78 protein-coding genes, 3 tRNA genes and 2 pseudogenes (1 of these 83 cut by a window edge) are annotated in these 89,794 nt (G+C 71.8%); 34 read left to right on the forward strand and 49 right to left on the reverse strand.

Features of this window, described 5'->3' with window-relative positions:
* On the forward strand, positions 1-553 hold the 3' end of the coding sequence (locus ACRWND_RS02520) for an MFS transporter (protein ID WP_431945357.1). It extends 752 nt beyond the left edge of the window; only the last 553 of its 1,305 coding nucleotides appear in the window; its start codon lies beyond the left edge, outside the window; it ends in the stop codon at positions 551-553.
* 15 nt (positions 554-568) lie between these two features.
* Here the strand turns inward: ACRWND_RS02520 and ACRWND_RS02525 are convergent, their stop codons facing one another.
* Positions 569-1,399, reverse strand: a complete 831-nt coding sequence (locus ACRWND_RS02525) for a maleylpyruvate isomerase family mycothiol-dependent enzyme (RefSeq protein WP_431945359.1) — start codon at positions 1,397-1,399, stop codon at positions 569-571.
* A gap of 132 nt (positions 1,400-1,531) precedes the next feature.
* Here ACRWND_RS02525 and ACRWND_RS02530 point away from each other — a divergent pair, with 132 nt between their 5' ends.
* From ACRWND_RS02530 to ACRWND_RS02540, 3 genes are all read left to right on the forward strand, one after another.
* Positions 1,532-2,332, forward strand: coding sequence for a carbon-nitrogen family hydrolase (locus ACRWND_RS02530; RefSeq protein ID WP_431945361.1), 801 nt, complete (start codon positions 1,532-1,534; stop codon positions 2,330-2,332).
* Between the two features lie 90 nt (positions 2,333-2,422).
* Positions 2,423-2,791 (forward strand): pyridoxamine 5'-phosphate oxidase family protein, encoded by a 369-nt coding sequence (locus ACRWND_RS02535; RefSeq protein WP_431945363.1) that lies wholly within the window; start codon positions 2,423-2,425, stop codon positions 2,789-2,791.
* Positions 2,788-3,816, forward strand: coding sequence for a phosphotransferase (locus tag ACRWND_RS02540; protein ID WP_431945365.1), 1,029 nt, complete (start codon positions 2,788-2,790; stop codon positions 3,814-3,816). The genes ACRWND_RS02535 and ACRWND_RS02540 overlap by 4 nt, the downstream gene beginning before the upstream one ends.
* A 70-nt stretch (positions 3,817-3,886) precedes the next feature.
* Here the strand turns inward: ACRWND_RS02540 and ACRWND_RS02545 are convergent, their stop codons facing one another.
* Complete coding sequence (locus ACRWND_RS02545; protein ID WP_431945367.1) at positions 3,887-5,515, reverse strand: protein kinase domain-containing protein; 1,629 nt, start codon at positions 5,513-5,515, stop codon at positions 3,887-3,889.
* 235 nt (positions 5,516-5,750) lie between these two features.
* Here ACRWND_RS02545 and ACRWND_RS02550 point away from each other — a divergent pair, with 235 nt between their 5' ends.
* Positions 5,751-7,511 carry a protein kinase domain-containing protein gene (locus ACRWND_RS02550; RefSeq protein WP_431945369.1) on the forward strand — a complete coding sequence of 587 codons (1,761 nt, stop codon included), beginning with the start codon at positions 5,751-5,753 and terminating at the stop codon, positions 7,509-7,511.
* A gap of 207 nt (positions 7,512-7,718) precedes the next feature.
* On the opposite strand, the gene ACRWND_RS02555 is transcribed toward ACRWND_RS02550, so the two are convergent.
* The 9 genes from ACRWND_RS02555 to pdhA form a co-directional block, all read right to left on the reverse strand.
* Positions 7,719-8,279: a bacterial proteasome activator family protein gene (locus ACRWND_RS02555; protein WP_431945371.1), complete on the reverse strand. Its 561-nt coding sequence runs from the start codon at positions 8,277-8,279 to the stop codon at positions 7,719-7,721.
* A gap of 117 nt (positions 8,280-8,396) precedes the next feature.
* Entirely contained in the window at positions 8,397-8,756 is a 360-nt protein-coding gene (locus tag ACRWND_RS02560) for a hypothetical protein (RefSeq protein WP_431945373.1), read from the reverse strand.
* Between the two features lie 72 nt (positions 8,757-8,828).
* Entirely contained in the window at positions 8,829-9,800 is a 972-nt protein-coding gene (locus ACRWND_RS02565) for an NAD(P)H-quinone oxidoreductase (protein WP_431945375.1), read from the reverse strand.
* Between the two features lie 9 nt (positions 9,801-9,809).
* Complete coding sequence (locus ACRWND_RS02570) at positions 9,810-10,880, reverse strand: potassium channel family protein (protein WP_431945377.1); 1,071 nt, start codon at positions 10,878-10,880, stop codon at positions 9,810-9,812.
* Positions 10,877-12,334, reverse strand: a complete 1,458-nt coding sequence (locus ACRWND_RS02575) for a molybdopterin molybdotransferase MoeA (protein ID WP_431945379.1) — start codon at positions 12,332-12,334, stop codon at positions 10,877-10,879. Before ACRWND_RS02575 ends, ACRWND_RS02570 begins: the two co-directional genes overlap by 4 nt.
* Positions 12,331-13,245 carry an NTP transferase domain-containing protein gene (locus tag ACRWND_RS02580; protein WP_431945381.1) on the reverse strand — a complete coding sequence of 305 codons (915 nt, stop codon included), beginning with the start codon at positions 13,243-13,245 and terminating at the stop codon, positions 12,331-12,333. The genes ACRWND_RS02575 and ACRWND_RS02580 overlap by 4 nt, the downstream gene beginning before the upstream one ends.
* 28 nt (positions 13,246-13,273) lie before the next feature.
* Positions 13,274-14,671, reverse strand: a complete 1,398-nt coding sequence (locus ACRWND_RS02585; protein WP_431945383.1) for a dihydrolipoamide acetyltransferase family protein — start codon at positions 14,669-14,671, stop codon at positions 13,274-13,276.
* Positions 14,671-15,696, reverse strand: a complete 1,026-nt coding sequence (locus ACRWND_RS02590; protein ID WP_431945385.1) for an alpha-ketoacid dehydrogenase subunit beta — start codon at positions 15,694-15,696, stop codon at positions 14,671-14,673. Before ACRWND_RS02590 ends, ACRWND_RS02585 begins: the two co-directional genes overlap by 1 nt.
* On the reverse strand, positions 15,693-16,793 hold the full coding sequence (gene pdhA / locus ACRWND_RS02595; RefSeq protein WP_431945387.1) for a pyruvate dehydrogenase (acetyl-transferring) E1 component subunit alpha: 1,101 nt from the start codon (positions 16,791-16,793) through the stop codon (positions 15,693-15,695). Before pdhA ends, ACRWND_RS02590 begins: the two co-directional genes overlap by 4 nt.
* A gap of 150 nt (positions 16,794-16,943) precedes the next feature.
* Here pdhA and ACRWND_RS02600 point away from each other — a divergent pair, with 150 nt between their 5' ends.
* The gene (locus tag ACRWND_RS02600; protein WP_431945389.1) at positions 16,944-17,483 is read left to right on the forward strand and encodes an Lrp/AsnC family transcriptional regulator; all 540 of its coding nucleotides are present in this window, start codon (positions 16,944-16,946) and stop codon (positions 17,481-17,483) included.
* Between the two features lie 67 nt (positions 17,484-17,550).
* On the opposite strand, the gene ACRWND_RS02605 is transcribed toward ACRWND_RS02600, so the two are convergent.
* Complete coding sequence (locus ACRWND_RS02605) at positions 17,551-18,162, reverse strand: TetR/AcrR family transcriptional regulator (protein WP_431945503.1); 612 nt, start codon at positions 18,160-18,162, stop codon at positions 17,551-17,553.
* A gap of 2 nt (positions 18,163-18,164) precedes the next feature.
* Complete coding sequence (locus ACRWND_RS02610) at positions 18,165-19,691, reverse strand: 3-hydroxyacyl-CoA dehydrogenase (RefSeq protein WP_431945391.1); 1,527 nt, start codon at positions 19,689-19,691, stop codon at positions 18,165-18,167.
* Positions 19,692-19,821: 130 nt separating this feature from the next.
* On the opposite strand from ACRWND_RS02610, the gene paaN reads away from it, so the two are divergent.
* Positions 19,822-21,498: a phenylacetic acid degradation protein PaaN gene (paaN, locus tag ACRWND_RS02615; RefSeq protein ID WP_431945392.1), complete on the forward strand. Its 1,677-nt coding sequence runs from the start codon at positions 19,822-19,824 to the stop codon at positions 21,496-21,498.
* A gap of 399 nt (positions 21,499-21,897) precedes the next feature.
* Here the strand turns inward: paaN and ACRWND_RS02620 are convergent, their stop codons facing one another.
* The 6 genes from ACRWND_RS02620 to ACRWND_RS02645 form a co-directional block, all read right to left on the reverse strand.
* The gene (locus tag ACRWND_RS02620) at positions 21,898-22,560 is read right to left on the reverse strand and encodes a TrmH family RNA methyltransferase (RefSeq protein WP_431945394.1); all 663 of its coding nucleotides are present in this window, start codon (positions 22,558-22,560) and stop codon (positions 21,898-21,900) included.
* Positions 22,557-23,840 carry an HTTM domain-containing protein gene (locus tag ACRWND_RS02625; RefSeq protein ID WP_431945505.1) on the reverse strand — a complete coding sequence of 428 codons (1,284 nt, stop codon included), beginning with the start codon at positions 23,838-23,840 and terminating at the stop codon, positions 22,557-22,559. The genes ACRWND_RS02620 and ACRWND_RS02625 overlap by 4 nt, the downstream gene beginning before the upstream one ends.
* 236 nt (positions 23,841-24,076) lie before the next feature.
* Positions 24,077-24,760 (reverse strand): DUF5819 family protein, encoded by a 684-nt coding sequence (locus tag ACRWND_RS02630; RefSeq protein ID WP_431945396.1) that lies wholly within the window; start codon positions 24,758-24,760, stop codon positions 24,077-24,079.
* A gap of 311 nt (positions 24,761-25,071) precedes the next feature.
* On the reverse strand, positions 25,072-25,404 hold the full coding sequence (locus tag ACRWND_RS02635) for a rhodanese-like domain-containing protein (protein WP_431945398.1): 333 nt from the start codon (positions 25,402-25,404) through the stop codon (positions 25,072-25,074).
* A gap of 49 nt (positions 25,405-25,453) precedes the next feature.
* Positions 25,454-26,281, reverse strand: a complete 828-nt coding sequence (locus tag ACRWND_RS02640; RefSeq protein WP_431945400.1) for a hypothetical protein — start codon at positions 26,279-26,281, stop codon at positions 25,454-25,456.
* Between the two features lie 82 nt (positions 26,282-26,363).
* Positions 26,364-27,758, reverse strand: coding sequence for a DUF2252 domain-containing protein (locus ACRWND_RS02645; RefSeq protein WP_431945402.1), 1,395 nt, complete (start codon positions 27,756-27,758; stop codon positions 26,364-26,366).
* A gap of 176 nt (positions 27,759-27,934) precedes the next feature.
* On the opposite strand from ACRWND_RS02645, the gene ACRWND_RS02650 reads away from it, so the two are divergent.
* Entirely contained in the window at positions 27,935-30,412 is a 2,478-nt protein-coding gene (locus ACRWND_RS02650; RefSeq protein WP_431945404.1) for a SpoIIE family protein phosphatase, read from the forward strand.
* A 366-nt stretch (positions 30,413-30,778) separates the two neighbouring features.
* On the forward strand, positions 30,779-31,561 hold the full coding sequence (locus tag ACRWND_RS02655) for a GNAT family N-acetyltransferase (protein WP_431945406.1): 783 nt from the start codon (positions 30,779-30,781) through the stop codon (positions 31,559-31,561).
* Between the two features lie 130 nt (positions 31,562-31,691).
* On the opposite strand, the gene ACRWND_RS02660 is transcribed toward ACRWND_RS02655, so the two are convergent.
* Positions 31,692-32,267, reverse strand: a complete 576-nt coding sequence (locus ACRWND_RS02660) for a TerD family protein (protein ID WP_431945408.1) — start codon at positions 32,265-32,267, stop codon at positions 31,692-31,694.
* A gap of 159 nt (positions 32,268-32,426) precedes the next feature.
* On the opposite strand from ACRWND_RS02660, the gene ACRWND_RS02665 reads away from it, so the two are divergent.
* The 4 genes from ACRWND_RS02665 (at position 32,427) to ACRWND_RS02680 (ending at position 35,795) form a co-directional block, all read left to right on the forward strand.
* Positions 32,427-32,948 carry a MarR family winged helix-turn-helix transcriptional regulator gene (locus ACRWND_RS02665; protein ID WP_431945410.1) on the forward strand — a complete coding sequence of 174 codons (522 nt, stop codon included), beginning with the start codon at positions 32,427-32,429 and terminating at the stop codon, positions 32,946-32,948.
* A 408-nt stretch (positions 32,949-33,356) separates the two neighbouring features.
* A complete protein-coding gene (locus ACRWND_RS02670; protein WP_431945412.1) occupies positions 33,357-34,421 on the forward strand; it encodes a peptidoglycan-binding protein in 1,065 nt (354 codons plus the stop codon).
* Between the two features lie 269 nt (positions 34,422-34,690).
* Positions 34,691-35,041: a hypothetical protein gene (locus tag ACRWND_RS02675; RefSeq protein WP_431945414.1), complete on the forward strand. Its 351-nt coding sequence runs from the start codon at positions 34,691-34,693 to the stop codon at positions 35,039-35,041.
* A 160-nt stretch (positions 35,042-35,201) separates the two neighbouring features.
* Positions 35,202-35,795: a L,D-transpeptidase family protein gene (locus tag ACRWND_RS02680; protein WP_431945416.1), complete on the forward strand. Its 594-nt coding sequence runs from the start codon at positions 35,202-35,204 to the stop codon at positions 35,793-35,795.
* A 266-nt stretch (positions 35,796-36,061) separates the two neighbouring features.
* Here the strand turns inward: ACRWND_RS02680 and ACRWND_RS02685 are convergent.
* Positions 36,062-36,145: transfer RNA gene (locus ACRWND_RS02685), tRNA-Leu, on the reverse strand.
* Positions 36,146-36,508: 363 nt separating this feature from the next.
* On the opposite strand from ACRWND_RS02685, the gene ACRWND_RS02690 reads away from it, so the two are divergent.
* The 7 genes from ACRWND_RS02690 (at position 36,509) to ACRWND_RS02720 (ending at position 45,322) form a co-directional block, all read left to right on the forward strand.
* The gene (locus tag ACRWND_RS02690; RefSeq protein WP_431945418.1) at positions 36,509-37,366 is read left to right on the forward strand and encodes an FhaA domain-containing protein; all 858 of its coding nucleotides are present in this window, start codon (positions 36,509-36,511) and stop codon (positions 37,364-37,366) included.
* A gap of 10 nt (positions 37,367-37,376) precedes the next feature.
* A complete protein-coding gene (locus tag ACRWND_RS02695) occupies positions 37,377-37,895 on the forward strand; it encodes an FHA domain-containing protein FhaB/FipA (RefSeq protein ID WP_431945420.1) in 519 nt (172 codons plus the stop codon).
* A gap of 57 nt (positions 37,896-37,952) precedes the next feature.
* On the forward strand, positions 37,953-39,503 hold the full coding sequence (locus ACRWND_RS02700; RefSeq protein WP_431945507.1) for a PP2C family protein-serine/threonine phosphatase: 1,551 nt from the start codon (positions 37,953-37,955) through the stop codon (positions 39,501-39,503).
* A gap of 29 nt (positions 39,504-39,532) precedes the next feature.
* The gene (locus ACRWND_RS02705) at positions 39,533-40,921 is read left to right on the forward strand and encodes an FtsW/RodA/SpoVE family cell cycle protein (protein ID WP_431945422.1); all 1,389 of its coding nucleotides are present in this window, start codon (positions 39,533-39,535) and stop codon (positions 40,919-40,921) included.
* Complete coding sequence (locus ACRWND_RS02710; protein WP_431945424.1) at positions 40,918-42,378, forward strand: peptidoglycan D,D-transpeptidase FtsI family protein; 1,461 nt, start codon at positions 40,918-40,920, stop codon at positions 42,376-42,378. Before ACRWND_RS02705 ends, ACRWND_RS02710 begins: the two co-directional genes overlap by 4 nt.
* A gap of 152 nt (positions 42,379-42,530) precedes the next feature.
* Positions 42,531-44,531 carry a Stk1 family PASTA domain-containing Ser/Thr kinase gene (gene pknB / locus ACRWND_RS02715; protein WP_431945426.1) on the forward strand — a complete coding sequence of 667 codons (2,001 nt, stop codon included), beginning with the start codon at positions 42,531-42,533 and terminating at the stop codon, positions 44,529-44,531.
* A 365-nt stretch (positions 44,532-44,896) separates the two neighbouring features.
* Positions 44,897-45,322 carry a hypothetical protein gene (locus ACRWND_RS02720; protein ID WP_431945428.1) on the forward strand — a complete coding sequence of 142 codons (426 nt, stop codon included), beginning with the start codon at positions 44,897-44,899 and terminating at the stop codon, positions 45,320-45,322.
* On the opposite strand, the gene ACRWND_RS02725 is transcribed toward ACRWND_RS02720, so the two are convergent.
* The 5 genes from ACRWND_RS02725 to ACRWND_RS02745 all read right to left on the reverse strand — a co-directional run bounded on the left by ACRWND_RS02725 (position 45,210) and on the right by ACRWND_RS02745 (position 49,346).
* Entirely contained in the window at positions 45,210-45,938 is a 729-nt protein-coding gene (locus ACRWND_RS02725) for a class E sortase (protein WP_431945430.1), read from the reverse strand. The genes ACRWND_RS02720 and ACRWND_RS02725 overlap by 113 nt on opposite strands.
* A 31-nt stretch (positions 45,939-45,969) precedes the next feature.
* Entirely contained in the window at positions 45,970-47,448 is a 1,479-nt protein-coding gene (locus ACRWND_RS02730) for a class E sortase (RefSeq protein ID WP_431945432.1), read from the reverse strand.
* 4 nt (positions 47,449-47,452) lie between these two features.
* The gene (locus ACRWND_RS02735; protein WP_431945434.1) at positions 47,453-48,088 is read right to left on the reverse strand and encodes an aminodeoxychorismate/anthranilate synthase component II; all 636 of its coding nucleotides are present in this window, start codon (positions 48,086-48,088) and stop codon (positions 47,453-47,455) included.
* Positions 48,085-48,261, reverse strand: coding sequence for a hypothetical protein (locus tag ACRWND_RS02740; RefSeq protein WP_319132047.1), 177 nt, complete (start codon positions 48,259-48,261; stop codon positions 48,085-48,087). The genes ACRWND_RS02735 and ACRWND_RS02740 overlap by 4 nt, the downstream gene beginning before the upstream one ends.
* A 377-nt stretch (positions 48,262-48,638) precedes the next feature.
* Positions 48,639-49,346: a DUF881 domain-containing protein gene (locus tag ACRWND_RS02745; protein ID WP_431945436.1), complete on the reverse strand. Its 708-nt coding sequence runs from the start codon at positions 49,344-49,346 to the stop codon at positions 48,639-48,641.
* 196 nt (positions 49,347-49,542) lie between these two features.
* Here ACRWND_RS02745 and crgA point away from each other — a divergent pair, with 196 nt between their 5' ends.
* Entirely contained in the window at positions 49,543-49,797 is a 255-nt protein-coding gene (gene crgA, locus ACRWND_RS02750; RefSeq protein WP_431945438.1) for a cell division protein CrgA, read from the forward strand.
* Positions 49,798-50,038: 241 nt separating this feature from the next.
* On the opposite strand, the gene ACRWND_RS02755 is transcribed toward crgA, so the two are convergent.
* Entirely contained in the window at positions 50,039-50,893 is an 855-nt protein-coding gene (locus ACRWND_RS02755; RefSeq protein ID WP_431945440.1) for a rhomboid family intramembrane serine protease, read from the reverse strand.
* A gap of 70 nt (positions 50,894-50,963) precedes the next feature.
* Positions 50,964-51,509 carry a peptidylprolyl isomerase gene (locus ACRWND_RS02760; protein WP_431945509.1) on the reverse strand — a complete coding sequence of 182 codons (546 nt, stop codon included), beginning with the start codon at positions 51,507-51,509 and terminating at the stop codon, positions 50,964-50,966.
* 151 nt (positions 51,510-51,660) lie between these two features.
* On the opposite strand from ACRWND_RS02760, the gene ACRWND_RS02765 reads away from it, so the two are divergent.
* Positions 51,661-52,482: a DUF5324 family protein gene (locus tag ACRWND_RS02765; protein ID WP_431945511.1), complete on the forward strand. Its 822-nt coding sequence runs from the start codon at positions 51,661-51,663 to the stop codon at positions 52,480-52,482.
* Between the two features lie 246 nt (positions 52,483-52,728).
* Here the strand turns inward: ACRWND_RS02765 and ACRWND_RS02770 are convergent.
* Together ACRWND_RS02770 and ACRWND_RS02775 are read right to left on the reverse strand one after the other, a co-directional pair.
* A pseudogene (locus tag ACRWND_RS02770) lies at positions 52,729-54,054 on the reverse strand (BTAD domain-containing putative transcriptional regulator); the annotation flags it as partial.
* A gap of 157 nt (positions 54,055-54,211) precedes the next feature.
* Positions 54,212-54,284: transfer RNA gene (locus ACRWND_RS02775), tRNA-Ala, on the reverse strand.
* Between the two features lie 111 nt (positions 54,285-54,395).
* Here ACRWND_RS02775 and ACRWND_RS02780 point away from each other — a divergent pair.
* Positions 54,396-54,959 (forward strand): DNA-binding protein, encoded by a 564-nt coding sequence (locus ACRWND_RS02780; RefSeq protein WP_431945442.1) that lies wholly within the window; start codon positions 54,396-54,398, stop codon positions 54,957-54,959.
* Entirely contained in the window at positions 54,952-56,232 is a 1,281-nt protein-coding gene (locus ACRWND_RS02785; RefSeq protein ID WP_431945444.1) for a serine/threonine-protein kinase, read from the forward strand. The genes ACRWND_RS02780 and ACRWND_RS02785 overlap by 8 nt, the downstream gene beginning before the upstream one ends.
* On the opposite strand, the gene ACRWND_RS02790 is transcribed toward ACRWND_RS02785, so the two are convergent.
* The 12 genes and pseudogenes from ACRWND_RS02790 to dnaA all read right to left on the reverse strand — a co-directional run bounded on the left by ACRWND_RS02790 (position 56,218) and on the right by dnaA (position 71,672).
* Entirely contained in the window at positions 56,218-57,498 is a 1,281-nt protein-coding gene (locus ACRWND_RS02790; RefSeq protein ID WP_431945446.1) for a hypothetical protein, read from the reverse strand. The two genes, ACRWND_RS02785 and ACRWND_RS02790, sit on opposite strands and share 15 nt — an antisense overlap.
* Complete coding sequence (locus tag ACRWND_RS02795; protein ID WP_431945448.1) at positions 57,495-58,097, reverse strand: hypothetical protein; 603 nt, start codon at positions 58,095-58,097, stop codon at positions 57,495-57,497. The genes ACRWND_RS02790 and ACRWND_RS02795 overlap by 4 nt, the downstream gene beginning before the upstream one ends.
* 1,061 nt (positions 58,098-59,158) lie before the next feature.
* Entirely contained in the window at positions 59,159-59,299 is a 141-nt protein-coding gene (locus ACRWND_RS02800) for a DLW-39 family protein (protein WP_018559211.1), read from the reverse strand.
* Between the two features lie 155 nt (positions 59,300-59,454).
* Positions 59,455-59,528 (reverse strand) — tRNA-Ile (locus ACRWND_RS02805).
* A 53-nt stretch (positions 59,529-59,581) separates the two neighbouring features.
* Positions 59,582-60,229, reverse strand: a complete 648-nt coding sequence (locus ACRWND_RS02810) for a DUF3566 domain-containing protein (RefSeq protein WP_431945513.1) — start codon at positions 60,227-60,229, stop codon at positions 59,582-59,584.
* A gap of 59 nt (positions 60,230-60,288) precedes the next feature.
* Positions 60,289-62,898, reverse strand: a complete 2,610-nt coding sequence (gene gyrA / locus ACRWND_RS02815) for a DNA gyrase subunit A (RefSeq protein WP_431945450.1) — start codon at positions 62,896-62,898, stop codon at positions 60,289-60,291.
* A gap of 43 nt (positions 62,899-62,941) precedes the next feature.
* Positions 62,942-64,984, reverse strand: a complete 2,043-nt coding sequence (gene gyrB / locus ACRWND_RS02820) for a DNA topoisomerase (ATP-hydrolyzing) subunit B (RefSeq protein ID WP_431945452.1) — start codon at positions 64,982-64,984, stop codon at positions 62,942-62,944.
* 269 nt (positions 64,985-65,253) lie between these two features.
* Positions 65,254-65,808: a DUF721 domain-containing protein gene (locus ACRWND_RS02825; RefSeq protein ID WP_431945454.1), complete on the reverse strand. Its 555-nt coding sequence runs from the start codon at positions 65,806-65,808 to the stop codon at positions 65,254-65,256.
* A complete protein-coding gene (recF, locus tag ACRWND_RS02830; RefSeq protein ID WP_431945456.1) occupies positions 65,805-66,935 on the reverse strand; it encodes a DNA replication/repair protein RecF in 1,131 nt (376 codons plus the stop codon). The genes ACRWND_RS02825 and recF overlap by 4 nt, the downstream gene beginning before the upstream one ends.
* Before the next feature lie 30 nt (positions 66,936-66,965).
* Positions 66,966-67,847: pseudogene (gene gnd / locus ACRWND_RS02835) on the reverse strand (phosphogluconate dehydrogenase (NAD(+)-dependent, decarboxylating)); the annotation flags it as partial.
* Between the two features lie 79 nt (positions 67,848-67,926).
* Positions 67,927-69,057 (reverse strand): DNA polymerase III subunit beta, encoded by a 1,131-nt coding sequence (gene dnaN / locus ACRWND_RS02840; RefSeq protein WP_431945458.1) that lies wholly within the window; start codon positions 69,055-69,057, stop codon positions 67,927-67,929.
* A gap of 848 nt (positions 69,058-69,905) precedes the next feature.
* On the reverse strand, positions 69,906-71,672 hold the full coding sequence (gene dnaA / locus ACRWND_RS02845; RefSeq protein WP_431945460.1) for a chromosomal replication initiator protein DnaA: 1,767 nt from the start codon (positions 71,670-71,672) through the stop codon (positions 69,906-69,908).
* Positions 71,673-72,060: 388 nt separating this feature from the next.
* Here dnaA and rpmH point away from each other — a divergent pair, with 388 nt between their 5' ends.
* The 9 genes from rpmH to ACRWND_RS02890 all read left to right on the forward strand — a co-directional run bounded on the left by rpmH (position 72,061) and on the right by ACRWND_RS02890 (position 78,664).
* The gene (rpmH, locus tag ACRWND_RS02850) at positions 72,061-72,198 is read left to right on the forward strand and encodes a 50S ribosomal protein L34 (protein ID WP_003956500.1); all 138 of its coding nucleotides are present in this window, start codon (positions 72,061-72,063) and stop codon (positions 72,196-72,198) included.
* Positions 72,199-72,223: 25 nt separating this feature from the next.
* Positions 72,224-72,598: a ribonuclease P protein component gene (rnpA, locus tag ACRWND_RS02855; protein ID WP_431945470.1), complete on the forward strand. Its 375-nt coding sequence runs from the start codon at positions 72,224-72,226 to the stop codon at positions 72,596-72,598.
* Positions 72,595-72,915: a membrane protein insertion efficiency factor YidD gene (gene yidD / locus ACRWND_RS02860; protein ID WP_037731476.1), complete on the forward strand. Its 321-nt coding sequence runs from the start codon at positions 72,595-72,597 to the stop codon at positions 72,913-72,915. Before rnpA ends, yidD begins: the two co-directional genes overlap by 4 nt.
* Before the next feature lie 2 nt (positions 72,916-72,917).
* On the forward strand, positions 72,918-74,000 hold the full coding sequence (yidC, locus tag ACRWND_RS02865; RefSeq protein ID WP_431945472.1) for a membrane protein insertase YidC: 1,083 nt from the start codon (positions 72,918-72,920) through the stop codon (positions 73,998-74,000).
* A gap of 15 nt (positions 74,001-74,015) precedes the next feature.
* Positions 74,016-74,513 carry a protein jag gene (locus ACRWND_RS02870; protein WP_431945474.1) on the forward strand — a complete coding sequence of 166 codons (498 nt, stop codon included), beginning with the start codon at positions 74,016-74,018 and terminating at the stop codon, positions 74,511-74,513.
* A 103-nt stretch (positions 74,514-74,616) separates the two neighbouring features.
* Positions 74,617-75,333: a 16S rRNA (guanine(527)-N(7))-methyltransferase RsmG gene (rsmG, locus tag ACRWND_RS02875; protein WP_431945476.1), complete on the forward strand. Its 717-nt coding sequence runs from the start codon at positions 74,617-74,619 to the stop codon at positions 75,331-75,333.
* Positions 75,334-75,585: 252 nt separating this feature from the next.
* Positions 75,586-76,635, forward strand: a complete 1,050-nt coding sequence (locus ACRWND_RS02880) for a ParA family protein (protein WP_431945478.1) — start codon at positions 75,586-75,588, stop codon at positions 76,633-76,635.
* On the forward strand, positions 76,632-77,741 hold the full coding sequence (locus tag ACRWND_RS02885; protein ID WP_431945480.1) for a ParB/RepB/Spo0J family partition protein: 1,110 nt from the start codon (positions 76,632-76,634) through the stop codon (positions 77,739-77,741). Before ACRWND_RS02880 ends, ACRWND_RS02885 begins: the two co-directional genes overlap by 4 nt.
* 305 nt (positions 77,742-78,046) lie before the next feature.
* On the forward strand, positions 78,047-78,664 hold the full coding sequence (locus tag ACRWND_RS02890; protein WP_431945482.1) for a GNAT family N-acetyltransferase: 618 nt from the start codon (positions 78,047-78,049) through the stop codon (positions 78,662-78,664).
* 54 nt (positions 78,665-78,718) lie between these two features.
* Here the strand turns inward: ACRWND_RS02890 and trxA are convergent, their stop codons facing one another.
* The 7 genes from trxA to ACRWND_RS02925 all read right to left on the reverse strand — a co-directional run bounded on the left by trxA (position 78,719) and on the right by ACRWND_RS02925 (position 88,145).
* A complete protein-coding gene (gene trxA, locus ACRWND_RS02895; RefSeq protein ID WP_431945484.1) occupies positions 78,719-79,048 on the reverse strand; it encodes a thioredoxin in 330 nt (109 codons plus the stop codon).
* A 51-nt stretch (positions 79,049-79,099) separates the two neighbouring features.
* Positions 79,100-80,086 (reverse strand): thioredoxin-disulfide reductase, encoded by a 987-nt coding sequence (gene trxB, locus ACRWND_RS02900; RefSeq protein ID WP_431945486.1) that lies wholly within the window; start codon positions 80,084-80,086, stop codon positions 79,100-79,102.
* Between the two features lie 108 nt (positions 80,087-80,194).
* Positions 80,195-81,076, reverse strand: a complete 882-nt coding sequence (locus ACRWND_RS02905) for a hypothetical protein (RefSeq protein WP_431945488.1) — start codon at positions 81,074-81,076, stop codon at positions 80,195-80,197.
* Positions 81,073-81,768, reverse strand: a complete 696-nt coding sequence (gene sigM, locus ACRWND_RS02910; protein WP_431945489.1) for an RNA polymerase sigma factor SigM — start codon at positions 81,766-81,768, stop codon at positions 81,073-81,075. Before sigM ends, ACRWND_RS02905 begins: the two co-directional genes overlap by 4 nt.
* Before the next feature lie 16 nt (positions 81,769-81,784).
* Entirely contained in the window at positions 81,785-83,521 is a 1,737-nt protein-coding gene (locus tag ACRWND_RS02915; RefSeq protein WP_431945491.1) for a protein kinase family protein, read from the reverse strand.
* A 120-nt stretch (positions 83,522-83,641) separates the two neighbouring features.
* On the reverse strand, positions 83,642-85,714 hold the full coding sequence (gene murJ / locus ACRWND_RS02920; protein WP_431945493.1) for a murein biosynthesis integral membrane protein MurJ: 2,073 nt from the start codon (positions 85,712-85,714) through the stop codon (positions 83,642-83,644).
* A gap of 34 nt (positions 85,715-85,748) precedes the next feature.
* Positions 85,749-88,145 (reverse strand): DUF6049 family protein, encoded by a 2,397-nt coding sequence (locus ACRWND_RS02925; protein ID WP_431945495.1) that lies wholly within the window; start codon positions 88,143-88,145, stop codon positions 85,749-85,751.
* A 159-nt stretch (positions 88,146-88,304) separates the two neighbouring features.
* On the opposite strand from ACRWND_RS02925, the gene ACRWND_RS02930 reads away from it, so the two are divergent.
* Complete coding sequence (locus ACRWND_RS02930; protein ID WP_431945497.1) at positions 88,305-89,720, forward strand: CCA tRNA nucleotidyltransferase; 1,416 nt, start codon at positions 88,305-88,307, stop codon at positions 89,718-89,720.
* Positions 89,721-89,794 lie beyond the last annotated feature (74 nt).

Consider the following 89,794-nt stretch of genomic DNA (forward strand, 5'->3'; position numbering starts at 1 on the left):
GTACCTGGTCGAGGCCCAGGGGCTGTCCCGCGAGACCGCGGGCACCCTGCTGACCCTGGTCGTGATCGCCAACATGGTCTTCGGCATGCTCTTCGGGCAGATCATCGGCCGCCACCACGGCGCCCGGATGCCGCTCACCCTGGGCGTCGTCGCAGTGACGGCGGCGATGTGGGCGGTGGTCCTGGGGTGGCCCGCGGACCACGCCCCGCTGTGGCTGCTCGTCCTGCTCTGCGTCGTGCTGGGCACCTGCGGCCCGGCGTCGATGATCGGCTTCGACTTCGCCCGGCCGGCGAACCCGCCCGAGCGCTTCGGCACCGCCTCCGGCATCGTCAACATCGGCGGCTTCACCGCCTCGATGGCCACGCTGCTCGCCATCGGCGTCCTACTGGACGCCGCCGGCGGCGACTACCGGGTGGCCTGGAGCAGCGTCTTCGTCATCCAGGCGCTCGGCCTGGTCCAGATCCTGCGGCTGCGCGGCCGGGCCGCTCGGCTGGAGCGGCAGCGCATCGCCGCCAGCCGCGTCGAGAGCGTCCACGTCCCCGCCGGGACATGAACGCTCCCGCCGGCGTCACTGCGTGACGGCGATATTCGCCAGGATGGCGTCGGCCAGGGACTCGTCGCCCTCGATCTTCAGGCGGTCGGCCACCGCGTGCGCCCGCGTGCGGCCGCAGGTGAGCCGGAGGAAGGTCTCCCAGTCCATGGTCAGCGTGACCGCCGGGCCGAGCGAGACACTGCCGTCGATCGAGCCGTGCCCGTCGGCGTCGACCCGGACCGTCCGCATGAACTCCAGCTCCCCGTGGACGTCGAAGACCACGGCCGAGCCCGCGGGAGCGCCCGCACGCTCGGCGACCACCTTCGGCAGCTCGGAGAGGATGTGGTCACGGGCGACGGACGCGCCCGGCGAGTCGAGGTTGCCGGGCTCGCCGAGGGCCCGGCGCAGGTCCTGCTCGTGCACCCACACGTCGAAGACCCGCCACCGCAGCAGCTCCTCGAGGGTCGTCTCCCGGCCCATGGGGCCCCGCACGACGTCCTGCGCACCCCGGGTCTCGTTCCGCAGCTGCCGCGACCGGCGGATGATGGTGTAGTCGAGCTCCCCGACCACCTCGGGCGGAGTGTGGTGCCTCCGCTTGTCGACCGGCACCTCCACATAACGGGCGTGCTCCGTGGTCATGTGCCGAAGGTCGCTGGGGAGCGTGTGGATCGGCCGGGGATCACCCAGCATCTCGCACTCGTAGCCGATCACATGCGACACGACGTCGCGCACGGACCAGTACGGGCATTCGGTCGGCCGGTTCCAGGCGCCCGCCGGAACGGGACGGACCAATTCGGCTATCGCTTCTATGGAGTGGGTCCAGGCGTCGATGTACGGCTGGATCTGACTGTGGACGGTGCCGGTCACGGGACCCCTCGACGGTCGGAGCGCGGTCGTGGTGTGCGCCATAAATTACGCTGCGCAGTGACACCACGGGAGTGCTTTCGTGTGACGATCGTAGGCCCGCAAGAACGTGCCGAACTCATGGGCGGTGGTACTGTGCGCGTTTCCCTGCTCCAGATCGACGTCGCTCGCGGCGAAGCGGTGGACGCCCGGCGGGAACGGGTGGCGTCGCTCGTCCGCGAGCAGGCCGGCTCGGACCTTGTCGTCCTGCCCGAGCTGTGGCCCGTGGGCGCCTTCGCCGCCGATCTCTTCCGGCCGGAGGCCGAGCCGCTGCACGGTCCCACCGCCGAGGCCATGAGCGCCGCCGCGCTGGACGCGGGTGTCTGGCTGCACGCCGGGTCGATCGTCGAGTGCGCCGCCGACGGCGCGCTGTACAACACCTCCCTGCTCTTCTCCCCCGACGGCGAGCTGCGCGCGACCTACCGCAAGATCCACCGCTTCGGCTTCGACCAGGGCGAGGCGGTGCTGATGAGCGCCGGCGACCGCATCGTCACCGGCCTCGTTCAGGGCGTGTGCGTGGGTCTGGCCACCTGCTACGACCTGCGGTTCCCCGAGCAGTTCCGGCTGCTCGTCGACGCGGGCGCCACCGTCCTGGCCGTACCGGCCGGCTGGCCCGCACGGCGCCGCGAGCACTGGACGCTGCTCGCCCGGGCCCGTGCCGTCGAGTCGCAGGCCTACGTGGTGGCCTGCGGCACCGCGGGAACCCACGCCGGGGTGGAGCTGGCCGGGCACAGCGTCGTGGTGGACCCGTGGGGCGCGGTCGTCGCCGAGGCCGGACCGGGGGAGGAGGTCCTCACCGCCGACCTCGACCCGGGCCTGGTGGCGAGGACCCGGGCGGACTTCCCGGTGCTGCGCGACCGCGTACTGGGCCTGCCGGTGCCGGATTCGGCCGGTTGAGACGGTATGGCCCCATCAGGGACCATCGGCCTCGCAGGTGGGGGCGGAGTCCTCTGCGTCCGAGCGGGGCGGCCGGGCAGGGTGGTTCCCATGGAACTCGAGGGGCGCGCTGCGCTGGCGCTACTGGGAAAGGTCCGGTACGGGCGGCTGGCGCTGACGCGGGGGGCCCTGCCGTACATCGCCGTGGCACGGCACGTCGTCGCCGACGACTCCGTGCTGATCCGCACCGACCGCTCCTGGGGCGTGGACGGCACGGTCGTGGCCTACCAGGCGGACGACCTCGATGCGGGCTGGGCGGTGCAGTTCCTGGGGACGGCACGGGCCTTCCACCCGTCGCCGTCGCTGCGGGCGCTGTTCGGCACAGATCACGAAAACGATACAAGCCGGAAACCGGGCCATGTGTACGTACGACTCGACCCACGAGTCCACCACCGAAATGATCTAGCATCTGCCTGGTGATCGGGAGCTCGGCGACGGCGCCGCCCTCCGCCGGGACTCTGGACGTCCTGCTGCGCCGGTACACGCACGCCGGCACCCCGCTGTGCTGCGAACCCGTTGCCCAAGGGTTACTGAACCGGGGCTTCCGGCTGGCCACCACCAGCGGCCGCTACTTCCTCAAGCTGTACGTCGACAGCGCCACCTCCGACTCCGACGTGATCGCCCGCCAGCACCGGGCGACCCAGCGGCTGAACGAGGTCGGCCTGCCCGTCGCCCCGCCGGTCCCCGACGCCGACGGCCGCACCGTCGCCGTGGTCGGCGGCCGCCCCTACGCGCTCTACCCGTGGGTGGAGGGCCGGCACCGCGAGGGCGGCGAGCTCACCACCGCCGACTCCCGCCGCCTGGGCGCGCTGCTCGGTCTCGTCCACACCGCCCTGGCCCGGGTGCAGCCGGCCCCCGAACCGGGCCTGCACGCGAGCGCGGACCCCGAGGTGACCTCTGCGCTGATCGCCGCGCTGCTGCGCAGGGTGCGCGCCCGCGCCCCGCGCGAGACCTTCGACGAACTGGCCGAGCACCGGTTGCTGGAGCGCCGCGCCCTGCTGGAACGGCACGCCCACCGTCGGCCGCCCGACGCCGCAGGCCCGGTGTCCGGCTGGGTGCACGGCGACTTCCACCCGCTCAACCTGCTCTACCGCGACGACGAGCCCGTCGCCATCGTCGACTGGGACCGGCTCGGCGTGCAGCCGCGCGCCGAGGAGGCGGTACGGGCCGCCGTGATCTTCTTCGTGCAGCGCGGTGGCGCCCTGGACCTCGACAAGATCCGCGCGTACGCCCGGGCCTACCGAGGCGCCGCGGGCGTGGCCGAGGACGAACTGGCGGCGGCCGTGCACCGGGTGTGGTGGGAGCGGCTCAACGACTTCTGGATGCTGCGCTGGCGCTACGTCCTCGACGACCGCAGGGCCGACCCCCTCTTCCCCGACTCGTCCGCCCTGGTCGTCTGGTGGACCGCCGCGTACGAGCCGGTGCTGGAGTCCTTCACCGGCTGAGTCCGGGGCCTCGGCCCGAGCTCGCCGGGCCCACCCGGGTGGTGGGCCCCGCCGACCGTCCGGCGCCCGGTCAGCCTCCCGTGACGGCGCCCTGGACGGCGCCCTCGACGGTACCGGTCGGGCCTCCGGTCTCCTCGCCCGAGGTGCCGCCCTCGCTGCCGCCGCCCGCATCGGTGCCGCCGTCGTCGGCGCCGCCGTCGGTGCTGCCGCCGGTCTCGGACACGGACGGGCTCGCGGACGCGGGCGCGGAGCCGGTCGGGGTGCTCGGCTCCTTCGTCGGCTGCGCCGGGGTCGAGGGGACCTCTGTGGTCGGTTCGGTCGAGGGCGGGGGCTTCGTGTACGTCGGCTTCTCCGGGAAGCCGCCGGTGCCGTCCTGGGTGGTGTCGTCCCTGAACTCCTCCTCGGTCTCCCGCGGCGTCGTCGGCTTCTCCTGCTGCGACTGCGTGGGCTTCACCTCCGGCGCCGGAGGCTTCTTGTCCCCCGTGTGGGAGACGGCGAAGTAGACGCCGAGAGCGACCGCGAGCACCGCCGCGACCACGAACAGCACCGGCTTGGCCCAGCGCCCGCCCCCCTGCGGCGGCTTTCCACCGTCGTAGCCGCCCGCGCCGCCGTCGCCGCCGGGCGGGCCGAGCAGCAGGGGCGGCTGCAACTGCGCGGTGTGGTGCGCGTCGTGCTGCCCGAACTGCGGGGGGAGGCCGATCGGCGCGGTCGCCACGGCGTTCGGCGCGGGCACGTAGCCGGTGTTCCAGGTGCCGGTGTGGCCGCCGCGCTCGTTCAGCATGCTCAGCGCGTACTGGACGACGCCGCGCATCTCCTCGGCCGTCTGGAAGCGGTCGTCCGGGTGCTTGGCGAGCGCGTGCAGCACCAGCCCGTCCAGCTCCGGGGGGACCCGGTCGCTGGTCTCGGAGGGCGGGCGCGGCTCGTCCTGCACATGCTGGTAGACCACCGACAGCGGCGTCTCTCCGGTGAACGGCGGCCGCAACGCGAGGAGTTCGTAGAGCAGGCAGCCTGTCGCATACAGGTCGGAGCGGGTGTCGACGGTCTTGCCGAGGGCCTGCTCCGGCGACAGGTACTGCGGGGTGCCCATGACCATGCCGGTCTGCGTCATCGTGGTCGAGGCGCCGTGCAGGGCCCGGGCGATGCCGAAGTCCATCACCTTCACCGCGCCGGTGTCGGTGATGATCACGTTCGCCGGCTTGATGTCCCGGTGGACGATGTCGTGCGCGTGGCTGTAGGCCAGCGCCTCCAACACGCCGGAGACGATGATGAGCGCCTGGTCGATCGGCGGCGGCTGCTCGGAGCCCAGGAGCAGGTCGCGGATCGTACGGCCCTCGACGAGCTCCATCACGATGTACGGCACGGTGCCGCCCGGTGTGACATCCTCACCCGAGTCGTAGACCGCCACCACCGCATGGTGGTTGAGCCCGGCGACCGACTGCGCCTCGCGCGTGAAACGGGCCTTGGAGACCGGGTCCTCGGCGAGGTCGGAGCGGAGCAGCTTCACGGCCACCGTCCGCCCCAGGCGCATGTCCTCGGCGGCGAACACCTCGGCCATGCCGCCGCGTCCGAGACGCCGGGTCAGCCGGTAGCGGCCGTCGCCGACCCTGCCTCCGGCACCCCACTGCTCGGGCGAGTCAGGCACGCCCCGGCCGTCGGCAGAGGGCTCCTCAGCGCCCCCGGCGGCTGTCGTCTGTGCCATCAGTCCTCGCCGTCGATCGTCGCCGAACAGGGTCCTCCGGCGCACCACGCTACCGCGTTCCGCCAGCGACGCGCTCCCCTCCCGTTCCCGCCGGAACTCTTGTGCGTCTGGTGACGAACAGGTCAACGAACTTGACCTGTCCAGGCCGTCGGGCAGACTGGGCGGTCAGGATGGGGGCGACTGTCGTGCGCGCACGCGGGTGCGCCCAGGGGGAACGTCAAGGGGACGGTTTCGGATGAGCGGGGACGGCACGCGGGGCACTCGTTCGGGGCGCTCGGTCGGCAACGGCCGCTACGTCCTCCGGGACCTGCTGGGGCAGGGCGGCATGGCCGCCGTGCATCTGGCACACGACACAGTGCTGGACCGGCCGGTGGCCGTCAAGACGCTGCACACCGACCTCGGGCGCGAGCCGTCGTTCCGCGAGCGGTTCCGGCGCGAGGCGCAGGCCGTCGCCAAGCTCAACCACACGAACATCGTCTCGGTCTTCGACTCCGGCGAGGACACCGTCGACGGCGCGCTCGTGCCGTACATCGTCATGGAGTACGTCGAGGGCAAGCCGCTGCGGGAGGTACTCGACGAGGACATCGCGCGGTTCGGCGCGATGCCCACCGAGAAGGCCCTGAAGATCACCGCCCACGTGCTCGCGGCGCTCTCCGAGAGTCACAGCGTGGGCCTGGTCCACCGGGACATCAAGCCGGGCAACGTGATGCTCACCAAGCGCGGCGCGGTGAAGGTGATGGACTTCGGCATCGCGCGCGCGATGCAGTCCGGCGTCTCCTCGATGACGCAGACCGGCATGGTGGTCGGCACCCCGCAGTACCTCTCGCCGGAACAGGCGCTGGGGCGGGGCGTGGACGAGCGCTCCGACCTGTACTCGGTGGGCTGCATGCTCTTCGAACTGCTCACCGGACGGCTGCCGTTCGACGGGGACTCCCCGCTGGCCATCGCCTACCAGCACGTCCAGGAGGCGCCGCCGGCCCCGTCGGCGCTCAACCGGGCGGTACAGCCGGGGGTGGACGCGCTCGTCGCGCGGGCCCTGAGGAAGAACCCCGCCGAGCGCTTCCCGACCGCCGACGCCATGCGCGAGGAAGCCCGGCGGGTCGCCGCGCCGGGCCACGGCGGCGGCGCCACACCGCTGATCATCAGTGGCGGTCCGCGCCCGCGCGGCCGCGGCGAGGACGTCTCCTCCGCGGTCTTCCCTCCGGTGCAGGGAGAGCTGGGCACCCCTGCGCCGCAGCTGCGAGCGCCGTACCAGCCCCCGGCGCCGGCTCCGTTCCCGCAGCAGCACCAGCCGCAGCCCCAGCCGCACTGGGGCGGCGGCCCCGGCGGCGGCGCGCACACCCCGCCGCCGGGTCCCGCCTACGGTTATCCGGCCGGCGCCTCGCACTCCCCCCACCAGCCGCACCCGCGGGCCGCGGGCCAGCACTCCCCCCCGCCCTACACGATGCGCGCCGGCGCGGCAGCGGGCGGCGGCCGGTCGGGCGGGGGCGCCTCGACGGCGGTCGTCGCCATCGGCGCCACGGTCGCCGTCATCGCGGTGATCGTGGTCATCGCCATCGCGATGTCGATGACCGGGAACGGCGGCGAGGGCGACACCGGCGGCACCGGCGGCACACCCGGCTACGAAGCGCGGCCCGGGAACTCCGCCACCGCCCGCCGGCAGGAGCCTTCGGAGCCCGCCGACGACAAGCCCGCGCCCGGCGTCAGCCAGGCCGACCAGACCCGCACCATCGACGCCTCGCGCTGCGCCGAGGCCACCAGGAGCTACCTGGGCGGCGACCCGGACTCGGTGGTGATGCCGGACTTCTTCACCAAGTACGTGGACTCGGTCGCATCCTGCATGAAGGCGGCGGGTTGGGACTACGAGGTCAAGTACCGCGACGAGCAGATCTACGGGAAGGGCGCGGTCGTCGACCAGAGGCCCAAGGCCTACGGCTCGCTCAAGCCGGGCAACGACAAGATCACCATCTGGGTGTCCACCGGTCAGGGCGGCTGACGCCCCGGCGTCCCCTGAACGCTCCGACACTCCCGGGACCGCGCCGGGGTGGCTCCCGCGACCGCTCCGGGGGGGCACTCGCGTGACGGCGCACGAGAACGCATGCGGTCGGCGTCAGAGAGCACCGGCGGACGGCGGGTGACCCGAGGGTCCCCGCCGTCTGTACCTACGCGTACGCACCGACCCGCTGTCGCCGCGGCCGCCGGCTCACAGGTAGGGGCCGCTGCGCGCCCCGCCCGGGATGTGGCCTTCCTCGTCGCCTTCCTGCGCCACACCGGGCGGCAGCGCGCGGCGCATCTGCTCCAGCTGGGCCCGGGCGGCCATCTGCTGGGCGAACAGCGCGGTCTGGATGCCGTGGAAGAGGCCCTCCAGCCAACCCACCAGCTGCGCCTGGGCGATCCGCAGTTCGGCGTCGCTCGGCACACCATCCTCGGTGAAGGGCAGCGAGAGCCGCTCGAGTTCCTCGACGAGCTCGGGGGCGAGCCCTGCCTCCAGCTCCTTCACGGAGCTGTGATGGATCTCCTTCAACCGCACCCGGCTCGCCTCGTCCAGGGGCGCGGCCTTGACCTCTTCCAGGAGCTGCTTGATCATGCTGCCGATCCGCATGACCTTCGCGGGCTGTTCGACCATCTCCGTCACGGGGACCTCGCGCTGCTCGTCGCCATCTCCGGCGCGGCCGGCGGGTCCGCCGCCGAGGGCCATCCCGTCCGGGCCGACGACCAGGACCTGCGGGCTCTCCTGCGACCGTTCGTTCATCGGCATCTCCATGCCGTCATTGTCGCGCACCGTCGCCTTACCGGGATGTGTGCCCCCCAGAGCCCCGCGCTACGCCTCCCGGCGCTCCCCGTACGCCGCCAACAGGGCCCGGTGCGGGGCGCGCAGAGGTCAGCGGGCACGGCGCAGCCGCAGGCCGAGGAAGCCCAGACCGAGCCCGATCAGCACCAGCCCGGCGCCGAGCGGCAGGACCTCGAGCACCCGCCCCACGGGTGCCGGGACGGCGGCCGGGCCCTGGTTCTGCGGCTCCTCGGCGTGCACGGGGACGGGCACGGAGGGCCGGCTTCCGGCGTCGCCGTCCGGGGTCGGCGGCGGCTCCGCCCGTCCGGGGTGCCTGCGCCCCTCCCCGGCTTCGCTGCCCGCGAGCCCGGAGGACGCCGCCGGATGGGGCGGAGGCGGTGCGGCGGCGCCGGTGACCAGGAGAGCGACCCCGGTCACCGTCGATACCACGACCACCTTCCGCAACTCCATGCTTCCAGCGTCACATGGTGCGTCACGGGCGGCCAGTCGTCCCAGCGGGCCGTATCGGCCGTCCGCCGGTGGTCACAGGGTGAGCAGCACCTTGCCGACGTGGGTGCTCGCCTCGACCAGTCGGTGCGCCTCGGCCGCCTCGCGCATGGGGAGGGCGCGGTCCACCACCGGACGCACCACCCCGGACTCCAGCAGCGGCCAGACGTGCTCCCGCACCGCCGCCACGATGGCCGCCTTCTCCTCCAGCGGCCGTCCGCGCAGCGAGGTCGCGGTGATCGCGGCCCGCTTCGCCAGCATCCGCCCGAGGTCGAGCTCGCCCTTGGCGCCGCCCTGCAGCCCGATGACGGCCAGCCTGCCGTTGACCGCGAGGGCGTCGATGTTCCGGCCCAGGTACTTCGCGCCCATGATGTCGAGGATGACGTCGGCGCCGCCGAAGGCCTCACGGACCTCGGCCGTGAAGTCCTGCTCGCGGTAGTTGATCCCGAGGTCGGCGCCGAGCTCACGGCACTTCGCCAGCTTGTCCGCGCTGCCCGCGGTGACCGCGACCTTGGCGCCCACCGCCTTGGCCAGCTGGATCGCCATCGTGCCGATGCCACTGGAACCGCCGTGGACCAGCAGCGTCTCGCCAGGACGCAGGTGAGCGATCATGAAGACGTTGGACCAGACGGTGCAGACCACCTCGGGCAGGGCCGCCGCCTCGACGAGGCCCACGCCCTTGGGCACCGGCAGCAGCTGCCCGGCCGGGACGGCGACCTTCCCGGCATAGCCGCCGCCCGCGAGCAGCGCGCACACCTCGTCGCCCACGGACCAGCCGCTCACCCCCGGGCCGACGGCGGCGACACGGCCCGAGCACTCCAGGCCCGGGTAGGGGGACGCGCCGGGCGGCGGGTCGTAGAAGCCCTGCCGCTGCAGCAGGTCGGCACGGTTGACGGCGGTCGCGGCGACGTCGACCAGCACCTCGCCCTCGGCGGGTACCGGATCGGGGACCTCGGCCCAGACGAGCGCGTCGGGGCCGCCGGGTTCGGGGATGGTGATCGCATGCATGCTCCGACGCTACCCCTGCGGAACGTGCGACGGGTCCCCCTGGCTCGTCCTGTGGACGACGATGAGCCGATCGGTCAACTGCAGCGGGCTCGCCTCGGGGTTGTCGTGGTCGAGCAGCCGGTGGCCGCGCTTGACGACCACCACCAGGTCGCCGACCTCGCGCGGGTTCAGCCCGGCCTCCGCCTTGGTGACGGGGCGCTCGATCAGGTCCAGCCCGCTGCCGTAGGAGATCAGCTCCTCCATCACCTCGCCGGCGCTCGGGCTGAGCATCGACATCCCGAGCAGCCGGCCCGCCGCGCCGGAACTGGTGACGACGGCGTTGGCCCCGGACTGGCGCAGCAGTGGGGCGTTCTCCTCCTCGCGCACGGACGCGACGATGTTGATCCGCTTGCTCAGCTGGCGGGCCGTGAGCGCCACCAGGACGGCGGTGTCGTCGCGCTGCGTGGCGATGATGAGCTCCTTGGCCCGCTGGATCTCCGCACGCAGCATGACGTCGTTGCGGGTCGCGTCGCCTGTGACGCCGGCGAAGCCCGCGGAGACCGCGGCCTCCACCGCCTTGGGGTCGGGGTCGACGACCACGATCCGCTGCGGCGGCACGCCGTGGCCGGTGAGTGTCTTGGCCGCGGAACGGCCCTTGGTGCCGAATCCGACGATGACGGTGTGATCGCGCACGGTGGACCTCCAGCGCTGCTGCCGGTACTGCTCGCGGGTACGTTCGGTGAGCACCTCGAGAGTGGTGCCGACGAGGATGATCAGGAAGAGCACGCGCAGGGGCGTCACCAGGAGGACATTGGTCAGCCGGGCGCTCGGGCTGTAGGGGACGATGTCGCCGTAACCCGTGGTGGAGAGGGTGACCGTCGCGTAGTAGACGCAGTCCAGCAGCGACATCGGGCTGTCGGAGTTGTCGTGGTAGCCCTCGCGGTCGGCGTACACGATCAGCACGGTCAGCACCATGACCAGCAGGGCCATCAGGAGCCGTCGGACGACCTGGACGAGCGGCCCGACGGGCTTCTTGGTGGGCAGGTGGATGGTGCCGCCGCCTGTCCGCGCGGCCTTCTGGCCGCGGCCCGCATCTCTCACCACCGCCCCCAGCCCGTCTCCAGGACGGCCACGCGGTCGCCCTTCACGGCCCCGCCGGGTGGGACGACGGCCATGCCGTCGGCCGCAGCGATGCCGCGCAGCATGGCCGGACCGCTGAAGTGCAGCGGGGACACCTGCGACTCCTCGTCGAGAACCACCGGCACCAGGCGGGTGTCGGTGGGGTGGCCGTGCACGTCCCCGGTGAGCCGCGCCCCGTACGCCTCCGGTGCCGGGCGCCCGGCGAGCGCGCGCAGCAGGGGCACCGCGAGGGTCAGCACACCGGAGACCGCCGCCAGCGGGTTGCCCGGCAGGCCCACCAGCCGCCTGCCGCCGGGCAGTTCGGCCAGCAGCATGGGGTGACCGGGGCGGACGGCGACGCCGTCGACGAGCAGCCGCGCGCCGATGCGCTCCAGTACGGGATGGACGAAGTCCACCGGGCCGCTCGCCGTGCCGCCGGTGGTGACGACGACATCGGCGGTGGACGCGGTGACGGCGTCCTGCAGCAGGTCGGCGTCGTCCTTCAGCCGCCGCGCGCGGACCGTGCCGGCCCCGAGCGCGGCGAGCCAACCGGGAAGCAGGGGGCCGAGCGCGTCCCGGACCCGGCCGCCGCCGGGCGCGCCGGAGTCCAGCAGCTCGTCGCCGAGGACGAGGATCTCGACCGAGGGCCGCGCGACCACGGTCAGCGCGTCGTAACCCGCCGCCGCGGCCAGGCCGAGCACCGCGGGCGTGACCAGCACACCTGGCGCCAGCAGCGTGTCGCCGCCGCGGCACTCCTGGCCGCGGGGCCGCACGTCCTGGCCGGGCTCGGGGCCGCCCCGCGTGGCGTGCAGCAGTCCGTCGGCCGTCACCCGCCCGTACTCCCGGCGCAGCACCGCCGTCGCGCCGGGGGGCAGCGCGGCCCCGGTGGCGATGGCGGTGGCCTGGCCGTCGAGCAGCGGCTGCGCGGCCCGCTGCCCGGCCAGGACGCGGCCTTCCGCGCGCCATGGGCCGGGGCCGGCGACGGCCCAGCCGTCCATCGCGGAGGTGTCGAAGGACGGCAGGTCCGTGAGGGCGGTCAGCGGTTCGGCGAGGGCGTGTCCCAGTGCCTCGCCGAGCGGCAGGTCCAGGCGTCCCAGCGGGCCGGCGGCGGCGCCGGCGATGCGGCGGGCCCGGGGCCACGGCAGGTCGTGGCGGTCGCGGTGGCCTGCGGGGCCGCCGTGGTGCCGGCCGCCGCCGTGGCCCTGGCGGCCGTGGTGGCCCGGCTGGCCGCCGTGGCCGCCCGGGGAGCCCTGGGGGGACGCGCCGTGCGGCCCGGCCCCGGCCTCGCCGGGGTCGCCACCGGAAGGCGGCTGTACGGGACCGTGCCGGCCGGCGGCCCGCCCGTTCGCCAGGGCCAGCGCCGCGTCGAACTCGTCATCGGCGGCGTCCCCGGCACCGGTGTCGCGGGCACCGCCCGCCGCACCCGGCAGGTTCATGCGTCCGGGTCCCCGCTCCCCGTTTCCTTCGCCCACCGCTCGGCCAGCACAAAGGCGCGCCTGGCGGCCTCCGCGACAGCCTGCTCGCCGCCGCCCGCCGAGGCCGCCGCGTAGCCCACCAGGAAGGTGGTCAGCGGCGCGGCGGGACGGTCGACGCCGTGGGCGGCGTCCCGGGCGAGATCGAGGAGCATGCGCATGTCCACGTCGAGTTCGATGCCGAGTTCGGCCTTGGCTGCGGTGATCCATTCTTCCAACACGTCCCCATGCTCCCTGATCCTGGCCCGGGCTGTGGAGAGATCGTCCCAGGTGTCGCAGTCGAAGGAGGCCTGCCCGGTGGGGTCGGGCAGCCGCAGCAGGGCCAGTTCACCGGTGAGCAGCCGCAACGGCAGCCCGGTGAGGGTCCCGTGCTCGGCGGCGATCAGCGCGAGGTGCTGGCGCAGCGCGTCCGTGCGGTAGGCGGCCGCCAGCGTCTGGTCGCGGCCGTCGGGGTCGGTCAGCACGACCCCGTCGCCGCCCTGCGCACCGCGCAGGGCGGCGAGGAGGGCGTCCACCGCCGTACGGGACAGGAACGGCAGGTCGGCGGCGAGCACCAGCACCACGTCCGCGGTGACCTGGCGCAGCCCGGCTGCGAGCGCCGGCAGCGGGCCCCCGCCCGGAGGTTCCTCCCGGGCCCAGGCCACCGGACGGACGGTGGGGCGACGCGGGCCGACGACCACGGTGGTGGCCGCGCCCCCGCACGCGTCCAGGACGCGGTCGATCAGCGCCCGCCCGGCGACCGGCAGGCCCGGCTTGTCGGCCCCGCCGAGGCGCCTGGCGGCGCCGCCTGCGAGGACGACCGCGTCGTGGTGCGGCTGCTCGTCCGCCGAAGGGGGCGATGGGTGGTCGCGCGGCTCGCGTGGCTCGGGAGTCATGCCCGGAGTATCGCCCACCGTGACGACTTCACACCGCCCGGAGCAGCACTGCCGGTTGTTCCACGCAGTCCGCGACGAAGCGGAGGAAGCCGCCCGCCGTGCCGCCGTCGCACACCCGGTGGTCGAAGGTGAACGACAGCTGCACGACCTGGCGCACGGCCAGCTCGCCCTGGTGGACCCAGGGCTTGGGGGTGATCCGGCCGACGCCGAGCATCGCGGCCTCGGGGTGGTTGATGATCGGCGTGGAGCCGTCGACACCGAACACGCCGTAGTTGTTGAGCGTGAAGGTGCCGCCGGTCAGCTGGGCCGGGGTCAACCCGCCGGAGCGGGCCGCCTCAGTGAGCCGTCCGATCTCCTCCGACAACTCCTGCGTGCTGCGCCGGTGGGCGTCCTGAACGACGGGGACGACCAGTCCGCGGTCGGTCTGCGCCGCGAAGCCGATGTGCACCTGCGGCAGCACCACGATCTCGCCCCGCTCGGCGTCCACCCTGGAGTTGAGCTCCGGATAGCGGGCCAGGGCCGCCACACAGATCCGCGCGAACAGCGCGAGGACGGAGACCTTGGGACCGCCCGCGGCGTTCATCGCCGCCCGTGCCGCGAGCAGTTCCGTCGCGTCGGCGTCCACCCAGCAGGTGGCGTCGGGGATCTCCCGACGGCTGCGGGCGAGCTTGTCGGCCACGGCGCCGCGAATGCCGCGCAGCGGGATACGGGTGCCTCCGGCGTCCGGAGCGGCCGCCGCCGGCGTGGGCGCGGTGACGGGCGGCGCGGAAGCGGCCGAGATGGCCCGTTCCACGTCGGAGCGCAGGATCAGCCCGTCGGGGCCGGAACCCTTCAGCGCACGAAGGTCGAGGCCGTGCTCACGGGCCCGACGCCGCACGAGCGGGGAGATGACGGCGACGGGACCCTCGTGCCGGACCGGCACGGCGCGCGCGGGCGCCGGAGCGGGGGCGGACGCCGGAGCGGGGGCGGACGCCGGAGCGGGGGCGGACGCCGGAGCGGGGGCGGGTGCCGGAGCGGGGGCGGACGCGCCGGCACCGGGCGCCGGACGCACCCGGCGGCGCCGGGCCGCGGGGCCGCTGGTGCCGTAGCCGACGAGCACATTGCCGGAGCCCGATTCCTCCCCGGCAGCGGCCCGGGTGGCGGGGGCGGCAGGATCGGCCGACGCCGGCTGTCCGTCGGGGGAGTCGACCGCGACGGTGAGCAGCGGCCGCCCCACGTCGAGGGTCTGCCCCTCCTCGCCGAAGCGCGCGGTGACCACCCCGCCATAGGGGCAGGGCACCTCGACCACGGCTTTGGCCGTCTCGACCTCCACGACGGGCTGGTCGACGGCGACGACATCGCCGACCTGCACCATCCAGCGCACGATCTCGGCCTCGGTCAGCCCCTCGCCCAGGTCGGGGAGGGCGAACTCGCGGACGGCGGCCATCACTCCTCCTCCCACTGCAGGCGCCCCACCGCGTCGAGGATGCGGTCGACACCGGGCAGGTGGTGCCGCTCCAGCATCGGCGGCGGATAGGGGATGTCGAAACCGGCGACCCGCAGGACCGGGGCCTCCAGGTGGTGGAAGCAGCGCTCGGTGACCCGGGCGGCTATCTCGGCGCCCACGCCGCCGAAGCCGGAGGACTCGTGGACGACGACCGCACGGCCGGTGCGGCGCACCGACGCGGTGACCGTCTCGTCGTCGAAGGGCACCAGGCTGCGCAGGTCGACGACCTCCAGATCCCAGCCCTCCTGCACCGCGGCCTCGGCCGCCTCCAGGCAGACCGGCAGCGACGGGCCGTAGGTGATCAGGGTGGCGGAGCGGCCGCTGCGGCGGACGACGGCCCGTCCTATCGGGGCCACCTCCTCCGGGGCGTCCGCCGACCAGTCGGCCTTGGACCAGTAGAGCCGCTTGGGCTCGAGGAAGATCACCGGGTCGTCGGAGGCGATCGACGCCCTCAGCAGCCCGTAGGCGTCCGCCACCGTGGCCGGGGTGACGACGTGCAGGCCCGGGGTGTGGACGTAGTACGCCTCGGAGGCGTCGCTGTGGTGCTCGACGCCGCCGATGCCGCCGCCGTAGGGCACCCGGATGGTCAGGGGCAGCGGCATGGCGCCGCGCGTGCGGTTGCGCATCTTCGCGACGTGGCTGACGAGCTGCTCGAATGCCGGGTAGGCGAAGGCGTCGAACTGCATCTCGACGACGGGGCGCATGCCGTACATCGCCATGCCCACGGCCGTGCCGAGGATGCCGGCCTCGGCGAGCGGGGTGTCGGTGCAGCGGCTGTCGCCGAACTCCTCGGCGAGGCCGTCGGTGATGCGGAAGACGCCGCCGAGGGTGCCGATGTCCTCGCCGAAGAGGTGGACCGAGGGGTCCTCGGCGAGACAGTCGCGCAGCGCGCGGTTGAGCGCCTGGGCCATGGTGGCCGGCTTGCGTGCGGCGGCCACGGGGGTCGCGGTGGTGGCGGTGCTCATGACTGTGCCTCGGCCTCCAGCTCGGCCCTCAGCATCGCGGCCTGCTCACGCAGCTGCGGGGTGGGCTCGGCATAGACGTGTGCGAACATCTCCATCGGGTCGAGGACCGGGTCCTCGTTCATCCGCTCGCGCAGCGCGGCGGCCATCCGCTCCGCCTCCTCCGCGGTGTCGCGGACCAGCGCCTCGTCGAGCAGGTCGCGCTCGCGCAGGGCGCGCTCGAGCACCGCGATCGGGTCGTGCTCGCGCCAGGCCTCGACCTCGGAGTCCTCCCGGTAGCGGGTGGCGTCGTCGGCGTTGGTGTGCGCGTCCAGACGGTAGGTGATCGCCTCCACCAGGGTCGGGCCGCCGCCCTCGCGGGCACGGGCGACGGCCTCGGTGAGCACGCGGTGGACGGCCGCGATGTCGTTGCCGTCGACGAGCCGCCCGGGCATCCCGTAGCCCACGGCCTTGTGGGCCAGCGACGGGGCGGCGGTCTGCTTGGCGAGCGGCACCGAGATGGCGAAGCCGTTGTTCTGTACGAAAAAGACAACGGGGGAGCGCCACACGGCGGCGAAGTTCAGTGCCTCGTGGAAGTCGCCCTCGCTGGTGCCCCCGTCGCCCACCATGGCGAGCGCCACGACGTCGTCGCCCTTGAGCCTGGCCGCGTGCGCGAGGCCCACGGCGTGCGGCAACTGGGTGGCCAGCGGTGTGCTGAGCGGGGCGACGCGGTGCTCGCGCGGGTCGTAGCCGGTGTGCCAGTCGCCGCGCAGCAGCGTCAGCGCCTCCACGGGGTCCACGCCCCGCGCGACGGCGGCCAGGGTGTCGCGATAACTGGGGAACAGCCAGTCCTGGGGCTCGAGGGCGAGCGCCGCGGCGACCTCGCACGCCTCCTGGCCGGTGCTGGAGGGGTAGACGGCGAGCCTGCCCTGCTTGGTCAGCGCGGTGGCCTGGCGGTTGTAGCGGCGGCCGCGCACCAGCTGTCCGTACATCGCGGTCAGCGTTCCGGCGTCGAGCGCGCCTGCCTCGGGGGTGCCGAGCAGTCGGTACGGCTCAGGGTCGGGCAGCAGCGGCGCCGGGTCGGTGCGGGGTTGCCAGACGTGCTGGTCCAGGACGGTCATCGCGAGCACCTCCTCGTGGGCGTGTTCGATCGGGGGAGCGGGTATCGCTTCCCCTACCGATTGTTCGGTCGCCGGAGGCATTTTGGCTACAGGTGCGTCCCGCCTGTGGACAAACGGTTCTCCACAACCTGAGATGGAGCCAGTACGTCCATGCTAGGGAGGCTCGGGGGCGTGACGGATTCCCAAATATCTCGAGGCGGCCCCCCGGGACCGCAGGCGCCGCCGCCGGACACCGGCCCGGCGCCGCGTCCGCTGGACGCCATCGACCGCGCGATCCTGCGCTACCTCCAGGAGGACGGGCGGGCGTCCATACGGTCGGTCGCGGAGCAGGTCCACGTCTCCCGCGCCAACGCCTACGCCCGGATCAACCGGCTCCTGGAGGACGGGGTCATCCGCGGTTTCACGGCCCGGGTCGACCACGAACGCGCAGGTCAAGGCGCATCCGCGTACATCACCTTGAAGATCGTGCAGAACTCCTGGCGCACGGTGCGGGAGAAGCTGCTCGATCTGCCCGGGGTGGCGCACATCGCCCTGGTGAGCGGGGACTTCGACGTCCTGATGCTGGTCCACACCCCCGACAACCGCAGCCTGCGCGAACTGGTGCTGACCCGCATCCAGGCGGTGCCCGAGGTGCTCAGCAGCCGCACGCTGATCGTCTTCGAGGAGACCGACCGGGTGCTGACCGACTGACCCGCCCGCCCGCTCCGCGTTCGTCCGCCACGGCGTGCTCGTCCCTGCCGGACCGGCTCGGCCGGGGTCAGGAGTCGCGCAACCCGTCGAAGGCCAGCCGCACGACGGCGTCCACGACCGCGGCGTCGTCGTGCTCACGGGTACCGGCCGGGTGCGGCTGGTACCACTCGACTATGGAATTGATCATGCCGAAGAGCAGCCTGGTCGCGAGCCGCGGCTCCACGTCGCCACGCAGATCGCCCTCCGCCACGGCCGACTTCAGCAGGTCGGCGACCCGGTGGTCGAACTCCCTGCGGCGCTCCATGGCAGCGCGCTCGGTCGTGGTGTTGCCCCGCACCCGCAGCAGCAGCGTGACGTAGGGCAGCTCCGCCATCAGCACCTCGGTGGTGCGGCGCGTGACGTACTCCAGCCGCTCCACGGCGCGCCCACCGCTCGCCCCGGGCTCCTCCAGGATGCCGAACAGGCCGTCCAGGGCGCGGCCGACGGCGCGCTCCAACAGCTCTTCCTTGCCCCGCACATGGTGGTAGATCGAGGACTTGGAGATGCCGGCGGCCCGCGACAGGTGCTCCATGGAGGTGCCGTCGTAACCGCGCTCGATGAAGACCGCCACGGCCACGGCCAGCAGCGAGTCCGGGGTGTAGGTGTCCCTCTTGGGGGCGGAGGTGTCGCGGTGTGCCATGGTCACGATGAAAGCAGGCTCCTCTCGGCCGCCGCGCGGCGGTTCAGCGGACGAGACGGCGCATAGCGCCCGCCCGGGTACGCCTGGTGCAGGTTGCGCAGCACCTCGTGGACCCACCTGGGACCCAGTTCGTCGCCCCAGGCCAGCGGACCGCGCGGATAGTTCACGCCCAGCCGCATCGCGGTGTCGACGTCCTGCGGCGAGGCCACCTGGCGCGCGACGGCGTCGGCGGCGAAGTCCACCAGCATCGCCACGGTACGGGCGACGATCATGCCCGGGACGTCCTCGATGACGCTGACCTGCTTGCCCAGCGCCTGGAACAGCCCGATCGCCGCCTGGAGCGTCTCCGGGCGCGCCGAGTCGGACGGGGCGAGGGCGATCCGGGTCGCCGCCCGGTAGTCCAGCGCCAGGTCGAACTGGACGTAGTCGACGTCCGGGCCGGTGGTGGCCGGGGCGCCGTCCGCGAGGTAGAGCCGGCCGCCGCCTGGCAGCTCGATGTACCCGTCGTCGGGGTCGGCGACCTCGCCGTCCAGCACCTCGATACCCGCCTCGGCGATCATCCGGGGCAGCTCGGCGGCCGGTCCGCGGCCGCCCATGCAGACGGTGACCTCGGCGGGCGGCTTCTCCGGCCCCGCCGTGCGGGCGACCGGGGCGGCCGCGCCCTCGGTGTGGTCGTACCAGCCCCGCCCGCTCTTGCGGCCCAGCCGCCCGGACTCCACCAGCCGCCGCTGGGCGAGCGAGGGGGTGAACTTGGGGTCCTGGTAGAAGGAGTCCCACACCGAGCGGGTGACGGCTTCGTTGACGTCCTGGCCGATGAGGTCGGTGAGCTCGAACGGGCCCATCCGGAAGCCGCCGCTCTCCCGGAGCACCGCGTCGATGGTGGCGGGGTCGGCGACCCGCTCCTCGTGCAGCCGGAAGGCCTCGGCGTAGAAGGGCCGCGCGACGCGGTTGACGATGAAGCCCGGAGTGTCGGCGCAGCGCACCGGTGTCTTGCCCCAGGTGGCGGCGGTGTCGTGGGCGGTCCTGGCGGCGGCCTCGTCGGTCGCGGCGCCCGAGACCACCTCGACCAGCGGAAGCAGGGGGGCGGGGTTGAAGAAGTGCAGCCCGACGAGGCGGCCCGGACGGCGCAGCGCGCCGCCCACGGCGGTCACCGACAGGGAGGAGGTGTTGGTGGCCAGCAGGCAGTCCTCGGAGACGACCGACTCCAGGGCGGTGAAGAGCTGCTGCTTGGCGCCCAGGTCCTCCAGGATCGCCTCGACGACCAGCGACACGCCCGCCAGCTCCTCGATCCCCCGGACGGCCGCGAGCCGCCCACGGGCCGCGTCGCGCTCGGCGGGCGTCAGCCGGCCCTTCTCCACCAGGCGGTCCAGCCGTTCCCCCAGGGCCCGCTCGGCCTGCTCGGCCCGCCCCGGGCCCGCGTCGTAGAGCCGTACGGGATGCCCCGCCACCAGGGCGACCTGGGCGATCCCCTGGCCCATCGTCCCCGTGCCCACCACCGCGACCGTGCTGGATCGGTCAAGAGCGCTCATCGCCGCCACTGCTCCTCGCCGGTTGTCCACAGCTTGGGTCGGCCCCCTTGTCCCGACCGAACATTCGGTTAATCTAGCGGTGAAGCCAGCACCCTGCCCACCCCATCCAGCTCGACGAGGAGTTGGCCCCATGGCTGCCGAACCCACCGCTGTCCCGTCGGTCGAGAAGCACCGCGAGACGCTCGACAAGGCGCTCGAGGCGATCCGTACCCGCGAGTACTGGTCCCCGTACCCCGAGCACCCGAAGGCATACGCGGACGGCGAGACCGCCCAGGCCGCGTTCGACGCCCTGCGCGGCACCCGCTTCGACCTGGACCAGCCCGGCACCGACGGCTGGACGGGCGGCGAGGTCTCCCCCTACGGCATCGAGCTGGGCGTGGAGTATCCGCACCCGGACGTCGACGCGCTGCTCCCGGCGATGAAGGCGGCGATGCCCGCCTGGCGCGAGGCCGGTCCGCAGAACCGGGCCCTGGTCTGCCTGGAGATCCTCGCGCGGCTCAACGCGCGCACCACGGAGCTGGCCCACACGGTCATGCACACCTCCGGCCAGGCCTTCATGATGGCCTTCCAGGCCGGCGGCCCGCACGCACAGGACCGCGGCCTCGAGGCCGTCGCCTACGCCTACGCGGAGCAGACGCGCACCCCCCGCACCGCCGAGTGGGTCAAGCCGCAGGGCAAGCGCGACCCGCTCGCGCTGAGCAAGGACTTCACGGCGGTGCCGCGCGGCATCGCGCTGGTGATCGGCTGCAACACCTTCCCCACGTGGAACGGCTACCCGGGCCTGTTCGCCTCCCTGGCCACCGGCAACGCGGTCGTGGTCAAGCCGCACCCGCGCGCGGTGCTCCCCCTGGCGCTGACGGTCGGGATCGCCCGCGAGGTGCTCGCCGACAGCGGCTTCGACCCGAACCTGGTCTGCCTGGCCGCCGAGCGGCCCGGTGAGGGCCTGGCAAAGACCCTGGCGCTGCGCCCCGAGGTCCGCATCATCGACTACACGGGCTCCACCGCCTTCGGCGACTGGCTGGAGGAGAACGCCCGCCAGGCCCAGGTCTTCACCGAGAAGGCCGGCGTCAACACCGTGGTCGTCGACTCCACGGACGACTACAAGGGCATGCTGTCCAACCTGGCGTTCTCGCTGTCCCTGTACAGCGGCCAGATGTGCACCACCCCGCAGAACCTGCTGATCCCGCGCGACGGCATCGCCACCGACGACGGCCACAAGGGCTTCGACGAGGTGGTCGGCGATCTGTCGGCCGCCGTCGGCGGGCTGCTCGGCGACGACGCCCGGGCCAACGCCCTGCTGGGCGCCCTGGTCAACCCCGAGGTGAAGGCCCGCCTCGAGGCGGCCGCCTCTCTCGGCGAGGTCGCGCTGCCCTCCCGGGAGGTGCCGAACCCCGACTTCCCGGACGCCGTGGTCCGCACCCCGGTCATCGTGAAGCTGGACGGCGCCAAGCCGGACGACGAGGCCGCCTACATGTCGGAGTGCTTCGGCCCGGTGGCCTTCGCGGTCGCCATGGACTCCACCGAGGACTCGGTCGACCTGCTGCGCCGCACCGTGCGCGACAAGGGCGCGATGACGGTCGGCGCCTACACCACCTCCGAGGAGGTGGAGCGGCAGATCGAGGAGGTCTGCCTGGAGGAGGCCGCCCAGCTCTCCCTCAACCTGACCGGCGGGGTGTACGTCAACCAGACGGCCGCCTTCTCCGACTTCCACGGCTCCGGCGGCAACCCGGCCGCCAATGCGGCGCTGTGCGACGGCGCCTTCGTCGCGAGCCGCTTCCGCGTCATCGAGGTCCGCCGCCCGGTCTGACCGGGCCGCGAGACGCGCGGGCCCGAGCGGCTCGCGGGCCCGCCGACCCCGACAGCCCGTACGGAGCAGCCCCGTCACTCGCGGACGGGGCTGCTCCGTTCCCGCCCGCCGTACGCCCGCCCGCTCAGGGCCCGGCAGCTGTGCGGCCGACTGCTACCGGGTCTCTTCGCAGGGCATCGGGCCTCGGCCCGGTGGTGAAGCGGATCTGAGAACCGCTTTGGCTTAGAGGTCGCGCGGATCCGCACTGTTCACCTCAGCCCGGGTCACAGCGGTCGGATTCGCTGTTCGATGTACTGCTTCACGGTGCTGAGCGGGGAGCCGCCGACGCCGACCGATCCGGCGACGTACGAGCCGGACCACAGGCGCTGTGCCCGCCGGTCCTTCAGGGCGGCGAGGATGTCAAGAGCCCACCCGTGCGTAGCGCTGGATCCAGGCGTGCATCGCGATGGCGGCCGCCGCGCCCGCGTTGATCGACCGCGTGGAGCCGAACTGGGCGATCGAGCAGACCGCCGCGGCGTGCTTCCACGCCTCGTCCGTCAGACCGGGCCCCTCCTGCCCGAAGAGCAGCACACAGCGCCGGGGCAGCTCGGTGGTCTCCAGCGGCACGGCGCCGGGAAGGTTGTCGATCCCGATGATCGGCAGGTCCTGCGCGGCCGCCCACGCCGCCAGCGCCGCGACGTCCAGGTGGTGGCGTACATGCTGGTAGCGGTCGGTCACCATGGCGCCCCGCCGGTTCCAGCGGCGCCGCCCCACGATGTGCACCTCCTTGGCCAGGAAGGCGTTGGCGGTGCGCACCACGGAACCGATGTTGAAGTCGTGCTGCCAGTTCTCGACGGCGACATGGAAGTCGTGGCGCCGGGTGTCGAGATCGGCGACGATCGCCTCGCGCGTCCAGTAGCGGTACTCGTCCACCACGTTGCGGCGGTCGCCGTGCGCGAGCAGTTCGGGGTCGTAGCGCGGGTCCTGCGGCCACGGCCGCGGGTGCGGCCCGACCCCGATCTCGGGGCCGAAGCCGTCGTCGTACTGCAGCGGCTCGGCCGCGTCGTCCTGGCTGGTGCTCACACCACGAGGTTAGAGGGGGCGGGCTCACCGGCCGGTCCCGGCCTCCGCGGCCCCACGACGCCCCGTGCCCGCGCGTCCTCCGCCGCCTCGGCGGCCTCCACGTCCCCGGGATGCTCCGCGTCCCACGGCCGGGAGTCCTGCGGGCCTCCGGGGCCGCCCGCTCCCCCGCCGCGCCGCACCAGGCGCCCCAGCCGGTCGCCCGCCCAGCGCAGGAAGCCGGTGGGCAGGAACACCGCGTCGGCGGCGATCATCGCCAGCGAGAAGAACGGCAGCCCGAGGACGACCGCGATCGAGGCGTGCTCCACCATCATCAGCGCGAGCAGCACGTTCTTCACCCGGCGGTTGATGAGCGTGAACGGGAAGGCGACCTGGACGATCACCGTGCCGTAGGTGATCACCATCACGATCAGGCCGCTGGTGGCCATCGCGTGGGAGAGCCCCGGCCAGGGGGTGAAATCGTCCAGATGCAGCGGGTAGTACAGCGCGGTGCCGTCCTGCCAGCGCGAGCCCTGGACCTTGTACCAGCCCGCCGTGGAGTAGATCAGGCACACCTCGACCACGATCACCAGCAGAGCGGCGGCGTGCAGGATGTTGCCGAGGATGTCGAGCACCGTGCGCGGCTCGCCCGGCGCGTACCGCCGCACCGCCCACCACACGGCCTGGAGCAGCAGGAAACCCCACAGGAACGGCGTCCAGCCCAGCCAGGGGAGCAGACCTTCGGTCCAGGTCAGGCCCATCCGCCCGAGCAGCTGCGCCACGGCGAGCGCGAGCCCGAGGACGATCCACAGCGCGATACCCGCGCCGTCGCCGTCCCGTCCCCTCGCCCTGCGGCGGGCGTCCAGGGACCAGACCTGCCCGCACCGGGCGAAGACGAGATAGATCGCCATCAGGTGGATCACGTTGTCGCCGCCGTCCCCGACGAACACGCTGCGGTTCTGCAGGGACAGGACGCCGATCATGAACAGGAGCGAGGCCGTGCGGGTCCGCCAGCCGAGCAGCAGCATCGCGCTCGCCACGATCGCGCCCGCGTAGACGATCTCGAACCAGGCGTCGGCCCGGCCCCACAGCAGCATGGTGAAGGCGTGGTTGTCGCTGACGAGCCGGTGCGCCAGGTCCCAGCTCCAGGGCCCGTCCGGTCCGTAGAGCTTCTGGCGGTGCGGCCACTCGCGCAGCAGGAACAGCAGCCAGGTCAGCGAGGTGCCGATCCGTACGACGGCGGCCTGGTAGGGGGCGACGGTGCCGCCGGTGACCAGGGACAACCCGCGCGACAGCCCGCCCATGACCGAGTCGAGCAGGCCGGAAAAGGGGGACGGGACGGGGGCGGCCGGACGGCCGGCGGCCGGCACGGACCCGTGACCGGCCCGGTCCTGGCCCCCCTCGACAGCCCCGCTGCCGGGCCCGCCGTTTCCGGCCTCGCCGTACCCGGCCCCGCGCCCGCCCCCGTCGTACTCGGGCCCGCTGTCGGCCTCGCCGTACCCGGCCCCGCGCCCGACCGCGTCCGCGTTCACCGCTTCGCTCACGACGCGTCCTCCCCGCCCTCGTCCCCGGCCGCCCGGGCCGCCACGTCCGAGCTCCACCAGGGCAGCACCCGGAAGGTCGTGCGCGTGTCGATCTTCTCGGGGCTCCAGGTCGGGGGCGCGACCGGCGTGGTGCCGACGCGCACCTGCAGGCGGACGACGTAGCCGCCGTTGAGCCGGGGTCCGAAGCGGTCCTCCACGATGCGCTGCAGATACTGCCTACTCAGCTCGCCCCGCGTGCCGACGGGCTTGTCCTGCGCGCCGTGGGAGGACGCGTAGAAGGTCCACGCCCGGCGCAGCTGGTTCTGCTCGGTGTGGCTGGGCACGACGTTGTGCCTGATGGCGGCGATGTCCATCGCCGTGAGGTCGACCCATCCGGTCACCTCGTTGCTGCCGTCGTCCTTGTGCACCTCGGCGCGCGCCCAGACATGGATGTTCTGCTGGAGCGGGTTGGGCGCGAAGAGCTTCCAGTTCTGCTCGAGCTCGGGGTAGATGTAGCTGCCGATTAGGTCGCCGTGCTTCTTGGTGGCGGTGTTCGACGGCGCGACGTGCAGGAAGACCAAGAGCAGGTGCACCGCGACGCCGACCACCGCCGCGGCCAGCGCCAGCGCGACCACGGTCCGCGCGGGCGCTGACAGCGTGGCTATCCCGGCCGGTCCCCCGGACTCCTCGGGTGGCTCCATCGTGGTCTCCGCTCCTGTACCCGCGTTCCGCTCAGCAGGGAACGGTACTCATGCCCCAGGCGCGCGGTACAGCCCTCCCGGTCAGCAGGCCTGCCACACGTCTCGCGGAAAGGCAGCGGAACCTCCACGGCCCGCGTCCACCGCCGCCCGGGCCCGGAACCCGGAGCCCGGAACCCGGAGCCCGAAGCCCGGAACCCGGAACCCGGAGCCCGGAGCCAGAGCCGCAGCCCCCACGCCTCGGACTCCTCTGCGCGCGGTCAGGCCCCACGTCCCGGCCCCCATGGCGCGCGAGCCCCCGGGACCCGCTCAGATCAGAGCACGTGCGCCGGCCCCGTTCCGTCCGTCACCAGCGGGCGGCCCGAGGCCTCCCAGCCGAGCATGCCGCCGTCGACGTTCACCGCGTCGAGGCCCTGGGCGATCAGGTACTGCGCCACCTGCGCCGAGCGGCCGCCGACCCGGCACACGACGTGCACCCGGCGGTCCGCCGGGACCTCCTCGAGACGGGCGACGACCTCGCCCATCGGGATGTGCACCGCGCCCTCAGCGTGCCCGGCGTCCCACTCGTCGTGCTCCCGCACGTCGAGCAGGTAGCCGTCGGCGGGGACCTGCGCGGCGTCCACCGCGGGCAGCTGGGCGTAGAACATGGAACGGACTCCTTCTGTCGGGGCGTGCAGGTCGAACGTACCCGACCCGCTACTCGGACCCCTTCGTGGAGCGCACCAGCTCCGCCAGCCGGGCCTCGCGGTTGGCGACCTGGTTGAGGAGGTTCTCCGCGATCTCGTTGAGCAAACCGTCCGGGTCGTCCGGAGCCAGCTTCATCATCTGCGCGATCGCGCTGTTCTCCAGCTCGGCGGCGAGCAGGGCCAGCTGCTCCTTGCGCTGCGCCAGCCACTCCAGCCGCGCGTACAGCACCTCGGCCTCGCTGGGCTGCGCCTCCTGCGGGACCGGCCCGGCCTCCCACTCCTGCGCCAGCTCGCGCAGCCGCTGCTCGTCGGCGTAGGTGTAGGCCTCGTTGACCTGCGCGATGAAGGCGCTGCGGCGCTCGACCTCGGCCTCGTCCTGTGCCAGGTCCGGGTGGGCCTTGCGCACCAGCTCGCGGTAGAGCCGCTGCGCCTCCTTGCCCGGCCGCACACGGCGCGGCGGGTTGGGGTCCTCCAGGGGCCGGACACCGTCCGAGCCGAGCAGCCCGTCGAAGAGCTCCTCCACCCCCGGCATCGGCATCACGAGGGCCCGCGCCTCCCAGGCGCGCTTGATGTCCTCGCGGGCACCGCTCTTGGCCGCGACCGCCTCCGCGATCAGCGCGTCGAGCTCGTCGAGCCGGGCGTACATCGGGCCGAGCTTCTGGTGGTGCAGCCGGGAGAAGTTCTCGACCTCCACCCTGAAGGTCTCCACCGCGATCTCGAACTCGATCAGGGCCCGCTCGGCGGCACTCACCGCCTGGGCCAGCCGGTCCTGAGGTTCGGATGATGCGGCGGCCGACTGCGTGTCGGGGGCCGACTCGGTGCCGGGGGAATTCGTCACCCGTCCAGCCTACGAGCAGACGACGGCGCCGGTCACAGCGTACGGTCTCCCACCGGCCCCCGAAAGACCCGCGTCCGAGCCCTCACACGCCCCTCTCCGCCGCGATCCGCCCGGCCCGCACCTCTGCCACCAGCTCCGCGTGGTCCGCCTCGGTCCGGTCGGCGTACGCCACCGCGAACGCCGCGAAGGCCTCGTCGAGTTGCTCGCCCTTGCCGCAGTAGCCGGCGATCAGCCGCGGGTCCGCGGAGTGCGCGTGCGCCCTGGCCAGCAGCGCGCCCGTCATCCGCGCGTAGTCGTCGATCAGGCCGGCCTCCAGCTCCGCGGGGTCCACGCTGCCCTTGCGGTTGCGGAACTGCCGTACCTGGTAGGGCCGTCCGTCCACCCGGGCCCAGCCGAGCAGGGAGTCGCTGACGACCTGCATGCGCTTCTGACCCAGCACCACCCGCCGCCCCTCGTGCTCCGCCACGGGCGCGTCGAAGCCGCCCTTCCCCAGGTACGGCAGCAGCGCGGAGGGCCGGGCCTCCTTCACCTGGAGCACCAGCGGCTGCCCGAGGTGGTCCAGGAGCAGAGCGACGTACGAGCGGGTGCCCACGCTGCCCGTCCCGACCACCCGGAACGCCACGTCGTGCACCGCGTACCGGGCCAGCAGCGGCCGCCGATCCTCGCCGATCGTCGCCAGGTAGCCGGACTCCGACAGGGCCCCGGCGACCGCCGCCGCCTCCCTGTCCGGCACCCGGCGCAGCACCGGCGGCGCGTCGACGAAGCGGCGGCCGCCGCCCTCGGCCTCCTCCGTCGCCCGCGCCGCGAACCGCGCCCCGGTGTTGCGGCGCGCCTTGCGTGCCACCAGGCGCAACGTGCCGGCCAGATCCCGGGCGTCGGCGTGCGCGACCAGTTCCTCGTCGGCGATGGCGTGCCAGGCGTCCAGCACCGGCATCCTCGCCAGCAGCCGCATGGTGCGCCGGTACGCGCCCACCGCGTCGAAGGCGGTGCCGCGGCAGGCGTCCTCGTCCGCCCCGGCCTCGCGCCCGGCCAGCACCAGGGAGGCGGCGAGCCGCTTGACGTCCCACTCCCAGGGGCCGTGGACGGTCTCGTCGAAATCGTTGATGTCCATCACGAGCCGGCCCGAATGGTCGCCGTACAGACCGAAGTTGGCGGCGTGCGCGTCACCGCAGATCTGGGCGCCGATCCCGGTGACCGGGCAGGCCGCGAGGTCGGCGGCCATCAGCCCGGCGGAACCGCGCAGGAAGGCGAAGGGGCTCGCAGCCATCCTCCCCACCCGCAGCGGGACGAGTTCCGGGACGCGGCCTCGGCCGGACTCCCGCACCGCCTCCACCGCGCCCGGCCGGTCGGGACCGGGGGCGAACGCCGCGTGCGCCTCGCGCGGCACCGTCTCCCGCAGCGCCCTGCCCTCCTGTCTGGGCGCGCCGTCGTGCGGCCACCTGCGGAACCCCGCGATGTGCGGGAGCCTGTGCGCCATGTGCCCTCCTCCCCATGGGCCATGCCCGGTTGGTCACTCGTGGGGGCAATCTCGCCATTTACCGGACCGCGTCCGATGTTTCATGCTTGCCTGGACGGTGACGATCCAACCCTGATGCTCCTTCAGTTCTTCCGCGTCAACCACAGCCGAACCTCAGGTGCCCGACGTTGGACGAGATGACCAGGATTCCCACGACCACGGCCCCGTACGCGGCCACCGGCGTCTCCGCGCTCGTGCGCCTCGCCGTGCTCTGCGTCGGCCCCGACGGCGACGTCTCGTACTGGAACCGCGGTGCCGAGGAGCTCTTCGGCCACCGCTGGGAGGGCGTGTTCGGCCGCCCCGCGGCCGGACTGCTGCCGCACACCGCGGGCCGGCGCCCCGGCGAGCGGGACGCCCTGGAGGTGCTGGCCGGCCTCACCCGGTCCGCCTGGGCCGGCGCGCTGCCCACGGCGGACCGCGACGGCGGTCTCAAGGACGTCCTGTGGTGGGCCTACCGCATCACGGAGCCGGCCGGCCCGAGCCTGCTGGTGATCGCCGCCGACGCCCGTCCGCTGCGCGACAACGGGCCGCGGCTCGCGCTCGGCGACCGCCTGCTGCCCTACTCCGCCGACGGCACCACCGCCCGCGGCGCCGTCAGCGTCGCCCCGCGCCTCGCCCCGGCCGCCGACCCCGCGCACGCCGGGCACCTGGGGGCCCGGCTGGGCTCGGTGCTGCCCCGGGTCAGCCCGGGGCGGCTGGACCGGATCGTCCGCCAGATCGTGTCGCTGGGCTACCCGGCGGTGGAGATCGACGGCTCCTTACTGCTCCCCGTGCTCCCCGAGGAGTACGGCACGACCGTGGGCCCGCCTCCCGCACGCCCCGCCGCCGGCCGCTCCGCCCGGGCCGGCCGGCCTCCCCGGACCGCCCCGCACCCGGAGCTGCTGCCCGGTCCGCGCGCCGACACCACGGCGCCGGAGCCCGCACCCGCCGCCGCTTCCGGTCCCTCGCTCGCCCCGGGCAACCTGCTGGACGAGCAACTGGCCCTGCTGCGGGAGACCGGGGCCAAGGTGGGCACCACCCTCGACCTGGGGGCGACCGCCCGCGAGCTGTGCGCCGTCACCGTGCCGCGCTTCGCCGACTTCGCCGCCGTCCTCGTCGTCGACCAGCTGTTCTCCGACGCCGAGCCGCCGAAGGAGGACCTGTACGGGGACACGGTCGTCGCCCGCCGGGTCGCCGTGGCCCACACCGACACCACCCCCGGCCCGTGGGCGGCCGCCCTGCCGGAGGGCGAGCTGATCCCGCTGCCCGCCGACTCCACCCCGCGGCTGGGCGAGCCGCTGCTCGTACCGGTGATCGACGCCGCGCTCGCCCACGACGTCGCGCTCGACCTGGGCGTGCCGGGGCTCGGACCGCTGCTCCCCGAGCGCTCGCTGATCGTCGTGCCGCTCACCGCGCGCGGCACGGTGCTGGGCCGGATGTGCTTCCTGCGCCACCCCGGCCGCCGTCCCTTCGACGCCAAGGACGCCGCGACCGCCGCCGAGGTCGCCGCCCGGGGTGCCGTGCACCTGGACAACGCCCGGCTGCACCGGCTGGAGTCGCGCGCCGCGGCGACCCTGCAGCGCAGCATGATGCCGACCAGCCCGCCCCGCATCCCCGGTGTGCGGATCGCCCACCACTACATGCCCGGTGACCGCCAGGCCCAGGTCGGCGGCGACTGGTTCGACGCCATCCAGCTGCCCGGCGGGCGCGTGGCGCTGATCGTCGGCGACGTCATGGGCCACGGCCTGCTGTCGGCGGCCGTGATGGGCCAGTTCCGGACGTCCGTGATCACGATGGCCGCCCTGGACCTGCCGCCCGCGCAGCTGCTGCGGCACCTGGACAACCTCGCCCACCGCCTCGGCGCCGAGCACCTGGCGACGTGCGTGTACGCGGTCTACGACCCGATCCACCGCACCCTGACCCTCGCCAACGCCGGCCACATCCCTCCCGTGCTGGCCCGCCACGACGGCCGCAGCGAGCTGCTGCAGATCCCCGAGGGCGCCCCGATCGGGGTCGGCGGCGTCCCCTTCGAGACGGTCGAGGTCCCCGTGCCGGACGGCAGCTGGCTGGTGCTGTGCACCGACGGCCTGGTGGAGGTGCGCGGCCAGGGGATAGACGCCGGTCTGGCGGCGCTGTGCTCCAACGTCATCGAGCCGCAGCAGACCCCCGAGGACGTGTGCGAACAGATCCTCAACCGTGTCCACTCCGACGACCGCCGCGATGACGTGGCGCTGCTGGTCGCCAACTTCCAGGGCATCCCGCCCGAGGACGTCGTGGAGTGGCGGCTGGCGATGGACGGCTCCGAGGTCCGGCGGGCGCGGGCGCTCACCCGCGAGCAGCTGGCGCTGTGGGGCCTCCAGGCGCTCAGCGACCTGGCCGAGCTGCTGGTCAGCGAGCTGGTGACGAACGCGCTGCGGGTCGCCTCGCACGAGGTGTCGCTGCGGCTGATGCGCGTCGGCAAGCTGCTGGTCGAGGTCAGCGACGACGACCACAACCTGCCTCAGCTGCGCCGCGCGGACGCCGATGACGAGAAGGGCCGGGGCCTGGCCCTGGTCAGCAACCTCTCCCGGCGCTGGGGCACCAGCCGCAAGGCGGTCGGCAAGGTCGTCTGGTTCGAGCTGCCGCTGCCCGTCTGACCTCGCCCGGAGACGGTCCCCGCCGGTTTCTTGCCGGTAGTGCGGCCTCGAACCGCACCTTCGCGAAGCAGCCGGTGTGGGTAGGTGCCGGCGACTGCTCCGGAACGCGAGTCAGCGGGGAGCCTGACGGCTCGTGACAGCGGGGCAGGAGTGCCCCTCGACCTCGCCGGCGTCGGACGCCAGTGCGGTTCGAGGCGCCGACATGGCCCGGATGCCGTCACCACATCTCCCAGAGCGTCGCGACCGGCTTGTGAGCGGAGGCCAGTCGTGACGGTGAATCCGGCGTCCGAGCCGCTTCGTCGACGTTGTGATAGTGCACGGCAAGCGGCCCCGGATCTCGTGCTCTCTACATGTAGCCTGCGGCTTATGGCACATTTGATCGACTCCGCTGCTACTGACGCCGCGGTGAACGGGTTCTACCAGGCGACGACCCAGCTCGTGGATCTCGTCCCCGGTATGTACCACCGGCAGAGCGCCACCGGCACGAGGCTGGTGTTCACAGGTCTGCCCATGCCCAGCCTCAACGTGGTCTCCGTAGGAACGGAACCGGATCTGGAGGAGGTGGATGCCTTCGCCAAGGAGCTTTCCACAAAGGATGTCCCGTGGAGCATCCAGCTGCGCGGAGATGCCGATCCCGCACTACTCGAGCTGGCTGCCCGCTACGGCAGGACTTCATCCAGCACGATCCCCCTGCTCGTGTGGGACGCGGACCTGCTGCCGTCGCTTCCCACGTCCCTCCCACACGGCGCTACGGTGCGTGAGGTCCCGGGAAACGAGTACGAGGTCTACGCCTCCGCTCTTGCGAGCGGGTTCGACATGCCGAAGGAAATAGCGGATATCTTCGCCCTGCCTGCTCTGCTGGACGCCCCCGACATGACGGCGTTCATACTGGAGCTCAACGGCGAGGCCGTCGCCACCGGCTTCAACGTCGTGGCTGGTGACCAGGTGGGGCTGTACAACGGTTCGGTCCCGCCGCCGCATCGGCGCAACGGCTACTACCGCGCTCTCGTCGCCGCGAGACTGAGGCACGCGGTGGCCTCCGGAGCCCGCCATGCCTTCACCCAGAACACTCCGATGTCGCGACCGCTCTACGAATCGCTCGGGTTCCGTCATGCTGAGACGTGGACCTACCTCACCGGCGCCGCCTGATCGAGGCCCGCGGTGCGCATCGCCGGCCCGCCCCCGCGAGCCACCCCGCCCGGAAGCACAAAGGGGCCGCGTGGCGTGCGCCACGCGGCCCCCGCGTCGTATCCGCCCGTACACCGGGCGTACGGCTACCTCACAGGTTGACGCCGAAGTCCTGCGCGATGCCGCGCAGGCCCGAGGCGTAGCCCTGGCCGACGGCGCGGAACTTCCACTCGGCGCCGTTGCGGTACAGCTCGCCGAAGACCATCGCCGTCTCCGTCGAGGCGTCCTCGGACAGGTCGTAGCGGGCGAGCTCGTTGTTGTCGGCCTGGTTCATCACGCGGATGAAGGCGTTGCGCACCTGGCCGAACGACTGCTGGCGGCTCTCGGCGTCGTAGATCGACACCGGGAAGACGATCTTCTCGACCTCGGGCGGCACGGTGGCCAGGTTCACCTTGACCTGCTCGTCGTCCCCCTCGCCCTCGCCGGTGAGGTTGTCGCCGGTGTGCTCCACCGCCCCCTCCGGGCTCTTCAGGTTGTTGAAGAACACGAAGTGCTTGTCCGAGACGACCTTGTTGTCGGCGTTGACCAGCAGCGCGCTCGCGTCGAGGTCGAAGTCGGTGCCGGTGGTCGTACGGACGTCCCAGCCCAGACCGACGGTGACCGCGGTCAGTCCCGGGGCCTCCTTCGTCAGCGAGACATTGCCGCCCTTGGAGAGGCTGACACCCATGGGATCTCCCTGCTCATTCCGGCGCGGGCCGCGCCCCTTGACGATTCCTTTGCCCAATCGTCCAACGCCTGCCCCGGCCCGCGGGTTCCCGGCGCCGCGTCCGTTCACCTGAGTGCCGTACAGGACCGCACGGCGGCCGCGGGGCGGTAGAAAGGACCCATGGCCACCGGCTCGCGCGCTCCTTCCGACAGTTCCTGCGGCACCGACGACCCCGTGAGCACCGCCGAGGAGATGGTGGCCGCCCTGCTGACCGCGTCCCGGCTCCTCGTCGCGGTCTCCGCCCGCTCGCTGGCGGCGGTGGAGGAGGCACTGACCCTTCCCCAACTGCGCATGCTGGTCGCCCTCGAGGCCCACGGGCCGCTGAACCTCTCGCAGCTCGCCGCGGAACTCGGCGTCCAGCCCTCCACCGCGCTGCGCATGCTGGACCGCCTCGTGACGATCGGCATGGTCGCGCGCGACGCCTCCCCCAGCGACCGCCGCACAACGGTCATCTCGCTGACGGCGGCCGGGCGGCGCACCGTGAACGACGTCATGGAGCGCCGCCGGTCCGAGATCGCCCGCATCGTCGCCGCCATGCCCGCGGGGCAGCGCCGCCACCTCATCCAGGCACTCCAGGCCTTCGCCGAGGCCGGCGGCGAACCCCCGGTGGGCGGCTACGACGCCCGGCACGTCGGCTGGTGACACCGCCTCCGATGCGCGGGCGCGGGGGAACGGGGCGCCGCAACAGGGTCGGGGCGAGGCCGGGCGGGGCCGTTCCCGCCCTCCCACGGGTGAGTGGGCCACATCTGCCCCTGCCGTCCACGCACTCGTCCGGGTGACTGCGGCTCGGCGCCGCCGGCGGTCCGTTCGCTCCCGCCGCGGGTGACCGCGGCTCAGCCGCAAGGCCGGGGGATCGCCAGAGCCTGGTGTGAGGCCGCAGACGGTCCGAAGGCGGCGGTACCGGACCCCCGGAGACATCGCTACGCTCTCCGCCCCCGGGGCCGACGCATCGATGCTGCCCTCATGCACGCACCTGACCTGCTGCTATGTCGCCATGCACGCGATGTGGAAGGCCCCATTTTCCGCACGACGACGGGGAGAGAAACCTCTATGGCGCAGGAGCGGTGCGACCAGAACCAGCAGAACGCGGGTGTGCGGCTGGCCAGGCTGCTGCGCCGCTGGTGGGAGGAGGCGGGGAGCCCGAACGGCGGCACCCGGCCGACGCAGCAGGCACTGGCCGCACGGCTGGGGGTCGACCAGACGACGCTCTCGCGCTACCTGAACCCCAAACACCTGTCGACCGCTCCCTTGCGGGTGGTGGAGGCCCTGCACGCCCAGTTGAGCGCCCCGGCGGCGGAACTCGAACAGGCTCGGACGCTGTGCCGGACCGCGCTGCGGGAGAACGCCCGCCCACGGGGCGCTGACAACGGCGAGGAGCACACCGCACCGACCGACGACGCGGGCGGATCGGACGCGGCCCCCGGAGTCGACGACCTCGTCCCGGGGACGCACGAGGCCGCCGGGCGGGGCGCCGTCGGCCTGCGCCGTGCCCGGTGGTTGCGGCCGGTCCTGGTCGCAGCGGCCGTGGTCGTGACGTTCAGCGCCGGAGCGGTCTTCCACGAACGGCTCTCGGGCCGGGGCACCGCGGCCACGGCCGACGGGGCGGCCGCGGCCGGCTCCGTGAACAAGGCCCGGTACCGGTGGCCCCTGCTGTACCTGCGCGAGGGCGATCAGTTCACCCGAGCCCGCGCGCTGCAGTACCTGCTGAACGCGCACGGCTACGAAGTGCGCCCGGACGGCTTCTTCAGGGAGGACACCCGCGACGCCGTCATGGACTTCCAGAGACGCGAGGAACTGCCGGCCGACGGCAAGGTCGGCGATCTCACCTGGCCGGCACTGGTCAAAGGGCAGGTCGGCCCCGGTTCCGACGCCTCCGCGGTGCGGGCCGCGCAGGAACTCCTGAACAACGTGGGGCAGGGCGGCACCCCCGTGACGGGGCGGTTCACCGCGGCGACCGCCGCGGACGTGAGCTACTTCCAGCGCACGCACGGCTTGCCGGGCACCGGTCGGGTCGACGAGAGCACCTGGCTGGTGCTGCTGGTGAAGCAGCGCCGACCCGTCGACACACCCGCGTACCAGCAGATCCCGAGCCCGCCGCCCCCGGCTTCCGGGTGACCAGCACAGCCTTCCCGCTCCCCGCATGGCGTCCCGCTGGCGCGCCTCCTCTGCGCGCCGGCACATAACAGCAGCTCAGAGGCCCGGCATACAGGGTGCATCGATGTGCCTCGGCAAGCGACCGGAATCGCGTCCGCCCACCCTGTCGTGGCGGCGATGCTGGTTCCGCGGCCGGCACTCCCGGACGTCTCCGCCCCGGCGCCGGGGCGGAGACGTCCCCGTCTCCTCCGGTCCGCTTCCTGTCAGCACGCTGCCCGAAGGGGGCACTCATGTCCGCTATCCACAAGATCATCACGTCCGTCGCCTCGGCCGCCGTCCTCGCCAGTGGCCTGGCCGTCGCCACCGCCGGCCCGGCGAGCGCGGCCACCTGCCCGTCCGAAGCGGCTCCGTTGATCGACGGCGCCACGGCCGAGTGGAAGCTGCGCTGCTCCGGCAACAACGTCACGGTGCAGGGCTGGCTCCAGGACACGCGTACGGACGGCAAGTGCGCCGTGGTCCGCATCAACGCCGGCAACGGCGACTACAAGACAAAGTCCGCATGCTCCTCCGGGGTCCGCGAGCAGTTCTCCTTCACCTTCGCCGGCACCCGGTCCGCCCAGGTCCGCCTGGCCGTCGCCTGACCGCGGGCCGGGGCGGGCGGCAGCGCCCGTCCGCCCCGGCCCGCGGACGCGCTCGCACCCAGCCACGGCGGTGGGGGCGCCCGCGAGCACAACGGACACCGCATCTCCGCGGCCGGAGCCCCCAGGCGCCGTGGAGCCGCACGCGAGAACGAGGGAAGACATGAACAGCAACGGACGTCACCTGCGCGCCGCCCTGATCGCCGGAGCCGCGGCGGCCGCCCTGACCCTGAACCTGGCACCGGCACTCGCCGCGCAGGAGCACGGCACGGCGCCATCGGCGGCCACGGCAGTCACAGCGACCACGGCGACCGCCCTGGTCTACGACAAGAACCAGAAGAACCCCGCCGACTCCCGTCTCTCCGTGTACCAGGGCACGCGGCTCATGGCCCGCTACCGGGCCGGATCGGGCACCGGCAGCAAGGACGACTGCGCGCTCACGAGGGGCTGGATCCCCAACGGCAACTGGAGGATCAAGCTCAAGTCCCGGGCCTACAACGGCAGGCTCATCAAGGGCTACGCCGTCTACCTCGAGGACATGCGGTGCTCCAAGGGCACCGCGAAGCGCACGGAGATGTTCATCCACTCCGAGATGAACCGCGACGGCAGCCCGGGCGGCAGAGAGAACCGCCGTTGGGACGGTGTCGGCGACTACGCGTCCTGGGGCTGCGTGAAGCTGCGGCCGGCCGACATCAAGGAGATGTTCCGGCTCCTCGATCGCATCGGCTGGCCGACCCATCTGCGCGTCGTGTCCTGAGACGGCGAGGCCCCGGGGCCCGCCGCACATGTGATCCGCCTCACCAAGGAACGGCGTTCCCGCGCGAGAGCCCCCTCCCCGGTCGGGAACGGCCGGGGAGGGGGCTCCAGCACGCGAAGTGCCGCCCGGTCGCCGGGGCTCGGCCGGCCCGCCTCCTGACCGGCGCGGCACATCGTCCCGGGACGTCGACCCGGGACATCGACCCAGGACATGGAAAAGGGCCCCCGGTCGTGATTCTTGTCACGACCGGAGGCCCTTCTCCGCTGTGCGCGAGGGGGGAGTTGAACCCCCACGCCCTTTCGGGCACTGGAACCTGAATCCAGCGCGTCTGCCTATTCCGCCACCCGCGCATGGGTGCTGTCTTCTGTGGTCCGCCACACCCTGGGGTTCTCCCCGTCCGGTGCGTCATCCCCTTCCGACATCGAGAACACTAGCACGCTGCTCAGGGTGGAATCACATCCGTTTCCCGGCACCCCCGAGCGAGGGCAACCGTCCTCTGTTGCGGGACACTGGCAGGGGCCGCCTCTACCATCCCTGTGAAGAGCGGCCCCGGACCGTGGCACTGTTGACACCGGTCCAGTGGGACCAACCGGGGAACCAGCGGTTTTCCCGGCGCGTGGATACGATCAGTAAGCAGTACCGGAAGGATCGGACCGGAAGATCACGGCAGACCGCCGTGCGCGACCGCAGGACCTCGAGGAGGGAGGTGCACCGTGGGAGTACTCAAGAAGTTCGAGCAGCGTCTCGAGGGCTTCGTGAACGGCACCTTCGCCAAGGTGTTCAAGTCCGAGGTCCAGCCCGTGGAGATCGCGGGCGCACTGCAGCGTGAGTGCGACAACAACGCGACGATCTGGAACCGGGACCGCACCGTGGTCCCCAACGACTTCATCGTCGAACTCAGCACCTCCGACTACGAGCGCCTGAGCCCGTACGCGCTCCAGCTCGGCGAGGAGCTCGCCGGCATGGTGCGGGACTACGCCAAGCAGCAGCGCTACACCTTCATGGGCACCATCAAGGTGCACCTGGAGAAGGCGGACGACCTCGACACGGGCCTGTACCGGGTGCGCAGCCGCACCCTCGCCTCCAGCGAGTCGCAGCAGCCGCAGCAGCAGTACCAACAGCCGTACCAGCAGCAGCCCCCCGCCGGCCGCGGCGGCTACGGCTACCCGCCGCAGGCCCCGCAGCGCCCCGCGAGCCCGCCGCCGATGCCGGCCGGTCCGCCGCCGGGCGCCGCGCCCGTCACCCGGCTCCCGGGAGGCGGCCCCACGGTCGCCGGCGGCGCCGGCACGCATGTGCGCCGCTGGATCGAGATCAACGGCACGCGCCACCAGATCTCCCGTCCGACCCTGGTGCTCGGCCGCAGCACCGAGGCCGACGTCCGGGTCGACGACCCCGGTGTGTCCCGCCGCCACTGCGAGATCAGGGCGGGCTCGCCCTCGACGATCGTCGACCTCGGGTCGACGAACGGCATCGTGGTGGACGGACAGCACACCCAACGCGCTACGCTCCGCGACGGTTCACGGATCGTCGTGGGCAGTACCACCATCGTGTACCGGCAAGCCGAAGGGTGAAGCGGGGGCAATGTCAGAGCTGACCCTGACGGTCATGCGGTTGGGTTTCCTCGCCGTACTGTGGCTGTTCGTCATCGTGGCCGTGCAGGTCATCCGCAGCGACCTGTTCGGGACGCGGGTGACCCAGCGCACGGCCGGGCGCCGCGAGGCCCAGACGCGTCCCCCGCAGCAGCGCCAGCAGGCGCCGGCCGGGCAGGGCCGTCAGCAGCAGAACAACAGCCGGGCCCGGCGCGGAGCCCCCACCAAACTGGTGGTCTCCGAGGGCTCGCTCGCGGGAACCACGGTGGCGCTCCAGGGCCAGACGATCACCTTGGGCCGGGCGCACGACTCCACGATCGTGCTCGACGACGACTACGCGTCCAGCCGCCATGCCAGGATCTACCCGGACCGCGACGGCAACTGGATCGTCGAGGACCTGGGATCCACCAACGGCACGTACCTGGACCGGAACCGGCTCACGACGCCGACCCCGATCCCGCTCGGTGCGCCGATCCGCATCGGCAAGACCGTCATCGAGTTGCGGAAGTAGTCGCACAATGGGCGAGCACAGCCAGCGAGCGCGAGCGAGAGGGTGGGCAGCGTGCGGATGTACCCGGAGCCGACGGGCGAGGTGCGCATGACTCTGTCGCTGCGCTTCGCCGCCGGCTCGCACAAGGGAATGATCCGGGAGGGCAACGAGGACTCCGGCTACGCCGGTCCGCGACTGCTCGCCATCGCCGACGGCATGGGCGGCCAGGCCGCCGGTGAGGTCGCCTCGTCCGAGGTGATCTCCACCCTCGTCCCCCTCGACGACGACATCCCCGGCTCGGACATCCTCACCTCCCTCGCCACCGCCGTGCAGCGCGCCAACGACCAGCTGCGCGTCATGGTCGAGGAGGACCCGCAGCTGGAGGGCATGGGCACCACGCTCACCGCCCTGCTCTGGACCGGCCAGCGGCTCGGTCTGGTGCACGTCGGCGACTCCCGGGCGTACCTGCTCCGCGACGGTGTGCTGACCCAGATCACCCAGGACCACACCTGGGTGCAGCGGCTCGTCGACGAGGGCCGGATCACCGAGGAGGAGGCCGGCACGCACCCGCAGCGTTCGCTGCTGATGCGCGCCCTGGACGGCCGCGGCCAGGTCGAGCCCGACCTGTCGGTCCGCGAGGTCCGGGCCGGCGACCGCTACCTGATCTGCTCCGACGGCCTGTCCGGCGTCGTCAGCCACCAGACCCTCGAGGACACCCTCGCCGGGTACCAGGCACCCGCCCAGACCGTGCAGGAACTGATCCAGCTCGCCCTGCGCGGCGGCGGCCCCGACAACATCACCTGCATCGTCGCCGACGTCCTGGACATCGACGCCGGCGACACCCTGGCCGCGCAGCTGCACGACACGCCCGTCGTCGTGGGCGCCGTCGCCGACAGCCGGCACCACTTGCCGCTGTCCGACCCGCGGCACCTGCAGACCCCGGCCGGCCGGGCCTCCGAGCTCGGCCGCAACCCCTCTGCCGAGGGCTCATTCGGCCCGCCGGGCAGCGGTGACCCGCAGGCGGGGGCGCCCGCGGGCGACTTCGACGCGTTCGAGGACGCGCAGCCGGACAAGCCCGGCAAGAGCGGCCGCTGGCTCAAGCGCTCTCTGCTCCTGCTGGTCGTCCTCGGGGTCGTCGGCGGCGGCGTGTACGGCGCGTACCGCTGGACGCAGACGCAGTACTACGTGGGCGTCAAGGGCGACCACGCGGCGATCTACCAGGGCATCGAGCAGAAACTGGCCTGGATCGACCTGTCGAAGGTCCACGAGGACCGCCCCGGTATCGAACTCAAGTACCTGCCGCAGAACCAGCGCAAGTACGTGACGGCGACGATCGCCACCAGCGGCCTCAGCGACGCGCGCAGGACCGCGGACGAGCTCGAGCACCAGGCCGAGGTCTGCCAGACCAAGGAAGCCATCGCCAAGTCCGCCGCCGCGGCCGCGGACAAGGCCAAGAAGGACGAGCAGCAGGGCGCCGACACCGCCGTCGGCAAGACCGCGGGCAGCCCGTCCCCGGACGCGTCCGAGTCCGCCAAGCCCGACACGAGCCCCTCCACCAGCCCGTCGACCGGTCCCACCCTCTCCGACGAGGACCAGGCGCTGGCCGAACAGTGCCCGACCGGCAGCTAAGCAGTGAGCAGGAGGGCCTTCAGTCCAGCATGAGCGTTGTCACCAACACCACGACCATCACGTCGGTCGGCGCACCGAGCCGCCGCAACACGGAGCTCGCGCTCCTCGCCTTCGCCGTAGCGATCCCGGTCTTCGCGTACGCGAACGTCGGGCTGGCGAAGAACGGCTCGCTGCCCGCCGGGATGCTCGCCTACGGCCTCGGCCTCGGCGCCATCGCGCTGGTGGCCCACCTGGTCGTCCGCAAGTTCGCGCGGTACGCGGACCCGCTGATGCTGCCGATCGCCACCCTGCTGAACGGCATGGGCCTGGTGTTCATCTGGCGCCTCGATCAGGAACCCACACTCCCCGGCGGTTCCTCGGCGCCGACCCAGCTCGTGTGGTCGACGCTGGGTGTCGCGCTTTTCCTCGGCGTGCTGGTCTTCCTCAAGGACCACCGCATCCTGCAGCGCTACACCTATATCTCGATGGTCGTGGCGCTGGTCCTGCTGATCCTCCCGGTGTTCTTCCCACCGGTCTACGGCGCCCGGATCTGGATCACCATCGCCGGCATGTCCATCCAGCCCGGCGAGTTCGTGAAGATCATCATCGCGGTCTTCTTCGCGGGCTACCTCATGGTCAAGCGGGACGCGCTCGCGCTCGCCAGCCGCCGCTTCATGGGGATGTACCTGCCCCGCGGCCGTGACCTCGGTCCGATTCTGGTGATCTGGGCCCTCAGCATCCTGATCCTGGTCTTCGAGACCGACCTGGGCACCTCGCTGCTCTTCTTCGGCCTCTTCGTGATCATGCTCTACGTCGCCACCGAACGCACCAGCTGGATCGTCTTCGGCCTGCTGCTGTCGGTCGGCGGCGCCGTGGTGGTGGGCAGCTTCGAACCCCACGTCCACAGCCGCGTCGAGGACTGGCTCGACCCCTTCCGCACGGTCGTCGAGACCGGCCAGGCCAACCAGCCCGCCCAGGCCATGTGGGCCTTCGGCTCCGGCGGCATCTTCGGCTCCGGACTCGGCCAGGGCTACTCCCGGCTCATCGGCTTCGCGGCCAAGAGCGACTACATCTTCGCCACCGTGGGCGAGGAGTTGGGCCTCGCCGGACTGATGGCCGTCCTCCTGCTCTACGCACTCCTCGTGGAGCGCGGCGTGCGCACCGCGCTGGCCGCCCGCGACCCCTTCGGCAAGCTGCTGGCCATCGGCCTGTCCGGAGCCTTCGCGCTGCAGGTGTTCGTCGTGGCCGGCGGTGTGACCGGCCTCATCCCGCTCACCGGTATGACCATGCCGTTCCTCGCCCAGGGTGGCTCCTCCGTGATCGCCAACTGGGCCCTGGTCGCCATCCTGCTGAGAATCAGCGACACCGCGCGCCGCCCGGCGCCGGCCCCCGCCCCGTCCCCCGATGCCGAGCCGACCCAGGTGGTGCGCGCCCAGTGAACAAGCCCCTGCGCCGTGTCGCCATCTTCTGCGGACTCCTCGTGCTCGCCCTGCTGGTCAGGGTGAACTACATCCAGTTCGTCCAGGCCGACGAGCTCAAGAACGACCCGCACAACCGCCGCGTCGCGATCAACCAGTACGCCACCCCGCGCGGCGACATCATCGTCGACGGCAAGGCGATCACCGGCCACGCCGAGACCAACGGCAGCGACTTCAAGTACAAGGCCACCTTCAAGGACGGCCCGCTGTGGGCGCCGGTCACCGGCTACGCGTCCCAGGCCTTCGGCTCGAACCAGCTCGAGAACATCTACGACTCCATCCTCACCGGCGACGACGACCGGCTCTTCTTCAAGCGCACCGTCGACATCCTCTCCGGCAAGCAGAAGCAGGGCGGCGACGTCGTCACGACGCTCAACGGCGCGGCGCAGCGCGCCGCCTTCAAGGGCCTGGGCAACAAGAAGGGCGCGGTCGCCGCGATCGACCCGCGGACCGGCGCCATCCTGGCGCTGGCCAGCACGCCCTCGTACGACCCCTCCTCCTTCGCGGGCAACTCCCAGAAGGACAGCAAGGCCTGGAACGCCCTGCAGAAGGAGAACGACCCCGACGAGCCGATGCTCAACCGGGCGCTGCGCCAGACCTACCCGCCGGGCTCGACCTTCAAGGTCGTCACGGCCGCCGCGGCGCTGGAGGACGGGCTGTACAACAGCATCGACGAGAAGACCGACTCGCCGGTGCCCTACATGCTGCCCTTCACCACCACGCCGCTGGAGAACGAGGGGAACATCCCCTGCAAGAACGCCACCTTGCGCGTGGCGCTCCAGTACTCCTGCAACACGGTCTTCGGCAAGATCGGCGCGGACCTCGGCCGCGACAAGATGGTCGCGGAGGCCGAGAAGTTCGGCTTCAACCAGGAGATCTTCACCCCGGTCCGCGCCGCGGCGAGCAACATCTCCAAGACCATGGACAAGCCGCAGACGGCCCTGTCGTCCATCGGCCAGTTCGAGACCGCCGCGACCCCGCTGCAGATGGCGATGGTGGCCTCGGCGATCGCCAACGACGGCAAGCTGATGCAGCCGTACATGGTCGACCAGTTGCGCGCCCCCAACAACGCCGTGGTCGAGCAGACCAAGCCGAAGGAGTTCTCGCAGCCGCTCAGCGCCGAGAACGCCAAGAAGCTGCAGGAGATGATGGAGACCGTCGTCAACGACGGCACGGGCAAGAACGCCCGCATCCCCGGCGTCACCGTCGGCGGCAAGACCGGTACGGCCCAGCACGGTGTCGACAACAGCGAGAAGCCCTACGCCTGGTTCATCTCCTACGCGAAGACCGACCAGGGCTCCCCGGTCGCGGTCGCCGTCGTCGTCGAGGACGCGAGCGCCAACCGCGGCGACATCTCCGGTGGCGGCTTCGCCGCCCCGATCGCCAAGAGCGTCATGGAGGCCGTGCTGCACCAGTGACGCCGGTCACGCCGTATCCCACGAATGTGCGCGAAATCGCACGTTGCGATACCGGTCGTATATCGGCTACCGGCCAGGGCCGGGATCGGCACGCGGCGGCGGGTACGGTATGCCCGAGCAGCCACACGGACGGTTTAGGAAGGGCAAGCGCTATGGAAGAGCCGCGTCGCCTCGGCGGCCGGTACGAGCTGGGCTCGGTGCTCGGCCGCGGTGGCATGGCCGAGGTGTACATCGCCCATGACACCCGGCTCGGCCGCACCGTCGCCGTGAAGACGCTCCGGGTGGACCTCGCCCGCGATCCGTCCTTCCAGGCCCGGTTCCGCCGTGAGGCCCAGTCGGCCGCCTCGCTGAACCACCCGTCGATCGTCGCGGTGTACGACACCGGCGAGGACTACGTCGACGGGGTCTCCATCCCGTACATCGTCATGGAGTACGTGGACGGGTCCACGCTGCGCGAGCTGCTCCACTCCGGCCGCAAGCTGCTGCCCGAGCGGGCCCTGGAGATGACCACCGGCATCCTCCAGGCCCTGGAGTACAGCCACCGCGCCGGCATCGTGCACCGCGACATCAAGCCCGCGAACGTGATGCTGACCCGGAACGGCCAGGTCAAGGTCATGGACTTCGGCATCGCCCGCGCCATGGGCGACTCCGGCATGACGATGACGCAGACCGCGGCCGTGATCGGCACCGCCCAGTACCTCTCCCCGGAGCAGGCCAAGGGCGAGACCGTCGACGCGCGCTCCGACCTGTACTCCACCGGCTGCCTGCTCTACGAGCTGCTCACCGTGCGGCCCCCCTTCGTCGGCGACTCGCCGGTCGCGGTCGCGTACCAGCACGTGCGCGAGGAACCGCAGCCGCCGAGCGTCTACGACCCCGAGGTCTCGCCCGCGATGGACGCCATCGTGCTCAAGGCGCTGACCAAGGACCCGAACTACCGCTACCAGTCCGCGGACGAGATGCGTGCCGACATCGAGGCCTGCCTCGACGGCCAGCCCGTGGCCGCCACGGTCGCCCTGGGCTCCGTCGGCTACAACGGCGGCGGTTACGGCGGCTACGGCAACGACGCGCCCACCACCGCCCTGCCGCCCCAGCAGGACCCCGGCACCTCGATGCTGCCACCGATGCGCGAGGACGACGGCGGCTTCGGCTACGACCAGCCCCAGGGCGGCGGCCGGCGCAAGCCCAAGAAGAACAACACCTCCACGATCCTGCTGGTCGTCGCGGCCGTCCTGGTCCTGATCGGCGCGATCTTCATGGGCAAGGCGCTGTTCTCCCCGAAGGACACCGGTGACGGCACCATCTCCGTCCCGCAGTTCGTGGGCGACACGAAGTCCGAGGCCGAGGAGCGGGCGACGAACGGCGGGGTCACCATCGCGTTCGGCGACTCGATCTTCTGCGCCGACCAGCCCAAGGACCACGTCTGCAAGCAGTCGGCCGAGGTCAACACCAACATCCCTAAGGACCAGACCGTCACCCTGCAGCTCTCCAAGGGCACCGAGAAGGTCGAGGTGCCCGATGTCACCGGCGACGACTTCGACGAGGCCGAGAGCGAGCTGAAGGACGCGGGCTTCGAGGTCGACAAGCAGTCCCAGACCTCCAACGAGCAGGAGGGCACCGTCCTCAAGCAGGACCCCGAGGGCGGCGCGAAGCGGGCCAAGGGCACGACGATCACCCTCACGGTGGCCGTGGCGCCCGAAGAGGTCACGATCAAGGACGTCAGCAACAAGTCCAAGGACGAGGCCACTGAGATCCTCAAGGCGGACGGTCTGAGCGTGACCACCACCGAGGAGGAGAGCGCCGACCACATGGCGGGCACGGTCATCAGGACCGACCCGACGGCCGGCAGCACGGTCAAGGCGGGCCAGACGGTCACCCTGGTCATCGCGAAGCCGCCGTCCACCAACGCGATCCCCCCGCTGAAGGGCAAGACGGTCGCGGACGTCAACGGCATCGCGCAGGAGTTCGGCGTGCAGCTGCAGTTCGCGCCCAACTCGTCGCAGGCCCCGAACGCCGTCGTCCAGATGCAGAACCCGGTGGAGGGCACCCAGATGAAGCCGGGCGACACGCTCACGATCTTCGCCACGGACCCGAACACGGGTCCCGGAGGCCCCGGAGGCCCCGGGGGCTTCGTCAACGGCGGCAACGGCGGCTGACGCAGCCGCTCACCACGCCTGACGACGCGGGGAGGCGGTCACCACGGTGACCGCCTCCCCGCGGCTTTCTGCCTGGCGGGCCAGGCCTGGCCGAAGCCCTCGCGCGGCACCCGTCGGCGGTGGCCTCCGGCCTCGGGGGACATCGGTACAACCGCTGGCGCCTCGCGTCGCGTCGGCGTGGGGACATGCCACCACCGGCGATGGCGACGGCACCGGCCTGACCGCGCCGGAACGGTCCGCCGAAGCGATCCGGCTGACCCGGATGCTGCACCGCCTGGTGCCCGACGACACCGAGACAGCGGGCCTCCTCGCTGCTGCTCACCGACGCGCGCAGCCCCGCGCGCACCGGCCCCGCCGGCGGACTGGTGCCGCCGGCGGAACAGAACCGCGCCCGATGGGACCGCCGTGCCATCGCCGAGGGGGCGACCTGTTCACGGGGCCGCGGCGGCCTCCCACCGCGACGCCTCCCACCGCCCGCCGCACCACCTGCGCCCCCGAGCGCCGCCGTCTCAGCGCCCGTACCCATCGCCTGGCGTCGCGCGTGTGACGCGCCGTGGCGCACCACCGAGCTGGAGCCCGCACAGCGTGCCGCGCAAGGGCGGAGGGGGCCGCGGACCCGGTGTCCGCGACCCCCTCCGTGTGCTTCCCGCCGGTCCGCCCGGACGGGCCGGCCCCGCGTCAGCGCAGCTCCGCCGGGGGCGTCCGCCGGGCGTCCACCTTCTGGGTGCGGACGAGTTCCGCCCACACGATGTAGCGGTCGCGCGAGGTGTACACCGGGGTGCAGGTGGTGAGCGTGAGGTAGCGGCCGGCCTTCTTCTTGCCGCTCTCCTCGGGGATCTGGTCGATGACGTCGACGTTGTACTTCGAGGTCTCGGGAAGGATCTCGTAGACCTTGTAGACGTACCAGGTGTCGCGGTCCTCGAAGACGACCGGGTCACCGTTCTTGATCTTGTGGATGTTGTGGAACTTCGCGCCGTGGCCGTCGCGGTGGGCGGCGAGGCTGAAGTTGCCCTTCTTGTCCCAGGGCATGGCCGCCTCGACGGGCTCGGTGTAGTAGCCGGCGACGCCCTCGTTGAGCACCTTCGAGGAGGTGCCCTTCTTCACCAGGACCTCGAAGTCCTTGCCCATGGCGGGGACGTGGAGGAAGCCGATGCCGCCCTTGGTGTCGAGCTTGCCCGGGCCGGGGTCGACGGCCCACTGGCGCCGCACGGCGTCGCTGTCGCGTTCGGCGGCGCGGTCGGCCAGGACGTTGGTCCACCACAGGGAGTAGGCGACGAAGAGTCCCAGGATCACGCCCGCGGTGATGAGGAGTTCACCGATGACGCTGATGGTGGCGGCGAGCCAGGAGAGGGAGCGCCGCCTCGGCACGGCCTCCTGGGCGCGGTCATGCTGGGTGGTCGTCACCACTTGCCCCGATCTGTGTGCGTCCGTTCCCGGCCTACCCGACCAGGGCGTCCGGCTTGCCCTTGCTGCGCGGCCGTTCCTCGACCATCTTGCCCCAGACGATCAACCGGTACGTGCTGGTGAACTCCGGTGTGCACGTGGTCAGTGTGATGTAGCGGCCCGGCTTGGTGAAGCCCGATCCGACGGGGACCGGCTTGATCACCGAGATGTTGGAGGGCGGGGTGGAGGGCAGCATGCTCGTGATCTCGTACGTGTAGAACGTGCTCTCCGTCTCGACCACGACCTTGTCCCCCGCCACCAGCTTGTTGACGTAGCGGAACGGCTCGCCGTGGGTGTTGCGGTGGGCGGCGAGCGCGAAGTTGCCCTTCTTGTCCCACGGCATGGCTGTCTCCAGCGCACCCGAGTAGTGGCCGATCATGCCCTTGTCGAGCACCTTGTGCTTGTCGACGCCCTCGGCGATGGGCGCCTTCACGTCCAGCTTGGGGATGTACATGATCGCGAAGCCCTGCCCGGGCGTGAAGGCGCCGGGATCACGGTTCGGGTCCTTCTCCACGTCCCACTGCTTCTGCAGGGTGCTGGCGGCGCCGCCGGCCTGCTGGTGGGCGAGGACGTTGGTCCACCACAGCTGGTAGGTGACGAAGAGCAGCATCAGCACGCCCATGGTGATGAACAGCTCGCCCGCCACCCGGCTGGCGATCACCGCGGGGCTCTCCTTGGCCGCGCGTGCGGCGCGTCGGGCCTCCACACGGGACCTGGGCGCGGCCGGGGACGCCGGGGTCGCGGCCAGGGGGCCCGTCGCCGCCTCTGTGGCGTCCGGGGACGGCACTTGGGCACCGGAACGCCGCCGTCCCCTGCCGCCGCGCCGTGCGGCCTCCTGGGCGGCTCTGCGCCGGGCGGCTCGGCCGCCGACCCCGGGCGTCGGGGCGTCGGGGGCGGGCGGTGGCGCCCCCCGGGCCGGGTCCACGTCCTCCTCCCCGTCCCCACCCAGGTCCGGGGCCAGGTCACGGTCACGGTCCTGATCCCGTCCGGGCTCCGGCACGGTCACCGCGGGCATCGCCACCGTGTCGCCGGGGGCTCCCGCGACCCGGCGGCGCACGGCGGCTCGCTCCTCCTCGCTGAGGTGCCGCCGGACGGCCCCGGCCGGCGCGGAGTACGGCTGCTCGGCGGCTCCTCCGTGCCAGGGACCCGGCTCGGGCGGCTCCCCGGGAGCCGGTACGGGCATCGGCCCCGGCGCGGTCGGCGCGGGTTCGGCCTCCGGCACCGGGCGGGGGGGCCACGGGCCGGTCGGCGGCTGCCCGTAGCCCGACCGCACGGCCCCCTGGAAACCCTCCTCGTAGGCCGGCCGCCCAGGGACCTCGCCCTGGGGCGCGACCGGCGCAGAGGTCAGCGGCGCGGTGGAGGGCTGTGCGGCGGGTTCCGCGGCCCGGGGCAGCGGATCGTTGAGCGGGTCGGCCAACTGCTCCACCGCGGCGGCGAATTCGGCGGTGTCACCGAAGTGCCGATGCGCGGTCACGCACTCACGCCCTGGTTCCGACCACAGGCGCGAGGCCCGCGGAACGCTCGACGGCGTCCTTGTCGCCGCATTCCACCAGCCAGTTGGCGAGCATCCGGTGCCCCCATTCGGTGAGCACCGACTCGGGGTGGAACTGGACGCCCTCCACCCGGGCGCTGCGGTGCCGCAGTCCCATGACGATGCCGTTCTCCGTCCAGGCGGTGATCTCCAACTCCTCCGGGACCGTGTCCCGTTCGACCGCCAGCGAGTGGTAGCGGGTCGCGGTGAACGGGGTCGGCAGCCCGGCGAAGACCCCGCGGCCCTCGTGGGTCACCAAGGAGGTCTTTCCGTGCAGCAGCTCCGGCGCCCGGTCCACCACCCCGCCGTACGCGACCGCCATGGACTGCAGTCCGAGGCAGACTCCGAAGACCGGCACGTCGGTGGCGGCGCAATGGCGCACCATGTCGACGCAGACGCCGGCCTCCTCGGGGGTGCCGGGCCCGGGCGAGAGCAGGACGCCGTCGAAACCGTCCTGGGCGTGCGCCGGCTCCACCTGGTCGTTGCGGAGCACCTCGCACTCGGCGCCCAGTTGGTAGAGGTACTGGACGAGGTTGAAGACAAAGCTGTCGTAGTTGTCCACGACGAGGATGCGCGCGCTCATCGGACGGCTGCCATCCCCTCGTCGACGGTCACGTCCCCGAACGGCAGCAGTGGCTCCGCCCAGGGGAAGACGTACTGGAACAACACGTAGACGGCAGCGAGGACCAGCACCAGCGAGATGAGCGCTTTGACCCACACGTTGCCCGGCAGATGCCGCCAGATCCAGCCGTACATGCGCCGCCTTCCTGCCTTCCGTGCCGTGCCTCGCCCAAGATTAGCCGGACAAGCCCCCCGGCATACCGTCGTCCACAGGCTGTGTGGAATCCGGGCCTCCCCAGCCGGTCCGCCGGGGGCCGCGGCCTGCCCCGGCAGGCTCGGGCGGTCGGTCTCCGACGGTCGGTCGGTCGGACGCGGAGGGTAGGTCGGTCGGTCGGTCGCGGACGGTAGGTCGGTCGGACGCGGACGGCGGCCCGAGGCGGTGCGCACAGGTCCGTACGGGACGGAGGCCGGGCGCTCCGCGGAGCCGCCGGGGACCGTGCCGTGCGGCGTCTGCCGCGGCGCACCCGCCGGACCCCCGGTCGTCACGTCCGCGCGGACGCTCGCCCCACGGGTCATCCCACGGGCTTGGCGTACCGCAGGTCCACGGTTCCCGAGTAGCCGGGAAGAGTCACCCGCCGTTCGTCCTCGACCTTCCAGCCCAGTCCGTAGGCCTGGACGTACTGCAGGTAGTTCTGGATCGCGGGGCTGGCGTCGAGCGCCTGGTGCAGCTTCTCCCGGTCGCCGACGGCCGTGATGGTGTAGGGCGGCGAGTAGACGCGGCCCTGCAGGATCAGGGTGTTGCCGACGCAGCGCACCGCGCTGGTCGAGATGAGCCGCTGGTCCATCACCTTGATGCCGGAGGCGCCGCCCGCCCACAGGGCGTTGACCACGGCCTGCAGGTCCTGCTGGTGGATCACGAGGTCGTTGGGCTGGGGGTCGGGCACGCCGGGAACGAGCGGGGTCGCGTCGGGCGGCGCGTCGTCGAGGGTGACGGAGACGGCGGGGCCGGTGAGGGCGACGGTGCCGGCCTCCGCGCCGAGCCGGGCCAGACGCTTGCGGGCCGCGTCGCTGACGCCGCTGTCGGTGTGGGCGAGCGCGTCGACGTCGCCGCGTACCCCGGCGAGCTCCTTCTCCAGTTGCTCGTTCTGCCGGCTCTTCTCCTGGACCCGGTCCGACAGGCGCAGCAACGGGTCGTCGGTACGGATGTCCAGACCCTTGGCGGTGTCGAAACTCATCCAGAACAGCAGGCCGGCCATGGCGAAAACCCCGGCGCTGAGCACGCGAAGCACCACAGACCGGGCGGATCGGCGGGCTGGGGAGGCGTGGACCGGATTGCTCACCGTAGCCTTATCTCCTTCCAACCCGAGGAAGCACTACGCTAACGGACGCCCGGAGGCATGGACCCACCAGCCGCCCGGCCGCTCATACACGACGTCACACGCGCGGTTACGCAGCGCATCGACAGGAGAGTCCCTCGTGCCGAAGTCACGGATCCGCAAGAAGGCCGACTTCACTCCGCCCCCGGAGAAGACCACCCCCGTCAAGCTGAAGTCGGGCCGCGGCTGGGTGGCTCCCCTCATGCTGGCGTTGTTCCTCGTCGGCCTGGCGTGGATCGTCGTCTTCTATGTGACCCAGGGCAGCTTCCCGATCGAGCAGCTGGGCAACTGGAACATCGCCGTCGGCTTCGGCTTCATCGCGGGCGGGTTCGTCGTGTCCACGCAGTGGAAGTAGCGGCTCACGCAGTTATCCACAGGCGTCATCCACAGTGTTGAAAAGGTCGCATGATCTGTGGATAACCACCAGCCGACTGTCACCCCTGTGACCGGTGGTCCGAAGTGCGGACCACCGGTCGTTTGTTGATCGCGCAGGTCAGGCGGGGTGTGGACGGGCAGGCGCACGGCTTGCCCACAGGATGCACAGGAGGCCTCCGCCTCTCTGTGGATAACGTCGCGGCAACGGTGAGCGTTACGGCCTAGGCGGAGATATTCGCGACGCCGGCCCACACCGTCACCGCCACCGCGAGCAGCATCGCCGCGCACGTCCCCCACTGGATCAGCGCCCGGCGCGAGCGCGGGGCGTACGCCATGGCGGCGGCGATGATCGCCCCGGTGACGAGGCCGCCGATGTGCGCCTGCCAGCTGATGTTCGCCCAGGTGAAGGTGAACAGCAGGTTGAGTGCGAGCAGGATCAGCACCGGCCGCATGTCCATCCGCAGCCGCTTCAGGAAGACGGCCATCGCGCCGAAGAGCCCGTAGATCGCGCCCGAGGCGCCCAGCGTCAGCGTGTCCGGGGCCAGCAGCACCACCAGCGCGCCGCCGCCCAGCCCCGCGATCAGATAGAGCGCGGTGTAGCGGGCCCGGCCGAGCAGGCTCTCCAGCGGGCCGCCGATCCACCACAGCGAGAGCATGTTGAAGGCGAAGTGCGCGAGCTGCTCGTGCAGGAACATCGAGCTCACCAGCCGGTACCACTCGCCGGGTCCGCCCGCCACGCCGCACTGCACGCTGTCCGGGACGTAGCACGGGGTGAAGAGCCCCAGTGCGGTGACGAACGGTCCGCCTTCGGCCCGCGCGAGCAGGAAGACGAGAAGGTTCAGCCCGATCAGGATCTTGGTGACCAGCCGGGGGTCGCCGCCGACCGCGCCGCCCACCACCGTACGGGGCTCGGCGGCCTGGGCGGCACCCCGGCCCTCCCGGACACACTCAGGGCAGTGGAAGCCGACCGCGGCGTTGATCATGCACTCCGGGCAGATCGGCCGCTCGCAGCGGGTGCAGCGGATGCCGGTCTCCCGGTCCGGATGCCGGTAGCAGTGCACGGCCTGGTCGGTCATGTCTCAGCCCTTCGCAACGGAATCGCCCCGCCCGTGATACGCACGGGCGGGGCGCCAGGGTTCCCGGAACTCAGCGGTCCGTGCCGGACTGGCGGCGCTCGATCACCACGGAGCGGATCACCACGTCCTCCAGCGGGCGCTGGGTGCGCGGATCGGTCACGGTGGCCGCGATGGAGTCCACGACCTTCTGGCTGGCGGGGTCGGTCACCTCGCCGAAGATGGTGTGCTTGCGGGTGAGCCACGCGGTCGGGGCGACCGTGATGAAGAACTGGGAGCCGTTGGTGCCCGGGCCGGCGTTCGCCATCGCCATCAGATAGGGCTTGGTGAAGGCGAGGTCCGGGTGGAACTCGTCGGGGAACTGGTAGCCGGGTCCGCCGGTGCCGTTGCCCAGCGGGTCACCGCCCTGGATCATGAAGCCGGAAAGGACCCGGTGGAAGACCGTGCCGTCGTACAGGGGCTCATGGGAGGTGGCACCGGTGTGGGGGTCCGTCCACTCGCGGGTGCCCTCGGCGAGTTCCACGAAGTTCCTGACCGTCTTCGGCGCGTGGAACGGCAGCAGCCGGACGGTGATGTCCCCGTGGCTGGTCCTCAAAGTGGCGTAGAGCTGCTCGGCCACGGTCGTACCTTCCATAGTCCTCGATGGCAGGGACAAATCCTCGCATGCCCCGGACCCGCCGCACGCGTCCGTCCCATCGCGGACCGTCCGGCGGACCGCCGCCCTTGACCCGGATGCCCGTACGCACATGCCGTACCCAGCGGTGGCGGGCATGATTTCAAACCGGGTGGAAAGGCGAAAACCGAACGCCACCGAGGAGGAGGTTCTCGTGACCCGCATCGACAGCGTGCGCGACGCAGCCGAGAGGACGAGGGACAGCGTGCGGCACGCCGCGGACGTGGTGGCGCCGTATGCCGACACAGCGAGGGTCAACGCAGTGCACTACGCGGACGAGGCCAGGCTCTACCTGGCGCCGCGGGTGTCCGCGGCCGGGCGGCAGGCCCGCACGGCGGCCCGGACGCAGTACGACGCGTATCTCGCGCCACGCGTCGACCAGGCCCTGGCGGCGGTGCCGCCCGGGGTCCAGCGGAAGGTGGGGACCGCCGCCCGGCGCACCCGAGCCACCGCACGTCAGGCGGCGGAGTACACCGGCCCGCGGGTGGGCCAAGCCGTGACCACTGTGCGCAGCGTCGCGGTCCCGGCAGCGGAGGAGGCGGCCACCCGCAGCGCCGCGGCCGTCGCCGCGCTGCGCAGCCATGTGACGGCGGACGACATCCGCAGGCTGGAGCGCAGCCGGGAACGCCGGGCCCGCACCGGACGGGTCGCCACATGTTTCCTGCTTGCGGGCCTGGTCGCCGGGGCGGGTTTCGCCGCCTGGAAGTGGTGGAGCAGCCAGACCAGCCCCGACTGGCTGGTGGAGCCCGCACCGGCCACCGAGGTCGCCGACCGCGCCTCCCTCGACGGCGGCATCGAGGCGGATGCCTCGTTCGGCAAGGTCGACGGCTCGCCCATGGACGCCCTCGACCCCGAGGTGCAGGCCAAACAGGCGGAGGCGGACTCCGACGACCGCCGCGGGCGCGGTGACACACCGTGAGGTGACGACCGGGCGCCGGCGGCGGCCGGACCCGTAGGACAGGGGGGCGGCGGACCCGGCAAAGGGTCCGCCGCCCTCGCGCGTACGGCCCGGTCGGCCGCCGCTCACCGTCCCGAGGACGCGGGCACGGGATCGTCCCCGGCCGGGTCGGGGATCCGCGCCGGCACCCCGCGCAGGGTGCACAGCGCCACGACGGCACCCACGGCGAGCAGCACCGCGCCCACCCCGGCGGTGACCTGGACGCCCGCCGAGCGCCTCCCGGCTCGTCGCGAGGACCCGCACTCGGGGGCACGCGGCCAGCAGCTCCGCCACCATCTGGGCGACGTCGGCGACCAGATGCTCGCAGTTGTCCAGCACGAGCAACAGCTCCCGGCCGGTCAGGGCGGCCGTGAGACGGGCGAGCGGTAGGCCCTCCGGGCCCGGGACCTGGCGCCCGGCGGCTCCGGCCAGCGGGCCCGCCTCCCGCAGGCCCACGGCGCCCGCGATCGCCTGCGGCACCTCGGAACCGTGGGTCAGCCCCGACAGGTCCACGAAGCAGACCTCCCCCGGGTGGCGCCCGGCCGCCTCCACGGCGATACGGGTCTTGCCCGCACCGCCGGGGCCGATCAGGGTGACCAGCCGGGCTCCGGCGAGCCGCGCGCCGATCCGCGCCAGCTCCTCCTCACGGCCGATGATGCCGGTCAGTTGGGCGGGCAGGCCGTGCCGGACGAAAGGCCCGATCCGGTCGCCGTCGGGCGCTGTTTCACGTGAAACAGCCGAGAACCCGGCATCGGGCACACCCCCGCCGACCCGGGAGACGGCACGTGACACCGCGGCCGGCGTGGGACGGGAGGGGCGGGGCCGACCGCGCAGCACCGCCAGATGCGCCTCCGCCAACTCCGGGCCGGGATCCGCGCCGAGCGACTCGGCGAGTTCACGCCGCGCCTCGTCGTACACCCGCAGCGCCTCCGACTGGCGTCCGCTGATGTGCAACGCCTCCATCAGCCGGGCGCGCAGCCGTTCCCGCAGCGGGTGGCTCGCGACCAGTTCCCGCAGCTCGGCGACGAGTTCCCGGCGGTCCCGGGCGTCCAGCGCCAGCTCGGCGCTGATGCGGTCCTCCACCGCCGCGATCCGCAGTTCCTCCAGCCGCGTCACCTGCGCCCGCGCGAAGGGCGGGTCGCCCACATCCGCGAGGGCGGAGCCCCGCCACAGGTCCAGCGCACCGCGCAGCAGAACCTCGGCCCGCTGCGGCTCACCGGCGCCCAACGCCTCCCTGCCCGCGGCCGCGAGGCGTTCAAAGCGGTGCACGTCCACCTCGTCCCGGGCGACCACCAGCCGGTAACCCCCGGGAGAGCGCTCGACGGGCACCCCGAGGGCCGCGCGCAGCCGGGATACCTGGGACTGCAACGCGCTGCCGACCCCGGCCGGCGGCTCGTCCCCGTACAGCCCGTCGATCAGCCGCTCGGTGCTGACGATCCGGCCCGCCTCCAGCAGCAGCATCGCCAGCAGCGCCCGCCGTCCCGGGCCCCCGACGGCAGCGGTGGCGCCGTCGTCCCGCAGCGCCCTCGTCTCCCCCAGAATGCCGAAACGCACGCCGCCGATTCTGCCGCACGGGCCGGTCGGCGCCACGGGGGAGGACGGTGCGGGCGCGGAGAACACCCTCGGCCCGGGCCTGCACGCACCCCCGGCCCCGGACACGGGCCGGGCCGGGCCGGGACCTCGATGAGGTTCCCGGCCCGGCCGATCACTGTGGAGCCTAGGGGAGTCGAACCCCTGACATCCGCCATGCAAAGACGGCGCTCTACCAACTGAGCTAAGGCCCCGTGCCGCAGACCAGCGTACCGGCTGCGGAGAGGATCACCGACCGAGTATCGGCGGTCCGTAGGATGACCGGCAAGTTCGCGGCCGCAAAGGTCCCCCGTCAGGAGCCCGCAATGGACACCTCGCAGCCGGACGCCGCTCTCCGCGTCCAGGACATGCAGCGCACCTGGTACGGCGAGCCGCTGGGCGTGCTGTGCCGCCGGCTCATGGAGATCCTGGGGCTGAACCAGGCGCGCCTGGCAGGGGTGCTGGGGCTGTCGGCGCCGATGCTGTCCCAGTTGATGAGCGGGCAGCGGGCGAAGATCGGCAACCCCGCGGTCGTGCAGCGGCTCCAGGCACTCGAGGAGCTGGCCGCGGAAGTCTCCGGCGGAGCCGTGGCCGCTGCGGACGCCGTGCCGCGGATGGAGGAGATCCGCGGCTCCGAGGGCTCCCCCCTGCTGGCCACCACCCAGAGCCCGACCGCCGCGCCGCCGCCCGCGCGCAGGATCGTCCACGAGCTCCGCGCGCTGCTCCACGACGCGGCATCCCCCGCCGAGATCGCCGAGGCGGCCGAATCCCTCGCCGACCGCCACCCCCGGCTGGCAGAGTTCCTCCGGGTGTACGGCGCTGGTCCGTCCGACGCGGCGGTCCGGGACTACGAGGCGCGGGGGCAGGGGGCGGACGCACATCATGGGTGAGGTGTTCGCGGGCCGGTACGAACTGGTCGACCCGATCGGGCGAGGCGGCGCGGGAGAGGTGTGGCGCGCCTGGGACCGGCGGCGCGGCCGCTACGTGGCGGCCAAGGTGCTGCTGCAGGGCGATGCCCACTCCCTGCTGCGCTTCGTCCGGGAGCAGGCGCTGCGCATCGACCACCCGCACGTCCTCGCCCCCACGAGCTGGGCGGCCGACGACGACAAGGTGCTGTTCACCATGGACCTGGTGCGCGGCGGCTCGCTGGCGCACCTCATCGGCGACTACGGTCCCCTCCCGGCGCACTATGTCAGCGTCCTGCTCGACCAGTTGCTCTCCGGCCTGACGGCGGTGCACGCCGAGAACGTGGTGCACCGGGACATCAAGCCCGCCAACCTCCTGCTGGAAGCGACGGGGACCGGACGTCCGCACCTGCGGCTGTCGGACTTCGGCATCGCCATGCGCATGGGGGAGCCCCGCCTCACCGCGACCCACCACGTGGTGGGCACGCCGGGATACTTCGCCCCGGAGCAACTGCTCGGCGCCGAGCCGGACTTCCCGTCCGACCTGTACGCGACCGGGTTGGTCGCCCTCTACCTGCTCAGCGGCGCCAAACCCGACGCCGAGGCGATCGTCACCCAGTACGTCCACGGCATGCCCCGGGCCCCGCACGGCGTCCCCGGCCCTCTGTGGGAGGTGATCGGCACCCTGCTGCAGCCGGACCCGGAGGCCCGCTTCCGCACCGCCTCAGGTGCCCGCGCGGCCCTGGCGGCGGCGGTCGAGCTGCTGCCGGACCGGGAGCCGGACGAGGAGGCGATCGAGGTCTTCGACCAGATCGGGCCGCTGCCCGCGGGGTTCTTCGCGGACGGCCCGGTCGCGCCGGCGCCGTCCGCGGAGGGGACCGGAAGCATGACCGGAAGCTTCCGCCTGCAGCCGCCCCCGGCATCCGCCCCACGGCCACCCGCGGGTGCCCAGGAACCGGTCACCCCGGCGCCGTCTCCGCCGTCTCCGCCGTCTCCGCCGACACGTCCCTACACGGACACCGTCACGGGCGCCGCCGCCCCGGTCGCCGCTCCCGCGGCACCGCTCGCTCCGCCGGTGCTCCCGCCCCCGTCCGTCACACCGCCGGCCCAGGTCGCACCGCCGGCGCCCTTCACGCAGGCCGCCGCACCCGCGCCCGCGCGCCGCCCGGGCCCTCCCGCCAAGGCCGTCGTGCCGATGCTCCTCGTCGCGGCCCTCTGCCTCGCCTTCGGCTTCTGGGCGCTGTCAGCGACCTCCTGAGGCCGCGGCAGGCGCGCGCCGCGCGATCACCGTCCAGACTCCCAGCGAGAGCAGCAGCACGACGCCCGCGCCCAGGGCCGCGAAGCCAAGGGCGTGCAGCAGCGGGTTCCCCGAGCCGGGCCCGCCCGGCAGCCCCAGGCCCTCGTCCGGGTCGCCGTCGTACGACGGCCCGGCCTGCTCGGCGCCCTCGAGGACGACGCGCAAGGTGACCGGGACGGCGCCGGCGACAAAGTCCGCGACCTCCGGATGCACCGACACCGCCAGGTAGTACCAGCCGTCGAAACGGGCCGCCGACACGGCGTCGCCGCTCTCGTAGCGGTTGGCGTAGGCGACCCTCCCGGTCGTGGCGGTGACGGAGGCCTGCTCGCCCCGGTAGGAGGCGGTGCCGGTGCCGACGAAGGCCCAGCGCGGGTTGTAGACCTCCACGCGCACACCGGAGCCGCTGAAGCCGCCCGGCCTCGTCCCCTCGGCGTTGGCGAAGTCCACTTCGGCGAAGGCCTGTTGCCCCCAGCCGACCGGCACGCGGTAGAAGCGTGTCTGACCGGGCAGCACCTCGTCCTTCCAGACCCCGGCGCCGAGGATCCCCGCGCGGCCGAGGTCCGCACCGCCGGTGACGTCGCGGGCGGGGCCGGTCGCGGGCACCGGCGTCCGCGTGGCGGGGCTGAGGGCGGGACCCGGCGCGGCTCCGGCGGTGAGCGCGGGCTCGTCGGTGAGGCGGATCTGCAGCGGCCAGGGCGCGGCGTCCGAGGTGCCCCGGGACACGCGGGTCACCTCCAGGACGTAGGCATGGGCTTCCTGGCACGGCCCGTCACCGCCGACGGTGCGCTTGACCCAGGTGCCGATCGGACGCGCCGCCCCGTCGGCGGAGAACGTCCGGCGGCCGCTGTCGCAGCGGGTGCCGTCGGTGCTGGCCAGCGCCAGCTCGATGCCGTCCCCGTACGCCACCGCGGCGCCCGGGCGGGGCAGCACGAAGACCGCGAGGTAGGACGAGTGCACGGCGTCCAGGTCGAGGGCGTAGTACATGGCGCCCTCGTCCGCCGCCAGGGTGTCCTGGTACAGGACGCCCGGCTCGAGGCGCGGGGCGTCCGCGGTGCTCGCCCGGCCCCGTATCCGCTCGCCCTGCGGCTGCCAGGAGGCGACGGCCGGGCCGGCGGACGCGGCAGCCGCCGATGCCGGCGTCCCCGCCGCTGCCACCACGGCTGGAGCCGTCACTCCCGCAAGCAGCGTGAGCGCCGCCGCAACCGAGGTGAGCGCCCTGCGGATCATGCCCCGTCCCTCCGTCCGCGACGGCCCACGAGAGCCGCCACCGTCCCTGCCGCGGCGAGCGCCGAAGCCCCGCCCGCCGCCGCCGCGACCACGTCGCCCGCCGTCATGAAACCCCCGTCCGCGGGGGCGCCGACCGCCGTGGTGCCCGTGCCGCCGGTGGCCGCCCGTTCCGCCTCGTCCCCGTCCAAGGCCCCACCGCCGCCGCGCGCTGGTGCGCCGTACTCCGGCCCGGCCGACTCCCTGCCTGTCACGTCCACACGCAGCACGACCCGCACCGCCACCTTCCGCGCCAACCCCGCCGCACCCGGCCCGAGCGACACGGCGACATAGTGGTCTCCCGCCGTGCGGGCGCCCTGGGCGACGCCGCCGGCGACCCAGCGATTGCTCCACGTCACGGGCACCGTGCCGAGCCCCACGGACACCGGCTGCCCGCGATAGCCGCGGCGCTGCACGGTCCCGGACGCGTCGCCCAGCGGCTGCCGTCCCGGTCCGTAGGCGGCCGTCGCCACGAAGGAGGAGGCCGTGGAACCTTCCTCCACGCCGGGTTCGTTGGCGAAGTCGGCGAAATACGCCAGCCGCTGCCCCCAGCCGACCCGCACCTTGTAGAAGCGCGTCTGCCCGGGCAGCAGCGTGTCCCGCCAGATGCCCCTGCCGAGTCCGCGCGCGTCGTTGACCCGGTACCGCCCTCGACGTCCCGCGGTGGGCCCGTCAGGGCCGCCGGAGGGTCCCCGTAGCGGGTGGCGGCCGGCGCCGGAGTGGCGCCGGCCGCGAACGGCCGCTCGATGCCGTACCGCAGTTCCAGGGGCCAGCGGGCCAGGTCGGAGCCGGCGGCGCTGGTGCGGTGCACGGACAGCACGTAGCGCCCCGCCTCGTCGCAGGCGCCGCCCCGGTCGTCGCTGGGGATCCGGCTGACGGCGCCCACGACGACCATCGCCCCTTCGTCCTGACCGAAATGCGCGGAATCCGCGCCGCAGGTGAGGGGGTACCTGCCGGTGCCGGCCAGCCGCAGCTCGACGCCGTCCCCGTAGGCCGCCCTCGCCCCCGGCCGCGGCACCGCCGTCACCGCCAGATCGGCCGTGGAGGCCGCGTCCAGGTCCACCGCGTACCAACGGGTCTCGCCGGGCCCGATGTCATCGACGTACTGGCCGGGGGACAGGGCCGGAGCGCCGGCGGCCCGCCTCCCGCCGGTCACCCGCCGGCCCTGGAGTCCGTACGCGTCCGCGTTCAGCCGCGAGGCCCGCGTCGGCTGCCGGGCGAACGAGGCGACATCGGCGGCCTTCCTGGCCGGCGTCACGCGGCCCGCCCCGGAGCCGGAGGCGTCCAGCGCCATGGCCGGCACGCCGCCGACGCCGGTGGCGGCTGTCCACACCGCCCGGACCGTCCACGCCGGGCCCGGCAGAGCGCCCAGCACGGCGCCCAGCACGGCGAGACCGCACACGGCCGCCCGCAGTGGTCCCCCAACCCCGCGGGCCAGCGCCTTCCCTCGTGGCATGTGCCGTTCCCCCTCGCACATCGTCGGCCGCAGCGAAGCTAATGATTTGCGACAGCAAACACAAGGGGATCACGTCACGGTCGGGCAACAGGAAGGCGGACATGACGGGGCCCCGACCACATCGTGATCGGGGCCCCGGAAAATCCGTTGTACGGCTGCGTCGCCGCCTCAGACGCTCGCGCCGGAACCCGCCGGAACGGAATCCGTGGCCTCCGTCCACAGGTCCTGCTCGGCGCGGTCCGCCTGAATCTGGCGGTACACGAGGAGACCGCCGATGGCGGCCAGTGCGACCAGGAGAAACTTCTTCACCGCGCGACCTCGTCCTTCTTGCGTTGGGGGTCCTCCGACGGGCCCGACTATACACACCGGTCGATATCGAACGGTGACCTGCCACCGCAACCGACGCCGGCCGCGTGCACACGAAAACGGCCCGTACGGATCAACCGTACGGGCCGTTCACGCGGTGGGGCTAACAGGACTTGAACCTGTGGCCTCTTCCTTATCAGGGAAGCGCTCTAACCGTCTGAGCTATAGCCCCGCGCTGTGTTGCGTTGAAAGATTAGCGCACACGGGGCCGTGGCCCAAAATCGGTTACTCGTCCTCCGCCAGCGTCAGCTCGATACCGCCCACCATGCCGGCCGACATGTTGTAGATGAAGGCGCCGAGCGTGGCCAGCGCCGTGGCGAGCACGACGTCGATGACCGCGATGATCGCCGTGAAGGTCAGCACGCGCGACAGCGACAGGAAGGACACCAGGTCGAAGCCGCCGTCCGAGCCGGACGAGGTGGCCTCGCTGAGGGTGCCGCCGACCGTGGTGAAGACGCCGATGCCGTCCATCACCATCCACAGCACCGCGACCGCGATGACCGTGCAGATGCCCAGCGCGATGGAGAGCAGGAAGCTGACCTTCATCACCGACCACGGGTCGGCCTTCGCCACCCGCAGCCGGGCCTTGCGCGTGCGCGGGACGGTACGGGCCGCCGGACGCGGCTGGCGGACGCCGGTGGTCGCGGGCACCTCTGCGGCCGGCGACGCGTACGCCTGCGGCGGCTGGTGCGGGCCCTGCGCCTGCGGCTGGGCGACCGCGCCGGGGGCGCCCCCGTAGGTCTGCTGGTGCACGGCGTGCTGGTGCTCCTGCTGCGATGGACGGGTGTCGGTCACGATTCCCCCCTGGTGCGGGCCGTTGTCCGTACGTGGGCCGGGGGCACCGCCGATCGCGTCCGGAAGGGCCGCCGGCATCGGCTGCCCCCCGTCCGCGCCCGTCCGACCCGCGGCGCCCTCGGCTCCACTCACGGCTTCTACTCCTCCGAATCGACGGCCAGGGGCGCTTCACCCTCGGCCTCTTCAGCGGCGACGACCTCCTCGGCCTCCGCCCCCGCCTCGGCATTGCGGGCGACGCCCACGACGGCGTCCTTCTTACCGAGGTTGATCAGTTGGACGCCCATGGTGTCACGCCCGGTTTCCCTGATCTCGTTGACACGGGTGCGGATCACACCGCCACCAAGGGTGATGGCGAGGATCTCGTCGCTCTCCTCGACCACCAGGGCCCCGACCAGGGAGCCCCGGTCCTCGACGATCTTGGCCGCCTTGATGCCGAGTCCGCCGCGCCCCTGGACCCGGTACTCGTCCACACTGGTGCGCTTGGCGTACCCGCCGTCGGTGGCGGTGAAGACGAACGTACCCGGTCGCACGACATTCATCGAGAGCAGTTCGTCCCCTTCGCGGAAGCTCATGCCCTTCACGCCCGAGGTCGCACGGCCCATCGGGCGCAGCGACTCGTCCGTCGCGGTGAACCGGATGGACTGCGCCTTGCGGCTGACCAGCAGCAGGTCGTCGGCCGGGCCGACCAGCTCGGCGCCGATCAGCAGGTCTTCGACGCCGTCCTCGGTCTCCCGCAGGTTGATCGCGATCACACCGCCGGAGCGGGGAGAGTCGTAGTCCTTCAGCGGGGTCTTCTTCACCAGGCCCGAACGGGTGGCCAGCACCAGGTAGGGCGCCGCGTTGTAGTCGCGGATGGCCAGCACCTGGGCGATCTTCTCGTCCGGCTGGAAGGCCAGCAGGTTCGCCACATGCTGCCCGCGGGCGTCACGGCCGGCGTCCGGCAGCTCGTACGCCTTGGCGCGGTAGACCCGGCCCTTGTTGGTGAAGAACAGCAGCCAGTGGTGGGTGGTGGTGACGAAGAAGTGGTCGACGATGTCGTCTTCCCGCAGCTTCGTGCCGCGCACGCCCTTGCCGCCGCGCTTCTGCGACCGGTAGTCGTCGGTCTTCGTGCGCTTGACGTAGCCGCCGCGGGTGATCGTGACGACGATGTCCTCCTCGGCGATCAGGTCCTCGATGGACATGTCGCCGTCGAAGGGCACCAGGGCCGAGCGCCGGTCGTCGCCGAACTTCTCGACGATCGCCGTGAGCTCCTGGCTGATGATGCCGCGCTGCAGCTCGGGCGAGGCCAGGATGCGGTTGTACTCGTTGATCTTCGCCTGGAGCTCGTCGTGCTCCTGGACGATCTTCTGCCGCTCCAGGGCCGCCAGGCGGCGGAGCTGCATCTCCAGGATCGCGTTGGCCTGGATCTCGTCGATCTCCAGCAGGCCCATCAGGCCCTCGCGTGCCACATCCACCGTCGCACTGCGCCGGATCAGGGCGATGACCTCGTCGATCGCGTCCAAGGCCTTCAGCAGGCCGCGCAGGATGTGCGCCCGCTCCTCGGCCTTGCGCAGCCGGAAGCGGGTCCGGCGGACGATGACCTCGATCTGATGGGTCACCCAGTGCTTGATGAACTGGTCGAGGGAGAGCGTGCGCGGCACTCCGTCGACCAGCGCGAGCATGTTGGCGCCGAAGTTCGTCTGCAGGTCGGTGTGCTTGTAGAGGTTGTTCAGCACGACCTTGGCCACGGCGTCGCGCTTGAGCACGATCACCAGGCGCTGACCCGTCCGGGAGGAGGTCTCGTCACGGACGTCGGCGATGCCGCCGATCCGGCCGTCCTTCACCAAGTCGGCGATCTTCTGGGCCAGGTTGTCCGGGTTGACCTGGTACGGCAGCTCGGTGACGACGAGGCACTGCCGGCCCTGGATCTCCTCGACCTCGACCACCGCGCGCATCGTGATCGAACCGCGCCCGGTGCGGTACGCCTCCTCGATGCCCTTACGGCCCACCACCAGGGCGCCGGTCGGGAAGTCGGGGCCCTTGATGCGCTCGATGAGCGCCTCCAGCAACTCCTCGTTGGAGGCCTCGGGGTTGGCCAGGTACCACTGGGCGCCCTCGGCGACCTCGCGCAGGTTGTGCGGCGGGATGTTGGTCGCCATGCCGACCGCGATGCCGGCGGAGCCGTTGATCAGCAGGTTGGGGAAGCGCGACGGCAGCACCGTCGGCTCCTGGTTGCGGCCGTCGTAGTTGTCCTGGAAGTCGACGGTCTCCTCGTCGATGTCCCGGACCATCTCCATCGACAGCGGCGCCATCTTGCACTCGGTGTACCGCATGGCGGCGGCCGGGTCGTTGCCCGGAGAACCGAAGTTGCCGTTGCTGTCCACCAGCGGCATGCGCATCGACCACGGCTGGGCCAGGCGCACCAGCGCGTCGTAGATCGAGGAGTCGCCGTGCGGGTGGTACGTGCCCATGACGTCGCCGACGACGCGGGCGCACTTGTAGAAGCCTCGCTCCGGGCGGTAGCCGCCGTCGTACATCGCGTACAGCACGCGACGGTGGACGGGCTTGAGGCCGTCCCGGACGTCGGGCAGCGCGCGGGACACGATGACGGACATCGCGTAGTCCAGGTAGCTGCGCTGCATCTCCGTCTCGAGGCCCACGGCCTCGATCCGCGTCGCGGTGGCGGCCTCGGTGGCGGCCTCGGGGGCGCCGGGCGTGGCGGGGGTGGGGTTCTCCCCGCCGGCGGCGGGGGAGGTCTCGTCGGCCATTGCTGGTCAAAGTCCTTTCGGGCGGCGGCTGATGGGGGCCGACTCAGATGTCGAGGAAGCGGACATCCTTGGCGTTGCGCTGGATGAAGGAGCGCCGGGCCTCGACGTCCTCACCCATCAGTACCGAGAACAGGTCGTCGGCGAGGGCCGCGTCGTCCAGGGTGACCTGGCCGAGCACGCGGTGGTCGACGTCCATCGTGGTGACCCGCAGCTCCTCCGCGTTCATCTCGCCCAGGCCCTTGAAGCGCTGGATCGAGTCCTCGCGCACGCGCTTGCCGTTCTGGCGGCCCAGCTCGATCAGGGCGTCGCGCTCGGAGTCGGAGTACGCGTACTCGAAGTCGTCCCGGCCCCACTTGATCTTGTAGAGCGGAGGACGGGAGAGGTACACGTGGCCCGCCTCGACCAGCGGCCGCATGAAGCGGAAGAGGAAGGTCAGCAGCAGGGTGTTGATGTGCTGGCCGTCCACGTCGGCGTCCGCCATCAGGATGATCTTGTGATAGCGCAGCTTCGAGATGTCGAAGTCCTCGTGCACACCGGTGCCGAAGGCCGAGATCAGCGCCTGGATCTCGGTGTTCTGCAGGATCTTGTCGATCCGCGCCTTCTCCACGTTCAGGATCTTGCCGCGGATCGGGAGGATCGCCTGGTACTGCGGGTTGCGGCCGGATTTGGCGGAGCCGCCGGCGGAGTCGCCCTCGACGATGAAGATCTCGCACTTGGCGGGGTCGTTGGACTGGCAGTCGCTCAGCTTGCCCGGCAGCGACGCCGTCTCCAGCAGACCCTTGCGGCGCGTCAGGTCGCGCGCCTTGCGGGCCGCGACGCGGGCGGTGGCCGCCTGGATCGACTTGCGGATGATGTCCGCGGCCTCGTTGGGGTTGCGGTCCAGCCAGTCCGTCAGATGCTCGTGGACGACCTTCTGGACGAAGGTCTTCGCCTCGGTGTTGCCGAGCTTGGTCTTGGTCTGGCCCTCGAACTGCGGCTCGCCCAGCTTGACCGAGATGATCGCGGTCAGACCCTCGCGGATGTCCTCGCCGGTGAGGTTGTCGTCCTTCTCGCGGAGCAGCTTCTTCTCGCGCGCGTACTTGTTGACCAGCGTGGTCAGCGCGGCGCGGAAGCCCTCCTCGTGGGTGCCGCCCTCATGGGTGTGGATGGTGTTGGCGAAGCTGTAGACACCCTCGCTGTACTGGGTGTTCCACTGCATCGCGACCTCGACGGAGAGCAGCCGCTCCTTGTCCTCCGCGTCGATGTCGATCACCGACGGGTGGACCGGCTCGCCCTTGCGCGAGTTCAGGTACTTCACGAAGTCGACGATGCCGCCCTCGTAGTGGTACGTGACCGAGCGCGGCTGGCCCTCGTTCTCCACGTCCGCGTGCTCGGGACGCTCGTCGGTCAGCGAGATGGTCAGGCCCTTGTTGAGGAAGGCCATCTCCTGGAAGCGCCGCGAGAGCGTCTCGAAGGAGTACTCGAGGGTCTCGAAGATGTCCCCGTCGGCCCAGAAGGTCACCGAGGTGCCGGTCGCCGACACCTCCTCGTTCTTCTGCAGCGGGGCGGTCGGGACGCCCATCTTGTAGTCCTGGGTCCAGCGGAAGCCCTCCCGCTTGACCTCGACCGCGACCTTCGTCGACAGGGCGTTGACCACGGAGACGCCGACGCCGTGCAGACCGCCCGAGACGGCGTAGCCGCCGCCGCCGAACTTGCCGCCGGCGTGGAGGACGGTCAGCACGACCTCGACGGCGGGCTTGCCCTCCGACGGCACGATGTCCACCGGGATACCGCGGCCGTTGTCGACGACGCGCACGCCGCCGTCCGGGAGGATGGTGACGTTGATGGTGTCCGCGTGACCGGCCAGCGCCTCGTCGACGGAGTTGTCGACGACCTCGTACACCAGGTGGTGCAGGCCGCGCTCGCCCGTCGAGCCGATGTACATGCCCGGGCGCTTGCGAACCGCGTCCAGGCCCTCCAGGACGGTGATCGCGCTGGCGTCGTACGCCGGGCCGGAGGTGGGCGCGGCGGAGCCGTCAGCTGTGGACGTATTGATCTCGTTGGGGTTGCCGGAATCGGCCACGAAGCGCCCTTTCTGGCACAGCATGAGCCGGGTCCCGCACGGCGGAACCGGCTGCATCACTCGACATCTTCGACTGGTCCCGCTGGGGTCCCCCGGTGCCGGAGGCCAGGGGCGGGCGGTACTGCCATCAGTCTACCGGTAGCGCCGACATAGATGGGGCTTTGGCGGTACCTGAGTTCCCGTGTGCACGACGGAAGCACCTCCTGCCGACTCCCCACACGCGGACCGGGTCTCAAAACGGCTCACGCGGGCGCACAGGGCTTCGACCCGATTACGCACCGCACGATTCCGGCCTAACCGTACGTATCGCCCGGCCCACGGCTGCCGGGAGCGCGCAGCCGCCCATAGGAACGCGTCGGTCCGCCCGGCCCCAGAACCTTGATCAACTTCACGGTGCCATGCCCGAGGTCGGCGTTCAGCCTGGCCACCAGCGTCGGGGCGAGCAGCCGCAGCTGCGTCGCCCAGGCCGTGGAGTCGCACTGGACGGTGAGGACCCGGGCCTCCTCGTCGTACCGCTGCGGTTGGCAGTGCAGGGCCACGTCGTCCCCCACCAGTTCCGGCCAGCGGCCCATCACACCGCCCACCGCGGCCGGGGCCTCCCAGCCGCGCTCGGTGATCAGCCGGTTGATCGCGGCGCCCAGCGGCAGCGGGTCCCGTCCGTCCGCCCGAGCACCGCTGCGCAGTCCTCCGCGGCGGGCCTGCTTCTTCTGCTGCGCGGCGGCGCCCCGAGCGCGGGCCTGCTCCTTGGCCGCGCGCAGCGCGACCCTTGCCAGATCGACACCTGACACCGGCTTGTCCTGGGCGCCCGTCTCCTGCCCCCGCTGCTGCGGCGGCCGCTGATCCGTCATGCCCGCTCCACGCGGCCGTCCTCGACCTCGTACCGGGCGCCGACCAGCACGTCCGGCACGTCGTCGTCCACCGCCGCCGTCACCAGCACCTGCTCACCGGGGGCGACAAGCTCCGCGAGCCGGGCGCGGCGCCGGGCGTCGAGCTCGGCGAAGACGTCGTCCAGCACCAGCACCGGCTCGCCGCCGTCGGCGCGCAGCAGTTCGTACGAGGCCAGCCGCAGCGCCAGCGCGTAGGACCAGGACTCGCCGTGGCTCGCGTACCCCTTGGCGGGCAGCTGCCCCAGCTTGAGGGAGAGGTCGTCCCGGTGCGGGCCGACCAGGGTCACCCCGCGCTCGATCTCCTGTCGACGGGCCTCCCCCAGGGCCTCCAGCAGCAGTCCGTAGAGCTGCTCTCGGCCCGACGCCCCGGCGATCCGTTCGCCGATCGAACTGCGGTACTCCAGCACGACCGGGCCGCCGCCCGGGGCCAGCTGCTCGTACGCCTTGTCCGCCAGCGGCTGCAGCGCGTGGGTGAGGTCCAGGCGCTGGGCCAGCAGCTCCGCACCGGCCCTGGCCAGGTGCTGGTCCCAGATGTCGAGCGTGGACAGATCGGCGCCGCGGCCGCCGTGGCGGCGGGCCATCGCGGCGGACTTCAGCAGGGTGTTGCGCTGCTTGAGGACCCGCTCGTAGTCGCTGCGCACGCCCGCCAGCCGGGGCGTCCGCGCGGTGAGCAGCTCGTCGAGGAAGCGCCGGCGCTCCCCGGGGTCGCCCTTGACCAGGGCCAGGTCCTCGGGGGCGAAGAGCACCGTCCTGACGATCCCCAGCAGGTCGCGCGGGCGGACCTGCGAGGAGCGGTTGAGCCGGGCCCGGTTGGCGCGGCCGGGGTTGATCTCCAGCTCGACCAGCTGCTGCCGCTCGCCCTGCACCACGGAGGCCCGGACGATCGCCCGGTCAGCGCCCATCCGCACCAGGGGGGCGTCGCTCGCGACGCGGTGGCTGCCCAGGGTCGCCAGGTAGCCGACCGCCTCGACCAGATTGGTCTTGCCCTGGCCGTTGGGGCCGACGAAGGCGGTGACGCCCGGGTCGAGCGGGACCTCGACCCGGGCGTAGCAGCGGAAGTCGGCGAGCGACAGATGCGCGACGTGCATGGCTGCGCGCCGCCTCCTTCCCTGGTGTGACTAGTGCTTCTCTACGGCGTGGCCGCCGAACTGGTTGCGCAGCGCGGCGATCATCTTCATCTGCGGGGAGTCGTCCTGGCGGGACGCGAAGCGGGCGAAGAGGGAGGCGGTGATCGCGGGGAGCGGCACGGCGTTGTCGATGGCGGCCTCGACCGTCCAGCGGCCCTCGCCGGAGTCCTCCGCGTAGCCCCGGAGCTTGTCGAGGTGCTCGTCCTCGTCGAGGGCGTTGACGGCCAGGTCCAGCAGCCAGGAGCGGATGACCGTGCCCTCCTGCCAGGAGCGGAACACCTCGCGCACGTCGGTGACCGAGTCGACCTTCTCCAGCAGCTCCCAGCCCTCGGCGTAGGCCTGCATCATGGCGTACTCGATGCCGTTGTGGACCATCTTCGCGAAGTGGCCGGCGCCGACCTTGCCCGCGTGGACGGATCCGAAGTTCCCCACCGGCTTGAGGGCGTTGAAGATCGGCTGCACCTTCTCGACGTGCTCCGGCTCGCCGCCGTACATCAGCGCGTAGCCGTTCTCCAGGCCCCAGACGCCGCCGGAGACACCGCAGTCGACGAAGCCGATGCCCTTGTCGGCCAGCTCCCGGGCGTGCTTCTCGTCGTCCGTCCAACGGGAGTTGCCGCCGTCGACGACGACGTCGCCGGGAGAGAGCAGTTCACCGAGCTCGTCGATCGTCGACTGCGTCGCGGCCCCGGCCGGCACCATCACCCACACCACACGCGGGGCCTCGAGCTTGTCCACAAGTTCCTGCAGGCTGTGGACATCGGCGAGATCCGGGTTGCGGTCGTAGCCGATGACAGTGTGACCGGCCTGGCGGATGCGCGTGCGCATGTTCCCGCCCATCTTGCCGAGACCGATGAGACCGAGCTCCATCGTTGATCCTTCGTTCGAAGCCTGCCTGACCTACGTCGAGCCTACGTCGGCCCCCGCAGGGCGACGCGAGCGGACAGGCCTCGCGTCAGCCGGACAGCCGGACGGGCATGATCAGGTACTTGTAGGCGTCGTCGGCCTCGACGTCGACCGCGGGGCGGCCGCTGAGCAGCGCGGGCTTCGTCGACGTGGTGAACGACAACTGGGCCACCGGGGAGTCGATCGCGCTCAGACCGTCCAGCAGGAAGGTGGGGTTGAAGGCGATCGAGATGTCGTCGCCGTCCAGCTTGGCGTCCACACGCTCCACAGCCTGTGCGTCGTCGCTGGACCCCGCCTCCAGGGTCAGTACACCCTGCTCGAAGCTCAGCCGGACCGGGGTGTTGCGCTCCGCCACCAGGGCGACGCGCTTGACGGCCTCGACGAACGGGGCGGTCTCGATCACCGCGACGGAGTTGAACTCGGTCGGGAAGAGCGTCCGGTACTTCGGCAGGTCGCCCTCGAGCAGGCGGGTGGTGGTGCGGCGGCCCGCACCCTCGAAACCGATCAGGCCCTCGCCCGCGCCGGAGCCGGCCAGGGCGATGGCGACCGAGTCGCCGTTGGTCAGCGACTTGGCGGTGTCCAGCAGGGTCTTGGCGGGCACCAGGGCGACCGCGGAGATGTCCGGGGTCTCCGGCTTCCACAGGAACTCGCGGACCGCGAAGCGGTAGCGGTCGGTGGCGGCCAGGGTGACGGTGTCGCCCTCGATCTCGATCCGCACACCGGTCAGCACCGGCAGGGTGTCGTCGCGGCCGGCGGCGATGGCCACCTGGGCGGCGGCGGCCGCGAAGACCTCGCCGGGGACGGTGCCGGAGGCCGTGGGCATCGCAGGCAGTGCCGGGTACTCCTCCACAGGCAGGGTGTGGAGTGTGAAGCGCGAGCTGCCGCAGACGACGCTCACCCGCACGCCGTCGGTGGAGATCTCCACAGGCCTGTTGGGAAGGGCGCGCGAGATGTCGGCGAGCAGCCGGCCGGAGACGAGGACGGTGCCCTCCTCCTCCACGTCGGCCTCGACGGAGACCCGGGCGGAGACCTCGTAGTCGAAGCCGGACAGGCTCAGCTGGCCCTCCTCGGCCTTCAGCAGCAGGCCCGCCAGGACCGGCACCGGGGGACGGGCCGGGAGACTGCGGGCCGCCCAGGCCACTGCCTCCGCGAGTACATCGCGCTCCACCCGGATCTTCACCGGAACCGCCTCCTGCTGTTGCTGGCTGTCTGTGGCCGACTCTCTTGGCCCTGCTGGCCCTCTTGCCGGGAACAGTCTGACAGCCGCCACCGACATGCGGTGCGGGTCGGGGTCAAGTCGGCGGCCGGTGGAGCGGACGGCTCGCGGCTCGGTTGTGCACAGGTGCCACTTCGATCCGGATTCCCCGGTAACTATCCCTGGTCGTAGTAATAGGGGGTGTGGATACCGTGGATAAGTGGTTCCTGCGCAGGTCAGGCCCTGTTTTTTATCCACCGCGCCTGTGGGTGGAGCCCGTGGACAACCGGGGCCGGCTGTGGACAGCCGAAAGTTGTGCACACTCCGTGCACAGGAGATGCCCGTTTGTCCCCAGCGATGTCCCCAGGAATACCCAGGTTCTCCCCAGCCCAATCCACCACGCCGGTGTGATGCGGTTCACTCCGACCGGTGAGCGCCCGTGTTTCGTTGTCGAACAGTGGACAGGACTGTGGAGAAGTGGCCCCGTGCTGGGGACAACTCGCCCCAGCCTGTGGGCGAGCGGTGGACAACCGGTGCGGCGGTCCTGTGGGCGGATGGGACATCCACAGTCTGTGGATTCGGGTTGCCCACAAATCCACAGGCCTCCGAACAGCCCTGATGAGTATCCCGCAGCCGGACCTGTGGACACGTTCGGGACAACCCGGGCATCCCCAGGCTGTGGACGGGGGACAACCGCCCCGTCCTGTGGAGAGACGTTCCTGTCCCCAGTCAGCGGCCGGTGCGATCGAACAACGAAAAGCGCCCCGGGAGTTGGCCCGGGGCGCTGCGGAGGGACGAAAAGGGGTGCCGGAAGGCTGCCGGACGGCCCTGTGTCAGCTCTTGATGCGGTTGGTGAGCTCGGTGACCTGGTTGTAGATGGAGCGCCGTTCGGCCATCAGCGAGCGGATCTTGCGGTCCGCGTGCATGACGGTCGTGTGGTCGCGGCCGCCGAACAGAGCCCCGATCTTGGGCAGTGACAGGTCCGTGAGTTCACGGCACAGGTACATGGCGATCTGCCGGGCCGTGACGAGCACCCGGCTGCGGGAGGAGCCGGAGAGGTCCTCCACGTCCAGCCCGAAGTACGAGGCCGTCTCCGCCATGATCGCCTGTCCGCTGATCTCGGGGACGGAGTCCTCCCCGCCCGGGATCAGGTCCTTCAGCACGATCTCGGTGAGCTGCAGATCCACCGGCTGCCGGTTGAGGCTGGCGAAGGCCGTCACCCGGATCAGTGCGCCCTCCAGCTCGCGGATGTTCCGCGAGATCCGGGAGGCGATGAACTCCAGCACCTCCGGCGGGGCGTTGAGCTGCTCCTGCACCGCCTTCTTGCGGAGGATCGCGATCCGGGTCTCCAGCTCGGGCGGCTGGACGTCGGTGATCAGACCCCACTCGAAGCGGTTGCGCAGCCGGTCCTCCAGGGTCACCAGCTGCTTGGGCGGCCGGTCCGAGGAGAGCACGATCTGCTTGTTGGCGTTGTGCAGGGTGTTGAAGGTGTGGAAGAACTCCTCCTGCGTCGACTCCTTGCTCGCCAGGAACTGGATGTCGTCGACCAGCAGGATGTCCATGTCGCGGTAGCGCTTGCGGAAGGCGTCCGCCTTGCCGTCGCGGATGGAGTTGATGAACTCGTTGGTGAACTCCTCGGAGCTCACGTAGCGCACCCGCGTGCCCGGGTAGAGGCTGCGAGCGTAGTGCCCGATCGCGTGCAGCAGGTGCGTCTTGCCGAGTCCGGACTCCCCGTAGATGAACAGCGGGTTGTACGCCTTGGCCGGGGCCTCCGCGACGGCGACGGCCGCGGCGTGCGCGAAGCGGTTGGAGGCGCCGATGACGAAGGTGTCGAAGAGGTACTTGGGGTTCAGCCGGGCGGTGGGCTCGGCGGGTCCTCCCGCTCCACCGGAACCGCCGGAACCGCTCGTACCGGCGCCGCCGCTCCCCCCGCCGGTGCGCGGCGGGGGCATGGTCGGCAGTTGCGGCACCGGCTCCGGCCGCGCCGAAGGCCGGTGGGGCGAGGGGATCTCGTAGCGGGAGGCGGGCGGCTGGTACTGCTCGCGCTCCTGGTAGTCGCCGAAGCGCTGCTGTTGCCAGCGGTCCTCGGGCTCGCGGGGCGGCCAGCCGGCGGCGCCCGCACCACCGGTCGGCCCGACCGCCTGGTCGGGGTAGGCCGGACGCATGCGCGGGACGTCCCCGTAGCCGGGCGGCTGCTCCTCGTACCGGCCGGGCTCCGCGGCGTATCCGGGATGCTGCGGCTGCGGCTGCGGCTGCGGCTGCGGGTGCGGGTGCGGCTGGGGCTGGGGCTGGGGCTGGGGGGCCGCCGGCGCGGGCGCCGCCTCCGGCTCGCCGCCCGAGGCGACGGCGATGGCGATGCCCACGGGGTGACCGAACTCACGGCTGAGCACGTCGGTGATCAGCGGGAGAAGCCGTCCCTCCAGCACGCTCTTGGCGAACTCGTTGGGCGCGGACAGCACGGCCGTGCCGGCGACGAGCGCCAGCGGCTGGGTCCGCTGCAGCCAGTCCGCGTCCTTCGGCTTGAGGTCGTCGCTCTCGACGAGCAGTTTCTGCAGGACCCTCGGCCACACTGAGGCAAGATCGGCAGTTACGTCAGCCACAGTGCACGCTCTCTCGGTCGCTGGATGGTGCCGATGAGTCCCGCGAAGGTGTGGTTCTCGGGACGGACGGGAAGATTTCAGGGTTCGGCCACGGTAGTCAGCGCGGCCTGCCTGGTTCAAGTCGTTGTCCACAGGGTGTGCAAAACCACCTCCGGCCCGACGGAGCGCGCGGCCGTCGCCGAGGCTGGTTTGACCTGATGCCGCGGCCCCGCGTACCGTAGCGAGGTCGAGTTGTCGATGGCTGCTGCCGCCTGCCTACCGATGGGCGAGGATCACCAAGGTGATCGTCAAGCGGTGCACACCTGGATGTTCCGCGAGGTTCCTCGTGGGCGCACGGTGACAGCCAGGCGACGCCCCGCCAACACACGATTCATCCTGGAGCCCCCGAGTGAGCAAGCGCACCTTCCAGCCGAACAACCGTCGTCGCGCCAAGACCCACGGCTTCCGGCTGCGTATGCGTACGCGTGCCGGCCGCGCCATTCTCGCGTCCCGCCGCAGCAAGGGCCGCGCCCGCCTGTCCGCCTGATCGCACCGAAGCGCGAGGTGTAGTCGTGCTGCCCACCGAGCATCGGCTGAGGCGGCGCCAGGACTTCGCGACCGCGGTACGTCGAGGACGCCGGGCCGGACGGCCGCTCCTGGTCGTCCACCTGCGCACCGACAGTGACACCAGGGACCCGCACGCAGCGGGGGGGAGTGCCCCTCCGGCGCGTGCGGGTTTCGTCGTGAGCAAGGCCGTCGGCGGTGCGGTGACCCGGAACCTGGTCAAGCGTCGGCTTCGTCACCTGGTCCGCGAACGTCTGTCCGTGCTGCCCCCCGGTAGCCTGGTAGTCGTACGAGCGCTGCCCGGTGCGGGTGACGCAGACCATTCACAGCTGGCCCGAGACCTGGATGCCGCCCTCGGGAGGCTCCTGGGGGTAGCGCTATGAAGTACCCGTTGCTGGCCTTGATCAAGATCTACCAGTGGACCATCAGCCCGTTGCTCGGTCCGGTCTGCAAGTACTACCCCTCGTGCTCGCACTACGGGTATACGGCGATCGATCGGCACGGCGCGATCAAGGGCACTGCCCTGACCGCGTGGCGGATCCTGCGTTGCAACCCGTGGTCGCTGGGCGGTGTGGACCATGTCCCGCCGCGGAAGCGACCCCCGTGGCACGCTCGCCTGCGCGAAGCCCTCAGGGGTGACGCGCCGGGCGGGTCCGTTACTCCCGAGCCCGTCGAGACGCCTCATGCCCAAGGAGCCTGACCGTGGGGATCTTGAACCCCCTCTACGATGCCGTTTCGTGGATCATTGTCCAGTTCCACTCGCTGTACAGCCTTGTCTTTGACAAGGACGGCGGCCTGGCCTGGGGCCTGTCGATCGTCTCCCTGGTGGTCCTGATCCGGATCTGCCTGATCCCGCTCTTCGTGAAGCAGATCAAGTCGACCCGGAACATGCAGGCGCTCCAGCCCAAGATGAAGGCGATCCAGGAGCGCTACAAGAACGACCGGCAGCGCCAGTCCGAAGAGATGATGAAGCTGTACAAGGAGACGGGCACCAACCCGCTCTCCTCGTGCCTTCCGATCCTGGCGCAGTCCCCCTTCTTCTTCTCGCTGTACCACGTGCTGAGCTACATCGCGCAGGGCAAGCAGGTCGGCGTGATGGGGCAGGACCTGGTCAACAGCGCGCAGAAGGCCCACATCTTCGGTGCCCCGCTCGCCGCGAAGTTCACCGACAGCGCCGCGAAGCTCACCGAGCTCGGTGCCTCCGTCACCGACGTCCGCGTGGTCACCGTCATCATGATCGTCCTGATGTCGGCCTCGCAGTTCTACACGCAGCGCCAGCTGATGACGAAGAACGTCGACATGACGGTGAAGACGCCCTTCATGCAGCAGCAGAAGATGCTGATGTACGTCTTCCCGATCATGTTCGCCGTCTTCGGCATCAACTTCCCCGTCGGTGTCCTCGTCTACTGGCTGACCACCAACGTGTGGACCATGGGTCAGCAGATGTTCGTGATCCGCCGGAACCCGACTCCCGGCAGCCTTGCCTTCAAGCAGCGCCAGGAGCGCCTGAAGGCCAAGGGCAAGCTGAAGGACGAGCCCGCCGCCGGCAAGGAGCCGCAGGACATGGCGCCGGTGAAGCGCACCCAGCCCAAGCGCCAGTCCAAGTCGCAGCGCCAGACGGGCGGTCCGGCGGCGACGTCGGCCGGCGCCGGCGCCACCAGGACGAAGCCGGGCAGCACGGCGGCCGCGGGAACGAAGGCCAAGCCGAGCAGTACGGCGGCCGCGGGAACGAAGGCCAAGCCGAGCAGCGGCGCGGACAAGCCGAACCTGTCGAAGAAGAAGTAGTAGAGGAGTCCTGCCGTGACGGACGGCAACACCACCGACGCGCTCACCCGCCTCGAGCAGGAGGGCGAGATCGCGGCCGACTACCTCGAGGGGCTGCTGGACATCGCCGACCTCGACGGTGACATCGACATGGACGTCGAGGGCGACCGTGCTTCGGTCTCCATCGTGGGCGACTCGTCCAGCCGTGACCTGAGCAAGCTCGTCGGCCGGGACGGCGAGGTGCTGGAGGCGCTCCAGGAGCTGACCCGGCTCGCGGTCCACCGGGAGACCGGCGACCGCAGCCGGCTGATGCTGGACATCGCCGGCTTCCGGGCCCGCAAGCGGGCCGAGCTGACCGAACTGGGCGAGAAGGCCGCCGAGGAGGTCAGGGGCACCGGCCAGCCGGTCAAGCTGAAGCCGATGACGCCCTTCGAGCGCAAGGTCGTGCACGACGCCGTGGCCGCAGCGGGTCTGCGCAGCGAGTCCGAGGGCGAGGAACCCGAGCGCCGGGTGGTCGTCCTTCCGGCTTCCTGACCTCCCGGTCGCAGCGGTACTCACTCGGCCCCGTCTGTTCGCAGGCGGGGCCGACCCTTGTCAGCCTGGTGAAGGCCCGTAACAACGGAAGGATGGTTCTCTCGTGACGGAGGCAGCGGCGGAGCTTCCCCCGGCGCCGGAAGCGGCACGTGAGGTGTTCGGAGAGCGCTTCGCGGACGCGGTGCGGTACGCGGAACTGCTGGCCGACGCGGGTGTACGCCGAGGGCTGATCGGTCCGCGGGAGGTGCCCCGGCTGTGGGAGCGCCATCTGCTGAACTGCGCCGTGCTCGCCGAGGTGATCCCCCAGGGCGTCTCGGTGTGCGATGTGGGCTCGGGCGCGGGGCTCCCGGGCATCCCGTTGGCGTTGACCCGGCCGGACCTCGAGATCACCTTGCTGGAACCTCTGCTGCGCAGGACCACGTTCCTCGAGGAGGCCGTGCGGTTGCTGGGGCTGTCCAACGTCTCAGTGGTGCGTGGCCGGGCCGAGGAGATGGTCGGCAAGGTGCCGCCGGTGGACGTGGTGACCGCGCGAGCCGTGGCCCCGCTGGACCGCCTCGCCGGCTGGGGGCTTCCCCTGCTGCGCCCGCACGGTGAGATGGCCGTCCTCAAGGGCGACACCGCCGAGGAGGAGATCAAGGCTGCGCGTGCCGCTCTGAGCCGCCTCGGTGCCGTGGAGACCTCCGTGGTCCAGGTCGGCGAGGGGATTGTGGATCCGCTCTCGACCGTGGTCCGGGTACTCGCGGGGGAGAGCCCCGGCGGCGTGCGTGCGGCCACCCGGAGGGCCAAGGCGGCCCGTGCGAGTCGCCGGCGCCAGCACTGACCATGCCGAGGCCGTGTGCTCCATACCAACGGCCATGCACCCATGACCCGGAGTGTCGGATAGGAAACGGTCGCGGCGCTGCGCATCGTGTTTCACGTGAAACGGCGCTCTCTGCTCCCAGGAATCCTCGGTCGCGCCCGTGCCGCGGCCGAATCGCTCTCTCATCGGGCCGACGAGATGACCCCATCCATGACTCAACCGGTGGATTCATCCACAGAAGAACGGCCCTCACTGGTTCGCGACCCCGAAAGCATGGCAGGCTCTGTCCATTGCGAGCTTGTAGTCGAGGAGAGTGAATCCTTGCGGTCCGACGCCAACATCGCGGGACCGATGGCCGATCCGGTCCCCGGTCCCCGTACCGAGCCGTTCGGGAATGATGTTTCACGTGAAACACCACCCCCGATGGACGACACCCCTATCGGCCGTGCTGCCCAACTGGCCGTGCAGGCACTGGGGCGGGCCGGTGAAGGACTCCCCCGGCCACCTCAGACCCGTGTGATCGTGGTCGCCAACCAGAAGGGCGGGGTGGGCAAGACCACCACCACGGTCAACATGGCCGCCTCCCTGGCGCTGCACGGGGCCCGGGTGCTGGTGGTCGACCTCGACCCTCAGGGCAACGCCTCCACGGCCCTCGGTATCGACCACCACGCCGAGGTCCCCTCCATCTACGACGTGCTGGTGGAGAGCAAGCCGCTCTCCGACGTCGTCCAGCCGGTGCCGGATGTGGAGGGCCTCTTCTGTGCTCCGGCCACCATCGACCTGGCCGGCGCCGAGATCGAGCTGGTCTCGCTGGTGGCCCGGGAGAGCCGGCTGCAGCGGGCCATCGAGTCCTATGAGCAGCCACTGGACTACATCCTCATCGACTGCCCGCCCTCGCTCGGTCTGCTGACCGTCAACGCCCTGGTGGCCGGTGCCGAGGTCCTCATCCCCATCCAGTGCGAGTACTACGCCCTGGAGGGCCTGGGTCAGTTGCTTCGCAACGTGGAGCTGGTGCGGGGTCATCTGAATCCCAAGCTCCATGTCTCCACCATCCTGCTGACCATGTACGACGGCCGGACCCGGCTCGCCTCACAGGTCGCCGAGGAAGTCCGCACCCACTTCGGCAAGGAGGTGCTGCGCACGAGCATCCCGCGCTCGGTCCGCATCTCCGAGGCCCCCAGCTACGGCCAGACCGTACTGACCTACGATCCGGGTTCGAGCGGAGCGCTGTCCTATCTCGAGGCAGCACGTGAGATGGCCCTGCGCGGCCTGGGACGCGCCCAAGAGTTCACCGAGCAGAACACGTCGGAGGGGATCCAGTGAGTGAGCGACGCAGAGGACTCGGCCGTGGTCTCGGCGCGCTGATTCCCGCCGCACCGAACGGTGCGGACGCGGCAGCCGCGACCGCGGTGGCGACGGCGGCGACCGCCGCGCCTGTCCTGGCGCCGGAACGGGGGGTGGCCGCCGCCAAGGTGACGGCCCTCGCGGAGCAGGGACGCGAGGGGACCGCCGCGATCCCGGTTTCACGTGAAACACCGGAAGCCATCGGGGCCCAGGAACCCGCCCTGGTCTCCGGGGCGTACTTCGCGGAGCTGCCGCTGGACGCGATCGTTCCCAACCCCCGCCAGCCGCGTGACGTCTTCGACGAGGACGCCCTGGCCGAACTGATCACCTCCATCAAGGAGGTCGGTCTTCTGCAGCCGGTCGTCGTCCGCCAGGTCGCCTCGGAGCGCTATGAGCTCATCATGGGCGAGCGGCGCTGGCGGGCGAGCCGGGAGGCAGGCCTGACGGCCATCCCCGCGATCGTCCGGGCCACCGAGGACGAGAAGCTCCTGCTGGACGCGCTGCTGGAGAACCTCCACCGTGCCCAGTTGAACCCGCTGGAAGAGGCGGCCGCCTACGACCAGCTCCTCAAGGATTTCGACTGCACCCACGAGCAGCTGGCCGACCGGATCGGCCGCTCCCGCTCCCAGGTCTCCAACACCCTGCGCCTGCTGAAGCTTTCCGCGCCCGTACAGCGGCGTGTGGCGGCCGGTGTGCTCTCCGCCGGGCACGCCCGGTCCCTGCTCGCCCTGGAGGATGTGGAGGACCAGGACCGGCTCGCCAGCCGGATCGTGGCCGAAGGGCTCTCGGTGCGCGCGGTCGAGGAGATCGTGCATGTGATGAACTCCGAGTCCCAGCCGGTGCGGAAGGCGTCCGCACCCCGGGCCGGCAAGCGGACGTCCCCGGCCCTGACCGACCTCGCGCTGCGGCTCTCGGACCGCTTCGAGACCCGGGTGAAGGTGGATCTGGGGCAGAAGCGCGGGAAGATCGTCGTGGAGTTCGCCTCGATAGAGGATCTGGAGCGCATCCTGGGCTCGATGGCGCCGGGTGAGGGGCAGGTCCTCCAGCGCTCCCTCACGGAGGGGACCGACGACGAGGAGGAGTGAGCCCAGGCTCCCTCACCGCCCGGTGAGGGACCGCGTGGTTCGGCGGGTCGCATCCCTTGCGGGGTGTGACCCGCTTTTTTTGCTGGGCCGTTGGAGTTGCTCCGGTGTCGGACTTGTCCGCTCGCGGATACGATGCGTACGGGATGGAGCACTACCTCCGGGGAGGCGCTCATGCGATCGGTGCGGCGCGGTGGAGTGAAGCACGATGGGCAGACGGCCGCCTTCCTCGTAGCGGGGCTCGGACTGGGCGCGGTGGGTGGCTTCGTCGGCAGTTGGGTCCACGACAGAAACGAGGGTCAGACCTCATGGGGCGTCGGCTCGTTCCGCTCACGCTGGACAACCTCCCGGATCTCCCCAACCGCTGCCGCGCGTGCGTCTTCTGGGAGCTCGACCCGGTGAGCGGGGAGGCCGCCGTCCAGGCCGGCAAGCCGGAGTTGGAGAAGGAGGCATGGATCTCCGCGGTCCTGCTGGAATGGGGATCCTGCGGCCGGGTCGTCTATGTGGATGAGGTCCCCGCGGGCTTCGTGCTCTACGCCCCGCCTGCCTATGTGCCCCGCTCGACGGCTTTCCCCACGAGCCCCGTCTCCCCCGACGCCGTCCAGCTGATGACCGCCCGGATCCTCCCCGGCTTCCAGGGCCAGGGACTGGGCCGGGTACTGGTGCAGACAGTGGCCAAGGACCTGGTGCGGCGTGGGTTCCGGGCGATCGAGGCCTTCGGCGACGCGCGGTGGGAGGAGCCCGCCTGCGTCCTTCCTGCCGAACACCTGCTGGCCGTCGGTTTCAAGACCGTGCGGCCGCACCCGCGGTTTCCTCGGCTGAGGCTGGAACTGCGGTCGACGATCTCCTGGAAGGAGGACGTCGAGATGGCGATCGACCGACTGCTCGGCGCCGTCCAGAAGGAACCGGCGCTGAGGCCCCTGTGAACGCATGAAGGGCCCGCCCCGACCGGGGCGGGCCCTTCGTCCGTCGAGCGGTGCTCAGCCGATGAAGTCGGCCAGGTCGCGCACGAGGGCGGCCTTGGGCTTGGCACCGACGATGGTCTTCACGACCTCACCGCCCTTGTAGACGTTGAGCATCGGGATCGACATGACGCCGTACTTGGCGGCGGTGACCGGGTTCTCGTCGATGTTCAGCTTGACGATGGTGATCTGGTCGCCGTGCTCCGCGGCGATCGCCTCGAGAGAGGGGGCGATCTGCCGGCACGGACCGCACCACTCGGCCCAGAAGTCGACGAGAACGGGCTTGTCGCTGGCGAGGACCTCCTCGTCGAAGGTCGTATCGGTCACGATCTTGGTGTTGCCGGCCACGGCTGTCTCCTCGGAATATAGGACGGATACTCGGTTGTGCGGGCCGCGGTCTCAGACGACCGCGGCGGCGCTCTGCTCGGGCTCGCGGGTGTGCTCGCTGTCCATGTCGCTCAGCGCGGCGAGGTAGCGCTCGGCGTCCAGGGCAGCAGAGCAACCGGTGCCCGCGGCGGTGATCGCCTGGCGGTAGGTGTGGTCCACGACGTCACCCGCGGCGAAGACACCGGGGATCTTCGTACGGGTGCTGGGCGACTCGACCTTCAGGTAGCCCTCCTCGTCCAGGTCGAGGACGCCCTTGAACAGCTCGGTCCGGGGGTCGTGGCCGATCGCGATGAACAGTCCGGTGACCGGCAGCTCGGAGGTGTCGCCGGTCTTGGTGTTCCGCAGGATCAGACCCGAGAGCTTTCCGTCGCCGTTGATCTCCGCGACCTCGCTGTCCCAGACGAACGAGATCTTCGGGTCGGCGAAGGCCCGCTCCTGCATGGCCTTGGAGGCGCGCAGGGTGTCGCGGCGGTGGACCACCTTCACGCTCTTGGCGAAGCGCGAGAGGAAGGTCGCCTCCTCCAGAGCGGTGTCACCACCGCCGATGACGGCGATGTCGTGGTCCTTGAAGAAGAAGCCGTCGCAGGTGGCGCACCACGAGACGCCGCGGCCGGAGAGCTGGTCCTCGTTGGGGAGGCCGAGCTTGCGGTGCTGGGAACCCGTGGCGATGATGACGGCCTTCGCCCGGTGGACGGTTCCCGCGGAGTCGGTGACGGTCTTGATGTCACCCTCGAGGCTGACCTCGACGATGTCGTCCGGGATGAGCTCGGCACCGAAGCGCTCGGCCTGGGCCCGCATGTTCTCCATGAGATCGGGGCCCATGATGCCGTCCCGGAAACCGGGGAAGTTCTCCACCTCGGTCGTGTTCATGAGGGCACCGCCGGCCGTGACCGCACCTTCGAAGACCAGGGGCTTGAGGGAGGCGCGGGCGGTGTAGAGCGCGGCTGTGTATCCCGCCGGCCCGGAACCGATGATGATCACGTTTCGGACGTCGCTCACGGGTGTCTTCCTCGTCTCTGTGTGCCGACTCGCCGGGTGCCTCGGCGGCGGGACCATTGTCATCCCGCCTAACGGATCCTACGGGCCGGGCATTCCCGCCGACGCGGCCTAGCGAGGGTATGTCTCCTCGCGCAGCAGGGTGCCCGTGGCGTAGGGCCGGACACCGGTGCACGAGGCGTCCACGACGTAGGCGTCGACCAGCGCGGAGTCGCCCGTGTGCGGCAACACGACCAGATAGGAGTCCAGGCCCTCGTACCTGCCCCGGTGTACAGCGATCGGGGGCTCCCGGCGATCGACGGCCCTCAGGACACAGGAGGGCACGGCGCTGTCCATGTCGGCCATCGGGGACTGGGCCGAGGGCTTGCTCTCCGATCGCCGGGCCATGGCGGCTGTCAGCAGTTCGTGTACCTGCATGCCGAGCGTGTCGGTGTCAGTCCTGGGAACCTTCTCCGAGGCCGCCGACGACTGGGTGGTGTCGGCGCTGTCGCCGGTGGTCCAGCCGGACTGGGCGAGGAAGCTTCCCAGGCCGATCACGGCGGCGAGGGAGGCGGTGACAAGAAGCCCCTTTCCCCAGCGCCGGCGGGAGAGGACGGTGGGGCGGCCGGGCCCGCTGGAGGCCGCCCCACGGCCGGAGGGCCGTGCGGTCGCCGTCGGCGCTGTTTCACGTGAAACAGGAAGGCGTGAAACAGGAAGCGGTTCGGTGGTCCGTGTTTCACGTGAAACATCGGCACCGCTGGAGGCGAGCAGCGCCTCGGCGGCGAGCGCGGCGTCGATCCGGCCGGCGATGTCGGCAGGCATCCGGGAAGGGCCCGGGAGTGTGCCCAGCAGCCCGCGGATCTCGTCCAGCGAGGCGTGGACGTCCGCGCAGAGCGAGCAGGCCGCGATGTGACCGCGGACGCCGGCCGAGCGCTCGGGCGGAAGGATGCCCTCGGCGAGTGCAGAGAGCTCGGCGACCTCAGGGTGCCCGTCCGTACCCGTGGTCGGCGTCATGGGTGTCCACCTCCGCCCGGTGTGAAGTCGTGGCCCGGCCGGGCCTCCGTCTCTGGGACGGAGGCGTTCTCCGTCCGGTTCCTTCCCCCTGCGCGATCACCACTACCCCCCGGCGCGTCGCGCAGATGGGAGAGGAGTGGCAGCAGTCGCGCTCTGCCCCGGGCGCATCTGCTCTTGACCGTCCCCGTCGGCACATCGAGAACCGCGGCGGCCTCGGCGATGGGATAGCCCTGCATGTCGACCAGGACCAGAGCGGCCCGCTGCTCCACGGGAAGCATCGCGAGCGCCCGTAGCAGTTCCCGGTGGAGCTCGCTCCGCTCAGCGGGGGCCGCCGCGGACTCATGGGGTTCGAGCAGGTCCTCGAACTGCCTCTCGTCCAGCACCGCGGCGGTACGGCGTGACGCCGCCTTGCGCGCCCGGTCCAGGCACGCGTTCACGGTGATGCGGTGCAGCCAGGTGGTGACGGCCGACTGTCCGCGGAAGGTGTGGGCGGAGCGGAAGGCCGAGACCAGGGCGTCCTGTACGGCGTCCGCGGCCTCCTCGCGGTCCCCCAGGGTCCGCAGGGCGACCGCCCAGAGCCGGTCGCGGTGCCGGCGGACGAGTTCCCCGAAGGCGTGCGGGTCCCCGGCGACATGACGGGCGAGGAGGTCGCCGTCGCTGACCTCCCCGCCCGCACCTGGCGTGGCCACCATCCCCCTCCCCGTGGGGCTACTGCCCCTCGAACCTCACATTGGTGATGGCTTGCTTGTAGCCGGCCCTCGAGTACCCGTCGGCCTGTGAATAGGGAAGGGCGGTCAGCCAGACCACGACATACCGCGTCTCCACGGGAGTCTTCAGCGAGAGCTTCGCCGCCTTGCCGTCGGTCGTGAGGGTGGCCAGCTTCTTCAGACGGCTCGGCTCGGCCGTGGTGTTCAGCGCATCGGCGGCGTAGAGCGTGACCGTCGTGTGGTTGCCGCCGTAGTAAAGGTCTATCGACGCCTGCGCGAGCTTCTTCGCCGCTCCGAGGTCGTAGGCGATGCCGACGCCCTTCTTCACGGAGGGGGCGAAATCGGGGCCGTCGGTGAAGCTGTTCGTGCGCCAGTACGTGGACGTCTTGTCGTCGTAGGTGGCGCCGACGTCCTCGGGGTGCTGGGCCCCGCCGTACGGCGCGTACTCGACCGCGCCCTGGACGGGCAGCGGCGTGAGGGTCATCTGGTTCGCGCCCCCGTTGTCGCTGCCGCCGTCGCCGCCCGTGGTGTGGGTGGTCGAGGTGCCTTGCGACTTCGCCTGGTTCTCGTGGTCCATCAGCGTTTCCGCGAGCTGCCAGCTGCCGAGGCCGAGAGCGACGAGGAGCAGGGCCGAGACGGACCACTTGAGGGCCTTGCCGGTGCGGCCGGGCAGAGCCGGCGGCGGAGTGGCGGGGAGGGCCGACGCGGCGCCGGCCGACGCGGGCCCCGGCTGGTTCTGACGGTAGGAGCCCTGCTGGTAGGTGGTGTGGGAGTAGGGCGTGATCGACGGCTCGGGCGGCCGGATCTTGGGCAGGGCGGTGACGGCCCTCGCCAGCTCCTCGGGGGTGGCGCAGGGCTCCGGCTCGCGGGAGGCTGTTGCTCCGTCGTTGACCAGGGCGCGCATGGCGAGCTCCGCCAGCCCGCGGTGGACGCCCGCGCGCACCTGGTCCGGCGAGACGAGGCCGACGTCCTTGGGGAGACCGGTGAGGCCGTGCTCGTCTCTCGGGTACGGCCAGCGCTGGGTGAGCGAGGCGTACAGCAGGGCCCCGATGGCCTCGGTGTCCTCGCGCTGCGGGCGCTCGGAGGAGATGCCGCGCAGCGCGGCGGCGACCGCCAGACCGCGGATGCGGTACTGACCCGCCTCGGTGCGCAGGACGGCGTCCGGTCCGAGGCTCAGATGGGCCAGGCCCTCGCGGTGCGCCGCGGCCATGGCCTGGGAGATCTGGGTGACCATCTGGTATGCCTCGTGCGGCTCCAGCGGGTCGGCGGTGATCAGGGTGGTGAGTTCCGTCGCGTCCGGGAGCCACTCGTGGATCACATAGACGAGGTCGTCCTCCTCGACCGCGTCGAGGACCTGCACGAAGCGGGGATCGCCGAGGAGGGCCGCCGAGCGGGCCGCCGCCAGCACGGAACGGGCCCGGCCGTTGGCGGCGGGCAGGATGTGGATGCCCACCGCCCGGCGCAGCTTCTCGTCGACGGCCCTCCAGCTGCTGAAGCCGTCGGCACGGGTGAGGCACTCCTCGAGGCGGTAGCGCCCGGCGAGCTTGTGGCCGCTGTGGAGCTCGGGCGGCTCGGACTTGGTCGGTGCTGTCTCCTCGGGGATGGTCTGCTGTGGCGTGTCCTGCTCTTCGCTCGGGTCCGTCGCCTCGTCGGCCGTGGCACTGTCCGCATCGGCGGCGAGCTGCTTGTCGCCACCCTCGTTGGCCACTCCGACGGCAGCCGTGCTCCGTTCCGCCACCGTCGTTCCTGCCTCCCCATCCGTTGCAAGATCTGACAACACAGCCGAGCACAATTGTGCCAACAGTCCACCGCTATGCACGACCAACGAGGGCCCACGAAGGTTGCGCGGTGGGCGCTGTCAGCGGCCCAGCCGGCCCCTCACCATGCCGACCATGGCCGTCAGCTCCTCGACGCGCATGCGCTTGGCGGCGATGAAGAAGATCCCGCCCAGCACAGTGGCGCCGAGCACCAGCGACAGCAACGATGCGGCAGCGCCGTGACCCAGCGAGTGCGAGACACCGTAGACGACGGCGCCGGCGCCCGCCGCGGCGGGGATGCACGCCCCGAAGAGCCTGGCGTAGGTGCGGACCACGCGCTTGCCGTCGAGGTCGCCGCCGAGGCGCGTGCGCAGTCGTTTGACGGCTACCCCGACGCCGATGGCGTAGGCCAGGCCGTACCCGGCCGCCATGCCGACCACGGCCCAGCGGGCGGGCAGCACGAAGTAGCAGACGGCGGCGGCGACGGCGTTGCAGGCGGCGACGATCACCGTGTTGTAGAAGGGGGTGCGGGTGTCCTCGTAGGCGTAGAAGCCGCGCAGGACGATGTACTGCACCGAGAACGGGATCAGTCCGAGGCCGAAGGCCATCAGGATGTAGCCGATGTTCAGCGCGCCCGAACCGGAGCTGCTGTAGAGCAGGGTGGCCATGGGGAGGCCGAGGGCGAGGAAGGCGAACGCGGCGGGCACGATGGCCACACCCGAGGTCCGCAGGCCGTAGGAGAGGTCGTCACGGACGGCGGCGGCGTCCCCGTCGGCCGCGGCGCGGGAGATCCGCGGCAGCACGGCGGTCATCACGGAGACGGTGATGATGGCCTGCGGCATCTGCCACAGGAGCAGGGCGTAGTTGAAGCCGGTGATGCCGGCGCCCTCGTGGTGGGCCTTCTCGGCCGCCGCACCCGCCGCCGTGGCGAACTGGGTGAGGACGATCATGCCGACCTGGTTGGCGAGGACGAAGAAGAACGTCCACTTGGCCAGCTTCGCCGCGTGGCCGAGCCCGTGGCCGCGCCAGTCGAAGCGCGGGCGGATCCGGAAGCCCGCGTCGCGCAGGTAAGGGAGCATGGCCAGGGCCTGCACCGTCAGGCCCAGCAGGGTGCCCAGGCCCAGCAGCCGGACGCCGTCGGGCGTGATGGTCCCGGAGGAGACATGGGTGTCGGTGAAGGAGCCGAAGGCCCAGATGAAGGCGCCGAAGGTGGCGATGATGACGATGTTGTTGAGCACCGGGGTCCACATCATCGCGCCGAAGCGGCCGCGGGCGTTGAGGATCTGCCCGAGCACGACGTGCACACCCATGAAGAACATGGTGGGGATGCAGTAGCGGGCGAAGGCGACCGCGACCTCGAATCTGACCGGGTCGGAGGCCATGCTCGGTGACATCACCCGGATGAAGACCGGTGCGGCGACCACACAGACGGCGGTGACGGCCGCCAGGCCGACGACGACCAGGGTGAGCAGGCGGTTGGCGTACGCCTCGCCCCCGTCCTCGTCGTTCTTCATGGCACGGACGAGCTGCGGGATGAAGACCGCGTTGAGGGCGCCGCCGCCGACCAGGATGTAGATCATCGTGGGCAGGGTGTTGGCGACCTGGTAGCCGTCGTTCAGCGTGCCGACGCCGATCGCGGCGGCCATGACCAGAGTGCGCAGGAAGCCGGTGACCCGGGACACGAGGGTGCCGGCCGCCATGAGGGCGCTGGACTTGAGGATGCCGCCGGCCCGCCCGCCGGACTTCCCGGCCACGGGCACCGCCGGGGGCTCGGGCTCCGCGGTGACCGTCTGCGCCGGTTCGTCGCGGAAGAGGTGGGCGTACTCGTCCGGCCGCGCCGGCGTCCCGTCATCGTTCGGCGCGTGGGAGACCAGCTCGTCGACGCCGACGTACCGGGTGCCGGCGTCGTCGGCGTACGGCATGCGGTACGGCTCCTGGTGGGCGTACGGCGGACCGTAGGCATGCGGCTGGGCCGGCGGCTGCGGCGGGTGCGCGGTGCGGTCGTAGAGCGCCTCGCCCACCGGGTCCTGCATGGTCGGATCCTGCCGCTGGTACGGATCGCGGGCGTAGGTGTCCTGCAGGTACGGGTCGGGCGCGGCAGCCTGCTGCCCGGGCTGGCCGGGGAACCGCTCCCCGGCGTCCCGTTCGCGCTCGCCGTCGTACGGTGCGTTCATCTCTGCCCCACCTCATCGGCCACTGGCTCGCTGGCTATCGGTCCACCTTCTCACCCGTCCCGGACGGGTCCGTACTTTCGGGGGAGGTGTCCGGCGCCAGGTCACCCGCCTGCTCGTCCCGGACCTCGTCCTGGTCACCCATGGTGCCCTCGGCGGCGTCGTCCCCGTCCGCGCCGTCGTCCCCGTCGCCGGAGGGTTCCGCACCGTCCTCGGACGGCTCGGCGTCGCCGTCCTCCTCCACGGCGGCCGCGCGGCGCTTGCGCTGGTGGTACATGCGGACGCCCGCCAGCACGAGCAGGAGGAGCCCGGCGGCGATCACCAGCATGACGGTGGACGTGATGGAGGTGACATCCACCTGGAAGGTGATGGGCATGCCGTAGGCGGCGCCGTCCGGCGTGTAGAGCTGGGCCGTGATCGTGTTCAGGCCGTTGCGGGCCGCGGTGCCCTCGAACTTCAGGGAGCGGGTGTGGCCGCCCTCCACGGTCACGGGCTGCGGGAGTCCCGGGTTGAGGCTGTTGCCCTGGCTGGAGATGAGGCGCAGCTCGAGGCCCTGCACGGTCTGGCCGAGCTCGTTCTTCACGGTGACCGGGATGGTGCCGCTGCGGCCGGAGAGGGTGAGCGTCCCGGTCTTGGGGAGCAGGTAGACCAGGCTCATCAGGTCGGAGAGGTAGTCGGAGATGGCCATACGGAAGACGGCCGAGCCCCGCGGGGAGCCGCGCCACTGCGTGGACATCGAGCGCATCAGCGCGTTGCCGAAGGGGATGCGCACGCGGTCCGGCTGGCTCAGCAGGGCCATGAAGTCGTCGAGCCGCTCCTGGGTCGACTGGAGCTGGCGGAAGTCCGCGGTGCTCAGCTCCTGCTTGCGCAGGTGCTTGGGGTAGGAGGCGGCGCGGGGCACGGTGCGGTTGGCCTTGGGATCGGGAGTGGCCTTCGCCGCCGCGGCGAAGTCCGCGGTCTCGGCCCAGCCGCTGCCGGTGACCTCCGTGATCGCCTGGGCCATGGCCTGGGCCTGTGACGTCTTGGGCAGGCGCTGCGGGGCGACGACGATGCTGCGCTGCCGGTCGGGCCTCTCCATCGTGATCATCAGGGTCTGCGCCAGATACTTCTGGACCGCGAGGGCCGCGGACCCGGCGCGTGTCATGTCGCCCTGGAAGGCCTTGGAGAGCCCGGCATCGGCGACGACCGCCGTGGTGCCCCCGCCGATGGGCCGCGCGGCGGTGGGGGTGTAGAGGAGGCCGCGGGACTCGCCGAGGCTGTCGCTGCGGGCGATGACCTTGTCGGCTCCCGCCGAGGTCGCCACGTCCACGATGGAGCGGTCGACGGCGCCCTCCACGGGCCAGGAGGCATCCGTGTCGGGGGTCACGCCGAGGATGGGTTCGACCGTGGCGGTGGCGAGTTCCGTGGCGGTCTTGAGGTGGTTCAGGGTGCCGGGGACGTTCTTCCCGTGGTGCGCGATGGAGGCGATGTCCGGGTCGGCGAAGGGCAGCGCGACGACCTCCTTGCCGACCACGGCCTCCTTGAGGCTGTTCAGCCAGCGCTTGGCGTTCTCGGTGCCGGTGCCGGCCGTGGTGTGTTCGAGATCACGGCCGGGTCCCGCGACCTGGTAGCGGCGCGTCATCGCGTCGACGGTGGCGAGCAGGTCCGGGTCGATGACCCAGGTGACGGGCAGATCGCGGCCGAGGGCCACCATCTGCTGCAGTCGGCCACCGGGCGCCAGGTCCGCGGCGAGGTCGTCGTCGAGGAAGATGGGGCTCTGCTGGTCGTCGCTCTCGCTGTGCACGGTGAGGTGCGGGCGGTCGATCAGCGGCCACAGGAAGGTGAAGCGGGTCGGCTTGGCGTCCTTGTCCGGATACCAGGGCAGGAAGGTCCGCTTGATGCCGAGGTACTCGTCGTAGCCGCGGTTCATGGTCTGGCCGGTCAGGGAGACGCCGAGCTGGTAGACGCCGTCCCGGCCCAGGTGGAGGTCCTTGACCGGCACCTTCAGGGTGAAACTTCGGCTGATGCCGGCCGGCAGGTCGTCGACCGGCACCGTGTGCCCGGAGATCTCGGCGCCGTCGGCCAGGGTGTGGGGCGCGGCGGCCGACACGCCGCTCACGGCGCTGCGGTGGTCCAGCGGGCCCTCGGGGGCGATCTCGACGCCGACGTGGGCCCCGCTGACGGTGTGCTTGCTGGTGTTGGTGACGGTACCGGTCACCGTGAGGGTGTCGCCCTTGTCCGGGGCGGCGGGGGACAGCGAGTGCACCGACACGTCCACGGTCCGGCCGTCGGAGGTGGCCGCGTAGGCCGCGGGAGCCGTTCGGGCCTGGGCCAGTCCGGCGAACAAGGCGGCGCCCATGAGCAGCGCCGTGGCTCGGCGCAGCCTCGAACGGGCCGGAGTTCCTCCGGGGTGCTGTGCCGCCTCGCCCACGCGCTGGCCGTCCCTCGTCGTCATCGGATCTGCGTCCTGGAATGGTAACGATGCTCGATGACCCAAAGTGCGGCGAGTGGGCCACAAGATCGATACAGTCCGGGGTGCGGAGGCGTCGACGTGATCGTGAGGGCCGGTAAACCGGTCCGCCGCGGGGCGCATGGGCACGTACCCTTTTCTGTTGTGCCGAATGCCAACAACGCCCACCAGACCCTGAAGACCGCGCCCGTGATCGCGCCGGTGGCCGAGGAGCTCGGTCGCCGCTTCAAGGACGCCGGATTCCGGCTTGCCCTCGTCGGCGGCTCGGTCCGCGACACCCTGCTCGGCAGGCTCGGCAACGACCTCGACTTCACCACCGACGCCCGTCCCGACCAGGTCCTGAAGATCATTCGCGGGTGGGCGGATGCCGTCTGGGAGGTGGGCATCGCCTTCGGGACGGTCGGATGCCGCAGGGACGGCTACCAGATCGAGGTGACCACCTACCGCTCCGAGGCCTACGACCGGACCTCGCGCAAGCCGGAGGTCTCCTACGGGGAGACGATCGAGGAGGACCTGGTCCGCCGGGACTTCACCGTCAACGCGATGGCCGTCGCGCTGCCGGAGGTGGAGTTCGTCGACCCCTACAGCGGGCTCGGTGACCTCGCCCAGCGGATCCTGCGCACCCCCGGCACCCCCGAGGAGTCCTTTTCCGACGATCCGCTGCGCATGATGCGTGCCGCGCGCTTCGCCGCCCAGCTGGACTTCGAGGTGGCTCCCGAGGTCGTGACGGCGATGACGGAGATGGCCGACCGCATCGAGATCGTCTCCGCGGAGCGTGTCCGGGACGAGCTCAACAAGCTGATCCTCTCCGACCACCCCCGCAAGGGCCTGCAGTTGCTCGTGGAGACCGGCCTGGCCGCACGGGTGCTGCCGGAACTGCCGGCGCTGCGCCTGGAGCGTGACGAGCACCACCGCCACAAGGACGTCTACGACCACACGCTGACCGTCCTGGACCAGGCGATGGCGTTGGAGACCGAGGGGCCGGACCTGGTGCTGCGGCTCGCGGCCCTGCTGCACGACATCGGCAAGCCGCGCACCAGGCGCTTCGAGTCGGACGGGCGCGTCTCCTTCCACCACCACGAGGTGGTCGGCGCCAAGATGGCCAAGGGGCGACTGACCAAGCTGAAGTACCCCAACGACATCGTCAAGGACGTCGCGCGGCTGGTCGAGCTGCACCTGCGCTTCCACGGCTACGGTTCCGGGGAGTGGACCGACTCCGCCGTCCGCCGCTATGTGCGCGATGCCGGACCGCTGCTCGACCGGCTGCACAAGCTGACCCGCTCCGACTGCACGACCCGCAACAAGCGCAAGGCGGCCGCCCTGGCGCGCACCTACGACGGACTCGAGGAGCGGATCGCGCAGCTGAAGGAGCAGGAGGAGCTGGACGCGATCCGTCCGGACCTGGACGGCAACCGGATCATGGAGATCCTGGGCATCCCTCCGGGGCCCGAGGTCGGCAAGGCGTACAACCACCTGCTGGAGCTGCGTCTGGAGAACGGCCCGCTGGGTGAGGAGGCCGCCGTGGCCGCACTCAAGGAGTGGTGGGCCGCGCAGGGCTGAGCGCCACCCGCCCGGCTCCCGGGATCGGGGGGGGGGGGGGGGGGGGGGGGGGGGAGGGGGGGGGGGGGGGGGGG

Source organism: Actinacidiphila sp. bgisy167, from assembly GCF_965342175.1.
Taxonomy (GTDB): domain Bacteria; phylum Actinomycetota; class Actinomycetes; order Streptomycetales; family Streptomycetaceae; genus Actinacidiphila.

Excerpts from the sequence above, each read along its gene's own strand:
- ACRWND_RS02535 (WP_431945363.1), top strand. The coding sequence starts at position 2,423 with ATGGAACTCGAGGGGCGCGCTGCGCTGGCGCTACTGGGAAAGGTCCGG.
- ACRWND_RS02545 (WP_431945367.1), bottom strand. The coding sequence starts at position 5,515 with ATGGCACAGACGACAGCCGCCGGGGGCGCTGAGGAGCCCTCTGCCGAC.
- ACRWND_RS02550 (WP_431945369.1), top strand. The coding sequence starts at position 5,751 with ATGAGCGGGGACGGCACGCGGGGCACTCGTTCGGGGCGCTCGGTCGGC.
- ACRWND_RS02555 (WP_431945371.1), bottom strand. The coding sequence starts at position 8,279 with ATGGAGATGCCGATGAACGAACGGTCGCAGGAGAGCCCGCAGGTCCTG.
- ACRWND_RS02560 (WP_431945373.1), bottom strand. The coding sequence starts at position 8,756 with ATGGAGTTGCGGAAGGTGGTCGTGGTATCGACGGTGACCGGGGTCGCT.
- ACRWND_RS02565 (WP_431945375.1), bottom strand. The coding sequence starts at position 9,800 with ATGCATGCGATCACCATCCCCGAACCCGGCGGCCCCGACGCGCTCGTC.
- ACRWND_RS02575 (WP_431945379.1), bottom strand. The coding sequence starts at position 12,334 with ATGAACCTGCCGGGTGCGGCGGGCGGTGCCCGCGACACCGGTGCCGGG.
- ACRWND_RS02580 (WP_431945381.1), bottom strand. The coding sequence starts at position 13,245 with ATGACTCCCGAGCCACGCGAGCCGCGCGACCACCCATCGCCCCCTTCG.
- ACRWND_RS02585 (WP_431945383.1), bottom strand. The coding sequence starts at position 14,671 with ATGGCCGCCGTCCGCGAGTTCGCCCTCCCCGACCTGGGCGAGGGGCTG.
- ACRWND_RS02590 (WP_431945385.1), bottom strand. The coding sequence starts at position 15,696 with ATGAGCACCGCCACCACCGCGACCCCCGTGGCCGCCGCACGCAAGCCG.
- pdhA (WP_431945387.1), bottom strand. The coding sequence starts at position 16,793 with ATGACCGTCCTGGACCAGCACGTCTGGCAACCCCGCACCGACCCGGCG.
- ACRWND_RS02600 (WP_431945389.1), top strand. The coding sequence starts at position 16,944 with ATGCTAGGGAGGCTCGGGGGCGTGACGGATTCCCAAATATCTCGAGGC.
- ACRWND_RS02605 (WP_431945503.1), bottom strand. The coding sequence starts at position 18,162 with ATGGCACACCGCGACACCTCCGCCCCCAAGAGGGACACCTACACCCCG.
- ACRWND_RS02610 (WP_431945391.1), bottom strand. The coding sequence starts at position 19,691 with ATGAGCGCTCTTGACCGATCCAGCACGGTCGCGGTGGTGGGCACGGGG.
- paaN (WP_431945392.1), top strand. The coding sequence starts at position 19,822 with ATGGCTGCCGAACCCACCGCTGTCCCGTCGGTCGAGAAGCACCGCGAG.
- ACRWND_RS02625 (WP_431945505.1), bottom strand. The coding sequence starts at position 23,840 with ATGGGCGGGCTGTCGCGCGGGTTGTCCCTGGTCACCGGCGGCACCGTC.
- ACRWND_RS02630 (WP_431945396.1), bottom strand. The coding sequence starts at position 24,760 with ATGGAGCCACCCGAGGAGTCCGGGGGACCGGCCGGGATAGCCACGCTG.
- ACRWND_RS02635 (WP_431945398.1), bottom strand. The coding sequence starts at position 25,404 with ATGTTCTACGCCCAGCTGCCCGCGGTGGACGCCGCGCAGGTCCCCGCC.
- ACRWND_RS02645 (WP_431945402.1), bottom strand. The coding sequence starts at position 27,758 with ATGGCGCACAGGCTCCCGCACATCGCGGGGTTCCGCAGGTGGCCGCAC.
- ACRWND_RS02650 (WP_431945404.1), top strand. The coding sequence starts at position 27,935 with ATGACCAGGATTCCCACGACCACGGCCCCGTACGCGGCCACCGGCGTC.
- ACRWND_RS02655 (WP_431945406.1), top strand. The coding sequence starts at position 30,779 with ATGGCACATTTGATCGACTCCGCTGCTACTGACGCCGCGGTGAACGGG.
- ACRWND_RS02660 (WP_431945408.1), bottom strand. The coding sequence starts at position 32,267 with ATGGGTGTCAGCCTCTCCAAGGGCGGCAATGTCTCGCTGACGAAGGAG.
- ACRWND_RS02665 (WP_431945410.1), top strand. The coding sequence starts at position 32,427 with ATGGCCACCGGCTCGCGCGCTCCTTCCGACAGTTCCTGCGGCACCGAC.
- ACRWND_RS02670 (WP_431945412.1), top strand. The coding sequence starts at position 33,357 with ATGGCGCAGGAGCGGTGCGACCAGAACCAGCAGAACGCGGGTGTGCGG.
- ACRWND_RS02675 (WP_431945414.1), top strand. The coding sequence starts at position 34,691 with ATGTCCGCTATCCACAAGATCATCACGTCCGTCGCCTCGGCCGCCGTC.
- ACRWND_RS02680 (WP_431945416.1), top strand. The coding sequence starts at position 35,202 with ATGAACAGCAACGGACGTCACCTGCGCGCCGCCCTGATCGCCGGAGCC.
- ACRWND_RS02695 (WP_431945420.1), top strand. The coding sequence starts at position 37,377 with ATGTCAGAGCTGACCCTGACGGTCATGCGGTTGGGTTTCCTCGCCGTA.
- ACRWND_RS02700 (WP_431945507.1), top strand. The coding sequence starts at position 37,953 with ATGTACCCGGAGCCGACGGGCGAGGTGCGCATGACTCTGTCGCTGCGC.
- ACRWND_RS02705 (WP_431945422.1), top strand. The coding sequence starts at position 39,533 with ATGAGCGTTGTCACCAACACCACGACCATCACGTCGGTCGGCGCACCG.
- pknB (WP_431945426.1), top strand. The coding sequence starts at position 42,531 with ATGGAAGAGCCGCGTCGCCTCGGCGGCCGGTACGAGCTGGGCTCGGTG.
- ACRWND_RS02735 (WP_431945434.1), bottom strand. The coding sequence starts at position 48,088 with ATGAGCGCGCGCATCCTCGTCGTGGACAACTACGACAGCTTTGTCTTC.
- ACRWND_RS02740 (WP_319132047.1), bottom strand. The coding sequence starts at position 48,261 with ATGTACGGCTGGATCTGGCGGCATCTGCCGGGCAACGTGTGGGTCAAA.
- ACRWND_RS02755 (WP_431945440.1), bottom strand. The coding sequence starts at position 50,893 with ATGACCGACCAGGCCGTGCACTGCTACCGGCATCCGGACCGGGAGACC.
- ACRWND_RS02765 (WP_431945511.1), top strand. The coding sequence starts at position 51,661 with ATGATTTCAAACCGGGTGGAAAGGCGAAAACCGAACGCCACCGAGGAG.
- ACRWND_RS02780 (WP_431945442.1), top strand. The coding sequence starts at position 54,396 with ATGGACACCTCGCAGCCGGACGCCGCTCTCCGCGTCCAGGACATGCAG.
- ACRWND_RS02785 (WP_431945444.1), top strand. The coding sequence starts at position 54,952 with ATGGGTGAGGTGTTCGCGGGCCGGTACGAACTGGTCGACCCGATCGGG.
- ACRWND_RS02790 (WP_431945446.1), bottom strand. The coding sequence starts at position 57,498 with ATGATCCGCAGGGCGCTCACCTCGGTTGCGGCGGCGCTCACGCTGCTT.
- ACRWND_RS02810 (WP_431945513.1), bottom strand. The coding sequence starts at position 60,229 with ATGCCGGCGGCCCTTCCGGACGCGATCGGCGGTGCCCCCGGCCCACGT.
- gyrA (WP_431945450.1), bottom strand. The coding sequence starts at position 62,898 with ATGGCCGACGAGACCTCCCCCGCCGCCGGCGGGGAGAACCCCACCCCC.
- gyrB (WP_431945452.1), bottom strand. The coding sequence starts at position 64,984 with ATGCTGTGCCAGAAAGGGCGCTTCGTGGCCGATTCCGGCAACCCCAAC.
- ACRWND_RS02825 (WP_431945454.1), bottom strand. The coding sequence starts at position 65,808 with ATGACGGATCAGCGGCCGCCGCAGCAGCGGGGGCAGGAGACGGGCGCC.
- recF (WP_431945456.1), bottom strand. The coding sequence starts at position 66,935 with ATGCACGTCGCGCATCTGTCGCTCGCCGACTTCCGCTGCTACGCCCGG.
- yidD (WP_037731476.1), top strand. The coding sequence starts at position 72,595 with ATGAAGTACCCGTTGCTGGCCTTGATCAAGATCTACCAGTGGACCATC.
- ACRWND_RS02880 (WP_431945478.1), top strand. The coding sequence starts at position 75,586 with ATGGCAGGCTCTGTCCATTGCGAGCTTGTAGTCGAGGAGAGTGAATCC.
- ACRWND_RS02890 (WP_431945482.1), top strand. The coding sequence starts at position 78,047 with ATGGGGCGTCGGCTCGTTCCGCTCACGCTGGACAACCTCCCGGATCTC.
- ACRWND_RS02905 (WP_431945488.1), bottom strand. The coding sequence starts at position 81,076 with ATGACGCCGACCACGGGTACGGACGGGCACCCTGAGGTCGCCGAGCTC.
- sigM (WP_431945489.1), bottom strand. The coding sequence starts at position 81,768 with ATGGTGGCCACGCCAGGTGCGGGCGGGGAGGTCAGCGACGGCGACCTC.
- murJ (WP_431945493.1), bottom strand. The coding sequence starts at position 85,714 with ATGAACGCACCGTACGACGGCGAGCGCGAACGGGACGCCGGGGAGCGG.
- ACRWND_RS02925 (WP_431945495.1), bottom strand. The coding sequence starts at position 88,145 with ATGACGACGAGGGACGGCCAGCGCGTGGGCGAGGCGGCACAGCACCCC.